The organism is Gammaproteobacteria bacterium (genome assembly GCA_032250735.1).
Classification (GTDB): Bacteria; Pseudomonadota; Gammaproteobacteria; order SZUA-152; family SZUA-152; genus SZUA-152.
In genome coordinates, this window is sequence record JAVVEP010000003.1 from 1 (window position 1) to 115,343 (window position 115,343).

At 55.5% G+C, this 115,343-nt stretch carries 100 protein-coding genes and 1 riboswitch (1 of these 101 running past the window's edge); of the genes, 31 read left to right on the forward strand and 69 right to left on the reverse strand.

Annotated elements, in window-relative coordinates; translation table 11 throughout:
- Positions 1-349 (reverse strand): hypothetical protein (locus RRB22_02505; protein MDT8383262.1); only part of this gene is annotated, 349 nt, incomplete at its 3' end.
- A gap of 367 nt (positions 350-716) precedes the next feature.
- On the opposite strand from RRB22_02505, the gene RRB22_02510 reads away from it, so the two are divergent.
- On the forward strand, positions 717-1,043 hold the full coding sequence (locus RRB22_02510) for an SET domain-containing protein-lysine N-methyltransferase (GenBank protein MDT8383263.1): 327 nt from the start codon (positions 717-719) through the stop codon (positions 1,041-1,043).
- A 14-nt stretch (positions 1,044-1,057) separates the two neighbouring features.
- Positions 1,058-2,272, forward strand: a complete 1,215-nt coding sequence (locus tag RRB22_02515; GenBank protein ID MDT8383264.1) for a diaminopimelate decarboxylase — start codon at positions 1,058-1,060, stop codon at positions 2,270-2,272.
- Positions 2,273-2,325: 53 nt separating this feature from the next.
- Here the strand turns inward: RRB22_02515 and RRB22_02520 are convergent, their stop codons facing one another.
- Positions 2,326-4,146 carry a GNAT family N-acyltransferase gene (locus tag RRB22_02520; GenBank protein MDT8383265.1) on the reverse strand — a complete coding sequence of 607 codons (1,821 nt, stop codon included), beginning with the start codon at positions 4,144-4,146 and terminating at the stop codon, positions 2,326-2,328.
- 361 nt (positions 4,147-4,507) lie between these two features.
- On the opposite strand from RRB22_02520, the gene RRB22_02525 reads away from it, so the two are divergent.
- The 6 genes from RRB22_02525 to RRB22_02550 all read left to right on the forward strand — a co-directional run bounded on the left by RRB22_02525 (position 4,508) and on the right by RRB22_02550 (position 10,446).
- Complete coding sequence (locus RRB22_02525) at positions 4,508-5,368, forward strand: hypothetical protein (protein ID MDT8383266.1); 861 nt, start codon at positions 4,508-4,510, stop codon at positions 5,366-5,368.
- A 107-nt stretch (positions 5,369-5,475) separates the two neighbouring features.
- Positions 5,476-6,042, forward strand: coding sequence for a hypothetical protein (locus RRB22_02530; GenBank protein MDT8383267.1), 567 nt, complete (start codon positions 5,476-5,478; stop codon positions 6,040-6,042).
- Between the two features lie 6 nt (positions 6,043-6,048).
- The gene (locus RRB22_02535) at positions 6,049-7,356 is read left to right on the forward strand and encodes a pyruvate kinase (protein ID MDT8383268.1); all 1,308 of its coding nucleotides are present in this window, start codon (positions 6,049-6,051) and stop codon (positions 7,354-7,356) included.
- Positions 7,357-7,562: 206 nt separating this feature from the next.
- Positions 7,563-9,176 carry a CHAD domain-containing protein gene (locus tag RRB22_02540; protein ID MDT8383269.1) on the forward strand — a complete coding sequence of 538 codons (1,614 nt, stop codon included), beginning with the start codon at positions 7,563-7,565 and terminating at the stop codon, positions 9,174-9,176.
- Positions 9,173-9,940, forward strand: coding sequence for an AAA family ATPase (locus RRB22_02545; protein ID MDT8383270.1), 768 nt, complete (start codon positions 9,173-9,175; stop codon positions 9,938-9,940). The genes RRB22_02540 and RRB22_02545 overlap by 4 nt, the downstream gene beginning before the upstream one ends.
- Positions 9,937-10,446, forward strand: coding sequence for a histidine phosphatase family protein (locus RRB22_02550; GenBank protein ID MDT8383271.1), 510 nt, complete (start codon positions 9,937-9,939; stop codon positions 10,444-10,446). Before RRB22_02545 ends, RRB22_02550 begins: the two co-directional genes overlap by 4 nt.
- Positions 10,447-10,453: 7 nt before the next feature.
- On the opposite strand, the gene RRB22_02555 is transcribed toward RRB22_02550, so the two are convergent.
- The 28 genes from RRB22_02555 to RRB22_02690 form a co-directional block, all read right to left on the reverse strand.
- The gene (locus RRB22_02555; GenBank protein MDT8383272.1) at positions 10,454-12,859 is read right to left on the reverse strand and encodes a tetratricopeptide repeat protein; all 2,406 of its coding nucleotides are present in this window, start codon (positions 12,857-12,859) and stop codon (positions 10,454-10,456) included.
- Positions 12,860-12,913: 54 nt separating this feature from the next.
- A complete protein-coding gene (locus RRB22_02560) occupies positions 12,914-14,563 on the reverse strand; it encodes an MraY family glycosyltransferase (protein ID MDT8383273.1) in 1,650 nt (549 codons plus the stop codon).
- 21 nt (positions 14,564-14,584) lie between these two features.
- Positions 14,585-16,177: a VPLPA-CTERM-specific exosortase XrtD gene (gene xrtD, locus RRB22_02565; protein ID MDT8383274.1), complete on the reverse strand. Its 1,593-nt coding sequence runs from the start codon at positions 16,175-16,177 to the stop codon at positions 14,585-14,587.
- A gap of 60 nt (positions 16,178-16,237) precedes the next feature.
- A complete protein-coding gene (locus tag RRB22_02570; GenBank protein ID MDT8383275.1) occupies positions 16,238-17,419 on the reverse strand; it encodes a glycosyltransferase family 4 protein in 1,182 nt (393 codons plus the stop codon).
- 633 nt (positions 17,420-18,052) lie between these two features.
- The gene (locus tag RRB22_02575; GenBank protein ID MDT8383276.1) at positions 18,053-18,472 is read right to left on the reverse strand and encodes an acyltransferase; all 420 of its coding nucleotides are present in this window, start codon (positions 18,470-18,472) and stop codon (positions 18,053-18,055) included.
- Positions 18,473-18,839: 367 nt separating this feature from the next.
- Positions 18,840-19,598, reverse strand: a complete 759-nt coding sequence (locus tag RRB22_02580) for a class I SAM-dependent methyltransferase (protein ID MDT8383277.1) — start codon at positions 19,596-19,598, stop codon at positions 18,840-18,842.
- A gap of 153 nt (positions 19,599-19,751) precedes the next feature.
- Positions 19,752-20,912 carry a glycosyltransferase gene (locus RRB22_02585; GenBank protein ID MDT8383278.1) on the reverse strand — a complete coding sequence of 387 codons (1,161 nt, stop codon included), beginning with the start codon at positions 20,910-20,912 and terminating at the stop codon, positions 19,752-19,754.
- The gene (locus RRB22_02590) at positions 20,909-22,192 is read right to left on the reverse strand and encodes an O-antigen ligase family protein (protein MDT8383279.1); all 1,284 of its coding nucleotides are present in this window, start codon (positions 22,190-22,192) and stop codon (positions 20,909-20,911) included. Before RRB22_02590 ends, RRB22_02585 begins: the two co-directional genes overlap by 4 nt.
- A complete protein-coding gene (locus RRB22_02595) occupies positions 22,192-23,331 on the reverse strand; it encodes a glycosyltransferase (GenBank protein ID MDT8383280.1) in 1,140 nt (379 codons plus the stop codon). The genes RRB22_02590 and RRB22_02595 overlap by 1 nt, the downstream gene beginning before the upstream one ends.
- On the reverse strand, positions 23,328-24,752 hold the full coding sequence (locus RRB22_02600; GenBank protein ID MDT8383281.1) for an oligosaccharide flippase family protein: 1,425 nt from the start codon (positions 24,750-24,752) through the stop codon (positions 23,328-23,330). The genes RRB22_02595 and RRB22_02600 overlap by 4 nt, the downstream gene beginning before the upstream one ends.
- A gap of 7 nt (positions 24,753-24,759) precedes the next feature.
- Positions 24,760-27,396, reverse strand: coding sequence for a DUF4838 domain-containing protein (locus tag RRB22_02605; protein ID MDT8383282.1), 2,637 nt, complete (start codon positions 27,394-27,396; stop codon positions 24,760-24,762).
- Between the two features lie 14 nt (positions 27,397-27,410).
- Entirely contained in the window at positions 27,411-28,277 is an 867-nt protein-coding gene (locus tag RRB22_02610) for an AAA family ATPase (protein ID MDT8383283.1), read from the reverse strand.
- A 42-nt stretch (positions 28,278-28,319) separates the two neighbouring features.
- Complete coding sequence (locus tag RRB22_02615; protein MDT8383284.1) at positions 28,320-29,111, reverse strand: CpsD/CapB family tyrosine-protein kinase; 792 nt, start codon at positions 29,109-29,111, stop codon at positions 28,320-28,322.
- 45 nt (positions 29,112-29,156) lie between these two features.
- Complete coding sequence (locus tag RRB22_02620; GenBank protein ID MDT8383285.1) at positions 29,157-30,905, reverse strand: lipopolysaccharide biosynthesis protein; 1,749 nt, start codon at positions 30,903-30,905, stop codon at positions 29,157-29,159.
- 42 nt (positions 30,906-30,947) lie between these two features.
- Positions 30,948-32,084 carry a hypothetical protein gene (locus tag RRB22_02625; GenBank protein ID MDT8383286.1) on the reverse strand — a complete coding sequence of 379 codons (1,137 nt, stop codon included), beginning with the start codon at positions 32,082-32,084 and terminating at the stop codon, positions 30,948-30,950.
- Positions 32,085-32,213: 129 nt separating this feature from the next.
- Entirely contained in the window at positions 32,214-32,792 is a 579-nt protein-coding gene (locus RRB22_02630; protein ID MDT8383287.1) for a polysaccharide biosynthesis/export family protein, read from the reverse strand.
- A 173-nt stretch (positions 32,793-32,965) separates the two neighbouring features.
- Positions 32,966-33,484: a hypothetical protein gene (locus tag RRB22_02635; protein MDT8383288.1), complete on the reverse strand. Its 519-nt coding sequence runs from the start codon at positions 33,482-33,484 to the stop codon at positions 32,966-32,968.
- An 88-nt stretch (positions 33,485-33,572) separates the two neighbouring features.
- Complete coding sequence (locus RRB22_02640; GenBank protein ID MDT8383289.1) at positions 33,573-34,055, reverse strand: hypothetical protein; 483 nt, start codon at positions 34,053-34,055, stop codon at positions 33,573-33,575.
- Positions 34,056-34,681: 626 nt separating this feature from the next.
- A complete protein-coding gene (locus RRB22_02645) occupies positions 34,682-35,356 on the reverse strand; it encodes a hypothetical protein (GenBank protein ID MDT8383290.1) in 675 nt (224 codons plus the stop codon).
- Positions 35,357-35,394: 38 nt separating this feature from the next.
- Complete coding sequence (locus RRB22_02650; GenBank protein MDT8383291.1) at positions 35,395-37,317, reverse strand: putative porin; 1,923 nt, start codon at positions 37,315-37,317, stop codon at positions 35,395-35,397.
- Positions 37,318-37,387: 70 nt separating this feature from the next.
- Entirely contained in the window at positions 37,388-38,047 is a 660-nt protein-coding gene (locus RRB22_02655; protein MDT8383292.1) for an energy transducer TonB, read from the reverse strand.
- Between the two features lie 24 nt (positions 38,048-38,071).
- A complete protein-coding gene (locus tag RRB22_02660; protein MDT8383293.1) occupies positions 38,072-38,476 on the reverse strand; it encodes a biopolymer transporter ExbD in 405 nt (134 codons plus the stop codon).
- Between the two features lie 100 nt (positions 38,477-38,576).
- Entirely contained in the window at positions 38,577-40,355 is a 1,779-nt protein-coding gene (locus RRB22_02665; GenBank protein MDT8383294.1) for a MotA/TolQ/ExbB proton channel family protein, read from the reverse strand.
- Between the two features lie 150 nt (positions 40,356-40,505).
- Entirely contained in the window at positions 40,506-51,515 is an 11,010-nt protein-coding gene (locus tag RRB22_02670) for a filamentous hemagglutinin family protein (GenBank protein MDT8383295.1), read from the reverse strand.
- Positions 51,516-51,550: 35 nt separating this feature from the next.
- On the reverse strand, positions 51,551-53,173 hold the full coding sequence (locus RRB22_02675) for a ShlB/FhaC/HecB family hemolysin secretion/activation protein (GenBank protein ID MDT8383296.1): 1,623 nt from the start codon (positions 53,171-53,173) through the stop codon (positions 51,551-51,553).
- Positions 53,174-53,686: 513 nt separating this feature from the next.
- Positions 53,687-55,039, reverse strand: a complete 1,353-nt coding sequence (locus tag RRB22_02680; GenBank protein ID MDT8383297.1) for a hypothetical protein — start codon at positions 55,037-55,039, stop codon at positions 53,687-53,689.
- Positions 55,040-55,069: 30 nt separating this feature from the next.
- Entirely contained in the window at positions 55,070-55,861 is a 792-nt protein-coding gene (locus tag RRB22_02685) for a VPLPA-CTERM sorting domain-containing protein (protein MDT8383298.1), read from the reverse strand.
- A 177-nt stretch (positions 55,862-56,038) separates the two neighbouring features.
- Positions 56,039-56,120, reverse strand: a riboswitch (cyclic di-GMP riboswitch).
- 631 nt (positions 56,121-56,751) lie between these two features.
- Positions 56,752-58,992 carry an Ig-like domain-containing protein gene (locus RRB22_02690; GenBank protein MDT8383299.1) on the reverse strand — a complete coding sequence of 747 codons (2,241 nt, stop codon included), beginning with the start codon at positions 58,990-58,992 and terminating at the stop codon, positions 56,752-56,754.
- Positions 58,993-59,232: 240 nt separating this feature from the next.
- Between RRB22_02690 and RRB22_02695 the strand changes: the two genes are divergently transcribed.
- The 8 genes from RRB22_02695 to RRB22_02730 all read left to right on the forward strand — a co-directional run bounded on the left by RRB22_02695 (position 59,233) and on the right by RRB22_02730 (position 69,922).
- The gene (locus RRB22_02695; protein MDT8383300.1) at positions 59,233-59,754 is read left to right on the forward strand and encodes an archaeosortase/exosortase family protein; all 522 of its coding nucleotides are present in this window, start codon (positions 59,233-59,235) and stop codon (positions 59,752-59,754) included.
- Complete coding sequence (locus RRB22_02700) at positions 59,729-60,343, forward strand: hypothetical protein (GenBank protein ID MDT8383301.1); 615 nt, start codon at positions 59,729-59,731, stop codon at positions 60,341-60,343. Before RRB22_02695 ends, RRB22_02700 begins: the two co-directional genes overlap by 26 nt.
- A complete protein-coding gene (locus RRB22_02705; protein ID MDT8383302.1) occupies positions 60,340-62,400 on the forward strand; it encodes a S8 family serine peptidase in 2,061 nt (686 codons plus the stop codon). The genes RRB22_02700 and RRB22_02705 overlap by 4 nt, the downstream gene beginning before the upstream one ends.
- Before the next feature lie 264 nt (positions 62,401-62,664).
- Complete coding sequence (gene pepA / locus RRB22_02710) at positions 62,665-63,534, forward strand: flocculation-associated PEP-CTERM protein PepA (protein ID MDT8383303.1); 870 nt, start codon at positions 62,665-62,667, stop codon at positions 63,532-63,534.
- 409 nt (positions 63,535-63,943) lie between these two features.
- A complete protein-coding gene (locus RRB22_02715; protein ID MDT8383304.1) occupies positions 63,944-65,668 on the forward strand; it encodes an aminotransferase class III-fold pyridoxal phosphate-dependent enzyme in 1,725 nt (574 codons plus the stop codon).
- The gene (locus tag RRB22_02720; protein MDT8383305.1) at positions 65,665-68,373 is read left to right on the forward strand and encodes a glycosyltransferase; all 2,709 of its coding nucleotides are present in this window, start codon (positions 65,665-65,667) and stop codon (positions 68,371-68,373) included. Before RRB22_02715 ends, RRB22_02720 begins: the two co-directional genes overlap by 4 nt.
- A gap of 2 nt (positions 68,374-68,375) precedes the next feature.
- Complete coding sequence (gene asd, locus RRB22_02725) at positions 68,376-69,287, forward strand: archaetidylserine decarboxylase (GenBank protein ID MDT8383306.1); 912 nt, start codon at positions 68,376-68,378, stop codon at positions 69,285-69,287.
- A 5-nt stretch (positions 69,288-69,292) separates the two neighbouring features.
- Entirely contained in the window at positions 69,293-69,922 is a 630-nt protein-coding gene (locus tag RRB22_02730) for an Mpo1-like protein (protein MDT8383307.1), read from the forward strand.
- 164 nt (positions 69,923-70,086) lie between these two features.
- Here RRB22_02730 and RRB22_02735 read toward each other — a convergent pair whose 3' ends face one another.
- The 4 genes from RRB22_02735 to RRB22_02750 all read right to left on the reverse strand — a co-directional run bounded on the left by RRB22_02735 (position 70,087) and on the right by RRB22_02750 (position 72,420).
- Positions 70,087-70,548, reverse strand: a complete 462-nt coding sequence (locus RRB22_02735) for a YiiD C-terminal domain-containing protein (GenBank protein MDT8383308.1) — start codon at positions 70,546-70,548, stop codon at positions 70,087-70,089.
- 174 nt (positions 70,549-70,722) lie between these two features.
- The gene (locus RRB22_02740; protein ID MDT8383309.1) at positions 70,723-71,160 is read right to left on the reverse strand and encodes a potassium channel family protein; all 438 of its coding nucleotides are present in this window, start codon (positions 71,158-71,160) and stop codon (positions 70,723-70,725) included.
- A 109-nt stretch (positions 71,161-71,269) separates the two neighbouring features.
- The gene (locus RRB22_02745; GenBank protein MDT8383310.1) at positions 71,270-71,854 is read right to left on the reverse strand and encodes a zf-HC2 domain-containing protein; all 585 of its coding nucleotides are present in this window, start codon (positions 71,852-71,854) and stop codon (positions 71,270-71,272) included.
- On the reverse strand, positions 71,851-72,420 hold the full coding sequence (locus RRB22_02750; protein MDT8383311.1) for a sigma-70 family RNA polymerase sigma factor: 570 nt from the start codon (positions 72,418-72,420) through the stop codon (positions 71,851-71,853). The genes RRB22_02745 and RRB22_02750 overlap by 4 nt, the downstream gene beginning before the upstream one ends.
- 109 nt (positions 72,421-72,529) lie before the next feature.
- Here RRB22_02750 and RRB22_02755 point away from each other — a divergent pair, with 109 nt between their 5' ends.
- Entirely contained in the window at positions 72,530-73,270 is a 741-nt protein-coding gene (locus RRB22_02755; GenBank protein ID MDT8383312.1) for an MBL fold metallo-hydrolase, read from the forward strand.
- Between the two features lie 588 nt (positions 73,271-73,858).
- Here the strand turns inward: RRB22_02755 and RRB22_02760 are convergent.
- Positions 73,859-74,224: a zinc ribbon domain-containing protein gene (locus RRB22_02760; protein ID MDT8383313.1), complete on the reverse strand. Its 366-nt coding sequence runs from the start codon at positions 74,222-74,224 to the stop codon at positions 73,859-73,861.
- Between the two features lie 146 nt (positions 74,225-74,370).
- On the reverse strand, positions 74,371-76,968 hold the full coding sequence (gene leuS, locus RRB22_02765) for a leucine--tRNA ligase (GenBank protein MDT8383314.1): 2,598 nt from the start codon (positions 76,966-76,968) through the stop codon (positions 74,371-74,373).
- Between the two features lie 507 nt (positions 76,969-77,475).
- Here leuS and RRB22_02770 point away from each other — a divergent pair.
- Entirely contained in the window at positions 77,476-78,039 is a 564-nt protein-coding gene (locus RRB22_02770) for an outer membrane beta-barrel protein (GenBank protein MDT8383315.1), read from the forward strand.
- 115 nt (positions 78,040-78,154) lie between these two features.
- Here the strand turns inward: RRB22_02770 and lpoB are convergent, their stop codons facing one another.
- The 4 genes from lpoB to RRB22_02790 form a co-directional block, all read right to left on the reverse strand.
- Positions 78,155-78,766, reverse strand: coding sequence for a penicillin-binding protein activator LpoB (lpoB, locus tag RRB22_02775; GenBank protein ID MDT8383316.1), 612 nt, complete (start codon positions 78,764-78,766; stop codon positions 78,155-78,157).
- A complete protein-coding gene (locus RRB22_02780; protein MDT8383317.1) occupies positions 78,766-79,173 on the reverse strand; it encodes a YcfL family protein in 408 nt (135 codons plus the stop codon). The genes lpoB and RRB22_02780 overlap by 1 nt, the downstream gene beginning before the upstream one ends.
- A 28-nt stretch (positions 79,174-79,201) precedes the next feature.
- Positions 79,202-80,527, reverse strand: a complete 1,326-nt coding sequence (locus RRB22_02785) for a hypothetical protein (protein MDT8383318.1) — start codon at positions 80,525-80,527, stop codon at positions 79,202-79,204.
- A gap of 131 nt (positions 80,528-80,658) precedes the next feature.
- A complete protein-coding gene (locus tag RRB22_02790; GenBank protein MDT8383319.1) occupies positions 80,659-81,606 on the reverse strand; it encodes a CsgG/HfaB family protein in 948 nt (315 codons plus the stop codon).
- 310 nt (positions 81,607-81,916) lie between these two features.
- On the opposite strand from RRB22_02790, the gene RRB22_02795 reads away from it, so the two are divergent.
- The 8 genes from RRB22_02795 (at position 81,917) to RRB22_02830 (ending at position 87,173) form a co-directional block, all read left to right on the forward strand.
- Entirely contained in the window at positions 81,917-82,423 is a 507-nt protein-coding gene (locus tag RRB22_02795) for a zinc ribbon-containing protein (protein ID MDT8383320.1), read from the forward strand.
- A 104-nt stretch (positions 82,424-82,527) separates the two neighbouring features.
- Positions 82,528-83,109: a PhnA domain-containing protein gene (locus RRB22_02800; protein ID MDT8383321.1), complete on the forward strand. Its 582-nt coding sequence runs from the start codon at positions 82,528-82,530 to the stop codon at positions 83,107-83,109.
- A gap of 71 nt (positions 83,110-83,180) precedes the next feature.
- Complete coding sequence (locus tag RRB22_02805; protein MDT8383322.1) at positions 83,181-85,130, forward strand: ATP-binding cassette domain-containing protein; 1,950 nt, start codon at positions 83,181-83,183, stop codon at positions 85,128-85,130.
- Between the two features lie 53 nt (positions 85,131-85,183).
- Positions 85,184-85,456: a DUF3144 domain-containing protein gene (locus tag RRB22_02810; protein ID MDT8383323.1), complete on the forward strand. Its 273-nt coding sequence runs from the start codon at positions 85,184-85,186 to the stop codon at positions 85,454-85,456.
- Positions 85,457-85,489: 33 nt separating this feature from the next.
- Entirely contained in the window at positions 85,490-85,876 is a 387-nt protein-coding gene (locus RRB22_02815) for a YajD family HNH nuclease (GenBank protein ID MDT8383324.1), read from the forward strand.
- 8 nt (positions 85,877-85,884) lie between these two features.
- On the forward strand, positions 85,885-86,250 hold the full coding sequence (locus RRB22_02820) for a DUF6164 family protein (protein MDT8383325.1): 366 nt from the start codon (positions 85,885-85,887) through the stop codon (positions 86,248-86,250).
- Between the two features lie 76 nt (positions 86,251-86,326).
- Positions 86,327-86,647 carry a YkgJ family cysteine cluster protein gene (locus RRB22_02825; GenBank protein MDT8383326.1) on the forward strand — a complete coding sequence of 107 codons (321 nt, stop codon included), beginning with the start codon at positions 86,327-86,329 and terminating at the stop codon, positions 86,645-86,647.
- Positions 86,648-86,921: 274 nt separating this feature from the next.
- Positions 86,922-87,173 carry a hypothetical protein gene (locus RRB22_02830; protein ID MDT8383327.1) on the forward strand — a complete coding sequence of 84 codons (252 nt, stop codon included), beginning with the start codon at positions 86,922-86,924 and terminating at the stop codon, positions 87,171-87,173.
- A 27-nt stretch (positions 87,174-87,200) separates the two neighbouring features.
- On the opposite strand, the gene RRB22_02835 is transcribed toward RRB22_02830, so the two are convergent.
- From RRB22_02835 to RRB22_02860, 6 genes are all read right to left on the reverse strand, one after another.
- On the reverse strand, positions 87,201-87,920 hold the full coding sequence (locus RRB22_02835) for a DUF3047 domain-containing protein (GenBank protein ID MDT8383328.1): 720 nt from the start codon (positions 87,918-87,920) through the stop codon (positions 87,201-87,203).
- Between the two features lie 30 nt (positions 87,921-87,950).
- A complete protein-coding gene (locus RRB22_02840; GenBank protein ID MDT8383329.1) occupies positions 87,951-89,222 on the reverse strand; it encodes a malic enzyme-like NAD(P)-binding protein in 1,272 nt (423 codons plus the stop codon).
- Positions 89,223-89,363: 141 nt separating this feature from the next.
- Complete coding sequence (locus RRB22_02845) at positions 89,364-90,221, reverse strand: thermonuclease family protein (protein MDT8383330.1); 858 nt, start codon at positions 90,219-90,221, stop codon at positions 89,364-89,366.
- 8 nt (positions 90,222-90,229) lie between these two features.
- Positions 90,230-90,436, reverse strand: coding sequence for a 50S ribosomal protein L31 (gene rpmE, locus RRB22_02850; protein MDT8383331.1), 207 nt, complete (start codon positions 90,434-90,436; stop codon positions 90,230-90,232).
- Between the two features lie 125 nt (positions 90,437-90,561).
- Entirely contained in the window at positions 90,562-90,906 is a 345-nt protein-coding gene (locus RRB22_02855; protein ID MDT8383332.1) for a pentapeptide repeat-containing protein, read from the reverse strand.
- A gap of 39 nt (positions 90,907-90,945) precedes the next feature.
- Positions 90,946-91,716: a Nif3-like dinuclear metal center hexameric protein gene (locus tag RRB22_02860; protein ID MDT8383333.1), complete on the reverse strand. Its 771-nt coding sequence runs from the start codon at positions 91,714-91,716 to the stop codon at positions 90,946-90,948.
- 82 nt (positions 91,717-91,798) lie between these two features.
- On the opposite strand from RRB22_02860, the gene RRB22_02865 reads away from it, so the two are divergent.
- Complete coding sequence (locus tag RRB22_02865; GenBank protein MDT8383334.1) at positions 91,799-92,965, forward strand: trypsin-like peptidase domain-containing protein; 1,167 nt, start codon at positions 91,799-91,801, stop codon at positions 92,963-92,965.
- Positions 92,966-93,003: 38 nt separating this feature from the next.
- Here RRB22_02865 and RRB22_02870 read toward each other — a convergent pair whose 3' ends face one another.
- The gene (locus tag RRB22_02870; protein ID MDT8383335.1) at positions 93,004-94,836 is read right to left on the reverse strand and encodes a DUF255 domain-containing protein; all 1,833 of its coding nucleotides are present in this window, start codon (positions 94,834-94,836) and stop codon (positions 93,004-93,006) included.
- A 242-nt stretch (positions 94,837-95,078) separates the two neighbouring features.
- On the opposite strand from RRB22_02870, the gene RRB22_02875 reads away from it, so the two are divergent.
- The 3 genes from RRB22_02875 (at position 95,079) to RRB22_02885 (ending at position 97,396) form a co-directional block, all read left to right on the forward strand.
- On the forward strand, positions 95,079-95,459 hold the full coding sequence (locus tag RRB22_02875; protein ID MDT8383336.1) for an iron-sulfur cluster assembly accessory protein: 381 nt from the start codon (positions 95,079-95,081) through the stop codon (positions 95,457-95,459).
- A gap of 117 nt (positions 95,460-95,576) precedes the next feature.
- The gene (locus RRB22_02880; protein MDT8383337.1) at positions 95,577-96,848 is read left to right on the forward strand and encodes an ATP-grasp domain-containing protein; all 1,272 of its coding nucleotides are present in this window, start codon (positions 95,577-95,579) and stop codon (positions 96,846-96,848) included.
- A gap of 92 nt (positions 96,849-96,940) precedes the next feature.
- The gene (locus tag RRB22_02885; GenBank protein MDT8383338.1) at positions 96,941-97,396 is read left to right on the forward strand and encodes a YaiI/YqxD family protein; all 456 of its coding nucleotides are present in this window, start codon (positions 96,941-96,943) and stop codon (positions 97,394-97,396) included.
- Between the two features lie 87 nt (positions 97,397-97,483).
- Here RRB22_02885 and RRB22_02890 read toward each other — a convergent pair whose 3' ends face one another.
- Entirely contained in the window at positions 97,484-99,361 is a 1,878-nt protein-coding gene (locus RRB22_02890) for a DEAD/DEAH box helicase (protein MDT8383339.1), read from the reverse strand.
- Positions 99,362-99,609: 248 nt separating this feature from the next.
- Here RRB22_02890 and RRB22_02895 point away from each other — a divergent pair, with 248 nt between their 5' ends.
- Positions 99,610-100,176, forward strand: coding sequence for an O-acetyl-ADP-ribose deacetylase (locus RRB22_02895; GenBank protein ID MDT8383340.1), 567 nt, complete (start codon positions 99,610-99,612; stop codon positions 100,174-100,176).
- Positions 100,177-100,270: 94 nt separating this feature from the next.
- On the opposite strand, the gene RRB22_02900 is transcribed toward RRB22_02895, so the two are convergent.
- The 21 genes from RRB22_02900 to RRB22_03000 form a co-directional block, all read right to left on the reverse strand.
- Positions 100,271-100,555 carry an oxidative damage protection protein gene (locus tag RRB22_02900; GenBank protein MDT8383341.1) on the reverse strand — a complete coding sequence of 95 codons (285 nt, stop codon included), beginning with the start codon at positions 100,553-100,555 and terminating at the stop codon, positions 100,271-100,273.
- A gap of 97 nt (positions 100,556-100,652) precedes the next feature.
- The gene (gene tatC, locus RRB22_02905) at positions 100,653-101,693 is read right to left on the reverse strand and encodes a twin-arginine translocase subunit TatC (protein MDT8383342.1); all 1,041 of its coding nucleotides are present in this window, start codon (positions 101,691-101,693) and stop codon (positions 100,653-100,655) included.
- 34 nt (positions 101,694-101,727) lie between these two features.
- Positions 101,728-102,186 carry a Sec-independent protein translocase protein TatB gene (gene tatB, locus RRB22_02910; protein ID MDT8383343.1) on the reverse strand — a complete coding sequence of 153 codons (459 nt, stop codon included), beginning with the start codon at positions 102,184-102,186 and terminating at the stop codon, positions 101,728-101,730.
- A 76-nt stretch (positions 102,187-102,262) separates the two neighbouring features.
- A complete protein-coding gene (gene tatA / locus RRB22_02915) occupies positions 102,263-102,496 on the reverse strand; it encodes a Sec-independent protein translocase subunit TatA (GenBank protein MDT8383344.1) in 234 nt (77 codons plus the stop codon).
- A gap of 76 nt (positions 102,497-102,572) precedes the next feature.
- Positions 102,573-102,911, reverse strand: a complete 339-nt coding sequence (locus tag RRB22_02920; protein ID MDT8383345.1) for a histidine triad nucleotide-binding protein — start codon at positions 102,909-102,911, stop codon at positions 102,573-102,575.
- Entirely contained in the window at positions 102,908-103,231 is a 324-nt protein-coding gene (locus tag RRB22_02925; GenBank protein MDT8383346.1) for a phosphoribosyl-ATP diphosphatase, read from the reverse strand. Before RRB22_02925 ends, RRB22_02920 begins: the two co-directional genes overlap by 4 nt.
- Before the next feature lie 160 nt (positions 103,232-103,391).
- Positions 103,392-103,793 (reverse strand): phosphoribosyl-AMP cyclohydrolase, encoded by a 402-nt coding sequence (hisI, locus tag RRB22_02930; GenBank protein ID MDT8383347.1) that lies wholly within the window; start codon positions 103,791-103,793, stop codon positions 103,392-103,394.
- Complete coding sequence (hisF, locus tag RRB22_02935) at positions 103,790-104,563, reverse strand: imidazole glycerol phosphate synthase subunit HisF (GenBank protein MDT8383348.1); 774 nt, start codon at positions 104,561-104,563, stop codon at positions 103,790-103,792. Before hisF ends, hisI begins: the two co-directional genes overlap by 4 nt.
- A gap of 92 nt (positions 104,564-104,655) precedes the next feature.
- A complete protein-coding gene (gene hisA, locus RRB22_02940; protein ID MDT8383349.1) occupies positions 104,656-105,399 on the reverse strand; it encodes a 1-(5-phosphoribosyl)-5-[(5-phosphoribosylamino)methylideneamino]imidazole-4-carboxamide isomerase in 744 nt (247 codons plus the stop codon).
- Between the two features lie 69 nt (positions 105,400-105,468).
- Entirely contained in the window at positions 105,469-106,119 is a 651-nt protein-coding gene (hisH, locus tag RRB22_02945) for an imidazole glycerol phosphate synthase subunit HisH (protein MDT8383350.1), read from the reverse strand.
- Between the two features lie 18 nt (positions 106,120-106,137).
- The gene (gene hisB / locus RRB22_02950; protein ID MDT8383351.1) at positions 106,138-106,731 is read right to left on the reverse strand and encodes an imidazoleglycerol-phosphate dehydratase HisB; all 594 of its coding nucleotides are present in this window, start codon (positions 106,729-106,731) and stop codon (positions 106,138-106,140) included.
- A gap of 205 nt (positions 106,732-106,936) precedes the next feature.
- Positions 106,937-108,043, reverse strand: coding sequence for a histidinol-phosphate transaminase (gene hisC / locus RRB22_02955; GenBank protein ID MDT8383352.1), 1,107 nt, complete (start codon positions 108,041-108,043; stop codon positions 106,937-106,939).
- Between the two features lie 29 nt (positions 108,044-108,072).
- The gene (gene hisD, locus RRB22_02960; protein ID MDT8383353.1) at positions 108,073-109,377 is read right to left on the reverse strand and encodes a histidinol dehydrogenase; all 1,305 of its coding nucleotides are present in this window, start codon (positions 109,375-109,377) and stop codon (positions 108,073-108,075) included.
- 74 nt (positions 109,378-109,451) lie between these two features.
- A complete protein-coding gene (gene hisG / locus RRB22_02965) occupies positions 109,452-110,105 on the reverse strand; it encodes an ATP phosphoribosyltransferase (GenBank protein MDT8383354.1) in 654 nt (217 codons plus the stop codon).
- Positions 110,106-110,220: 115 nt separating this feature from the next.
- The gene (murA, locus tag RRB22_02970) at positions 110,221-111,480 is read right to left on the reverse strand and encodes a UDP-N-acetylglucosamine 1-carboxyvinyltransferase (protein MDT8383355.1); all 1,260 of its coding nucleotides are present in this window, start codon (positions 111,478-111,480) and stop codon (positions 110,221-110,223) included.
- A 187-nt stretch (positions 111,481-111,667) separates the two neighbouring features.
- A complete protein-coding gene (locus RRB22_02975) occupies positions 111,668-111,928 on the reverse strand; it encodes a BolA family protein (protein ID MDT8383356.1) in 261 nt (86 codons plus the stop codon).
- A gap of 75 nt (positions 111,929-112,003) precedes the next feature.
- Positions 112,004-112,774, reverse strand: coding sequence for an ABC transporter permease (locus tag RRB22_02980; GenBank protein ID MDT8383357.1), 771 nt, complete (start codon positions 112,772-112,774; stop codon positions 112,004-112,006).
- The gene (locus tag RRB22_02985; GenBank protein MDT8383358.1) at positions 112,771-113,721 is read right to left on the reverse strand and encodes an ABC transporter ATP-binding protein; all 951 of its coding nucleotides are present in this window, start codon (positions 113,719-113,721) and stop codon (positions 112,771-112,773) included. Before RRB22_02985 ends, RRB22_02980 begins: the two co-directional genes overlap by 4 nt.
- Before the next feature lies 1 nt (position 113,722).
- Positions 113,723-114,019, reverse strand: a complete 297-nt coding sequence (locus tag RRB22_02990) for an STAS domain-containing protein (GenBank protein MDT8383359.1) — start codon at positions 114,017-114,019, stop codon at positions 113,723-113,725.
- On the reverse strand, positions 114,016-114,660 hold the full coding sequence (locus RRB22_02995; protein ID MDT8383360.1) for an ABC transporter substrate-binding protein: 645 nt from the start codon (positions 114,658-114,660) through the stop codon (positions 114,016-114,018). The genes RRB22_02990 and RRB22_02995 overlap by 4 nt, the downstream gene beginning before the upstream one ends.
- Positions 114,657-115,343, reverse strand: partial view of a TolC family protein gene (locus tag RRB22_03000; GenBank protein ID MDT8383361.1) — the 3' portion only. Its footprint extends 702 nt past the window's final position; 687 of the gene's 1,389 nt are visible here — the last part of the coding sequence; its start codon lies beyond the right edge, outside the window; it ends in the stop codon at positions 114,657-114,659. Before RRB22_03000 ends, RRB22_02995 begins: the two co-directional genes overlap by 4 nt.

Genomic DNA, 115,343 nt, shown 5'->3' on the forward strand with positions numbered 1-115,343 from the left:
CCGATGTCTCGGGCAACCACAGCACGCCGTCGGCCGTCCGCAGCGAAAACCGCACCGTGTAGCTCAGGCCGTATTCCTGCGCCCTGCCCGAGGCGTCCACCGACAACACCCGCTTGCCGTACTGTTCCGCGCGTATCTGCAACTGCATCGGGGCCGAGGCGTCGAGCCGCACCCCCGCGCCCTTCAGCCCGCGACCCAGCTCCGGGGCGATGTCCGTCGCCGGGGCGGCATCCAGCAGCGCCAGCACCGACAGCGCGGGCGGCAACTGCACCGAGCCGCGCAGATGGAAGCCGCAGGCACTGATCGAGAGCAGCAGGAGTAATAGTAGAAGGGCGGAAAACGGGCGCATTGGGGGATTGTACGTGATTCCATGGGCGGGGGGTGAGCGGCCGAACGCCTGCCTCGGTGGCCACACCGCCAACGATTAATTTTTTCAATCAAGACGATCGATATTTTCCGTTTGTTGATGCCGTCAAACATCCGTATATAGCAACTTTGTTAGACCATGCCTGTCCAGACTCACCCAGTGGCGACAGGCATACCCTCATTAATCACCCTATTTTCGGAGTACACAAACGATGCTTTACCCTCCCATTTATGGAGACGATCCCCTTTTCCCAAAGGCGAGCGACTTTGCCGTTGTCCACAAAGACGCCACCTCTGGCCAGGGGGTAATCAGTTATCGCCCACTTAAGCGGGGCGACGTCATTGCCAGGATGGCAGGTGAAATAATCGACACGATTCGTCAGCACACGCTGCAAATCAGCCCGAGCAAGCATTTGTTCGACCCCTATTTCTCCGGGTATTTTCTGCACTCCTGCTCACCCAATGTATTCCTGGACATGAAGACCCTGACGGTCACCGCGTTGAGGGATATTCCGGCCAACAGCTTCCTGTATATGGACTATGCCGACACCGAGGACTACCTGTTCAAGCAGTTCCCCTGCTCCTGTGGCAGCCATAACTGTCGTGGCTGGGTCAGCGGCAAGAAGGAGATCCCCCTCTCCCTGCCGGAACACGACCTGCACCTGGCAACCGGCTAGTCCCGCACCGCAACATGACGACCACCTCCACCCATGACTGGTGGCAGAGGCCCGACCTCTGCTACCAGGGGCAGCAATTGCAGTTTAACGGGCACTCGGTCCAGACCCTGGCGGAACAGTTCGGGACGCCCAGCTTTGTCTATTCGGCGGCGCGGGTACGCGACAATCTCGCCCGCCTCACCCAGGCGCTGGCGGATGCCGGGCTGGGCGGGCGTTCGTCCCTGCTCTACGCCATGAAGGCCAACCGCTTTGCCCCCCTGCTGACCGTGCTCAAACAGACCGGCCTGTGCGGCATTGACGCCTGCTCACCCCGCGAGGTCGAGCATGCCGTCAGCTGCGGCTTTGCCCCGTCGGCGATCTCGTTCACCGCCACCAGCCTGTCGGCGCAGGATTATGCCAGCCTCGCCCGCTATGATGGCCTGGTGATGGACTGTGATTCCCTGCACACGATACACAGCTGGGGCAGACTGAAACCGGGCTCGTCGATCGGCATCCGGGTCAATCCCGGCATCGGCATCGGCCGCGCCTGCAATGAAAAACTGCAATACGCCGGCTCCGTCACCACCAAGTTCGGCATCTATCGGGAACAGTTCCAGCAGGCGCTGGACATTGCCCGCCAGTACGACCTGAGCGTGCACAAGATCCACTTCCATACCGGCTGTGGCTACCTAACCCCGCAGCTGGCGCAGCTCGACCAGGTGGTCGCCGAGTGCCAGTGGTTTATCGACACCGCCGGCAGCATCACCCACGTGAATATTGGCGGCGGCCTGGGCGTACCCCACCTGGCCGATGATGCGCCGCTGGACCTGCAACAGTGGTCCGCGATTCTGCACCGACATTTCGGCGCCAGCGGGCTGCACCTGGAGGTCGAGCCGGGCGATTACCTGGTCAAGGACGCCGGTCTGTTGCTGCTCAGCAAGACCTATGTGGAACAGAAACGGGAGATCACCTTCGTCGGCGTCAATGCCGGCTTCAACATCGCCCCCGAACCGGCCCACTACGGACTGCCCTTCCAGCCGGTACCGCTGTACCGCGACGACAGCCCCTGCACCCCGGTGCACGTGGTCGGCAACATCAACGAGGCGCTCGACGTCTGGTATGAGAACGCCCTGCTGCCCGACCTCAGCACGCAGGATCACCTCGCCCTCATCAATGCCGGCGCCTACTCCGCCTCCATGGCATCCAACCACTGCATGCGTGGTGAATTTCGGGAGTTTCTCATCGACTGAGCCGCGCCGCGGCTACCCGGTAGCATATTTTCCACCACCATGGCAGGGGCAGATCAGGCGATCTTCTCCACATCCTGGTTATGCACGGCCCTGAACTCGGCCACGCCGTCCTTGCCCATATATTTTTGCAGCACACGCTCATCGGTCTGGCGCAGGTCGACCATGATCAGGCCGTCAATGCAGTCGCCAAAATTCTTGTCCACATTGAAGCCGAGCAGACGCCCCCCCAGCTTCAGGTACTGCTTGATCAGGATCGGCACACCCTTGCCACCGCTCTCCTGGAGGGAGACCAGTTCCGAGACCTCGTCGATGGTCGCCATGCCGGCGAGTTCGGTCCTGTGCCAGACGGGACGCAGCGCACCGCGATACGGTTTTCGCGGGCGAATCTGGCGGCTGAGCTGATGGTCGAAGTTATTGGCTCGCAGAAAATCAATCAACAGTTGCTTGGAGACGGAACTGTAATCGTTACTGATGCTCACCGGTCCGAACAGCACGGCGTAATGCGGATGGTTGACGACGAACACACCGATCCCTTTCCACAACAGCATCAATGGGGTGTAGCTGCGCTGGTATTCGGGACGGACAAAGGAACGGCCCAGCTCAATCGCCGGGTTGAGCGCCTTGAGCAGCCGCCGGCTATAGCGAAACAGGGAATAGCTATAGAGCCCCTTTTTGCCGTATTTCTGCACGATCTCATCGGCCAGCCCCAGGCGGTAGGCCCCCACCACTTCGCGGCTCTCGTCGTTCCAGATGAAGAGGTGTAGATAGTAGCTGTCGTAGAGATCGATATCCGTTGCATTCCCGGTGCCCTCGCCGACGGCGCGAAAGGTCAGCTCGCGTAGGCGACCCAGCTCCTGCAGCAACCAGGGGATCTGCGCGGCGCGGGCATAGTAGACCTTGAGGCTGCCGCTCTCGGCCAGCCGTTGGTGAGCGGGCAGGGCGGCGACCTCGGCGGCCAGCAGTTGCGACTCGATCGCCCCGGCCACTGCAGTCATCGCCTTTTGCGGCACCAACGGCACCGGCCTCTTGTCCTCGGGGGCGCTAGCCAGCATGTGGGTGTGCAGGCGCAGGTATTTGGCAATGTCGTCATCACTGCCGTTACTGACGAGGCGCCGGGGGTTGATGGATTCACCGATACGCAGCGCAATCACGCGATCGCGCTTGTTGCTCAGCTCGCGCGGCAACATCAGGCTGCGCAGCACAGGATGCAACAGGCCCAGCGTATGGAACAGTGCGCTGTTGCGCCCGGCAATATGGATCGGCACCGCCGTCGCCTCGGTGATACGCACCATGCGCGCTATGGTGGCATTCCACCGGCCGTCACGCACACCAAGACTGGACAGACAGAAGCGGGACACATCCCCCGCCGGGAACACCACCAGCAGTCCGCCGTTATCCAGCCAGCGCACGGCCTCACGCAGCGGTTTCATGTTGGCGCGGGTGGCACGGGCATGGCCATAAGGATTGACACCGATGATGGTGTCTCTCAGTTCCGGGATGCGCCGGAGCAGGCTGTTGGCCATAATCCGCACATCGGGCCGCACCTGCCGGAGCAACTGCGTCAGGATCAACCCCTCGATACCGCCAAAGGGGTGATTGACAACCACCACGACCGGCCCGGTGCTGGGGATATTGGCAAGTCCACCACCGACCACACGCGGGGTAATATTCAGATATTTCAGTGTCAGCGCCGCAAACGCATCCGCCGTGTTGGTCGCCGCCAGGCGTTCATATCCCTCGGCCAATCCGTTTAGCCCCAACAGCCTTTCGCACAGATTGATCGCGGGGCGCTTTATCGCCCGGGGAAGCGTGGTGAAAAGCAGATCGTCCATGCGAAAGGGATTAAAGGCTTTGCTGACTTCTTTACGGCACATGAAGACACCCGGTGTGATGGAGACTCGGAGCGTCAATCTAGCGCGGAAATGTGTACCGCTGAAGAACGGACGATGACAGTTTTATGAAAACGCCGGCGACTGCACCAGGATGTAAAACACCAGCACGGTGGCCAACGTGAAGCATCACTGACTCAAAGTGGGCAACAGGGGCCTACAATCAACCCGAAACACATAAGCTTTACTGGAAGCCACCGGGACGTATCGTCGCTAGTTGCCGGCGATAACGGTCCAGCACATCCCCGGCAACGAGATGGCTCGACAGGGGCGAACGGAAACAATCGCGCAAAGGCCCGGCTCGCAACCCGGCCCTGGTCAGCGATGTACAGGAGACAGACATAAAATGCTCACGGTTGAAACATGGTGGTATGCGTTATCGGCAATCTCTGTCATTAACATCACCCTCTGGGTTTTATCTTACCGATGGCTATGGCGCAGAAAAGATATTTATCCACCCTCCATCTTCAACCGGCGATTGCTCATGATCTGGCTGTCATTTGTGTATGTGACGGTTTGCGCCTTCCGCTCCTTTTTACCGCGCATCGATCTTGAACGGATCGCCCTGCTGGACCACTGGCTGTCGAGCATCTTGATCGGCCGCACCGTAACCACCGTCGCAGAGATTTTCTTTATGGCGCAGTGTGCCTTGCTTCTGCATGAGGCGGGAAAAATGACGGACAAGGGTTTGGCGGTGTTCCTGTCGCTGTCCCTGATTCCCATCATCGTTATCGCCGAAGTCTTTTCCTGGTATGCGGCGATAACCACGAATTATCTGGGCAGCGTCGTGGAAGAATCCCTGTGGGCATTTTCCGGCCTGCTTCTGGTTGTCGGCTGTTTATCGTTATGGCCCGCAGCCGATAAACAAGGGCGTACTTTTCTTTTCACCGCAACCCTGTTTGGCATCGGGTTTCTGGTGTTCATGATCCTGGTTGATGTGCCCATGTACTGGCAACGCTACGTGGTTGATACGGTCGCAGACAAGGCATATCTCCCCCTGTGGGAGGGCCTGCGCGACATGGCCGGCAATTACCGGCAAAGTTTTGACTGGCCTGTATGGGCGGCTGAAATACCGTGGATGACCCTGTATTTCACGGTCGCCGTCTGGGTAAGCATCTTCCTTCCACATGCCACCATAATCAGGCACAAAAATAACGGCCATCCGTCTGCCATTTCCCCGCAGACACCAAAGGCCGCGAAGGTATGAAGTGGCAACGGCTACTGCACTCATACTCCGTCAGAAGACGATTGGCGGATGTCACATTCATGTCACAAAACTCGACTACAGTGCGGCGTGATCGATGAGGTATCACCATGCCGCAATATGCACTGCAGAACCCGGAATCCCTTGAAGCCAGCGCAGAAACCACGCTAAGCGCCCTGCTGGAAGAGATCATCAACCTGCGCAGCCTCGTGATCGACGGGGCGGCGACACGGCTGTCGCCGTATGCCGGGAACTACCCTGTCGGCCAATGCAGTGACAGCGCGCAAAATCTGGCCCACTACCTTAGCCTGCGCCGCCACGACCTGCGCCCCCTTCAGGAGCGGTTGGCGCAAGCGGGATTATCCTCCCTCGGCCGTTGCGAGGCCCATGTGCTCGGCACCCTGAATCAGGTGGCCAACATCCTCGGCCGGGCACTGGGCGCGCCCATTGATCAATTTCAGCAACAGACCTTCGCCGAACGCTATACGCAGGCCCTGCAAACCATGGAAGGCAATACCCGACATCTGTTCGGACCACGCAATCCGGAGCGCGAGGCATATATCATGGTGACCCTGCCCCACGAGGCCGCGCTGGACGCCGGACTGGTGCGGGCCCTCATCCGCCAGGGGATGGATTGCGCTCGCATCAATTGTGCCCACGACGACAAAGATACCTAGGAGTCCATGGCCCAGCTCGTCAGGAAGCTTGCCGCCGCCGAAGGCCGGACGTGCAGGATTCTCATGGACCTGGCCGGCCACAAGATTCGCACCGGCCCCCTGGAACGCGAGCCGGCAGTAAAACATGTGCATGTACGACGCAATACGCTCGGCGCGATGGTAATGCCCGGAGAGGCGCTGATCTATCGGAAAGGCTCCGCACCGGCGGGACAGCTGAGCCTGCCCGACGAGGTATTCGAGCAACTCCAGCCGGATGATCGCCTACGCTTGGTTGACACCCGCGGCAAGAAACGCAGCTTGCATATCGTCCACCGGATGGCATCGGGGCCATGGCTGGCGCAGAGTAAACGCAGTGCCTACGTGGCGGCGGATACCCCGTTCCACTGGCAACGGGCTGATGCCGACGGGGGCTTCCACACGCTCTCCGAACAGCGTTTTGCCGACTTCCCGGGCATGTCGGTAACGATTCGCCTGCACGTGGGCGACAAATTGTTGCTGACGGCCAGCCAGACACCGGGCCGCGCGGCGATCCTGAATCCTGTAGGTGAGGTGATGGCGCCCGCCAGCATTGGCTGTACTCACCCAGAGGTGGTGAAGGCGCTCAAGGTGCATGATCTGGTATGGATCGACGACGGCAAACTGGGGGCCGTGGTCACTGCGATCGGCCCCGAAGGCGCCCTGCTGAATATCGTCCATGCCCATGACAAGGGTGTCACTGTGCTGGCCGAGAAAGGCTTCAATTTCCCCTCCACCCCACTCAATCTGCCACCCCTCAGCCAGAAGGATCTGCGCGATCTCGACACCGTCTGCCAGCTGGCCGACATGGTGGGCTTCTCGTTTGTAGAGAGCCTGGGCGACATGGAATGCCTCATCGCCGCACTGGCGCAACGCGGAAAGCCACACTTACCAATCATCGCCAAGATCGAAACCGCACGGGGAGTACGCCACTTGCCGGAGATCCTGCTGGGCACCCTGGGACGCCACCCACTGGGGGTGATGATCGCCCGCGGCGACCTGGCCGTGGAGCTGGGCGGCGTGCGTCTCGCGGAGATCCAGGAGGAACTGCTGTGGCTGTGCGAAGCGGCCCATGTGCCGGTGATCTGGGCCACGCAGGTATTGGAAAGCCTGGCCAAGAACGGTGATCTCTCCCGCCCGGAATACACCGATGCCGCCATGAGCGGCCGAGCCGACTGCGTCATGCTCAACAAGGGACCGCACATCATCAAGGCCCTCAGTACATTGAGCGATATCCTGCAACGCATGCAGGCACACCAACAGAAAAAGACCGCACGACTCAGGGCGTTGCACTGGTAAGCCCCTGCGTTGTCAGCCGGCAGCTGCACACGCATGACACAGGCGACGGTCATCACTCGCACAGGCTCGTCGCAGGCGAGCGTTCAGCCAAACTCAACTAGACTGACGTAATTAACTCCGGTTGATTTTCAGTACACGGTAGACCGGATTGGAGAAAATGGCTTTTGGTACAAATCAGTTGGTCTGATTTTATAGCAACACACATCATGATGAATAAGCCCAAGATAAACAGACCTTCCCGACCCATCGATTTTTTGCTGGCCGATATCAGTCAGAGGGACACCCTGATTGCACATTTACAGCAGGAGATCCGCTGTACAGTCGAGCCCTGCCAACATGCAACCCGAATCTATTACGACAGTTTCGACTGGCGTCTCTATCAGGCTGATCTCTGTCTGTATAAGGATCAATCCCGGCAGTTCCGCCGTTATGTACTTCAGTCAAGATCCGCTGGCAAGAACATCGCAATGCAGGAGAATACGGAGGCCACCGCTGTGTTTGCGCAGGATCTGGCAACGGGTCTGCTGCGGGATAAGATAGCACCCCTGCTGGAGATGCGCGCCCTGCTGCCACTGATCAATATCCAGCAAGAAACCCTACCTATCCGCGTAATGAATAAAGCGGAAAAAACCGTTGCCAGAATCGTCCTGGAACATAATGCGATCCGTCAATCCGCTACCTCGAGACAAAAAATTGATGATTATCGAGCACGAGTTATCCCCCTGCGCGGATTCTGGAAGGCCGCCAGCAAACTCCGCCACACACTGGAACAATATCCGCACACAATAGCCAGCAATGAGGGTCTGTATGATCTGGCGATACGCTCTTTGTGCTTAACCCCGGGTGAGTACAGTTCAAAAATCGATATCCCGTTGAATGCACAGGATCGCGCCGACCACGCCATGCAACTCATCCTTAACAACCTCTATCACACCATGCTGGCAAATGAACAAGGTATTGCGGCCAATATTGATTCCGAGTTTTTACATGATTTCCGGGTTGCTGTTCGCAGAACACGCTCGGCCCTGACACAGATCAAGCAGGTCTTGCCGCAAACTGAGGTGGATAAATTCAAGGCCGTGTTTTCGTGGCTGGGGAGCGTAACCAATCTGCCTCGCGACCTGGATGTACATTTGTTAAATTTCGACACGTATGCCAGCAGCTTACCGGATGACATGCGCGGCGACCTTGAACCATTGCGAGACTATTTACACAAGCAGCGCACACTCGAATACAAGAACCTGAAAAAGACGCTACGCTCGGCACGTTATCGTCGCTTCAAACAAGACTGGGAGCAATTTCTGGACACCGGCCTTTGCATAGACAATCCGGCAGAGTCTGCAGAAATACCGATTGTACTTATCGCAAAGCAATATACATGGCGCGCATATAGGCGCGCACTCAAACAGGGTAACGCCCTCAATCCCGACTCCCCGGCCATGCAATATCACGAACTGCGCAAGACCTGCAAGAAACTGCGCTACCTGATGGAATTCTTTGCATCATTGTTCCCGAAAAAGGAGATCAAACCCCTGATCAGGACGCTCAAGTCACTACAGGGCAACCTTGGTGATTTCCAGGACCTCGAAGTGCACGCGCAATCCATGCGCGTGTTTGCCGAGCAGATGTTGCAGCAAGAGCATGCTTCCTCCAGGACCCTGATGGCCATGGGTGCGCTTGCAGAGAATCTGGAACACCATAAAATGGCCATCCATCAGGAATTCTCAGATGTATACCAAGCATTCCAGGGCAAGAAAAATCGGGACCTGTTTGAGTCACTATTCAAGCCACAAGAAAAACTGCCGGAAAGCGTATTATGAACATCCTCGCCAGCTATAACATCAAGGGCGGGGTAGGGAAGACCGCCGCCACGGTCAATCTAGCCTTCCTGTGTGCCGCCGAAAACTACCGCACCCTGATCTGGGATCTCGATCCCCAAGGGGCCGCAAGTTATTATTTTCGCATCAAGCCCAGGGTGAAATCCGGCGCGAAGGGACTATTGCAACGGAAACATGAACTCTCCACAGCGATCAAGGCAACCGATTTTGATAACCTGGATCTGATACCGGCCGATTTTTCCTACCGCAATATGGATCTGTACCTGGAAGATATGAAAAATTCCACCCGTAGACTACGGAAAATACTGAAGCAGTTGACCGATGAATACGTCTGCATTTTCCTCGATTGCCCGCCAAGCATCTCTCTGGTTTCCGAGAATATATTTACCGCCGCCGATGCCCTGCTCATACCGACCATCCCAACCACGCTTTCCCTGCGTACGCTCGAACAACTACAGCACTTTCTGGAGAAGCAGGAAAATAATCCCCTACTACTGCCCTTCTTCAGCATGGTGGATCGACGCAAAAATCTGCACAGAATCATTACCGAAAGGCCGCCAAAAACCCTGCCGCCTTTTCTAGGCTGCCAGATACCCTATGCCAGTGACATCGAACAGATGGGGATACGCAGGGCACCCTTGAGCAGCTATGCCGCCCATAGCCGGTCAAATCAGGCCTATATTGCGCTCTGGTCCGAGATCAAGACGCATCTGGGCCTACCCTCTAGCGGGAAGATACCGTCATGAACAGACAGCTCACACTGCTTCGGCACGCAAAATCCGACTGGGATTCATTGTCAGATTCGGATTACGATCGTCCACTCTCTCATCGGGGAATACGTGATGCGAACAGGGTAGGACGATGGCTGCAAGAGCAGGCATATGCGCCCGACTATATAGTGAGCTCACCCGCATTGCGGGCCCGGCAAACGATTGAGGCCGTCAATTCAGTGCTGGAAATCGCGCCGCAACATATCCACTATGACAGCAATATCTACATGGCAAACCGTGAAACCTTACTACAAGTGCTCGCAGGAATTCCCAAAAAATACAGCAGCATACTGTTAGTGGGTCATAATCCGGGGCTGGATGAATTATTAGTCTACCTCTGTGCAGGGAAACCGGAGCACAGCAAAGATGGAAAGCTACTGACAACCGCCGCTATCGCCAGCCTGGCCATGCCGGACAACTGGAAGGATCTACCCCCGCACGCTTGCAACCTGCTCAAACTGATACGTCCAAAAGACCTCTAATACAGCATCAACCGCCTGTTGTTATCTGTTGTAACGTCGCGACCGCCTCGTCCCGACCGGCGAAATCTGCCTTGTTATCCAAGGCGCTCTGGAGATTCTGCCTGGCAGCGACATGGTCGCCTTTCCTGTATTGGACCATGCCCAGGTGATACTGCAATATTGGCTGGCCTGGAGCGACATCTGCTGCTTTCTGGAGCGACGACAATGCCTGATCGAACTCGCCACGGGAATAATGGACCCAGCCCATCGTGTCCAGGTACGCCGGATTCTCGAGCCCTTGCAAATTATCAATCAGGTCCCTGGCCCTATCAAGGCTCACCTTGTCAGCTTTGTGGGAGACAAGCAGCATAGCCAGATTATTTGCGTACACTACCGAGCCCGGTTCCTTTAGTAGTGCTGCATTATACACATCGATGGCCTTATCGATCTCTCCAACACGTTGGTAGAGGGCGGCGAGATTATCGACTAAAACTTCATTAAGCTTTACCGTTTGCATACCTTCCTGCAATATCTTTATTGCATTTTCCGGTTCATTAAGCGCCATGTAAGCAGACGCAATACCGCGATATGACGTCGCGAGTTGCGGATTAATAACCAATGCCTTACGGAACTCAGCAACAGCGTCTTCTGGATTTTTCTGCATTACATACAGCTCGCCCAGGATGTTTTGGGCCGCAAAATGTTTCGGTTCGTTTTTTAATACCAGCTTGAGATCTGTAACAGCTTCATTGACTTGCTTCAGTGCCAGACGGCTATTGATCAATGCCTTTAAGGGCTCTACAGCAGCGGGTGTTTTTGTCATAGCCGCCTTAAAAAGTTTTAGTGCGGCCAGGTGATCACCCTCTGCTGAGCGAACCAAACCAGCCAGATAATCCCCCAGACTTTGCTCGGGGTTTTTGTCGCGCACTCGTTGAGATGTAAGGCGGGCAGCCGCATAGTCCTTATTCACCATTTGAGCCTTGAACAGCGCCTCAAGCACAGCAACCTCTGCTGTATCTTCCCGCGCGGCTAACTCAAGCAAGGACAATGCAGCAGCATCTTCTCCATGTTTGAGATAAAGCTCTCCGATCTGAAATTGCAGTGCAGCCGAGTTACCGCTGAGAATGAGTGCTTTTTCGAATTGTTCCTTGGCCAGCTCAGTCTCTTTGTTGGCCAGATGGGCCCTGCCAAGAAGATTCAGAACTTCCACGGAATTGGGCTGATCTCTGATAATCGCTCGCAGGTCACCAATCGCGCCCGGCAGATCATTACGAAGCATGGCGAGCTTGCTCCTGACCAAGAGACCATCGTTGTCTCTCGGATTCTCTTTAAGTACCTCATCTACTAAATTCTGCGCATCATCATAACGGGCCTCACTGGCCGCCATCTTCGCCAGCTGAACGCGCGCCTTGAGCGCGTCCGGATCCAGCTCATGGCTACTAATAATTTCTGACAGCTGTTTCATTGCCAGATCTTTCTTACCCGTCGCTTCATACAACCGTGCAAGTAAAAGTTGTAATTCTCCGGCGTTGTATTTATCTGCTAGATAACCTCGCAGCTCAGCAATGGCCTTTTCTGCCTTGCCGATTTTCACCAGGAATTCAATATAGGCGGTCTTTGGCTCGTTTTCTTCTGGCATTTGTTGAACGCCGTCCCTGAATACCTGCTCAGCAGAATCGTAGTTCTTCAGGTGCGTATAATATCCAGCCAATCGACTTCGATATCGAATATCGCCAGGATTCATCGTGACAAGGTGTTGCAGCAATTCTATCGCCTTGCTCTCATTACCAATGTCGGCATTGATCCTGGCCATTACGGAAATAATTCCAGGGTGGTCAGTATGGGTCTTTAAACCTTGATTCAATATCTGTAAGGCCTTGTCATATTCCTTGCGCTGCGTTAACAGGGATGACTTGAGCATGATGGCATCCACATGGTCTGGTGTGGCTGACAGCGCCATATCGGCCAATTTCATGGCGCCAGCCACGTCACCCTTTTGTGCAAACAATGCCCCCTTTACTGTGAGTGCAACAGTGCTATCAGGATCACTCACCAATACATCTTCAATAAGCTCCAGGGCCTTTTCATATCCGCCAGCAAGAAAGTAAATTCTAGCGAGGTTTTCTTTCGCGTCAGTGCGGGTTTTATCAATATCGATCACCCTTTGAAATAATCCAGCTGACTCGCGCCATTTCTCCAGAGCTTCATATACCTTCGCTTGCCCGATAATCGCGTCGATATTCTTTGGATCCATCTGTAAAACGTTCTTGAATTCGACACGGGCCTTTTCGTAATCACTACCTGCGTAATACGTTTGCGCGCGCTCCAGGTGTTTCGTAATACGCTCCTCTTTTCCGCTGCAACCACCGACCATCGTTAGTAACGCGACCAATACACAGATTTGCAGCTTTCCACTTATCGAATGGTTATACACGACCCTCTCCTCTATATTTCTCAAAAACCAGCGCTGTAAATCAATTGACGGCAATTAACCGGCAATTCCACGCAAGCCAATCCACCCCGCAGCAGCAACCGTAGCCGTACGTAACGCATACAGGCGCCAATGTAATTCTATTCTCGTCAGTATTAATTCAATCGCATAAAACAGCACGATCAACTTGGCGAGGAATTCACCCATGTTATAAATGCTCAGAACCTGCCCCGGCAGATTTGGGACGGTGAACACGGCAAATATCACCAGGAAATCCAGTGTATTGATCATGAATGCACGGTCCATGGAAAACCGGAACCCAATGACGACCGTAACGGCCAGCACTACGTAAAAAATCATCTCCGCAGGGGTGTGCAGTATCGACATGTCATTGTCTGTGGAACTGAGATAGCCAGCAACAGCACAGAGACTGTAGACACAGGCACGCTCCAGCCATGAGAATGACTGCTTGCCTCCGACAGCTAGTCGAACTGCATGAATCATAAACAATCCGGCAGCCAACAATCCCAAATCCTTCGAAACCTCACTTACTGTGGCCGCTACGATAACAAAGTAACCCGAGACCAATATTGCTGCGAGTATAGAGGCCCAGAATGTGATCTTCCCCTCGGCTCCTGCATGCAACCATTTTAGCGCCCTGCCTACATAGCTCGCGGTTGCAGTCTCTGACATTCCACGAAATTGCCAGTCAATGATAGTGGCATACCGAAAGCAGGCAATAACACTGGCGCAGAAGACGATGAATACCATCATGATGGTAATATCGGATTCGTAACACATCGAATATGCTGTTAATACCAATGCCGCCTGGGTTACATAGATTGTAAATACTGCTTCGTAATGGGTGAAACCCAATGCTAGCAGTCGATGGTGGATGTGATTCTTGTCAGGCGAAAATGGCGATCTGCCTTCTCTAACTCTCGTCACCATAACCATTACCGTATCAAGAATTGGCAACCCTAGCAGCAATAAAGGCAACGCTGCGCTAATCGGTGCATTTTCGTGCTGCGTGAGAAGTAGTACCAGTACACCCACACTAAATCCTAGAAACTGACTACCACCATCACCCATGAATACACGTGCTGGGTGAGTATTGAACCGAAGGAATCCAAGAATACTGCCCAGTATCGCCAGGCTGATCAGTAGTAAGTCAACATCTCCTTCCATATAGGCGAGCAAAGCAATAACGCCTAGACTCAATAAAGCAGTGCCGCCGGCAAGGCCATCCAGGCCATCTGCCAGATTGATCGCATTAGTGATCCCGAGCAGGAAAAGGATCGTAAGAGGATAGGATATAAACCATGGAATCGGCTGCATATCGATGGCTGGCAATGTTGTGATTACTACATCACCAATAAATACAACCACGAACACAGCCAGCGTCTGGCCAAAGAACTTTATGCGGTAATCCAGATCTTTTCGATCGTCCCAGATGCCAAAAATAAAAATAATGGCCATACCCCACAGCAAGCTTGCCTCTTTCGCATCAGGTGTCATCCAGATCACGATAGGCATAATGGCGCCCGCAACCATCGCAATTCCACCAATTCTTGGAATTGCGCCGGTATGCACTTTGCGGTCATTAGGCATGTCCACAATCTGCAATCGATGCGCTGAACGCATCAGCGGTGGGATAAGCAGCATGGTGATAAACATGGCTGTAATGAAGGTTAGAAAAAGCGCCATATCTATATCCGAGCGATCTGCTTAAAGGGGGATATAGTCATTTAGTAGCGGATTGACCGTTTTCGCAAACTGGGTCAGTCGCCTGTCCGCCAGTTCGATATCATCACCAGCTCTCACACTCGTGGTGAGCCGTACTAGTGCGCCATCCGTCCGATTACGCGTCAGCGCATCCCAAAATAGGTACCACTTGACCAGGTATTCATTATTGATTACTCGACCCCTCTGCTGAAACCAGTAATATACCAACTGCCTCTGATCTCCCATTTCAATGAGCACTCGGTTGACATCCAATGCCTTTCCATTCACAAAGGCGCCATCAATATTCTGTTGCGTTAAACTGGTAATTTTCCAACCACCACCCGGCAAACAGGTTCTTGGTGAGTGCGCAGATTCACCTGTACTTTGTGAACCATAGTAGGCGGCATATAAATTAATTGTTTGTGAATTGCCATCGGTATAATTGACCAGGGCATAATCACTAAAATCAAGTTCATCGATATAGATTTGATCAAGATGGTCACTTCGTCCCGTCCAGGGTTCTACCTGCAAAGGAAATGATGCAAAGTTTGCTCGGTCCGGGATAATCTCTTCTCGCGCAGGTAGCGTTTCGGCCAGTAAGGCCAGTGACCAAATGGTCACAACAGAGGCAATAAAAACCTTTGAAACCGGCCGCTGCATGATAGTCGCGTTTTTAGGCGTTACGGTCGGCAGTTCGAGGCCAAATACCTCACGCAAAGGTCTCGGGTCACGGCCGATGCGCGTCAGCAAAAACATCTCCAACCCCAGCAATCCAGCAGAAAACATAAAGATGATCCAGCCTTCGAAATCGTGCAGGAATCCTTCCGCCATCGAACTACCCCAATATTCGACGGTAATGCCAATGATGCCAATACGAAAACTGTTCATAAAAATGGTGATAGGAATGGTAGAGAGGAATACCAAAGCGCGCTTCCATAAAGGTGCTTTGAAAAAATAGGCCGCAATAAATCCAAATGCCATCAGCGGAAATAAATAGCGTAGACCACTACAGGCTTCAACGACCTGTAACTTCAACGTGCCAAGATCTATGACATTGCCTTCCAGTGCAACGCTGATATCAAATAGACGAATAAACCAGACACCAATAGCCGAAGATATAAGTTGCAGCTCAGCAGACAGATTATTGAGAAGGAAATTTGGTAAAGGGACCATCAACAACAGCATTATCATCGGCGCGATAATGACCTTAAATGACTGCCATCCCATCATGGCCAATGCTATACCAATTAACACTATCACAAATGAGTACTCCATGATGGCATACAGAGTACTGAGTTTACCCATGTATAGCAGGGCCACACCCGCAACCACCATCAAATATCCCAGCCATGAACCTTCGAATGATAGTCGTTCAAGGTGGTCCTTTTTTTGCCAAATCAAAAAGGCGACAATAAAGGGAATTAAAATACCGTGACTGTATTCTTCTTTATTATTCCAATACCCGACCATATGTAGCAGGCCATCATTGAATAATAAAAAGAGTGGAATACTCACCAAAACTAGCGAAATGTGTAACGCCGGTGTAGCTCTCCAAACGTTTGGCTTATGCTCATGGCTTAAGGTATTTACGACCATTTTTATTTTTCCATTTAACTCTATTACTGATGTGATCTGGATTACTGTTGTGAACTGGGGCTAATCAGGGATGGCAGCGACAGAGTTTGTTCCATAGATAGACAATAACTCGCTATAGACAGATAGTGTTTCTGCGATAACTTTCTGCTCGTCGAATTCTTTAAGTACCTTTACTCGGCCTGCATTACCCATCCTCAACCGTTCTTCCTTCGTTTGCAGAAGATTTTTAATGGCCCGTGCCAGCTCAACAGCATCTCCTGGCGCAACCAGAATTCCGTTACTTTGGTGATCGACAATTTCCCGGCACCCTGCCGTATCAGAAGCAACAATAGGCAACCCGGTTGCCGCCGTCTCTAACAGGATGCGGGGCACTCCTTCACCATATGTGGTTGGCAACACGACCACATCGATATTGGCAAGCAATTCTTCCATGCGCTCAATATGTCCAAGCACATTCACTACGCCCTCATCTTGCCATTGCTGAATCTGTTCCTGCGGTATTGCGCCTGGATTTCCTGTATCACTGCTCCCCGCAATCAGAAATTCAACATCAATATTGTCGCGCAATAAAATACGGGCTGCTTCGACATATTCAGCAACGCCCTTATCCCAAAGCAAACGCGTCGCTAACAATACCCTGTAGTTATCTCGAGTTTCATTTCTATTTGATGGATGAAAACGCTGCGTATTCACACCTGACCCACGAATCAGACGAATATATTTTTGTGACACCAATCCACTGGCAATGAAACGATCGCGGTCCTCACTATTTTGCACAATGAGACGGGAGCTTGAGCCACTCGACAGGATACGCAACAAAACTTTGATCAGTGGGCGTAATAGTAGTGCTTTCGAACTACTGCTCGAAAAAATGAAACCTAAGCCAGCCACAGCATTAATACATGCAGGGTTACCCGTAAGGCGTGCGGCTAGAGATCCATAGAGCACGCACTTAATAGTGAAATGATGCACAAGATCAGGCTTTTCCCTGCGATATAGTCTCACTAGCGCCGCGATGGATTTAACCTGAGAAATGGGATTAACACTGCCGCGATTCATGGTCAGTGGCAACCAACGAAATCCAGCTTGTTGTAGCAAGCATGTATATTCACCGGGCGGTGAAACCAGCACCACCTCATATCCCCGCTCACGGAGAGCGTTTGCTAATGGCAATCGAAAGTTATACAAATACCAATCCGTATTGGCTAATAACAAGACTTTATCGTTTCTATCGATTGTCATTTAACACTCTGTTATGGTCATCAATGCACTAAATCATCGACATAAAAGTTAGTAAATCAGCCAATCGATATGGCTAATTAACCACCAATTAAATGGATTCCTTTTGCAAGACAATGAGTATACGGCGGAGGTATGACAGTATTGTTAAATATGCGCCTTGAGATGGGCTCGGCAGAAAGCGAAAAATAGGGAATTAACGCCATATTATTACAAAAACATGACAGCAAATGACGTTCTTGCTTAATGACTAACCTGCCACTATCACCCTCGATTCTCACGGACACCTGATAGCAATGGCCATTGCTTTTCTGGCGCACCATCAAAGATGGCAAGAAGGAAAACAGATATCATTAATGACTACTCCTCAGAACGATCAATTTACATAAAGTCTTTCGTACCGTTTATAACCTGACAAATTCAGAATGCATAGCCATTCGACATCTGGAGTGGAATTGCAGTTTTGATAAATAAATCTTTAAATGTGTCAATAATGCTAAGGGAAATAACACAGTAAACGGAATGTGACTCGAAAGTCTAATATGAAGTAATGATATCGCGCCGAGAGACCTCTTCTTTTACATTTTATATAAGCAAGCCACTGGTGCAGCACTCTATATTCTGGCCAATTCTTTTTCACTCATTCAGGGTCTTGGAAAAAATAGCGCGAAGAACTTCCTGTTTATTAAAAGGTGGTATTTTCTGATCATCATTTACACACTTACTCACATACTCATCAAGCGACATAAGCGGTTTAGCCGGTATCCCACCGTACACCATATTGGGTGGAATATCGCTCGTCACTATTGCACCGGCAGCTACAATGCTGTTTGGCCCGATGGATACATTAGGCATAATGATTACTCGTGCACCGATAAAAACATTGTCGTATATACGTATCGGTCCATAACGAGTGATGTCACGGTAGTTGGGATGCGTATCACGGAAGACCCAGGTGGCACCGTCATGAGTGATGAAACAAACATCGAATGAAACAGTCACATGATCGCCGATTCGGATCAGGTATGGTTCTGTTCCAAAATTGACACCTGCCATGCAACGAAAATCCAGGCCATGGCGCAGGCCACGCCTGATTACTCTGTACAAACGTATTCTCTGTTTCAGTCCCATGGTCTTGCCTTTAGTATATCATCAGGCAATAGTCGACCCTTTCTGTGTAACAGGCTGGCAACCTTGTCATCTTTGCATAATCCTGTTGAATTATTCTTTAGCATATATCTCATGTTACCCTGCTCCAGGCAGAAACAGTATTCACGAGCCCTTCTAACGAGAAGGTATATTCTATACATCAAATTACGCCCTGCTCCCAACGACCCTGTATTCCTTATAGAGATCCTTGTGATCGTGTGAGAATCATGAAACACAGGTGGGTTGGTTTACTGAGAACCTGTTTATAAATGAATTACGTGGTTGCCTTTGATTTGGCTACGACACCAATCCCGAAGCTAAGAGAATTAGGCATAAATCCGTACGGAATGCTGGATACATCTATCACATCGAAATGCTTTTCAATGCCCTTAAGCAATTCCTGATAATCGAATCCCTTATGTTCATGACGACTCACCAAATGCATTCTTCCCAAAAGCGCGTTGACGAACTCACCGGAGGTATAGTTGTCCGCCCGTCCAATCCAGAGCTTTTTGGCAAGCCATTTCACTAAAAAAACAAGACCCTTCTCATTGGGGACGGTAACAAAAAAATAACCATCCAAATGTTTCGAAATCTTTTCAAGGTAGCCGTCGACCATATCTGGAGTAACATGTTCAAGTGTTTCCATGGCCACGGCGATGTCATAGGTTTCATTGGCATTTATGCTCATTTCTTCTGGCTTTGATGCATGTAAAAAGGTGAACTTTGATGTGTCACGCCATTTTTCACGGGCGATATCAAGCCCACCTTCCCAGTTTGCATCATAACCCAGGTATTTCATCGGTGATTTCGGTAAAAACTCCAAAAGCTTGCCATCAAAACATCCCAATTCAAGCACGGAATTGGCAGGACACTGTCTTTTTGTTATTTCACGTGAAATCCAGTGAAAGCGGGCCAGATGTAGCTTGCTACGAAATCCACCAGAAAAAAGTCGCTCATTATAGCCAGGCTTCTTTTTTTGCCCTTTCACTGTGCGCACTGTACTACTTGTGCTATTTGAATGTTTTTCCATTAGCATGCCCTGAATATCCACAATACAACGTACAATGGATGATTGTTATTGTAGATTGTCTTGTTTATATAGCGCTGACACATATCTGTGCTATTTATAATCAAAACATGGTTTGCATGGCAGAGATGCTAATCGAGAGATATTACATTCTTGTTAAAATGTTTCTTTACCATCAAAAAGACTGTGATAGACATGCATGTATTGTCTGCTGATCTTTTCTATAGTGTACTCATCCAAAATACGCTGCCGGGCCGCCTTACCCAGTTCCTGCCGTTGTTTATCTCCCATGGCCAACATTGTTTTCAAAGCCTCGCCCAATACATGGGGATCGTTACGTGGGACCACCTTACCGGTATCTCCGACCAACCATGCAGAATCTCCGGCATTGGTTACTACACAGGGTACTCCGCAGGCCATGGCCTCACCAATGGTATTTGAGAATCCTTCGCTCTCTGAGGCGCTAACAGCAACATCAAACGCCGAAGTCAACGCCGGAGTATCGCTACGCTCACCAAGCATATGGACACGCTTAGACAAGCCAAGGTCGGAGACCATTTTGGCCAATAGCTGATTTTCGCTGTCGACACCTTTTCCAATCATCACAAAATGTGCTGTATTGTTTTCGGATGAAACCCGAGCAGCAGCTTCGAGAAAATTAGCATGTCCCTTGATGGGATGGTAACGAGCTACCATGCCCACAATTTGTGACTGTGAATCCAAGCCCATCTCATGCCGATATCGATTTCGTGCTTCCAAAGATGGTGAGAAGCGTTGACAGTCAAAACCATTTGGTATTACCGAGCGTAGTGTAGGACTGTAACCAATAGCTTCATGCTGCATTGCACTGAGCCTGGAATTATAGATAATGGAATGCGGCCGGAAAGGCAATCGAGCCGTGGCCTTAATTAATCTGGCTGTATTATTCTTTTCATGGCTAAGATCGTAAAGGCAATGGCGCACATTCCATACTACTGGCACATTCCCCATCATAAGATGCCTAAGCATTGTCGCAGCAACGTTTCCATGATACATCCAGCCCTGCAAAATATCTGTTTTGAGGTTTCGAGCACTAATTACCAGCTTCACAAGGTCATACAATCTCGGAATCCCAGGGCGCATATTTAAGGTATGCACAGGAATGCCCAGCTTTTCAATATGCGGCCCGATGGTTCCCTTATCGCGCAATGAAAGAACCGCAACATCCCAAATTGATTGATCGACATTTTCCATCAGCTTTAAGAGCATTGTTTCTGCACCACCCGTAGGCAGGGCAGGAATTACATGCAGGATTCGTTTTTTGGTTCCAATGTTCACAGCTTCGACTTCTTAGCGTCTGCAAAATATAATTGCCGCGGTTTACTACTCAGTAGATTATGTTTGTTTTTAAGTTGTAGTAAACGTGACGGTGTCTCAGATACTGAGATATCAGACTTTTCGTCCGGCAGTTGTGTATAGGGCTCAACAAGAGCCATAGCATGGCACAGTATTAAGCTCCCCAATAACCAGAGTGGCTTTTTGGTTTCCCATGTTAAGGTAAACAGGCCCAGCATTAAAATTATGCACGTACTTAGATACAACCAGCGTTCAAGATAGGGCATTTCGCTAATTTTCTTCCAGACGACATACATAATGGCACCGAATAACATGAATCCTACTGCACCAAGCTCCACTAAAATAGACAAGAATGTATTATGCGGTGCAGCAACAAAGCCATGATTGATGTGGGTCGCCGTACGAAAGGCGCCAGCACCCACACCAAAGGCCAAATTATTTAGCCAAATACTTAAACCTGCAGACCAGATATTAGTACGATTATTTAGGGTACCACTGGCGAGCTCTTCCTCAAGTGTGGCCAATCGAGCCCAGGTACTTTCAGGAATAACTTGTGGCAATGCGATAGCCCCTACTATTAATAAAAGGCCTACAGATATTTTCGCTCCGGTTGATCCTCGCGACATAGTTATTAATATAAATGTAATGCCAACACATGCCACCACTAAACCCGTTCGCGATCCCGTTAGCAAAATAGCGATGAGCAGTGCAGCAATCAACAAACGGTTCAGCCATACCAGCCAAACAGTTTGATGTCGCATGGATAAATACCAGGCCATGGGAATGGCAATAGCCAGAAATACAGATAATTCATTCGGATCGAACCCCTCAGCCGAATAACGCATATATGAAGATTGTACACCAGCAAGATAAGCCACTAGCGTAGCAACAGCGCCCACTACACTACCAAGTACATAAAACTGAATGGCCTGCAATACATGCCGTTCAGTTTCCAAAAACTGCCAGATCAACCATACAAACAAGACCAACTGAAAATTGCTCCTGATTCTATCGAGACTTAACTCATTATCGACAGTCCAGACATAACTGATGGCACTGTACATAACAAAGCTCAGGAACAACACATGAAAAGCTTTAAAATTTCTAAGCTGCGGTTGCAACAGAAAGGCAACAAAACCAAGCGAAAAGGCAACAATTCCTGTTAGCTTGGATATGGTACCAAACCCTGGAATAACTATCATATTCTCCCAGGGTATCGTGAACACAAAAGCCAGAATTGCCATTCGAGCAATTAACTGCATTACAGTGTTCGCATAAATTTGAGATAGTTTGCCACTGCGACTTCTTCTGAAAAATCCATCCAGGCTTCTCGTGGTATCTTATAAGGTGTTGCGTCCAGCAGAGCTTCCATTTGACTTGCCAAGGCTGGCACATTCCCAACAGGCACCAGTGGACCATGTCTACCATTATCAAGTATCTCACGCGGCCCGCTCATACAGTCTGTTGCTACAACTGGTACACCCAATGCCAAAGCTTCAATCAACACTGTAGGCAGCCCTTCCCAACGTGAAGACAACACGAACAAGCGCGCTCGTGACAAGTATGCATAGGGATTTGAAACAAAACCAGGCAACAAGACACAGCTTTCCAAACCCAGCTCTTTTATCAAAAGTTCCAGTGCTTGCCGTTCCTCTCCTTCACCAAGGATAATAAGGTTTGCATTACGCCGCTTTTTCAACTCTGAAAAAGCATTAATCAATGTGGGGTAATCTTTAGCGCGACTAAGGCGTCCCACTGCCATGATGACCGGGATTTTTTGATCAAGAAGCCACTTGTCTTCAATTGGCTTCTGCGCAAATTTGAATATTTCTTCCCGAACAACAGGATTATAAATCACATTGATCTTCTCCCTGGCTATATTAACAACGCTCGAAAGATCATCTGCCACACCATTAGACACAGATACAACACCATCTGCCCATGGATAGGTACACCTGGCTAAGAATGGCATTAACCATGCATTGCGTGATGCGCTTTGGGTAGACAATCGAGATAATGTACTGTGTTCCACCACTGCCAGCTTGGTATCCACTCTGGCCAGACGCCTCGCCAACAGCGCGACGATATTTGATTGCACCATAGCGGATATCAGCACTGCGGGACGTTCTCGCCTGAGATACCGTATCAAACGTGGCACACACGCGATGACTCGCGCACTTTTTAGATCGATTAATCTAACGTTATTTGGTACATCAGTAAGATAAGTTCCTTCAGCCTTAACTAAAACTAGATCAAGTGGCACTCCTAAAGCATCCAGCCCTTTTAACAAATTTACTGTTACACGTTCTGCACCACCACCATGTAGCGAAGGCAAAAAAAACGCGTAACGTGAACTATCTCTCTTTGTCGCCTCCATTTTATTCATTGCTATATTGATCATTGTCGAAATGCTGCCCATCGGACAGCCAACTTGCCTTGTATATTGCCAACATTCAGAACCAGTAAACTAGTGGCATATATTGTCACGCCAGCCGTAATCTGTACGATCAATGCCATTACCCCGCGCCATTCCAGAAGGGGCAAGATAGCCAGCACCATTATAAAAGTGGCCAATAATATTTGGACTAAATGTACTGGTACTGGCATTAAAAATATCCGCCTCCCTAGCCACCAGCTCATCACCATGCCTGATGTATATGCGGCTAAAGTGGCGTAAGCGGCTCCCTCAAGGCCATATTTAGGTATCCAAAATAGATTAAGCACGACGTTCAAAAGAGCTGCAATCAGCATCACCCAAACCTGCATACCGGTGCGCTTACCCATTTGAAAGGCCAGGTCGAAATGAAAACGTTGTAATCCGGAAACCAGTGTAGCCGCAGCAATAATTGGTACCAATCTGACAGCAGCTTCGACGTACGCTGCATCTAACACGACCAATACAATATTAGGCGCCAATAACATCCAGGCCAACGTAGCCGGCAAAATAACAATCAATAGCAAGGCGCTGCCTGTACGCAATTGCCGCCTTGCCGCTGCCTCACCCTCCATTTCAAGCTTGCGTACAGCAAGGGGAAGAACGGATAAACTGATAATCGACATAAGCATGCCCAGAGTTTGCCAGGCCAGGTCATAACCCACTGCATACAGCCCTGCAGCACTACTGTCCAATAGCCAACCGATGATAAGACGATCAGAGCTACTAACAACAAAACCCAAAGCAAAGGTGGCAGTGAGTGGTAATCCATAATGAGCTAATGTAGCAAGCATTTGCCGGTCGACCATACTAATTCTAACGACTCGCCATACTCGCCAGGTCATCCACAACGCTGGTAATGCGAATCCAGCTAACAATCCTGCGAGCACGCCTATAGCGCCATAACCGAGATAAGCAAGCCAAGCACCCAGGGTGATAGCGATGATAGCCTTGGTGCTTGCAAGTCCTCCATACAATAGCGGGGATAACTGGCTTCGTGCCAGTTCAAGATTGAATTCGAACCAGGCCTGTGCCCATAGCAACAATATCGCCAGTGCCGCGAATCCTATCAATACATGACCCGGCCATATTAATAACACAAGACCCAAAACGCATGCGCTTACAATTAGCAGAAAAATAAATGCTGCTGCCAATGTGGACAGGAAAGCTTGATGTTGTTCCTCATGGCTGGAAATAAAACGTAATAAACCCAGGCGCAGCCATTGCCATACAACGACGTTAACAAGACCCACGATGGCAATGGCCAACGCGTAATAGCCATACTGTTCAGGAGCCATCAAGCGTGTATAGACTGCTAAAGCCAGAAAATTGATGAGGCCTGGGACGCCACGTGCGATGAAATAAATGGCACTATGTCGAAGTAACATGATCTTTCTACTTTCCGATCACGGTATCGATTGTGTTATCACTTCGGGCTATTACCCAAGGTGTCAGACGATTATCAAGCTGCAACCACACATCATCGGCAACACCTGCAATGGAATCTTTCCCTACCAGTTTCCAAATACCAAGCGACTCGCCAGTGACTTTTACTACAATATTGCTTGACATGTGTGCATTGGTATCCAATGAGGCCACTAACTGGCCTTCTGGCGCATAGATATCTGCGGCGGCATTTTCATGTTTGCTTTCTGTATGAAGCGATACAGAAAAATTAGTGACATTTTTTGGCACCATAAATTCCAATGTGCCTATTGCGCCAAATAGATGTAACCCATCTGTTTTTTGCTGGCTGGCTAATGCCATTTCGGCACCAGTTACTACTGGACGAACAATGGCCTGCTTCGAAACGATATCCAGGTAGTAGACATTTTTATTTTTCATGTATTTACGTAACGTCTGTCCTTCTATAACATCGCCTTTTTGCAATGTGAGACCTTTATTATCCAGCAAGTGGTATCTCACCGACTCGCCAAAATCGACAACCTTGTTAAAAGTGATATCAACCTCACCGTCCTGTGCAGGATATAACGCCAGCAATGAATGACCTCGCAGCATCGCTGCAGTCTCAATGATTGTAATTACTGGACTATATCGTTCGTCATGTGTCTTTGAACTGGACCAGTCATCGAACAATTTCTTTACCTTATCGACCATCAGGCGTAGACGTAATTTATAAGGTGATTCATCTTCATCCGATACTGGAGCTAAAGATAACTCAAGGCCAGTGAGTGAAGAATTAGTGGGTTGATTTGTATTTAGCATTTTGTCACCAAATACTGAATCTTTGTCCAAAGCAACCATCCCTGCGTCTTGGAGATAGGTGTAAAAGTGATTCATATTGCCTTGAAACATCCACAACCGTAAATGTTGTTTGTGCGTTTTCACTAGCCCTTGTGCTTTAGTGAATTTGCCTTGTATATCTCCTAACACCGGAAGATAAACCGCTTTCAACAGTGACGGCGTCAATCGATAGCCAGCCCTTTCATTTTGAAGGTGGAACTCTTTATTGGCCGAATCTAGCAGTGAATATATTTCATGCATGAGGTAACCGGCTTCTTCACCATACGCTCTCAGAAAGTAGTCCCGGGTTATTTCCTTTATATTTGCTTGCGGATTCCAGTTAAGTTTAGCGAGAAGATAATTAGTTAGGGCACCATGCCCCCAGGCACTAACGCCATACATGTAAACACCGCGCATGCCGGCACCAGCAATCTTTGGGTAGAGGTATGTTAGGATTTCCACCCCTGGCGGGTTTGGCGCACCCACCGTTTGCAGCAGGTTCACTGGCAAGTCGTAGTAAGCGACCTGCGGTGTAGCCTTGCTCCATTGCTGCAACAATAAATCCAGATCTTTTCGTGTCTTTTCTCGATATAGGCCATAGCCATAGCTGATGTCCGGCGCTAATACCAGACACAAATTATTGGGAAGATGAGGAATACCATTCGAAGGTGGATACAGGTAGTTTGTGTAGATGTAACCACAAACAAGCCTCTCGTCATGCGTTTTTCCCACTAGGTCTGCAACTTTGCTATAGAAATCCAGCACGAGGGGAGTGATAGATTGCCTACCGTGAGGGTCACGATCGTATAGGGCAAGACTTTCACGGCTGGTGCTCCATCCGCCACTGTCCGAAGGGGAAATGGAAAATGAATAGAGTGACTTGTCTTTTTTAAACGCTTCATCCACACGACTGGCCACCGCTTGCAGCAGTTCCTGATTTGTTGTTTCCAGTTTGTAACGGCCAACAGGCCTGGGCCGCTCGCCCTCCATTTCTGGAAACCAGTCGGGATGTTTATCGTACTCCTTTGCAGGAATCATCTGTAGGAAATTATGATAATGATTGAGCTGTAGGGAATAACCCTGCTTCTGTCGTTGTAACCACTGTTGCACTAAAGGGTTGTCGTTTTGAATATAGGCAATGCGACGGTTCTCAAATCCTGGCACCTCATAACGATTCAACTCAGGTATAATTATCTCTGATTGAGGCAATACATCTTCCCCTACTTCGCCTGGCATCAGCCAGCGTACGCCGACATAGTCCTCAAGAAAAGTCGATACGCCATTGCGCGTGCCATTGCTGGTACCACCAAGTAAAGTATGCGCATCATCCGAAGTATCCTTTCCCACAATGAATATATCGCCCTCTCGTGTAACCAGCCGGTATGATTCATCCGCCAAGGCTTTATCGGTAATGCCAGCATTGGCCGCCACATAACTCGCGCCAAGATGAATATAAGCGCGACAGGATTCGTCTTCTTTGAATACGATCTTTAGCTGCACATCAGTCGCTAGCCGCAAATAGTATTGTAGATCTTGGGCTGCCTTCCTCACTGAGGCAGGTGATAAAACTTCGTAACGAATACAATAGTCACTGTATTTGTCATGAATGAGTGTATAGCCTTTCGCTACGGCTTTATCTGTTACTACTTTTGTTTTTACTATTTTTTCTGCAACTGCATTTTCTACCTCTTTCTCCACCGCCATCGCTGGCTGTGATGTTGCTGCCATCAAATAACTACCCAACATCAGTACAAATAGAAAGGACGATGAAAAATGAGTACCAGACATTCGGGACTCACTTATCAGGTATGAGACTTTCTTGATGTAGGAAGCACATCCAGATCACCGCTGAAAACAGATAGCAGACTATTACGTGCTGTATCACGAATGACCTCGGCAACCAGATTGGCATTTACTCTAGTCTGTTCGGTTGCAAAACCAAACACCAGTGAGGTATCACAGAGGGTATTTATGATGCGAGGCACGCCGCCGCTGTGCTGCGCCACTAAGCTGCAGGCATCCGCATCAAATAGGTTTTCATCACCACCGGCCATTTTCAGCCGATGAGCGATGTATGTTGGCACTTCTTCCGGCAATAGCGGGGCCAGGTGATAGTTGACGCCGACCCGTTGCGCCATCTGCACCAGGTCTGGCCGTCTGAGTGTGTCGCGCAGTTCTGGCTGGCCTACTAGCACCAGTTGCAACACCTGATCCTTGTCGGCATTGACGTTGGATAACAGACGCAACTCTTCCAGAGTCTGTGCATCCATATTTTGCGCTTCATCTACAATCAATACGGTCCGTTTCCCGGCTGCGTATTGCTGCACCAGAAAATTTACAAAGTTGTGATACAGTTCTGCCTTTCGTTTTCCCCTAATCTCCAGATCAAAGGCCATTGACACCCAGTCAAGCAATTCACCGAAAGAGCGGTGGGTATTGGAAATCAGACCGATGGTCAGATCGTCACTGGAATCATTGAGTAACTGTCGCACCAGGGTGGTTTTGCCACAGCCGATTTCTCCCGTTATCACGGCACAACCAATCCCACCACTGAGCGCGTATTCCAGCACTGCCAGGGCGACGCTATGCTCCTTGCTGAGAAACAGAAAATCCGGATCCGGTAACAGTGAAAAAGGTCTTTCTCTAAAACCGTAAAATGATGTGTACATGGTGATTATCCAAGGTATCCGTTGATGACCAGTTAGCTGTGATCAAGCCATTTTCCGGTTAAGCACCGTGCCGACAACATTGGTAATCTCGAGCATTGCCAGCGTATCCGTTATGTCGCTCTTGGTCGTTTGTCCGTCTGCGATCACCAGTAACGCTGCCTCCACGTGAGGCGCGAATGCCAGCGCATCCGCCGCTGACAACAAAGGTGGTAAATCAAATATCACGATACGCGAGGGATAGCGTTGTTTTAATTCCTCTACCAGTTGCAGCATTTTTTTCGAGGACAGCAATTCAGCAGAATTGGACACGGCGCAGTTGCCCGGCAACACCACCAGGCGTTCGATGCCGGGATTAAATAGCATCTCCTTCAGTGGTATATCGTTGAGCATATAATCCACCACCCCATATTCCGGTGTGAAGCCAAAGTAGTTGGCAATGCCTGGACGGCGCAGATCCAGATCCACCAGCAATACCGTTTTATCGACCTCACGCGCCATGCTGATGGCGAGATTGATGGCCGTTAAGGTTCTTCCTTCGCCATGGTTAGCGCTAATGATGGCAAGCGAATTCCAGCCATGTTCCGACAGTCGCTGAAGAACCTGGGTGCGCAGCATGTTGTAAGCCGTGATCGTAGTTTCATCAACGCAGTTGGCAATGATTTTATTTTTGCGTAATAGACCCGGCGCAGATGGAACTACCCGAGTGTTTGTGTAGGCAACAGACTGTACCGCGGACGGCGGGGCAGTCACTGTGCGGTCTGATGATATGGGTGCACTCTCAACCACATCACGCTGTTTTCGCGCGCGTTCCAAAGCCTGCTTGATTCGTTCCATTACCTTATCAGTCTCACCATTGATAGTTTTTGTGTGGTACCAGGACTAGATACCCAGACGCCGGAGGCCGGCATACCAGAGAACATCTATAGGCATGACCAACCAATGGAATATCGCGATAGCGGCACATACCAGCACGCAAAGGCTAAGCAAGACCCACCACAGTCGCCGCCGTGTACGTCCCCGTTCTTCATCATTACGCATGTTTGGAATAACCGACAGCGGTGCCGAGCCCAGCAACGATTGTATGCCCGTCGCACCGCGAATGGTTTGGTCCATGGAATGGCTGACAACAATACTTCCAGCCCCTCCGACGAGAGAAAATACACCACCGAGGAACACTACGGCCAAACGATTGGGACGTACCGGCTCTTCCGGCAACTGTGGCGGCTCAATCAATGTGAATCGCTCACCTTTACGTTCTAGTTCCAACACCTCTGCCAGTTGCGCCTGCATTTGCTTGGCATTTATCTCCCGATATTTCATCACGGCACTCTCATAGTCACGACTGAGACTCCGATATTCCCGTTCAACCTGCGGCGCATTAGTGAGGCGGGCCTCATAGTCCTGCTTCATGGCCAGAAGCTCTTCTTGCTTTTGTAGCAAGGAGCGATACTCTGCATCCGCTGCCTCAAGATCCCCGAGCATTCGAATATAGGCAGGGTTATCAGGTTTGCTCTGTTTGCTGACGCTCTCATCAATCGTGTCGGGAACGTTTTTCTGGACCTCGTTTATTTTCGCCAGAGAATTATTCAATTTTTTAACATTGGGATGTTCTTCCCCATAGGTTTTCACGGCCAGAGCCAATTCCGTTTCAAGATGGGTCTTTTTTACCCGCAATTGTCGACTGTCATCCGCCTCACCCACCTCCTGTTCCAGGGCGGCAATCTGCTTATTGAGTTTTATCAGATCCGGATGATCCTGGCTGTAAATTGCCGATATGCTGACGTACTTTGCTTGCAGTGACTTGAGACGATCCATCGAGCTCAGGATCCTCTCCCCAGTCTCGGTGTACTGCGTATTGTTTGGACTGAGTTGTGCCAGTTGCGAGTTAAGATAAATCTTACGCTCATCTATCGAGCGTAGCTGCCTTTCCACCTCAAGTAGCTGTGTATCTGACCGATCCAGCAATTGCATATTCAGCTGGGTCAGTTCCGGCAATTGATTAACGTTCTTTTCCTTAAATACTGCCAGAAGTCTTTCAAGGTCGGCGATCTTGTCGCGCAGTTTATCCGCTTCGTCTGTGAGAAAACCCGTAGCCTCAGTGGCCTGCTCGCGGCGACTCATGATGTTTTCGTTGAGGTACAATGACGCCAGTTCATTGGCGACCTTTTGCGCCAGGGTGGGCGACTCACTGAAATAGGTCAGGGTAAAGGCAATGGTCGCCATTGTCGGTCGGCCACTGCGTGGATCCACCACCTCGGCACTCACCATCTTCATCTCGATATCCTTGCGCATCTCCTCGAGCACAACTTCCAGCGGATCCTTCTCCTGCTCCTCTATATAAAGATCATATTTCTTGATAATTTTTACCAGGTTGGCACGCGTCATTACTCGCTGGCTAATAACCTGGATGCGTTGGTCCGCATAGGTGGTCACGGTAGAGCGCACCAATTCCTGAGGAATTTCCTGCTGTTCAATAAGAATCGTCGCAGACGACCGATATACGGGCGGAAGACCAAATGCCACCCCGACGCCTATTACAAATATAACGACCAGTGCCGTGACCCACATTCCCTTGGTGCGCCGGGCCGTTATCAAATAGTCGACTAAATTATTTTTTTGTTGTTCCATTGATCACTATAGCTGCCATAGTTAGTGTGGCTTGATTATTTATCACGGGTGAAGGGTCTGATTGTCGAGTCGATATGCGATGCCTACAGCAATCTCATTCGAGTCGGCATCACGGCTTGCCGATTCATATTTCTGCCACTGGCGGGCATAGCGCATGGTAATCTGCCATTCTCTGGACAGCCTCCAGGCAGCGCTAGTTGTCAGTCTGGCGTATTGCCGGGAATCAAATGACTGTGTCGACTCCAGGGCATAATTCTGCAAATACAAACCAGCGATCTTTAATGTCCAGTAAGGACTCAGGCGTTCGCTGGCATTGATATCAATTCTATCGCTTTGTACCAGCTGTCCATAGCCACTAGGCTCGATGCTTCGCTGGACCTTTAGTTTCCAGGATGTTCTCAACTGCTCCTGGGAATACGCGACATCTCCCAAAAATCCATGTCGCGTCGATGCAAAGTCCGGCCCAGGCAGTTCTGTCGTCGTCTCCAGTTGATGTGCGCCTATCGTAAACGTCGCATTTGCCTGCTTATGGAAAGCATGGCTGATGCTTACACGGACACCTGTATCGACAACCTGATTGCCGATATCCGGCGCATCAAGCTGTGATCCATATAGATCCGCCTGAATGCTGTTCAGACTGCTCATCGCGTACACCAATGAACCGGAATATGACTGATAGCGATAGTTGGTGAGTCCTGTCAGCGAGGCATCCTGATATGCGACATCCGTGTAGTGCCAAAGAAAATCGCTCTTTAGTCTTTCCGAATATTGATATTGGTATGAAGGGTGAACTCCGCGTACAGTTCTGTATTTCTCGGCCTCTATTAAACCGGTATCTTCCAGCTCACTCGTCAACGTGGTGTCACGGAGCCAGTCAAGCGTAACACTGGATACCGATTTCTCCCCCAACAGACGTGTTGAGACATCCATCTGTACCACATCATTATCCAACCCAGTATCCTTGCTATAACGCGATAGCCGGTATCTGGGATGCAGTGTTAAGTCACTCTTTGGAGCAGCCCTTACCACTTGAGCTTCAACATCAAGATAATGGCCAAAAATGGATTCCTGAGATTCTGGCGTCAGTCTCTGGTTGTCATTAAAATTCGCTGTCAAGGCAACATCGTAGCCAAAATCCCAGGTAGCCGCCCCTGTGTTGCCAGCCGATAACATCGACATTGCGCACACTACACCAATGAGGCCGCATCGGTATTTGTCAATACATGGTAATGGCAACACCGTATCCTGGCCGTTTGCAATACATCGGAATCACAGAATCTGTATCAGGGCACTATTTCAGGGAATACATCATGGAACCACAACGATATCGCCGCTTTTCAGCAAGACGTTCTGTTCCAGTGACATCCCCCGTTCAACCTCACCATATTGAAAGTTCAGCACCTGTTGTTTGTCACCGACCCGGCGGAGGATCTTGATGTCATTCACATCCGCAAATACCGTCGTACCACCGGCCATGCTCAAGGCCTGCATGACATCGACATGACGATTAATGACAAATTCACCGGGTCTGGCCACTTTGCCGATCAGGTAGATCTTGTTACCGCTGAGTTGCCGCACTGCCACAAAGACATCAGTATCAGGTATGAGTTTTCCAAAGCGGTCCATCAGCTCCTCACGCAGCTCAGCGATCGTTCTGCCCTTTGCCGTAACTTCCCCGATCAACGGCAACGAAAATCCACCGTCAGGTCTGACAATCACCTCCAAGTTCAAATCAGGCTCCTGCCATACGCCTATTTGCAAGACATCCCCGGCCTGGGTCCGGTAGTCCAACCCGAGGTTCTCATCCGCCCTCGCTGACACAGAATGTAGGCTGATTGCTAGCGTCACAAACAAAAACCACAATGTCATAAATCTGTAACGTGCCATTGACTGCAGTCTCTTACCGGCCTGGCTGAGGAAATCACTCCTCAACTGTATAAAAGAGCGCACAATACGCACTATTTATGACCCTTTTATGACAGCTCTATCCCGGCAGGTACCCATCACGTAGTCTGGACAAGCACTGCCACCACTGGTAACTGAATGGACCTCCCGTTACCTTAAGCGGGCAGCGCCTCGTCGGACAATGTCTCCTGCTCATCTGCTTTTCTTCCTCCGCGACCAAACCCACCCAGGACCACCAGCGCCGAAGACATTAACAATAAAGAAGCAGGAATAGGAACACTGGAAACCGGAGTGTTCAATGCCTCTACACCGATTCCGTATAACCCCAGATTTAACGAGCCTGCGGCAACACCATAGACGTTGGCAAAATACTGAATACCCACATCAGCTTCAAAATCGAACCAACCACTGCCGCTGAGGGAATTGATTACCGTATTATTGGTTGTAATGGTCAGTTCCAATTCCTCGAAATAGTCAGGAAATGAAAAATCCGTCAATTTCACCCGGTAGTTACCAGAGCTGGACACTGTGAACACATCACTCTCATAACCAACACCACGGATAAACCCCACGTCTTCATACGCTACCGTGGCGGCCTGTACATTCGATAATGCCACACCACCCATCAGTAGCACCGCGCCCAACACTGCATTCATCATTTTTCCCGTTTTCATGATATCACTCCATTTCATTGTTGATTATTGGTTACGTTTATTGGTTATGTTCAATACTTTGGCTTTCGTTACATCATCCAGTTGCATATCAAGCGCGCTTTTCGACCACCTTCAATGTTCCCGGCCCAAATCCGCCGATGTACTTTTCCAGCAGATACTCCCTCAGAGCGAGCCCTACATCCCGCTGCTCCGGCTGCTTCTTTTGCAGATGCTTCAAACGCATTAACACATAGCTCTCCTGAATGTTGGCCATAACAATCATCTCGACATCTTCGCGATCAACCATCTTTTCCGGATCATCTACGCCTTCATTGATGATTCTTTCCAGACGAGATGAATCAAGATTGAAATAGCTTGTCAGCTCAGATCCACCGCCTACGAATACCGGCAGAAGATCCTTGCCATGTACATGATCATCACCCAGCGGCGTCAGTTTTGTCAGCGTACTGCGTACCGCAAACCGGAACACGTCCGAATCCCTCACATTCATCCGCTTCGCAATATCCTTGATCCGCTTCAAATCAGCACTGCTCATTCTTACGGATACATTCTGTTTCTTGTTATCTACCATTGTCGTCCCCTTGTCAGGCAATCACTAATTAATGTTTCTCACATCGCAAGCACAATATAACCCCGCTGTTTTACAGTACGATTAAGGTTATATTACACATCACAATTTTTTGTACGCCAGACGCAATTAAACAAGGGAATGTAACCCCAGTGCATTACCTTTACCCAACAATATGCACACGTTATGGTGATATCACAAAACTATCTGTGGGCATTCATCTATCTCATCCCTGATCCGGCAAATTGAACAGCCTGCGAAAAAGTCAACGCCAGAAAGGAATCACTCTTCCCGGTTTTATAGCCAGCATTACCGGCTAACTACCAGGAGGCTATCGGCTTTAGGTTGATTGAAGCGAGAGAGTTCGATAGTGGGCCGCCATCCCACTTCCGCGGCTAATTCTTCCTGAATCCGACACTCTCCTGGATTATTTCGGACAAAAAAAACCCGTCACTGGGACGGGTAAAAGGGAGGGAAGAAAGAGGGACAGGGGATAGGAGTTATCGTTAAATCTTCATGCGACGGATTAAACTGTTCTGCGGCGCTCCCTTGATATTGATGCTGTGATTGATGCGGTTACTCTTTCTGCCTATTCATAATCTAAGGTGGTTAACCAATTCAATAACCCTTTACTGACCTATCGATGCAGAAATATTTTCAGCTACTCTTAGCTTTTCGATTCGGTATTGCATTTCTTCGAGCAGATTTTCTATCTCCACTTGTTTGAGCTGTGTCACAGGCTCCTTTTGCAATAACGCATCCCAAACTCCTTTGTGCTTATATTGATCCAACAATTCCATGTTCACCTGATAGAGCTGTTGATTGTTGTCTGCACAATTCTCCAGCGCCCTGCGTCCTGCCTGATTAACTTTTAGAACATCAGCGCGCTCGCTTTCCACCAATCGAAGCGCGACTACCAGCTCCTTGTATTTATCAACCAGTTTCTGGAACTTGCTTTGCATCTCCCCCATTCGAGCACGCTGAGCAGTCACTGCCTCCTGATATTTACCTAGCGTATCCCGTGAGCTACTCAGTGACGACTTTGTAAGCTCGATCTTTTTGTTAAGTGATTCTATCTTCTTGTCGCGTTTTAGCATTTCATCCTGGAGGCGCACATTTTCGGCCTGTAACGCCTCTTTCTCCATGGAAATCTCTCGCAACAGGTACTGCGCCCTGGACAAGGCTGCATCATTACCATTGTCTCTCGCAGCCACCTCGGCCGAGGCATTGCTCCAGAATAACAAACATATAAGTACCGGTAACAACACCGGTATGCCAACATTATTCAGATGTATTTCACGCATAATGATTCCCTTTATGATCATTCCTATGAAATTTACTTTCAAAACTTCGCATTGATATCCACTTGCACAGTATCTACACCCATTGAAAAACCATCTATAGAATCAGATGTCATCCAGCGAGCTGACAGCCATGTATTGTCTTCCAATGCATAATTTCCACCAAGAATCCAGCCTTTTGCATCCGTTCCTCCAAGATGGAAATCAGAATCTGTCATCGCATCCAGCACTGCATCTCTTTCCAGATATTTGTAAAACAGGGATACATTCCAGTTTCCTGGCAAGGTCACGCGTGGCCATCCCACCGTGACACCCAGCTGATAACCTAGCGTGCGCTCTTTTGTTCGACCAACAGATTCGATCCAGCCTTGACTTCTTTCCACCACACCAAGAGATGTATTTTCAATCTCGGTGCGATCATAACCGATGTTCTTGACTACATCAGCCGCCAGCACGACATGCAATGGTGAAAAGTTCGCCAGGTCATACAAGAGGGTCAAATTAAGCTCATGATACTGTGCTGCCAATGCCCAGAGTTCTGCATCCGGATCAGCGGAGTTGCGTATATTGAACAGGACATTACCTTTCTGCATATAGGCCGGCGCTGTGTAATCATAGTCACTGCTCTCCACTACCTTATTACGCACGCCGGTAATATTGTCGAAAAAGTAATAGGCCAGTGCTATCTTGAACCTTGATTGATTTAAAGCGATAAATTCCGCGCCCATTTGGGCACCATACAACCACTTGTCTTTATTCGTGAGCTCCACTTCCTGTAGAGGAAATGCACCAATCGTCATAAACAGTGTGCGGTCATTCAAATCACTATCATAAAGGCTATCTACATCGCGCAGGCTACGACGATAGGTCGCGGCAATGCCTTCAAAGGCGAGATCGCTGTCCCACACCAAATCGGTAGAAACCCACGGACTTGGCATCCTTCCGCCTATCAATGTTAACCAGTGATAGGCGTCCAGATCATAGTTATCATGCTTGAGATAGGCCTGATCCCATACCACCTGATAGCGGTTACCATAGGTACCCAGTGTCTGATTCGTCGATACCGGATCTTTCTGATTTCCCGTGCTCAGGCGAAAGCCCGCCTTAACCCCTTGGGTTATTTTTGCATCGATTCCAACACGTGCCCTGGCACGCAAACGTAAACGGTCTTCGGTGGTGTTGAGATATGCCTCTGGCCCTGCATAATAAAATCCGCCACTTGCGTTGATTTCAGAAAGATTGACGTAGGTATTCGCCACGTTTCCGTCTGCAAACATATCGCCCTGTGCCCTTAGGCGGATATCGCCCTTGAACGAGACCTTGTTAACCCAGGCTGGCAGTGCATCCGGGATTCCCCAGCGTTCGTTCTTTGCCTGTGTCAGCACATCACCTACCACATCCGCACGCAGGTCGGCACGTACCTGTTCGCGGATCTCTTCCCTGATGAACTCCGGAATATAGTTGATCCTGACCGAGCCTTCGGGGACTGTCGGCCTTGATTTCTCCTCATCGAGCTGCGCCTGCTTTGCGCGCTCCAGAACCTGTTGTACCAGGCTATCTGCTGCCTGTTGTTCCTCCGTGTTTATTGCCGGGATAGGTTGTTGCATCGGATCTACCTCGGCGACCTCTGGCGCCACTAATGAGGCATCCCGGGGAGTGGCCTGAGCAGATTCATCTGGCATGTCGCTCGCATTTGTTGCTTCTGTTTGTTGCCCGCTGTTCGTAGCCGTCTCGCTTACCGTTTCGATAACCGCTTCGGCAACCGTTTCGTACTCCTTTTTATCATCATCCACAGCGACCATGGGTGAGCCTCCTGCGTCGTTCACCGTCGACATGGTACTGGTGATGGCATTTTGTTCGCTGCCTGTCGTCATTGTTACAACGTCATCGCTATTGGCTTGTTGAGACCAGACCTGAAACGTAACAAGCACGCATAAGCTTAGTGAATGGTGAGAAAATCGCATGGTTATCTATTTCCGTTTTATAGCGCCTTACACCAATGTATACAGTGTTGGATGACGCAGTTATACATATCTATATTTTTGAAGTAATCAGGAGATTCACCGGCTGTGGAAGCCCGACCGGTGGCTTTTCGCGAAGCTGTTCAAGCCTTCCCAAGGCCATCTTCAGGCGTTCATCCATCTTGCGGTCGCCAGTCGAATCCAAAAGCTTTGTGCGCTTGATCTTTCCGCTCGTATCAAGCCACAAACTGACCTTGATTGAGTATTGCAATTTGCGGATATCGGCGTCTTCCGATAGAAAATCCAGAATGTCACCTTGTATGGATGTGGCATACCAGGCGAAAGGATCGTGACCGCCAGACCCAATCAAATCCCTGCCACCCTTTCTTCCGAGCAAGCCAAAAGAATCTCCTCCAGCAACACCCTCTGCATCCAGCGCCAGATCCTCGCCCATGGGTGCGTCATCCGCCATGGGGTCCGGCATATCCTCCGGCGTGATTTCCGGCTCTGGTACTTCCACTTCTTCCTTGATTTCCGGCTCTGGCGGATTTTCGAGTTTTGGCGGTGGTGGCGGCGGTTGAATCAGGGTGATTTGCTGCACCATTTTTTTGGTGGAAACCGGCTTGTCCAGCATATTCTTAACAAACATAACCAGACTGACGGCGACAAGCGTAACCAGCAATCCACCTATGATGCCTGGCGCATAGCGTTTCCAGCTTTTCTTTTCGCTCATGTCGCCATATCTCTCGACAATGTGCTACTTGACAAGACGCTGAGTCACCAGCCCAAGTTGGGAAATTTCCAGTCGACCGAGCAAATCAAGCACTTCGACTACACGCTGATAGGCGATCATGCCATCAGCTTTAACCACTACCGGCAAATCGGGATTCACTGCCTTGAATCCCTGCAATCGTGCCTCGAGGTCCTGAATCGTCACAGGGTAGGTATCCAGATAAATAGTACCGTCCTGCGTGATGGTGATGGATTTGGTTTGTGGCTTTGCCAGGCTCACCGACTGGCTCGCCTTGGGCAGGTTTACCTTCACACCCTGAACCGTTGCCGTGGTCATGATGATGAAAATCACTAGCAATACATAAGCCAGATCCAGCATCGGCGTGATGTTGATTTCATCATAAACATCTACATCTGTATTCGCGCTCATCTTCGCATCCCCATTCTTGTCTGCCGTGTTTTATTGGCCGTTGGTTATCGATCACTCTTTATTGACCACTTTTTATTGACCACTCTTTACTGACCACTCTTTACTGACCGTAATGCTCTGCGATCTTGGCGATATATTCGTCGACGAACACATGCATATCCGCCACGGCATCCTTGATGAGCGTATTGAGGTAGTTGTATCCAAACAGCGCGGGAATCGCCACGGCCAGACCGGCCACCGTTGCGACAAGCGCAGCAGCAATACCCGGCGCAATGGCGTTGATATTCACATCGCCGCTGGCCGCGATCGCCGCAAAGGTAATCATGACACCCACTACCGTTCCCAACAGACCCAGAAACGGTCCACCACTAATGGCGATGGTTAGCATCACCATCTGATTGGTGAGCTTTTGCGTTTCCCGCACCAGGGTGGCATCCAGCGACGCGCGAATCGTACCGATGGCCTGAGTGGATAGACCCGATGCCTGGGCTCCCGCAGACTTCGCGAGACGCGAATTCACTTCCTGGATTCCGGTGTGATAGATGTGATAAAGCGTCGAACTCTTGAAATGGTCATGCTTGCCGAACAAGGCCTGGGATATCGGTGAACCCTGCAGTTCACGATCTTCATCACTGAGGCTCTGATCCAGTTTCGCAGGATCCGCCACGCCCAGTGCACGGAACTGACGCAAGAACTCGCCGTCATCTTTTCGGGTACGCTGGATCAACAAACCTTTTGCCAGCATCACCACCCAGCTTATCGCCGCCATGATGCCGAGAATGATAATCACCACCCAGCCATCCACCGTGACGTTTTGCAAAATGACGCCGAAGTACGACTCTCCACCGGCATTCTGTTTTTGTTCATCACCGCCATACACCAGCAAAGCCGACTCACTCCCCTGACTACGCACTGCCGCCTTGAACCAGGCAGCGCTGCGGGCCACATTGGAAATCTGTGCCTCGTCCATCTCGCCGAAAAAACTGTTATCGTCCGCACTTCCGCCCAGGGTGATAACACCGGCCATGTCGAATACCGTGGCATTCACCGTCGCGACCGGATCGCCGTTCACGTACACATTGAGCGCATCACCCTTCACTTCCAGGGCCAGGTGAGACCAGAGATTGGGGTTCACTACTGCAGTGCGCGGTGTTTCAGAGGATTTTCCATTACCGACATACCGGCCATAGACCGCGCCACCGTCGATGTTCAAGCTCAACACCCGGTCACCGTCCCGGCTCTCCATGACCACCATGTTGCCCTGGGCATCGGTCGGTTTGACCCAGGCCGAGAACGTCCAGCCCTGGGCTGTCACCAGACGAAGGGACGGCGTCGCCGGAATACTGATGCGTTTACCGGCATCATCAAATTTCACGCCCGCGCTGATCAGCGATGCCGGGTTGGATAGGGCGTTGGAGCTGGAAGGTTTATTGCCATAGGCCGTGCTATCACCAGGCCCGGCGCTCAATTCATCAAAGTGATACACCAGCACCTGATTGGCATCATAGGTACCCGCCGCATCCTGGCCACCCTTCGCGGCGCTATTACCGTAGTACATCCATATCTTGTCGGTATTGGTACCGGCGGTCAGCCTTGGAATCTTCACCCAGATGAAGGCCATTTCGTTAATGGGATCAAATTTTTCAATATGATATTTCAGCGGCGTCTTGTCATCGTCCGCGATGAAACGGATATCGCCACCATCCTTGAGGGTGTCGAGGAAATAATTGAAGTTTCCCGTGTGCAGCCGCACCAATACCGGGGCATCGGCAACGTCTTCCTGCAGATTCGCGCCACTGACGCTGGCATCCAGGGTCAACTGTTTACGAAACGTCCAGTCGTCATTCCACCATGCCGATGCCATGGTCGGAAGAGACATCAATATTAATGCTGCGAATCCGTGTTTAAACATTTTTCCTCACCCCATTATTTTTTTATTCGTGCCACGCCAATCCGACCCGCCCAAAGACATCAGAGTATGAGCGATCGAGATGTCACTTCTGTGACATCTCGTGTTTTGCAGTCCCACTCATTCAGATTTGTCATCTTCTTTATCATCTTTTTCCGATGGCTCACCGCTTGTATCTTGTGTCTCAGTGGTCGGTAGTATGCCGTTACCAAAACCAAGCACTTCGACTTCCAGAAAGCTCAGTGCCGCATCCGCCAGCGGCGAATCGCCCGCGTCCTTTTCGGTGGCACTGGCCAGGTTTTCCTCCGCCGACTTGCCCGCATTGCTGGCAAGGCTGCTATCTCCACTCAGACCGGCGTCTAGGTTACTGCTTGCGATTGGTGTACCGAATGACGAGCCGCTGACCTTGATGTTGTCGGCGCCGACGACCTGCTGCGCGCCCAGGAACAAGTTACTGCCCGCTTCGATGCCCGCATCGCCTGCGTCAATCTTGCCCTCAGGAGCCCACAGGTAGGTCGTTCCGGCCTCTACACCGGGGATGGTGGAGACGACGCGAATACCACTGCCGGCAATGGCGCCGCCAAAATCCGCCACCAGGTTACCGTTGCTATCGAAGGTGTAAATCGGCTCCGGCGCGGAGATGGCGCTCTTGGCTCCGCGACCGGCATCGATGTTGCCATGAGAAGACCAGAGCATCAGATCACCACCGCCCAAGGTAAACACGCGCGATTGGTTGACGATAAAGTCCTCGTCCACCATGGCGGACACAGAACCCTGGCGCTGGGCGACGATACCGAGTTGGTCGGGGCCCTTGTTAATACCCAATTCGGATGTAGAAATGGCCAAACCGGCATTCACCAAACCACCGGGAACGGCGAGATTGATATCGCCGCCGTCCTGGGTATAAATGCGGCTCAGATACATGGAAAGATCACCGTCGTAGCCACGGTCGGAATCGAACAGGGTTTCGATGGCCGTGTATCCGCTTTCGTAACTGCCGGTGCCGTCGCTGGCCGCGATACCAGCGGCGTTCAATTCCGCATACAAGGTCTGCATGATCAGCGGGCGCTGCTCAAGCCGTGAAGCGTTCAAGAAAGCCATCATCGCGTCGGCATCGCTGAGATCTGGCTGATCCAATCGCGTGCGCATGTAGGCCGTCAGGTCATTGCGATACGTGTCCGAGTCCACCAGATATTTCTGGATGAAGGCGTCATAGTCCAAACCGTTGGCGACACCCACCAACACGTTGACGTCCGCGCCGCCGTCCGGCAAGGCGCTGTTGGACTGGTTTCCTCGCGTGGTAATGCCGTCGGAGGCGCCGAGGTTGAGGTTGCGGCCGGCAATCACATCAAGACGTCCCGGGCCATCCACCTGTATATGCTCAGCACTTAAGGCAACAGATTGCGTGTAGCGAATATCGCGGCCGGCCTGCACCAGCGTCACATCGTCCGGGTTCACATTCTGCACTGTCAGACCAACGCGATTGATGTCGCGGCCCGCCACCAAATGTGCCTGTTTGGGCAAAGTGAACCGCCCCTTGATATCCCCACTGTTGGCGACTACGTAGACGGGTTCATTATCGTTCTGATGTAAGGGTTCTGCCGCATGAGTATTTATAGCTGCAAAGAAATCGGTAAGATTGGATATCGGCGTGCTCGGGGACGGCAACAATGCCGGATCGTAGTCCGACATCAAAACACCCGTGGTGCCTGTATCAACATTGTTCTCTGCCAGCAACCAGAGACTACTCTGGGAAGATGGCAGCAATATCGCACCATTCGAAACATCCACTGATCCATTCAATGCCACCGTTTTCAGGCTCGGGGGCAGGATAAGGAATGAATTATTATGAATGGCAACGCTGGGAGATTTTGTGTCATCAAAAATCTGTCCATTATTACTTTGCATTGCGACATCGCCACCGAGAGAGATCATCTCGACAAACGCCGATGGGTCATAGATGAGAAATTCCGAATTGTTGTTGTGTAGGGCTGAGCCGTCATTGGGCCGCGGAATCATGGTTGGTTGTATCACCGTCTCCAGTAACAAGTCACCACCCGTCTGCAAATGGAAGCCACCCTCGCCCACGGCCAGCAAGGGATATATCAGTTTCTTGCCATTTATCTTCGATGTGTTACCCGCAGTGGTCAGTGCGCCGCCGGCCTGGATCAGACCTTCGCCCCGTCCAACCAGGTAAACACCGCCTTTAATATCACCGCCAGCCTTCACGCTCAGGTTGCCGCCGCCCCAGATATCGATCATTGAGCGATCGGCACCCGGTGAAGACTGTCTACCTGTAGTTGGAATGGCGGCAGAAAAACTTTCCAGATTGCCACCCGCAGAAAGTCGAATGTCACCGCCACCAAACGCCGCTACGCCCTGTTGAAAGCCGGTGTAATCAACAGCCCAGCGGGTATCGACATAACCCTTACGAAAGCCGAATCCATATTCACCTCCCTGACGCCAGAGCCATGAATTGGGTGATTGATAGCTGATCTGACCAATGAGATCGGCACCGGCCGTGATGGTGACATCTCCCCCATCTTCAGCCCAATTGATGATCTTTCCCGTTTTTTTCGTCACCGTTCCAGAAGGCACCGCGACGCCATCTTTCAGTGCGGGCACACCGGCGGTGTAGATCACTGCGGAGGTATCTTGCAGTTCGACATTTTTTCCGGCCATGACATCAATGGCGCCGTTACCTGTACGAAGTTTGGTGTTCGCGGCCAGGATCACATTGCCGCTATTACCAGTGAGTTGTTCCACGGGCACCGTGGCCAGCACATCCGCACTCTGGTTATTTGCACCACCGACGATACGGTAGGACCAGGAATCATCACCTTGCAGGGCATTGGCACGGAAGCCGTCAGTGAGATTCTTGTCCAACTGCACATCATCTTGCGCCCGCAGCGTCAGCACACCGGGAGTCGTACCATAGCGCCAGGAGGCAAGATCCCATTCATCGGCCAGGGTAATGGAACCGGTGCTGCGTATCTCCAGTCCCGGTGACACGGTCAAACCCAAGATGCCGCCCGGATCCAGAGCCGCGGCGATATCCGCCCCGTGCAGATCCATGAAATCCTGTGTTGCGGTTTTCCAGGCCGCCTGTTGTACAGCATCGATGATCAGGTCGGTGGTAAATGCGTTTACCTTGACCGCCTCGGCCACGACCTGGCCTGCACCCGTGATCGTCCCCGCGATGGGCGCGATAGCCACGCTGTCATCCAGTCCATCGCTGTTACTGTCCCGACGTGCCGCACGCAGTCGCACGCTACCCTGCCTGCCTTCCGCGCCAGCGCTGACATCTATCTGTGAACCGCTATTGACGGTGACGCTACCCTGCTCGCTGGCAAGCAACACAGACCCGCCGCGTTCGCCATCGCCCAGCGCAGTCGCCGTAAGCACGGCACCATCCGCCAGCACCACATTACCCTGCGCATTGAGGTTGATACTGCCACTCTTATCGGCGGCCAGACCGACGTTGCCGTTAACCGTGATGTTACCGTTGGCACTATCATCGGCGGTGAGCACCACATTACGTGCGGACACGCCATTTTCCTCGCCTGCCTCGACCACCATATCGCCGCTGCGCAGACGCACGGCACGACGTTCGGTGAAACCGCCCGCGTTGAGCACCTGGTTCAATTCGGTAAAGCCGCTAGTGCCACTGACGCTGCTGGTCAGTTCACGCGCATCCACATCAAACGAACCCTGATTGAAGCCGGCTTGCGCGCTGCCTTGCAGCGTTCCGTCCAGGGTCACCGTACCGTGATTGCCTTCACCCAATGCCTTAACCGAGATTGAACCGGCATCAGCACCGTTGCCGGCATCGGCACCCGTAACATTAATCACCGAACCGTTTTGTGCAATGACGTTACCGTCATCCGCATCAAGCGTCACCTTGCCGCCCCAGGTGTCCACCGTCACTTCATCGAACTGTTTTGAAATGCCGCTCACGTCGATGACCGAGTCGGCTTTCAATGTCACGTCTCCGCCCGCCGCTTGCGCCTGCAATGCCACCTGGCCGGAGCGGACGCGGATGTTGCCGTTGTGTTCGATCACTCCGCCCTTGATGACCAACGTGCCGCCCAGGTTGCCGGCCTCCGTACTGCCCGCAGACCTGGCGATGGTCACGGCGTGGTCGCCGGCATCGAGGGTGGTGCGCGCGCCGTCACCGGTGGTGAGCAGCGGTGCATCGAGGGTCACATCCGCGGCGACGTTGACCAGGCCTTCGCCCTCGCTACTGATGCGCCGCTCCGCGTTGAATTTCGCCTGCGTATATCCGCCAATGGCGAAATCACCCGCGCCGAATAGCAGTTCGCCCGTGCCGTCGATTTCACTCAGTTGCTCCGAGCCACCCTCGGTCATGACGAGGGCATTCAGGCTCAGCGAACTGCCCTCAACGACCAGAAGTTCTATTGGTGTTGAAACAAGAGGTGTCCGCCCACCTTCAGCGATAGCAACAATTTGAGGTGGCGCAACAGCTGGAACTGGTGGCTCACCTATTGTCAGCGTCACATTGGTGCTAATCGTCAGTGAACCACTTGCTCCAGTTGGATTCGTATTAGCGGTGTTGCTTCCATTAGTGACACCGGCCGCAGTTATAGCAACTTGATCACCATTAGTCTCCGGCGCTGTCAGCCGAATGCTGCCCGCCGTGAGCGTGGTGTCGCCGCCGTGATTCACCAGGCCCGGCGTTTCGAAGGCGAGGCTTTGCAACAAGGTGTTGCCGCCGACATCGGTACCGAAGTTCACGTCGCCGTAGAAATCCACATTACCGCGACTGGTGAGTACCAGTTCGCGCAGGGCCCACTTGCTCAAATCCGTATTGGAAATCGTCAGGCCTTGAGTATTGGCAGGCACGTCACCGAGGCTCACCTTCTCCGCGCCGAGGTTCAGCGATCCGCCGCTGATGTCGAGCGTACCGTCGATTTGCGAGGCGCCGGTGGCGTCCAGCACCATGGATTCGTCGGCGCCGATGGTTGCGCCTTCGGCGATGGTCAACGCGCCCGTACCGTTCCCGCTGTTGGCGCGGCGCACGCTGACCTGATTGGCGGACGAGACGCGCAGCAGAGCGCCGCCGCCGCTGGCACCGGGAGCGGTGACGTTGTCGTCTTTATCCAGGACGTCTTCTTTTCCGATGTACAGATTGGATGCCTGGCCGGAATAGTCGCCCGCGCCTTTCAGTATCACATCGGTTTCCACATGCACCCCGGCTGTCGAAGCCTCGGGGGCATTGGCGTCTTCCACACCGGCGGCGAGAATCAATTCCGGCACTTCCAGCTCGACACCGGACTTGACGGTGACCCGTTCCGCGCCCACGTTGATGCGCACGCCGTCGGCCTCGCTGCTGCGCGTACCGCCGATCAAAATGCTTTGCGCGCCGAAGGCGCTCAGATCGGCAGCGTCGAGCTGTACCGCGGTGGCGGCGGCATCGAGTTGGGTCACGATTTCCAGTTGGTCGGCGACGATGTCCACCTGCGCGCCGCGCCCGCCCGCTGCAGCGTCGGAAATCATATTGCCGTTCAAGGCGATACTGCTGGTCGCGTCGATGACCAGGGTGCCGGCATCCTGCGGCAGGCGCGGGATGGCGACTTCGTCCAGGGCGCCGTGCTCGGGGAGAAATTGGCTCAGGGTGGTTTTGTCGTATTTGGCCAGCGTATTGGCATAGTCACCCTTGCGCACGGTCAGTCCCAGAGTGCGAGAATCGTGCAATGCTGTATTGGCAACGGTCATGCGCGCCGGCACCGCCGCCGTGCCGTCGAGCAAGCGCGTCGAGTGCGACGTGTTGAGATCGCGGTAGCCGTTTTCCATCGTCACCAGATAGGCGCCGGGCAGCAGAGCATAACTCGCGGGCAACAGCGGATAGACGCCTGCTTCAAGTCCGTTGCTGTCTTTCAGGATTTCCACGCTGGCGCCGGCGTCCAATTCCCACGCTTTGAACGCCTGCGCGTCATAGGGCGCATAGCCGTCTTTCAGCCAGGGCAGGATGACGTAGCGGCCATCGGCAATGGCATTGGCGGTGACAAGAACGTCGCGCGATCCGTCGGGGCCGGGCAGGAATTCGTAGGCCACCGCGTCGCCGCCGCCGTGCGCGTCCACCGTGGCGCCGTCTTGAATGTCCACGTTCTGCGCGCGCAGGGTGATGCGTTGTTCGGGGACGGCATCGAATGTTTGCGTCGTTGCGGTAGGTTTATTCGGGTACTGTCTGATGCCCTCGTTGTAAACAGTGATAGTGGATTGACCATCATATTTCCAAATGCTGCCCGCCTGGATGGTGCCGAAGGGCACCTGCTCCACGTTGGCGGCGGTGCTGGTGACGCTGCCCGGCGCGAGGACGACGCTTTGAGTCTTGCCGGCATCATCGGCGCCTAACTGGATTTCGCCGAGCGGCGCCTTGAGCACGCCCTTGTTTTCGATGATCGAGGCATCCAGCGTTATCTTGCCGGCAACAGACAGTACCGGGGAGGGTTCCGCCACGCCCGGCTCGATGACGATGCGCCCCGGAACGACGGCCGCGTCGTCGCTCACATCGGCGCTCGCCAGCGTGAAGCGTGACAAGGTCGTCGGATAGACTTGTGATGCCGTCAGTGTGAGGGTGCCGGCGGTATTGAATCCGCTGGGAAGATAATCTTTCGCAACACTATTGTATTCATCCAGCGCACTGCGCAGGCGAATATCCCCCAGGCTGTTCAAGGCAGTTGTGGAAACCCCCTGCAACGCGGTCTTGCCGATAAGGTCGATCAAATGGGTGTTGCCATCGCCCACCACAAATTGCCCGCTGCCGGCAGTTGCCTGCAGGCCTTTTGCAAGCAATTTATCGTTAGTGATGGTGGCATAGCTTGCGCCCAGAGCGACATAAGGGGCATCCAATATCACCTGTGCCGCTGACACTTCACCAGTGACTGGCTGCACCACGAATTGCGGCGCATCCAGCACAATACTGCGATCGAGATGCAGATCGACATCACCGTCGAACTGAATCATTGGTGCATTAAGAGTCAGGGCATCGAAGCCGCCGTCGGTGAGACCATCGACGTTCAGCGTCGCCTCACCGGTGCTGAGGTCGCCCGATGCAGCGGCATCGGCCGCCTGGGACAGACGAATGGCCCAGCTGCGGACCTTGCCGGTTTGCGGATCGATCGGTTCGGGAAACCCGCGAGCGCCTCGATTACTGGTGGCTCCCGATACTTTTTTTGGATTTAGCGTTACCGATAGTGCCCCGCCGGCAGCACCGGCATCCCGATCAGCATGCCCCAGCAGGGCACCATCCAGACGCATGCCTTCCGTCGCCAACGCTGTAATCGCGCCCGCTGCACTGGCGATGCGTTGCGCACGAATCGGCTGGTCATTTGCAGGCAGATCCAGGGTGGCCGCACTACCAGAGACATCAATGGATGCACCCACATCCATGTCGATACCGCCACCCAGTGCCGTTAGCGTGACCTGGCCCCCTGCCAACACCTCGCCCTGACGCAGCCCTGCTTCATTGGGTTGCAGAAGCGTGGTGCCGGCAACGGACAATTCGGCCTGCTCGCCGAGATGAATGATGCGATCCGCATGATAGTCATTGCCGTCGCTATCCACACTAAGGTCGATGCTGCCCGCCGGCGCACTGATACGGCCATTCACATCGAGCAGACCGCTGGAACTGAGCGCAATCTGCGCCTGGGCATCGGTTTCAATGACGGCCCCGGTCTCCATGCTAAAGGTGGGAAGCGGGCCTGTTGCCGTCGGCTCGCTACTGACGGACAGTGTCAGATTCGTCGGCTGACGCACTGCATCGGGCAATAGCTCAAGATGACTAAATTTCGCTATGTCAGCGCCGCTGGGTTGGCTGCGGAAGCCGGTGTTGAGGACGCGGTTCTGCGCCTTCGGCTGGATCACAGTCCCTTCTTTTATTACCAGATCACCAAGGGTCGCCTCGAGGTTAACCTGGCTGAAGCCACCCTGTCGGAATAGCTGTGGAGAAACGCTGAGCGCCAACCGGGCCTGGTCGATGGCGGTCTGTACCAGGGTCTGTTGTTGCTCCGGGGTCTGGCTACCATCATCGACCAGCATCGGTGCCACCTGTTGCAAAACGGCCAACAGTTGCGGATCCGTGCTGGCTACGCCGGTACCGGCTTGTTCCGCCACCCACTGATCAAGTACCTGCTGTGCCAGTGCCGCTCTTTGCACACTGGACAAGCCACCGAGGTCATTGCGTTGCGCGGCGAATCCCGCCTGACCTTGTACTGCCTCGCCTTCGATGACCAGCGACGGCAGGCGTAGCGTCAGGCTACCGCCCTGTTGCAGGGCGTCGCCGCGCAGGTCCAGGTCCTCGCCTACGCGAATGACATAGTCGCGATTACTGCCGGGCGTCGTGCCAACCTCCAGCTCGCCACCCTTGCCGGCCTTGAGCTTACCGTCGGCCTGTAACCAGGCACCGCCGGAGACATCCAGGTTCACTCTGTCGCCGATGTGCAGTTCGCCGTTGTTGTTGAGCGCGATCTCAATGCGGCCACCATCAGGCAATGCGGGAGTGCTCAGGTCAGCGGCACTGCCGCCATGCACGATCGCGGCGCTGGCATCGTTGCTCCAGGTGCCGCGGGTCGAGAGCGTGACGTCATCGGCGATATTGATCAACGCCTGTTCGCTTGTTGCATTTTGCGCATCGGAATCGATGGCCACGGCGTTGAGACTGATGACACCCGAGGGGGCGTCGATATCGCTCTTGATGTCCACCTGTGCGGCGTTGATTCGCAGCTCCCCGCCGGGCGCCATCGACAGCGGCGTATCCTTGACCAGCGAAACGGTGCCGTTGCTATTAATGCGGCTACGCGTGAAACCGCCCTGCTGGATAAAATCGGTGCTGAGGGTCAGCGTGTTATCCGGCAACAGGGCCTGCTCGCGCAGACTATTGATAAAACCTTGCTGGGCGATCATCACGTCAGGGGTCATGTAATTCTCCCCCTTGATACCCGCGATACCCAACACACCGGGATCACCAATGATCAGTTCACCACCCAGGGGGAGTTGCCCCGATTCACGCTGATTGCGCCCGATGCTGCGCCCGCCAAGCAGATTGCCTTGCAAGCTGGGATCGTAGGCGGTGAAGCTGACCGTCCCGGCGTCCTTGCCATCGATATATCCTTCTTCAAAGCGGCCACGGGCATCGTTACCGCCGAAGATGTGCCAGGTCTGCTCCGTTCCCCATTTGTCGGACTTGCTGATTTGCCGGTAGAGAATACCGTCATACTGCCGGTTGGGATCGGCATCGGCGATGTCATAGGTCTGGCCATCGGCCAGTAGCTTGCTGGTGGCGATGTAACCATCCCGATAGTGCACGGCGCCGCCGGAGACATCGATTTCCGCGCCGCTCTGAAAATCCGCCTTGCCCGTAGAGGCGATAGTGACCGTGCCGCCCGCCGTGCTGCGCTCGGCAACGGTGCGTTGAATGCCGGCCATGGCATTGGTGAGATTGGCGATGGGGATGCGATCGTTATCATCTACGGTACGGATATCGATGTTGACCTTCTGACCGGCGAGGATGCCGTCGCGTTGCAGGGGTGAATCCGCCAGCTCGTTGCCACGCAGCTCGACCTCAATGACGTTGCGTTCCATGGCCAGCTGTGTGGTGACGCCAGATACATCGATGCGACTGCCTGCCTCGATTCGAATGTCAACGCCGTCTTCCTGCACGAGCTGGGCGGTGGAATTCGATGATTTTGGATTGGCGAGCGCTGTCAGATTGACCTCGCCGGACGGCACGACGATTTCACTGCCACTGAGCAGGGTGATAGTGCGTCCCATCACGGTCACCGTGGAAGGCAGGTTATCCTGTTCGTCCACTGCCGTGGCAGCGGCCTTCTCCGTATCAAGCGCGATCGTCGTGTGACTCGCCGCGCCGAAAACCACCGAACCCGTCCTGGCCATATTCGTGCCATCGGCATCCAGCACGATCATGTTTGCACCTTCTGCTATTGCTTTGTCACGCGCCAGCAACCGGATGCTGCCATTGGCGGTCACCGCGCTGGTGGCGGAAATCCGGCCCTGCTGGTTGATGGCCAGACCCGCCAGGGTCACGTTGCCGCGTGGCGCACTGACCGTACCGGTATTGGTCACGTTGCCCATGGACAGGGGCGTACCACCGGTCAATGCCGTGCTCAGTTGATCATTGCTGACGGCGTCGACATCCACCTCCACCAGAAAACCGCGCAGCTCCTGATCAGATTGCAGATAGACCTTGTTGCCCGCGGCCAGGATGGCCTGGCCATCCGGCGTGGTAAGGGTGCCGGCATTGGCGACATTGGCACCCAACAACATGAGACTGCCGTAATTCTGGACGCGCAGATCCGCGCCCGCCGCCACATCGATCACCACATCCAACGGCACGCCATCGGGGTCGGCGACCAAACGACCGGCGGCATCGGCGATCAAGGCGCCGCTTTCGTCGCGTACGGGAATGTTCTGCTCATCAACCCGGAAGCGTCCGGGTTTGCCATCTGCGCCAATGGCGAACAACACCGGGCTGCCCGTGGCATCCACCACCACACCATGCCCGTTTCCTTTAAACGCCGCGGCGGCTTCACCGGCCTCATTGATCGCTGTATTCAGACCCTTTTCAAATACCTGATCCGAAATATCCAGCGACGTCGCCACCAGGGTGTTGACGTCGACGCTGGCATTGGGCCCGAACAGGATGCCGTTGCGGTTATAGAGATAGATCTGCCCGGTTGCCGTTAGATGGCCAAAGATCTGGCTCGGATTGGTCTGATCCCATACCCGGTTCAGGGCCACCGAGGTGCTGTTGGGCTGTTCAAAATGGACGGTATTGTCCGCGCCGACATCAAAACTTTGCCAATTAAGCGTAGCTTTCTGGCTGGTCTGCTCGATGGTCATGGTGTTGCCGACCCGGTACGGTGAACTCACACTGCCGTAGGTAATCCACTGACCGGGTCCACCACTGGCCGTGCATGCACCACTACCGCAAGCACGTGGAAATACACCGCGCGACGGTTCCGCCAGGGCAGTCTGGCTACTGAGGGCCAGGACAATGCTCGCCGACAGCAAAGTGCGCGTGAAATGCGGGCGTTTGCGCCATTTCATCGGTTGCTGGCTGCACTGCGTGCGAAACTGTCTGGTCACCATGATCCGTTCCTTAATTACTTAAATAAGTCGCGCAACTAGAATGCGTATCGCACGGAGGCGTGTACACGCGTGTCGCCCTTTGCCACTGAACCTTCTGCCTTGAGCGCCTTCGCCCAATCCAGATTTACTTCCCAGGTCGATGCCCTGTTCATGCGCAGGCCCAGTCCCACACTCGCCAATTCGGTGTGCGCGTCCGTCCCGGGAAGCGCTTGCTGCACGTGCAAGGCGGCACCATCCCAAAACAGCAGGCCGTCAATGCCCGATGCAGACACCGCCTTATCTCCAGTGCTGCTTTTCAGGAGCGATGGGATAAGCCATTCCACGCGACCGCGCACGGCATCATCACCCAGTGCCTGTGACTCGTGATAACCACGCACCGTGGCCACGCCGCCGGCGGCATATTGTTCGTTGCTGATCAGGGGGGAATTGGCCCACTGTCCTTCCATTTCCAGCTGCAATCGGGTGCCGGCAAACAGGGCTCTGGAATGGGTGACGCCGGCACGCAGAAAGAGGTAGTTGGGCTGCGACTGGGAACGTTTATCCTCGAAGGCTTGCGCATCATTAACGAGGCCGCGCACGCCAAAGCCACTGCTCATGCGATAGCGCGTCATCTGTAACGCTGTCTGTCGGGTACGGCTGAAATCGATGCCGAACGTTGCATAATCGATGGGTGTATTGGTGAGGTCTGCGCCCTGTTGCTGGATGCTTTCGCCAAATTTCTTATAGTCCACCCCCAGACTGAGGCTGTTGCTAAAGGTCTCATCGTCGCGCCACGGAGTAATCCAGCGCAGCCCATAGATGTTGCCGTTACCGATAACGTTGAGATCCCCCAGGGTCGCGGTGTTACTTTCTGAATCCACGGCATAAATGACTACCATGCTCTGCGACTGCGGCACACGGAACAGATAGGTGCCGGACCAGACCTGCACCTCATCCGTTTCTTCCGGTGCGGTCTGGTATTGAATATTCAGACTGTGGCCGCGTTGCCACAAATTGCTGTAACTTACGGAACCGAGTGCACGCCAACGCGAGGTGTTTTCACCATAACGATCGTTGACTTCCAGCTCACCGTGCAACGGCAACTGGTCTTCCACCTTCAGCTCCACTTCCACGGTACCCGGCGTTCGTCCGGGACGCAGGATTGGATTGATGGCGCGTTCCGGAAAGGCGGTACTGGCCTGAGCGATCTGGGTCTGCACGGTGGAGATTTGCAACTTGTTGCCCGGCTCCAGTGCCGTGATCTGTCCGGCCAGCACGCCTGGCAAATAGTAGCGCGAGCCAGTGATGCGTCGTGTCGAAACCCGGCTTTCCGTTACCTTCAACCACACCACCCCATCGCTAACACTTTGCTCGGGAATATCCACCAGCACTGCGGGATAGCCCGCCTCACGATAACGTTGCTCCAGTGCGTGTTGCGCCTTTTCGATATCGGCGAAGACTTTTTCCTCGCCCAGAAAACCATACAGCGTGCGCTCCACATCCTTCACATTCAGCAGCGTATTGCCGCTGACACGAAACTCCCGCACATCGAACACTGGCGCCTTGTTCGCCGAAGCTTGAGTATCCACAGCTTGTGGTGAGTTCATTTCTACCTCCACCGAGGTATCACCGGCATTCGTCGACGCCTCATTCTCGGCCACTGCGAGCGGCGCCCACATGGCACTGCCAAGCATCCACACAGACAGTGAAAATAGTGTCGTGCTGAATGTTGATCGTTTATTGGTCAACAAGAGGCGTTCCTGATATTTTTCCGGCGGTTTTCATTCCGGTGTTTTTATTTCGACTATGTATTGCGAGATGGTTTTCTGAAAACAAGGAAACCCACAGCACCCGCAACCGTGAGGACGCAAACATAGCAGGCAATTGTTACAGCAAGGTTGCACAAGGGGGTTAGCAGCGGGAATATACCAACCGCCAATAATTCGCCACGTAAAAAGGCTTGTACAGAAGTACAAATTTTAGTTAGGTCATTGTTGCACGGTTTCTGTGCACAGAATGATATGTCACAAACCTGTGAATGAAATTTCACAGTCACTGCAAAAAAAATATCAGTACACCAATAAAAAAGCCGACCCCATACAGGGTCGGCTCCGTGTTGAAATCCGGGCCAGCCTGGCAAAGCGCTGGCCCGTTTTTCGTTAGGTGAAAAACTCACCCATAGGCATTCCGGTTTATGGGAATACTTGCACCTGTGGCTTACAGCCCTGGGTATCGCGGCTCACCCAGGCAACCGGGTTGCTGGGATGGTATTCCGCATAGATGCCATCAATGTCGGCATCGGCGAAGTCACCGGGGGTGTTGATCACGTAGTCAGGCACACCCAGCACGCCCGGCTTACCGGCCAGTACGGTGGAGTCCTTGGCGGCCGCGAACAGCGCGTCAAGGAAACCCTTCTGGGCAGCATCCACTACCGTGTTGTTGTACTGCATGCTGTTTTCAAACATGTAGTCGTACAGGCCCTTGGCGGCATTCTCTTCCGTGGGCATGATGCCGTCGATGGCGACATAGGCCCAGTTGGTGCCGTACTTCACGCCAGGCTGTTTCTCCAGCGAGGAGACACCGATGGCGCGCGGGTTGACGTCCACGCACTGGGTCAGGATCTTGGTGGAGCTGGAGATCTCTTCCAGTTCACCAGGGACCACCCAGTTAGCGGCGGTAGCAAACGGACGCGAGAAGTCAGTGCATTCCTGGCGCAGGAAGTGCACCTGGATCGCGGCCTGGGTGCCGGAACCGTTCACGCGGCGGCAGACATGGATGTCCGTCGGGGCGCCGACGCCGTTCACCCAGTTCTCCAGATTACCGAACTCGGGGATCGCGTCCCACTGGGCCTTCTGACCGGAGAAGATGGAGGCCGCGGAGGACTTGCTCAGGCTCTTGATGGTGCCGGTGCCGCCGGGGTAGATGCTACCGTCCAGCATCGCCAGGTTGACGGGCAGACCGAAGATGACATTGAAGGCGGGCTCCACGGTCAGGTTGGCCAGGCCGGCAGGACTGGCCGCACCGAAGGCCAGACCGGACACGTTGGCGCCCTTGAACAGGGCGGGTTCCACGTCTGAACCACCGGCCTCGGGGGCATGGGCGTACTGGTTGGCGCCGCTGTTGGCACAGGTCCAGTTGACAGAAGGAGAACCACCGTCAGGCGTGCTGCAGGATCCGCCGTTGACCTTCATGTAGTTCAGGGAGACCTGATCCGCCACCGGCGTTACACCGTACACCGAACCACCGTCCAGGAAGTACGAGAAATACAGGTTGCTCTTACCGGCGATAGGGGTGGTCAACTCACAGCTCACCACCAGGTGGGTGGGATCGGCAGGGAGATTGACAAAATGGTCGATGGTGCCGGCTACGCACAGATCCGTGGCCAGGTTCTTTACGGTCTGTGACTGGGCGGTAGCACCACCATAATGGATGACGATGTCATTGACCCCAGGATTCTGCGGGTCAATGGCGTTGGGCGCCAGGGCGAAGGCATTGCCCGCGGCCAGCACGCCGGACAGGGCGAGTGATAGTTTGCTAAGGTTCATGATGTTCTCCAATAAGAAATTGATAAAGGTTTACGCAGTGATAATCTGATCTTCTTCCCGACGACGGGCGACACCCACCAGACCCACCATGGCACTACCCAGCAACCACACCGCGGCCGGAATCGGCGTAGCGACATAGTTCAGGTCGCCACTCAAGGAGTCCAGCGTCCAGGTACCGATCAGTTCGCTCACGGCAATCGTCTGGTTCTTGGTGGCAAATGCGGCTGTGCTTCCGGTGTTGGTCGCGTAGTAGAACGACTGTTCACCGCCAAGACCGGCGGAGGCGGCATTCATGGGCGAGTTGTTGAACCAGCTATCCATGGCCGTGCCGAAATAACCGGCATCGCCATTGGCGAAGGTCGCGGAGTTGCCGGTGGCGCCCACGGCAATGGCGGCGTTGGCGCCGGTCAAATAGCTGGTGTCCATGATGCTATAACCAAGCATACCCACGTTCTTCTCTGTGGCCCAAGTGCCGGCCATGCCCGTTGCCGCTGTCGACAAATACCGCAGACCACCTGCGGCACCGGCGCCAATTGAGTCACCCGCCATCACCGCCCAGCTGTAGTTTCCGGAACCCGTGGACAGATAGCTCGTCAGCGTGGCATCGGCCGCCCAGCTTTGGCTGACGTTCACGTTCGCCAGAAAGGTGTCCAGGCTGACGTTCGTGTCCATCACGTAGGACGTCAGGTTGGTATTGTCGCGGATGCTGAAAAACAGCTCGCCGTTACCGGTAGCTGTCGTATCAATTGCGGCATTCGCAGTGCCGGCGGCCACAAGGGCCAGGGCAGCCGCGACGGCCTTCATTTTCATCTTCGTTTTCATTCTTGACTCTCCATAATTATATAAAGTAAACAACAAGGTTATTGTTTCCGTTACCCGTCCATGGATGACCGCTTGTCCTCCCTATCCTGCCAGGGCCGATGCCTCGCTCATGCATCCGCCCATTCACAGCCCCATTTACAACAGCCAAAAAAAAGACAGCCCGGTTGCCGTGAACTTGCTGGCAACCCGGCTGTCTTTACAATCACAAAGACCCGTAGTTTTCCGACCCCGCCTCGCGACGGGTGTGGCATTTGCAGCTACCCATAACCTGAATCGTGTGTCTCATAAGAGAATCACGATTCAGTCTGTGCATTTGTACGCGCCAATCATTTCAGTGGTTTGACAGTTAGATGAACTTTTTTCGGTCTCGCCTGTCATTCCCAGCGCGTTGCACAGGCGCGTATAAGACCATTACTTTGTTACGCTCCCATGAAGCATTTGTGAAACCGACAAATAAAAAACCCGCGACGTGCGCGGTTTGTATTACGTTTGTCGTATGTTTCGCTGGGTGGTGGAGACATTTTAGCCAGCCATGCGATACCGAAAGATTTGCAGATAACCATATATAGATATTGTCATTGCTCGTCACTAGCCAACCATGGAGTGGCAGTTTTGTAGAGTGGGCGCAGCCCACCCTACTGCAAAGTTGATAGGACAGCGGTATGCCGCACTACATAACTACATATTGAAACTACTATAAAATGGCTCGGCAGGCAGTCGAGTCAGATAGGTGAGATAGGCAGGTGAGACAGACGGAGAGACAGAAGGAAGAATTTATGCAGCGAGGTTTATGGATGGATGCTGAAGTGTTGTGATGGCTTACTAGCGGTTCAACTCGTTTACCAATCTGCTGCGCCGCTCATGCGCGCGCAAGGTGAAGAGCTCTTATTTCAGGTGTTTTGGGGCGCCTTGCGAAAAAACCGAATAGCTGACAGCGTTAACAGCAGGAATATAAATACATTGCTTATCGCACCACCGCCGCCTTTCTTGTCCGTAGCCGTCGTCCCGGTATCGACAGTGCCGCCGCCATTGTCAGTAATGGCCTGCACCGCTATGGTGACATTGGCTTGCGCTTCTGCGCCATGGGCGTCTCGCAGTGCGTAGCTGAATATTTCTGTGCCGATGAAGCTCTCGCCTGAGGTGTAGGTGATGGTGCCGTCGCCATTGACCTGCACGCTGCCACTGGTGAGCATTGAGCTATCAACAGAGTCAATCTGTATGGTGTTGCCATCCGGGTCGCTGTCGTTTATCAGCACCCATATCGTTACCGGAATTCCCTGCACCACCGTGACTGCATCGTCGCTCGCCACCGGGGGAGTATTGACAACGATAGTCACCTGGCCTTCATCTTCTGCGCCATTACTGTCCTGAACGCGATAGCTGAAGGTCTCCGTCCCCGTGTAGTGCACGCCGTTTAGACTGGCGGGGGGCGTATAGGTGACTTGCGATCCGGCGTTGATGCTTACCGTCCCCTGCATGGATTCCGGAACCGTGACCGACAGGATGGTGAGCGCGTCGCCATCCTGATCTTCATCATTGGCCAGGATATCCAGCACAGCGGTTTCTCCGGGAGGCGATTCGAATACATCATCCACCGCTACAGGCGGCGTATTGGGCGCGCGTACCGTTGTGCTTTCCTGATCCTGATTATCGGCGGGATTGATATCGTTGTATTCTGAAAATACGACGGCATGATTCTGCAGCAGAGCCTCAGTCAGTGGCGCCGTAACCTGAATTCTGATTTCTTTGCGCGCACCACCGGCCAGGGTGCCAAGCTCACATTTCACAATGCCCATGTAGTGCGCGCAGCTTGCATCGTCCACGCTGACAAAGCCGACTTCTGCCGGCAGGGTGTCCGTTACCGCCACGCCATGGGTAACGAATGCGCTATGATTCGTCACCGTGATGGTATAGCTGAAGGTGCTTCCCAGGTCGACGGGGTCGGACTCGCCCACGGCGACAATACCAAGGTCGGTGGTTAAATGTTCGAATACGCCAATCTTGTCGTCTTTGGTGGCTGCGCTGTAGAGAAAACGGCCATCCGGCGACAGCGCAAACCGCGGCACACCCGCAAGGCCATCAATCGGTGCGATGCCGCTGGAACGAAGTACTTGCATGAAACTCAGGCTGCCGTCAGACAGGTCGCGCCGCATCAGGGCGAGAGTGTGTACCTGGCCCCCATTATCCTCGCTGCCGTTGACATAGACACGCTGCCCATCCGGACTCACCTTCAGGTCGATGGGGCCTTGCAGCCCGTCAAAACTCCTTGAAAGATCACCGGTTAAATTGGCGTCGCCTTGCTGGTAGACCGACTGGAGCAGCAGCTCACCCGTGACGCTATCACGCGCAAACAGCACCACTGTATTGCTGCTGCCGCCGGCCAGGTACAGGTGTTTATCGTCTGGTGCCAGGGCGACACTCCATGCCCCGAGCAGACCGCTGATGCCGTCAATGGCATCAATATACGTTTTCACCAAACTCAACTGACCGCTGCCTGCATCGCGCCTGAAGACCGCCACACTGTTGTCGGTGATGCTGGTGGTATAGACAAAGCCATCCGCGCTTACCGCCAGCATTCCCACGCCACCCAGGCCGTCGATTCCCGCATCACTATCGCGCAGGGCTTGAAGCAGGATCAACTGCCCTGTCGAAATATTGCGGCTAAAGATCAGCAGACTGCCGCTGTCGGCGGCACGCACATAGAGTTGATCGCCCGACGGAGAAAACGCCATGTCCGAAGGCTTTGACATATCGGCGATACCACCGCTGCCGTTCTGCGCCGCCTCAATATACGTCAGTTTGCCATCAGTACCGCGCCGATATACCAGTAGCGAATCCGGCTCGGATACATTACTGCCGTGGCTAATGACATACACAAATTGTCCATCGGGGCTTTGCTTGATTCTCAAGGGGTTCATCAGGCCCGGATCGCCGGTTATGGTCTCGACAGGGGTGAGATCACCCATCACTGTATTGCGCGACAGTACCTCAATGGTATTGCTCAGCAGTCTCGCGACATAGACGTGTAGGCCGTCCTGGCTGACGGCGACATCGTTTGGCGCGGATAGCGGGTAATTATTGTCTGTCGCAAACAGCACCTCTGCCCGCACCGTAGCGCCAAGCATAAGCATTACAATCAACAAGATATAACGAACCATACCCCCCCTGGACTGGCGGATCACGCCCACCGGACGCACCCATCGAGCGAAAGAATTCCTGCATACCGCTCGAAAACCCGGCAGTCTAAAGGACAAACATGAAGGATATGTGAAGGATTAGTGACAGGGCGACATAAGCCTATCTGTAAACCGTGACATTTCTACGCAACATGGCCGTGTTACTAATAACGCAATGATCACCAGGCCATCACGATGAGTTATCAAGCTACCGGCTTAGGCCGAAATCTCGCTGTCTACACCAGCCTGTTTTTTGGCCTGTTCCTTGTGATGCAGGCCATCTATCAGGGTGCCCGTGACACCCAGGCTGCGCATTTTCTGATTAACGATATGACGGTAATGCCAAGCGCACTGATCATCTCCTGGATTACACCTGATGAAGGTGTCAGCGCCCAGGGACATCGCCTGGTGTCCAGGCATGTTCGTATGTCGGTCCTAAACGGTTGCGAGGGTACGGAGGTCATTCTGTTGCTTGGTGCAGCGCTATTCGCCTTGCGCATGGGTTGGCGGCGCAAGCTGCTGGGAATCGTGGCAGGAAGTCTGCTGGTGTATACGGCAAATCAACTGCGTATCGTTTCTCTGTATTACAGCCTGCGTATCGATCATTCGCTTTTCGAGGCACTGCACGGCTATATTGCCCCGCTCGCGGTTGTCACTGTTGCAATGCTGTTCTTCCTCTACTGGATATCACATGCCGGACCGGATCACACTCACTAGGATCGTTCTGCTGTTTATCGCATCATCCCTGCTGTGGCTTGGTGCGGCCGTGGTCACCTCACGCGCGATTGTCGAAATCCTGTTGCCGCTGCTGCGCTGGGAAATTTCGCTGCTGGCCCCGCAATTCGCCATCCACGATCTGCACCTTGTGCGCATGGGCCTGGAAGACTCGATTCTTGCCAATGTCCGCACCCTCAATCCACATATGTTCGGCCAACAGTTGCTCCCTGCCGGGATTCCCATAGAAAGCTCAACGCTGGCCGGCCACTTGCTGCAACCGCTGGTGTTGATGCTGTCACTGGTAACCACGGCCTGCCTCCTGCTGCGCAGACACTGTGTGGCGATGGCGCTGATCAGCATCCCGTTCGGGATTGTGGTGGTGATGCTGGATGTTCCCCTGGTTCTGATCGGCTCGCTCGACGGCCTCATGTTGTCCACCGCGCAAAGCATGCATGGCGCGCCCTCCCCCTGGGTAGCCTGGATGAACTTTCTCAATGGTGGTGGCCGCATCGCACTGGGTATTGGCGCCGCCCTGGCCATCATTTCACTGGCTCAGGTAAAACCATCTACAGACTATCCCACATTATGAAAAGCACACTTCTGTTAACTCTGACTGTGTTGTTGGTCTCGACTCCGGCGCACAGTGCAGTCTCCCAGCCCGGCGGCAAATCCTCCACTGCTCTTATTGAGCGCTTGCAGCGCAACGAGCCGGTCCATGTCATCGTCGAACTCGAGGCGGATACCATTGAGAGCCAGGCGGCAGCCCAGCGTCGGTCGCGCCGCCTGCCGCATGATGATGCCGCCATCACCTCCTTCAAGGCGCAGCAATACCGAATACTAAAAGACGACCTGTTCAATGCCTTGCGGCCGCGCCGCCTGTTGTTACTCAAGGATTACGGACACTTGCCCATGTTTGCGGCCTCAATCGCTACGATGGACGAGCTGGATGCCCTTGCTCGACACCCTCAAGTCTTGGCCGTGCACGAAGACATCAGGTTGCAGATGCATCTGACGCAGAGCGCATCACTGGTGCGGCAACCGCAGGCCGCCACGCTAAATCAAGCCGGTACAGGCACTACTATTGCCGTCCTGGACACTGGCGTGAATTACACACTCGCTAATTTTGGTGCGTGTTCCGCTCCCGGTGTACCCTCTGACTGCACGATAGTCCATGCACAGGACTTTGCGCCGGATGACGGGTCACGCGACGACAATGGCCACGGCAGCAATGTTGCCGGTATCGTCGCCGGTATCGCGCCTGATGCGAAAATAGCCGCACTCGATGTCTTTAATGGCACATCCGCAGACAGTATCGATATCCTCGCGGCCATCGACTGGTCCATCGCCAATCAGGCGACCTACAACATCGTTGCCATCAATATGAGCCTTGGCGGCGGCCTGTACACAGCACCCTGCTCGATCCGGGCACAAAATCCATTTCGCACGCCCATTATAAATGCCAAATCCGCCGGCATAATCACCACAGCTTCCTCCGGTAACGACGCCTCGACTACTAGCATCGGCATGCCGGCCTGTACTCCGGAGGCGGTTTCGGTAGGCGCCGTATACGATGCTAACGTCGGTGGCCTCGCTTATGGATTTTGTACGGATGCGACGACCGCCGCCGACAGAGTGACCTGTTTTTCCAACAGTGCAAATTTCCTCACCCTGCTCGCGCCAGGCGCGCTGATCACCGCCAGTGGCACCACTGCTGCAGGCACCTCACAAGCCGCGCCGCATGTGAGCGGAGCAATGGCGGTGTTACGCTCGGCCTATCCTGCCGATACCGTAGATGCCGCCATCCTGCGACTGACCTCTACTGGTGTTGCCGTTACCGATTCCCGCAACGGACTGTCAATGCCTCGCCTCGATCTGCTGGCCGCATTGGGCGCGGTCAATGATGATTTTGCCTCTCCCGTCGCTTTATCGGGCGATGCAGGCATGGTCTATGGCGATAACCACAACGCTTCCAGGGAGACCAACGAGCCCAGTCATGCCGGCAATACCGGCGGAAAATCACTATGGTGGCAATGGACGGCCACCCTCACCGGGCCACTGGCGATATCCACTGCTGGCAGCAGCTTTGATACCCTGCTGGCCGTTTATTCCGGGGACATGCTCAACGCGCTGGCGCTTGTCGCGCAGAATGATAACGATTCCGTCAACGTCACCAGTGCAGTGACTTTCACGGCTCAGGCGGGAACAACGTATCTTATCGCCATCGACGGCTATGCCGCCGCGTCCGGGACAGTTCAACTGGCATGGAACTACCTGGATAACGACGGTGACGGAATCATCGACGCACTCGACAACTGCCCAGAGCTGAGCAATAGCGACCAGGTGGATTTTGACGGCGACGGCTCTGGTGACATCTGTGATGACGATGATGACAATGACTCGATGCCCGATGCGTGGGAATCGATCCACGGACTCAATCCCTTCGATCCCACGGATGCGGCAGGCGATCTGGATGGTGATCTCATCAGCAACCTCGACGAATACCGGTCCGGCAGCAACCCGACATTGGCCGATACCATCGATACCATCAATGCCGATGTGCCGTTGCTGCCGCCATGGGCGATGCTAGTCTTCGCCGGTTTACTAACTACAGCCGGCGGCCTGGCGAGCACTTGTAACCGCAGATAGCGGCTTTAATGCCAATGTCCAATTAGCCCATACCTTGCCCATCACTAACAGCAATACTATCGCCTGGCCTTGTTGGATCATCCACTCGACCAGGCTGCAAGTCATAGTAATAGTAATAGTAATAGTAATAGTCATAAAAATATTCTGCTCAATTTCGATCATTTCATAAATACTTCATCCACGCGTAACAATACAGTGGTTTTATAGCATCCATAATTGCATACATGCCGTGCGATTAATCTGCTAAACAATAGGGAAATCATCATGAACACACACTTTAAACATTTAGGATTAATCCATGGCGGGGCTCTTCTCGCCTGCGGCGCGCTTATGGGATTCAGCCAGTCGGCATCGGCACTCACCGTGCCCTGGATTGGTACGGCGGATTATACTTCCGTCATCGGCGCGACAAACGGTGAAATTGTCGGCCCCTTTAACAGCTATGACTTTTCTAATGGTGGTGTGGTATTGATCCAGCCCGACGTAGTCAGTGGATCCGGCTACCAGATTGGCGATACCTACCGCGGCTACTACCAATCACTTGTCACTCAGCACATGCTGTCGGGCGACATGGTATCCAGTCCGAAGCTGAATAATAACTATGAATTGACGGTAACGACCGAATTCACACAGCAGGTGACCGCCGTCGACGCCTACGGCAATGCCAGCTTCGCGGTCACCGGCGGCAATGCCCGTCTATTCCTCGACGGTAATGGCGCCACTCTCCACAATTTCGGTACCGACAGCGGATTCAACGACGGCACGGTGATTATGACCGGAACGGTTTCCGGCGGTGGCGGAACCTTCTTCAGTGGTGCCGGTTTTGGCGTCACTGGGATCGATCTCACCATCGGTGCTTTCGACTACAACGCCGCTGTGTTCGATCCCGGCACCATCAGCGGCGCCAACAGTATCTTCACCATGCGCATCAATCCCTTCGGCGTCACCAGCGGTGTATCATCGGTTCAGGGAAATGCGGTTAACAGCGGTGACCTGCTGCTCGAAGCGGACGGCAACCTCAATCTGATGGCGGTACCTCTGCCCCCAGCTCTATTACTGCTCGCCACTTCCATCCTGGGCTTAATGGGATTTAGCCGGCGATCTGATAAAAAGGACGGCTTGATTGCAGCCTGATGGCACTGATCGCAGCCAGCACAAGGATGTGCCCGCCCGCCCAGCATTAGCAGAACAGAAAAGATCGAGAGACGCTATATCTATGTTACGTTGTTGCCCCTGGGCTAATGGACTATATACGACGTCTTTAATCTGCCGGTCATCAATCCCGTTCTGAAACGCACCTTATACGGTTTCGGCGAATAGTACAGAGCCTGGTATTGTTGTTTTCGCGATGTCACAAAACTGACATAAACACCGACTTTCCTCGCTATCGAGTGCACACCCGTCAACAAGAGTGACTTCACGATGGGCATGATGTGGCATTCTCTAACACCTGACAGGTGTCCGCGCCCGGATTCACCTGTCGTCACAAAACTGTCATTTATGATTGCTAGAGTTCGCGAAAATACACCGGCGCGGATAACGCATGAAATACGATCTGACCATTTACGTCATTGCCGCAATAGTGGCTGTGTTCATATTGCAAAGGATTTACATCCGCCTACGACTATCGCTAGCCAAGCACCCCTCATTAAGAGGTCATGCAAAATGGTCACGCCGGATAAGCAAGCTCGTCCCTTACTTCGGATATGGGGCAGACCGGTTCTTTTGTAGTGATGCCGCTCCTGCTGAAGTCGCAGATAATCGTCGTCAGGCCATGGACAGGCTCAGGCTGCGATTGCAATCACGTGCACCAAGAACGATGGCTGCAAGCCTCTCCCTGCAAGACAGTATTTCGGATGTAAACTTTACCAGCAACTACCGTGTGCCCTTCCCGTATCGACAATTCCTGCCCGTTGAGTTCAAGGCCGGAACCATCGCCGAGCAAACTGACGGTGTCAGAATCAGGGACCTCGATGGAAACTGGAACTACGACCTTACCGGCTCTTATGGCGTCAACGTCTTCGGCTATGATTTTTACAAGGACTGCATGGAGTCCGGCTTCGCCAAAGTAAAGGATCTTGGGCCCGTGCTGGGTACCTACCATCCGCTGATTCAGGAAAACGCTGAAATGCTGAAAGGCATTTCGGGACTCGATGAGGTCTCATTTCACATGTCGGGCACCGAAGCAGTCATGCAGGCAGTGCGACTTGCACGTTATCACACAGGAAAATCACACCTGGTCAGGTTCTGTGGCGCATATCATGGATGGTGGGATGGCGTACAGCCAGGCATTGGCAATCAACGTAAGACCAATGACGTTTACACCCTTGCCGACCTCAGCAAGGCCACTCTCAAAGTACTGGAAACGCGCAATGATATTGCCTGCGTGTTGATAAACCCACTACAGGCCCTGCATCCAAATTCTGACGCTCCCAGCGATGCAACACTGATTAACAGCTCAAGATCTGCCCATTTTGATCGTGATACTTACACGGCATGGTTACACCAGATTCGTGACGTCTGCACACGAAAGAATATCGTGCTCATCTTTGATGAAGTGTTTACTGGCTTCCGGTTGGGATACAGAGGGGCGCAGGAATATTTCGACATACAGGCAGATATCGTAACGTACGGCAAGACATTGGGGGGCGGCCTGCCGATTGGCGTGGTCTGTGGCCGACACCATTTGATGAAGCGCTACAAGGATAATCAGCCCGCAAACATCTCTTTCGCCAGAGGCACCTTCAATTCTCACCCCTATGTGATGGGTTCGATGAATGAATTTCTGCACCGCATTGTCCAGCCGGAGATTATGAGCATCTACGAACAAGCAGATATTGTGTGGAATGCGAGAACCCAACAACTCAATGAAGAGCTGGCAGATGAATCCCTGCCCGTGAGCATTGTCAATCTTCATTCCATCTGGACGATTCTCTATTCCAGACCATCTCGTTACAACTGGATGTTCCAGTTTTACCTCCGCGCACAGGGCCTTGAGATTAGCTGGGTCGGCACCGGGCGGATCATCATGAGCCTCAATTTCACCGACGACGATTTTAACGAAGTCAAATCACGGTTTATACGCGCCGCACGGCAAATGGAAAATGACGGCTGGTGGTGGCAATCACGCGAGCTAACCAACAAATCCATCAAGCGGCAGATGCTGAAAGAAATGATTGGCGCACGCCTCCCCTTATTCAAACCACACAAGGAGATTGAGGTACAGGATTGTACACGGCCACCAACCGTGGAGACCCTACAGCAATGATCAACACTTCATACAGCGAACGAATGAGTGAATTCCGGACTTCCTTGCGTTCAGAGTTTGATGAATATCTAAAACAGATCACGCTCAAATATGACCTGAAGAATTGCCTGAAGGTCGACCTGCATTGTCATGATCATAATAGCGACGTTCCTGACGAACTCTGGGGAAGAATTCTCAGACTGCCGGAAACCTGGCTGAAAACGCAGAATCTCGTCAAATGCCTGAAACAGAATGATTGCGATGTCATCACGGTGACCAATCATAATAATGCACGCTCGTGCTGGGAGCTGCAGGAACGGGGGTATGACGTACTGCCGGCAGCAGAATTCACCTGCCATTTCCCGGAGTACAACCTGTTCGTCCACATACTCACCTATGGCTTCACCCGGCAGCAGGAAAAGACCCTGAATAAAAAGCGCCAGAATATTTACGACTTCCTGCGCTACACCGCTGTCAATGATCTGCCGGTAATCCTGCCCCATCCGCTGTATTTCTACACCAGGAACGACAAGATAGACCTAAGTCTTTTCGAAAAGTTGGCTGTCATGTTTCAGCGATTCGAGGTCCTTAACGGTCAACGGGATCTGTGGCAAAGCGTATTAACGCTTAACTGGGCCGAAGGTCTTACGCCTGAAAAGATCCTGGGCTTCGCAAAAAAGCACGATCTCGATCCCGCCGACTATGGTGTTGATCCCTACCGTCCAAAAATATTGACCGGTGGCTCAGATTGCCACACAGGCATCTTTGCCGGCCAGTGCGGAAGCTATTTATATATACCCGACCTGCAGGAAAGGCTGGAGCATTCAACGCCCTCCGCACTGGCGCTTGAGGCCATCCGCGAAGGCAATGTCGCGGCCTTTGGGCATGTTGCCGAGAATCAAAAACTGAATATTGCATTGCTGGACTATTTCTCTCAGGTGGCGACAAAAATCGAGGATCCTGGCCTGTTGCGCATCCTGTTCCATCGCGGCGAAGTATCCGACAAGGTCTCCTGCCTGGTGATCAGTAATCTTCTTCTGGAAATGAAAAAGCACAAGAACACGCAGAAGTTCTTTGAGTTCGTCCACAACGCACTGCATGGCAAAAAACCTAACAAATTGTTGAAATGGAAAGTCAGCAAGGATTATCGCTTCTGCATTACCCAACTGGAAAAAATCGCTGTCAGCTGCAACGGCCCGCCAGAGATCTTTATTGATACCGTCAATCAGGCAGTCAACGATCTGTTCCTGGATCTTAATAGGCTGATCATAAAAAGGATTAAGAAATCCGGTGATTCATCAGAAAAATACAGATTAAAGTCCTTTTCTACTGAGGAAATCACCCGCAAATTTGAGGTGCCGAGTCAATTGACGGCACTGATCTTCGGCAACAAGTCAATGCAGGAGGACATGAGCGAACTAAGCGTCTCAAAACTGTTTGATAACCTCTCCTTCCCGGTCCTGGTCGGCATCATCCTCACCAGCGTGACTCTTGGCAGCACCCGGCTGCTGTATCAGAACCGCAGCTTCCTGAATGACTTCTCTGATTATATTGGCAGAAACCAACACCCAAGACGCGCCCTTTATCTTACCGATACATTAAGGGACAAAAATGGCGTATCCAACTCCCTGTCAGCCAAACTTGCTGAAATTCAGCGCATGGATCTGCCGGTTGATATCTTGATCTGTCATCCTGACGCACAACCTGAACCGCACCTGCATGTTGTACGACCACTGACTTCATTCACCGTACCGGATTTTGGCGAGCAAGAACTGCGGATTCCTGACTTGCTCGAGATTGCACGCCTGTTCTATGAAGGCGGATACGATCGGATTGTGTGCTCTACTGAAGGACCGATGGCACTCGTTTCACTGTTCATCAAGCACATGTTCAATGTGCCTAGTTTTTTCTTCATGCACACTGACTGGCTGGATTACATCAAGGACACCACGGACCTCACATTGCATGAGCGTGACCGGATACGGCGCACCTTGCGCGTCTTCTATAAGCAGTACTCCGGTGTCTTCGTGCTCAATAACGAACATCGCGACTGGCTTGTTGGCCACCATATGCAGCTTGCGGATGAACGGGTTTTCTTAACCGCCCACCATACATCCGCCCGCGACAACAGCGTTACTGGTGTTAACAAGACGGACCTGTTCAATGACGCCATTGCCAATACGCCTGTACTGCTTTTCGCAGGAAGGATCAGCAAGGAGAAAGGCATCTTCGATTTGCCGGACATTATCGCCAATGTCAAACAGTCAATGCCTGATGTGAAAATAGTTATTGCAGGCACCGGGCCTGCTGAAGATGCACTCAAGCAGGCCTTACCGGAAGCACTCTTTCTTGGCTGGGTCGACAAACACTACCTGGCCGAGCTTTATGCGGGACTCGATCTTTTTGTTTTCCCATCACGGTTCGATACCTTCGGCAATGTCATCCTCGAATCATTCACGTATGGCATGCCCGCCGTTGCCTATAATTGCAAGGGGCCAAAAGACATCATTCAACATGATGTGTCCGGGTATCTGGCAAACGATATCGAACAGATGAGCGATCACATCATTCGCTTCTTCTCATCCGAGCCAAAACGCGCCGGAATGATCCAAAAGGCTATTCGCAGATCCCAGGATTATCAGGCAGAGCCCATCATGCAGAAATTCCTGCAAGATATGGGTCTTGGCATGCCGCCAGTACTAATCGAGCAGCAATCGGTCGCGTAATCATGGCCAGTATCGTTCGCAATATGAGTCAGCAGGAACAGTTAAATTTTCTGTTGACCAACAGAATTCCGCGACGCTACCTGACACGATTGATGGGCTGGTATAGCAAGATAGAAAGCCGCGCATTGACCAGGCTTTCCCTAGTCATCTGGAAACATTTCGCTGCCGATCTTGACCTTACCGAAGCAAAACACTCTACGTTCCGTAGCCTTCATGACTGTTTTATTCGCGAACTGAAGAGCGGTGCTCGCCAGGTAGATACCGACCTACATACCATCACCTGCCCCTGCGATGCCATTGTCGGCGAGTGCGGGCCAATTACGGGAACACAGGTATTCCAGGCAAAGGGCTTTCCCTACGAGCTGGCCGAGCTTATTCCCGACAAAACCTTACAGGAAAAGTATCGCGACGGCATCTACGTGACATTGCGCCTCAAGTCTTCCATGTATCACCGTTTTCATGCGCCCATCGACTGCAGGGTAACGCACATTGATTACATCTCAGGAGATACCTGGAACGTGAACCCTGTCGCCCTCAAGCGCATCGAGAAGCTTTTCTGTAAAAATGAACGGGCCGTCGTTGAGCTAGTGCTCGGTGATGAGGTAGACGATGCGCACCAAAAAAGTATCACCCTGGTGCCGGTTGCTGCAATCCTGGTCGCCAGCATGAAATTCCACTGCCTGGACACCGAGCTGGATCTTCAATACCGCGGGCCTAACCGTTTACCCTGCGATGCCCAATACCGGAAAGGCGACGAGATGGGTTATTTTCAACACGGCTCGACCATCATTCTGTTCGCGACCTCTCATTACAGACTGCATGACAGCGTATCGACGGGCAACAGAATATTCATGGGACAGGCTCTGCTCACGGACAATGACATTTCTAATCGACAACCAACCAAAGAGGGATAATCGTCATGGGATTCTTTGAAGAACTGCAACAACAACGCTGGGACGACCATCGTTTTTATCACCATAACCGTGTAAACCAGACGCTGCATTTACTCAGCGCTTTCTGTTTTCTCACCAGCTATATACTGATATTTGTCAACCCGGTGCTGGCGGTAATGGTCGGCTGGCTGCTGGCGATGATTCTACGCCAGGTGGGCCATTTCTTTTTTGAACCGAAAACCTATGACGCCGTAAACCAGGCATCGCATGAATACAAGGAAAAAGTAAAGGTTGGTTATAACCTGCACCGAAAAATCATACTCTTATCCGTGTGGGTAGCCTCCCCCTTGGTCCTGTTTGTCGACGCGAGCCTGTTCGGCCTGTTTCAGCCACACCAGGACCTTGCAGGGTTCATTGATCACACGGCGATGATCTGGCTATTTGTCGGTATCGGCGCGGTTGTATTCCGCACCCTACACCTGTTTTTTATCATGGGCGTGCAGTCAGGTCTGGTATGGTTTTCCAAGATCCTTACCGATCCCTTTCATGATATTAAAATCTACTACAAGTCGCCGTATTACCTGTTTAAAGGCGATATGTATGATGACATGAGCGACTGGTATGATGTCCCTCGCGTTGCCAAGACTCGAAAATAGTCCGTCTGAATCACCCATATGTTTTTTAGCCATCGTTATGAGGGTCGGCATAATCTGGCATCACGAATTCTTTAGGCGTGATTACTCTTCATGCTTACCTTGACAGCGATGCCTGTCTCTTGAGAGGCGCGTGCGAACCCCGGTCGTCATTCGGTCAGTCACTGTTATTCATGGCCTGGACCCTCGCCACCCAAGGCAACAAACTCACCGGTGAACCTGCCCACCACCTGGCCCTCGTATTCCAGCACGGCGCCGACAGCAATCCTGGCCTTGCCCTTGCGCATCAGCATGCGCGTAAAGCGGGGCCAGTCCTGCGGCCGCTCGATCGACGAGCGTGCCGTAAACTCGCCGTCAATGGGGCGTTCGTATTCCACCGAATTGCGCTGAATCACCACACGGCTATCGATACCGGCGCTGCGCAGCCGGGTGTACAGCAGAGACCACGCCGCAAGAATCGCCAGCGCCGAGGCACTGCCACCGAACACCGTTTCACGATGATTGATGTTCGGCTTCAGCGGCGCGCGCAACACCACCTCATCCTCCGCCATGGAAACCACCGACACCGCCATCGCCTTTGACAATGGAATGTGCTCATGAAGGTATTGTTCAAGCTGGGTGTATGGCACAGGCCTCTCCCTCTTTACAAACATGGCAGGCAGGGTGGACATGAATTTTGTGCCCACATGGTACCGATACGCCACACGTCACCATCAGTTTTCAGCAAGCCATTAACACGTGCAGCGCGGGCATAAAAAACGCGCCCGCCCTACCTGACTAGACCAATGGCAGTGCATCTCAGGCTAGCCCTTTAAGTCATTCGGTTTCCAGTAACGCTGCATTTCTATAAACAGGAACGACGCTGACCAGGTAATCATTACCAGCCCGGTCAGGGCCTCTAGCCCGGTCAAATGTCGCAGATCACCGATCGCGTCAATATCGCCATATCCCAGGGTGGTGTAGGTGCTAAACGAAAAGTACACACAGTCCAGCACACTGCCATCAAACCCTCCGCTCAAATGGCCCCACCCTTGCGCATGATGCATGAAGTAGTACGCCAGCGCGAACACCCAGACCTCAATCGTATGGGCAATCATCGCGCCGAACACGCCCAGCAAAATCAGGAATCGATGCCGTATCCTGATGCGTTGGAGATGTAGTGTCAGTCGATACAAGAACTCATAGTGAATAATGACCACGACCGCGATAACGATACTGTTGACGATAAATACGGGTAGCACCACTCTTCCTCTCTTGCTGAAAAAAATTGGTCTTGCAATAAATCTATTGCTGGGTCAGATAAATCCTGACGGAAGGAGCATAGTCCAGTCTTGAAGGGTGAATTCAAGATTAAAAGCTTGGCTCCATCTTTTTATGGTTAAAGGTGTAGTCACCTATACTACGTTCGCCGTTGTTGTCGATGGCCAGCAGGCGTACGCGCAGGGTGGTGGTCGGCAGGGCGCGCAAGGCGTCGATACCCGTGGAGAACACCACCGTCCCGCTGTCGGCGGTAAACGGAATATCGTGCAGGCGCATGCCGCTCTCGTTATCATCATCACCATCGAGGTAGATCATGTCGAGCTGCTGCACGCCCTCCAGCGGCGCCTTGAGATAGGCCACCACGAAGTCGTCCTCGGGGGCGACGGTGCAGTTCACCGCGCCATTGAGCGGCACGTAATACTCCCGCACGTGCATGCCCTGCTCTACCAAGCGCTGTACGAACGGCTCATTGATGACCACGCTCACGCCGCTTGTGCGGGTGAGATCGCGCACTTGCTGGGCCAGGGCGACAAGCTGTTGCAGGCGGCGGCTGCATGGCTCGCAACCCAGATAGTGCTCCTCGACCTGCGCCTCGCGCTCGGCATCCAGCTCGCCAAGCCAGTAGGCAAGCAGGCTATCCCATACCACGGGTGACTGACAGTCTGAGGATTTCATTCGCTTTCTCCGGTAACACACCGGCGCAGGCGTTCAAGGCCGCGGTGACGGATGACGCGCACATTTGCCGCACTCAGTTCCAGCTCTTGCGCCAGGGCCTCGGCCGGCAATTCGTTATAGAAACTCAATATCAGGATGGTTCGCTCCCGTTCCGACAACGATTCCAGACAGGGCGCAAGGCGCTTGCCGTCCAGCTCCGGCAGCGTGACCTCCGGCGGCGACAGTGCCTCGCCATAGGTCTCCAGCAGGCGTTCGCGCCGGCTGTGGCCACGGCGCAGCTCCAGCACCACCATGCGGCAGATGCCAAACACGAACGAGGCCAGTCGCTCCTGTTCGCGGAGTGCACCGGCGCGCAGACGCTCGATCAGCATCAGCATCACCTGCTGCATAAGATCCGCGGCGGCGGCCTCACTGCGCAGATGCCGCAGGCCATACAGCCGCACGCGCGGCGCAAGCCGTCGACAGAGTTCCGCCTCCGCCTCACGGTCGACAGCGGGCGCCGCCTGCGCCACCCGCTGGGCCAGGCTGGCGTCGTCGAAAGGGGTTTCGGACTCTTGTCGGCACATATTTGCAGCATATTACGGCCTCCCTGGCTTTGGAAGTGTAACGATCGGCCGTGCCGTTACACCTCCCTGTAACTCAGCAACAATCCAACCACCACCCAGGGAGTTCACCATGATCACCAATAAACAGTCAGGCACCAATATCCACGAGATCGCCGACGGCATCTACCGGATCAACACCCCCATCCAACTGCCAGTAGGGGCCTTCAGCTTCAACCAGTATCTGATTGTCGATGATCAGCCCATGCTGTTTCATACCGGCCCGCGACGCATGTTCCCCCTGGTGCAGGAGGCCATCGCCGGCATCCTGCCGCCGGAACAACTGAGTTACATCGGCTTCTCGCACTACGAGGCGGATGAGTGCGGCTCACTCAACGAATTTCTTGCCGTGGCACCCGAATCCGTCCCCGTCTGTAGCCAGGTCGCGGCCATAGTCTCGGTCAACGATGTCGCCGACCGTGCCGCCAGGGCGATGGCGGATGGCGAGGTACTGGATCTGGGCAGACATGCCCTGCGCTGGTTCGACACTCCCCACCTGCCCCACGGCTGGGAGTGCGGCCTGATGTTTGACGACACCACCCGCACCCTGATGTGTGGCGACCTGTTCACCCAGGGTGGCGAAGGCAAGGAGGCGTTGGTGGAAAGCGACATCCTCGGCCCCAGCGAGGCCTTTCGTGGCGCCATGGATTATTACGCGCATACCCCGAACACCGAGCTGATGCTCGAACGCCTCGCCCAGCAATCGCCGGCCACGCTGGCCTGCATGCACGGCAGCGCCTGGCGGGGAGATGGCGCCGCACTCCTGCGCGCATTGTCAAAATCCATCGAGCAGCGGCAGGCTGATGCAGGATAAGTTGATAACAAAATTTCGCAGCCAGGGAGAGTGGGTACAGAAATGTGCCTACCTTACACGCCGCCGGGTAATTTAGGTGCTGAGTGCTGAGTGCTGAGTGCTGAGTGCTGAGTGTTGAGTGTTGAGTGCGGAGGACTTAAGTAAAAACCGTTATCTCCCGCACATCACACTCTGCGCTTAACTCAATACGGCTTTTTTCGTAGGGTGGGCATTGCCCACCATTGCACCAAACCCAACAATGCCGGATTGATGGAGAATGCCTACCTTACCTGACAGCGGAACCACCACCGATCATTAACATTCGGCGCAATGCCCTTCGGTTATTGCGCCCTACGGGCTGAGTGCTGAGTGCTGAGTGCTGAGTGCTGAGGACTTAAGTAAAAACCGTTATCTCCCGCACATCACACTCTGCGCTTAACTCAATACGGCTTTTTTCGTAGGGTGGGCATTGCCCACCATTGCACCAAACCCAACAATGCCGGATTGGTGGAGAATGCCTACCTTACCTGACAGCGGAACCACCACCGATCATTAACATCCGGCGCAATGCCCTTCGGTTATTGCGCCCTACGGGCCTGCCTGACTCTATTAAACAAGATCAGTTTTGCAGTGTTTACAAATTCTGGCGGCCTGCTTAATTTCCTCTGCACACATGGGGCAAAATCGGATATCGGAATCATTAGGACTGGATTGTTTTGGTAAAGATTTAGCAGTTTCGTGCGGACCTTCGATGAGTTCATGCTGGCAATGCGGGCAAACAGTAGCATCTTCTCTAATTGTTTTTTTGCAAAATTGACACTCTATTTTGTCTGGACCAGCTAAAAACGAAAACAATAATCCGAAGGGGCCAAAGATTACACCAATAATGAAATATAAAAAACCACGCCCACCTCTACTTGATGCGACTAAGGCGGAAGCAAAACCGAACAGCAACCATAATAAAAAGTATCCCATATTCTTTTCCTCACTTGCTTAATAGGGCAAGCTAATATTTATGTTCGCCATTGAATCCGCGAAATCTTATTGGTGTCCAGCTCAACATAATAATGCAATAAGAAGCACAATCTTCAATCAAAGCTTATAAGGAACCCCAAAACCTTTCACTTAACCACCACATTCACCAACCGACCCGGCACCACAATCACCTTCACCACACTCTTGCCCTCGGTAAAGCGCTGCACGTTTTCATCCGCCAGTGCCGTCTGTTCGATCACATCCTTTGCCGCATCGGCGGCTACCGCTACCTTGCCGCGTGTTTTTCCGTTGACCTGTATCACCATCTCGATGGTGTCTTGCACCATGGCGTTGGCATCGGCCTGTGGCCAGGTGGCATTGAGCACATCACCTTTGCAGCCGAGGCTTTGCCAGAGGGCGTGGGTGATGTGCGGGACGATGGGCGACAACAGGCGTAACAGGAAGTCGACACCCTCGGCATAGACAGGGTCGATGGCGGTTTTTTCCTGTGGTGCTGCAACCTGGTTCAGGGTATTGACCATTTTCATTGCGGCGGCAACGACGGTGTTGAACTGGTATTTCTCCACATCACGCGCCGCCTGTTCCAGCAGGCTGTGCAATTCGGCGCGGCGTTTTTTCTGTTCTTCATTCAGCTTGCCTGCGTCGATCACTGCGCCGTCGGCCTGCCATTGTTTTAGCGCATCCAATCTTCCTTCATCGTGCACCAGTCGCCACACGCGTTTGAGAAACCGCGAGGCCCCTTCCACGGCGTCATCGTTCCATTCCAGCGACTGCTCGGGTGGCGCGGCGAACATGGTGAACAGGCGTACGGTGTCGGCGCCGTATTTGGCGATGAGTTCCTGCGGGTCGACGGTGTTGCCCTTGGACTTGGACATCTTGGTGCCGTCTTTGAGCACCATGCCCTGGGTGAGCAAGTTGGTGAAGGGCTCGTCGACCTTGATCAGGCCGGCGTCTCTCATCAGCTTGGTAAAGAAGCGCGCGTACAACAGATGCAAAATCGCGTGTTCGATACCACCGACGTACTGGTCCACCGGCAGCCAGTAGTTGGCGCGTTCGTCGAGCATGGCCTCGCTGTTGTCTTTGCAGGCGTAACGGGCGAAGTACCACGACGATTCCATGAAGGTGTCGAAGGTGTCGGTCTCGCGCTCGGCCTTGCCGCCGCATCTGGGGCAGGTGGTCTCGTAGAACTCGGGCATCTTTTTGATGGGTGAGCCGACGCCTTCGAATTCCACGTCTTCCGGCAACCTGACAGGAAGCTGATCTTCCGGCACCGCGACGCCACCGCAGCTGTTGCAGTTGATGATGGGGATAGGCGTGCCCCAGTAACGCTGGCGGGACACGCCCCAGTCGCGCAGGCGGTAGTTGATGCGTTTGCAGCCCTTGTTCTGCGCGGCGAGGTTATCGGCAATGGCGTTGAAGGCCTCGGCGGAGGACAGACCAGTGAATTCGTCGGAGTCCACCAGCACGCCCTTCTCTGTTATGCACATGCGCTCCAAAGTCCGTAAATCCTGCTCAATACGCTCAATGAATGGGGCTTTATCAAGTAACTCAGGATCTTGAGGTGTCGTTTTAAACTCCTGTAACTCTTTCTCTAAACTGATTTGATGATCTGATTTAATGACTTTTTTTACAGGCAAACCGTACTTCTGCGCAAATTCAAAATCACGCTGATCATGTGCCGGCACCGCCATTACCGCGCCCTCGCCGTAGCCCATGAGCACGAAGTTGGCGACGTACACGGGCACCGCCTCGCCGGTGATGGGATGGGTGGCCTTGATGCCGGTGTCCATGCCCTTCTTTTCCATGGTCTCCATGGCGGCCTCGGCCGTTTCCTGGTGCTTGCACTCGTCGATGAAGGCCAGCAGCTCTGGATAGTTCACCGCGCCACTCAGCGCCAGCGGGTGTTCGGCGGCCACCGCCACATAGGTGACACCCATCAGGGTGTCGGGGCGGGTGGTGAAGACCTTGAGCGGTTCGGGATTGTTCTCAAGGCCGAAATGTACTTCCACGCCCTCGGAGCGGCCGATCCAGTTGCGCTGCATGGTGCGCACCTGCTCGGGCCAGCCGTCGAGTTTATCGAGATCATTCAGCAGCTCTTCGGCGTAGTCGGTGATGCGCATGAAATACTGCGGGATTTCGCGGCGCTCCACCGGGGTGTCGCAGCGCCAGCAGCAGCCGTCGATGACCTGCTCGTTGGCCAGCACGGTGAGATCGTGGGGACACCAGTTCACCGGCGCGGTCTTTTTGTAGACCAGGCCCTTTTCGTACAACTTGGTGAACAGCCACTGCTCCCAGCGGTAGTACTCGGGGTGGCAGGTGGCCAGCTCGCGGTCCCAGTCGTAACCGAAACCCAGGCGTTTGAGCTGGTCGCGCATGTAGTCGATGTTTTCGTAGGTCCACCTGGCGGGCGGCACCTTGTGCTTCATGGCGGCGTTTTCCGCCGGCAGGCCGAAGGCGTCCCAGCCCATGGGTTGCAGCACGTTCTTGCCGCGCATACGCTGGTAGCGGGCGATCACATCGCCGATGGTGTAGTTGCGCACGTGGCCCATGTGCAGGCGGCCGCTGGGATAGGGGAACATGGACAGGCAGTAGAACTTCTCTTTGCTGGGGTCTTCGGTGACGCGGAAGCTGCCGGCGGTCTCCCAGTGTTGCTGGGCCTCGGTTTCGATCTGCTCGGGCTGGTACTGGGGCTGGTGCTGCTGATTCGTGGTTTCGCCTGACATTTTCGGTAATCGTTCCCATATAACGGCTCGCCGGGAGCCTGTAGAAAAGCGCCTGAAACACGCCCAAAAAAGGCGCTTAGGATACCGTACTCTCCCACCTCCACACCAGAAACCGGCCGCCTTCCGGCCGCCGGCACCGAAAATTGCCCACGGACAGACGGTTTGTTCACAGGTTCTCGGAATCGCCGCGCCGGAAACCCCCTGACGGCGACGATGGCCGGCGGCTCCCGGCAATCCAGCCCATAGGGGGTCACGGCTTATTAGCCTGTCCGGCTCCTCACATCGCGACTATATTGCGCTAAACTCATTGTTCAAGCGTGTTACTGGGAACGTATTGCTGGGAGCGTGTTACACAGAATCATGCGTAAAGAAATTATCGTTAACTATCCTGCGTATAAAGCACGGTAAAAATAACAGACAAGAAACCCTACCGTTAAACACCCGGACTCGTCATCGACTCACTTTTTATCTACCAACTTTATTCTCTACCAAGAAGGAATCCTGGCCATGAAACAAAAAGTGCTTCCCACAATCCTGGCGGGGGCCTGCACACTGTGCATCACCGCAGCCATCGCCACACCCGCCTTTGCCGCCGATGACATCACCATCAGCAAGCCGCATCGCATGTCGAGCAACATGACCTCCAACCTCTATATTGGCGCACAGCTTGCCTATGCCAGCTACAAGGAGGTCGATGACAACAGCGCCGCCTTTGGTCTGTTCGGCGGCTTCCACCTCAATGAGGTGCTGGCCGTAGAGGCCGCCTATAACGATTTTGGCGAGGCGGAAAAGGGCGGCGTCAAGGCGGAGGCCAGCGCATTCTCCCTGGGCCTGTTGGGCAAGCTGCCCCTGAAAACCGACCTGACCCTGTTCGGCAGGGTCGGCCTGGCGGCCTGGGATATCGACGGCTCTGTTTCTGACTCCGGCACCGACGTCTATTTTGGCATTGGCGCGGACTACGACATCAGCGGCACCTCGGCGGTACGCTTTGGGATCGACACGTACTCCCTGAATGGCGATACCGACGAAGATATTACCGCCTTCGCTATCGGTTTCATCTTCAAGCCCTGATCGTCCACTACGACCCGTTAGATATGGCCCACAAAAAAGCGGCCCCCTGTTCCCAGGGGGCCGCTTTTTTGTGGGCCGCTACTTGATGCTGCCAATAAGGCCTGCGGATGAAAGCTTACAGACCAAACATCGATTTCTTCTTGGTCTTGCGGATCTCTTTTTCATCCGACCATTCCAGAATGCCGGTCTCGATGTGCATCAGCTTCATGGTGAACTTGTAATACACGTCTTTCTGGTCAGAGTTGCGCTTGACGATACTCGACAGATTGCCGTACAGCATGTACTCGGCCCCGATCTGCTGGCCCATCTTGACCGCGGTGCTGTCCTTGACCATGCCGCTGTCACTCTGGAATTCCATCTGGTTGCGCACGGCGGCGACCTTGGTCATATCGACAAAGCGGAATTTACCGGAGCGCAATAAACGGCTCGAAATGGTATCGGTAACGGATTCCGTGTCGATATGTTCGCTGGTCTTGTTCTGGATGGTGTCGACAAACATCACCGGGCGACGCTTGCTGGTCACCTCCACAATCGGCGGAAAGGTCAGCACGGAGTCGACCATCTTTTCCGCAATCTTTTGCAGATCCGTCGAACCGAAATCGGTAGTGGTGGTTTCAACCGCGCCGGCATCGCCATAGGCTACCTGCTTGCCCCCACACCCCGACAGGCTGACGGACAAGACACCCACCGCAAACACACTTCCCAAGGCTTTCAATACATCATTCATTACAATTCCCTCACGTTGACTTTATAACTTTTGACAGATGGATTTGGCGCGACCGCCTTCATGCTGGTACTGGCGTGACCATTGAGGGTCACCGGCGTCCACGAGCGACTACCCTGCTCAACCTCAAAATTATCCGCATCGTACCAGGAGAAGAGGTACTGAATATTCTTATGAGAGCTGGTCAGGTTGGTCAGTACCACATCGACCTCCAGCACACCGCCGGTGACGCGCGAATTCATCTCGGTGATGGTGACATCACCTGCCAGCGATTCATTATGGATCACCAGGTGCTTGGCAAACTCCGGATCGCCCATGGGTTTGCCGATGGCCTCAATGCCCGAGGTCGCACAACCGGCAAGCATCAGCACCACTCCTACACAAGAAAGACTCCAGCCTTTATTCATCATCCATTCTCCTGTTCTTTACACTGCGAGGTCACATAACAATAGCATCAGTGTGCAGGGTCTGCTCGGTTGCCACCACCCGGACCACCGTCCGCTTACCCGGCTCCACCTTGACCTGCATCACACCCGCAGCCTTGCCATTATTCAGCTGTAACTGATATTCCCCCTGCGGGAGGGAGCTTCTGAGAATCTGCGCGTCATTGGGCAGGGTCAGCCAGCTGCGACGGTCGGCATTTTCACTGGCGATGTTAAAGATATCGGCGCCCAGTTTTGCCCAGGGGCCTGCCGCCTTGCCGGCCTGCTCGGCCATCTCCTTTTTGGCCACCACCCGCAACACCTGCCGGGTGAGCATGGCGGGCAACTTTTCCTGCAGGGCCTTCACTGCCATCGCCTGCACATACACGATCGGGCTGGTCTCCCCCAGCGCGCCTCTCCCCTCGATCGCGACACTCAAGGATGACGGGGGCTGCCACTGCACGGCATAAAAGGGAAAGGCCACCTTCTGCACCTGATTGCCGGTAAAGATTGGCACGCTGGTTTCCGTTTTGGCCGGCACAAAGCCATGCTCAAACAGCACCACCAGCTCCCCCTCGCCCTGCCCCGGACTGGCCGCCTCTATGGGATAGCGCTTTTTAAAGGTTTGATAATCGTCTCTCATGCCCAGCTGTTTGGCGAGCCTCAGCACATCTCGTTGCACATAGATGTTATCCGGAAAAATCTCCAGGGCCTTTTTATAGTCAATATAGGCATCATTGGGTTTTCCCAGGATTTCATAGATGATGCCGGACACATAAAAGGTGTAGGCATTCTGAAAGGAATTTTTTACCTTTCCCGCCACCGACTCCATGGCCGAAAAGGCACCCATAAAGGATTTATTGCCCGCCGAATATTCGCGTGCCTTTTCCTCTGCGGCCGCCAGTTCATCTTCATGCGCCTCAAGCGCGGCCTGCTGCTCCAGGTTTGCGCGCCTCACTTCGACACTCGCGGCCTCCAGGTTGTTGGAGAACAGATAATTCATCGCCTGATACTGGTGCACAAAGACGCGTTCATGGCCATCGCCCGCATAGGGAATCGCATTATCATTGCTGAGTAGCGCGCTGCCCTGCGCCGCGGTATCGGTGAGAGAGATTTTCGCCTTTTCCTCATTGACCTCCATCGCCTCAATCACCTGCTTGAAATCCTCGATGCTCGACGCCTTGTCATTGGCGAGCTGCGAAACGCGGCCACGCTCCATCATGTAGAGGATTTTATCGGCGTCTTCCCGATAGGCGTCGAGCGCATCCTGCGCCAGCTTGTACTGCTTGGCCTGGACCTGCTGCTTAATCGGTTGCAGCTGTGTTGGATAGGATGTGAACATTGATGAAGCCGCACAGCCACCCAGCAGCAATGCGATACCCAGCAACCCAAAGCTTCTGATTGCAGACCCCGCTCCTGAAATCATTTCTTTCTACCCTCAATGCTCATGCTGCGTTTTTGTTGTTTTGTTTTTTACCAGCTAAAGGGCTTGTCACTCGAACCGGGCGTCATCTCCCTTTCCTGAACGGCCTCTGGCTCCTGCTCTCCCAACCTGACAATTGCTCCCTCCTTGATCTGCCCTGCACCCGTCAGGATTTTCGCCGTGGAAAACTTTTTCTGAATGGCATCCACCTCAACGCGACCGACTTCCTTCTCGGCGCTGCCCAGGGACTCACCGGTATCCGGATCGACCAGCCCCTCACCCTGAACCAATACCGTCAGCACATCACCCACCTTGAAGCTGACGCCCGCGCCGCGATTGATATACACCTTGCTCCCCTCAAGCTTGATGATCTTCAGGGGAAACACGCCTTCGACAATACCATTCACAATCGCCTTGACGGACTGCTCCTTGAGGGCGTCCAGAAAATCATCTGGGGTCACTTCGTTGTTGCGATTTCTGTCTTCATGCTCAACAACGAACTTGTTGGCCGTAACCACCTTGCCACCACGGCTGTCCACAATGCGCACATTTACCGTTAGCTTGCCCTTGTACTGCTGCTGTACCTGGTCGGTATAGGGAATTTTTTTGGTTTCGATTCCCGCCTGAAACTGTTCGATCTTGCCCATCACAAAATAGTCGGCGCCGATCAGCTTGCCTAACTTCACTGCCGTTTCCGGGGAGATATATCCCGACTCACTGAACTCCTGCTCGGTAAGGATATCTTTCATCCTGTTGCGCTCGACCACATCAAACTTGTTGGCCTTGACCAGGAAGGTCATCAGTTCGGAGGTTAGAAATTTTGTCGAGCTCTCGACCGTCTCACGTACGATGAAACCGTGACCAAAGGTGATCGTGTCTTTATCCGCGGTGAAATCGAGCACCGCGATGGTGGGCCGGGCGGCCAACAGGGCAGAGGTTGAAAACAACAACACACAGGAAACAACACACAGTACAACCGATCGCCTAATCTTCATCATGATCAATTCCTTATCGCCAGCCCTGCGGCCAGCTCATCCAGTCTACATTTATGCCAAAATTGCGCTGAGAATACGCCCTGTCGTTCAAAAACACCATAATCCAAACGAGTGAATGATGGCTCAGCGCCTGTGTAAAAATCGCCTTCTGCAACCACAGCAGGCCGGCGGCTTTTTCCAGGCTCTCACTCCTTTTGGTTAGCACCCCAGCCCGGCGCACTGTAAGAATATCCGCTAGGCTGTACTTAGCCGACGGCATTTACCATACTGGGAACAAACAAAAAAAATCAATGCATATAAAAGAGAGGGCATAATGAACAAACAAAATGACAAACTGGTCCACGCCTATGAACAGATGCTGGAGCGATCCAGGACTTTTCTCCGCGAGGCGGGCAATGAGATCGCCCCGAAGCTCGATGCTGCCATCAATTCCGCCAAAGAAAAGGCCACCGAACTGGGTGAGCTGACCCGGGAGGAGGCCGAAAATATCGCCGAGTATCTGCGACGCGACCTGCACGATGCCGCGGAATTCCTCACCGATGAGAGCAATGAGCTGCGCCAGTGGCTGCGCTTTGACATTGAGCTGGTGGAAAACCGTATCATCGATGCCCTGATGCAGCTGGCCGACCCCACCAAGGTCGACCTGGCGGCGTTCGAGCAACAGGCCCAGCGCTTTGGCGAATGGCGCACCGGCGAAATCACCGGCCCCGGCACCCTGGTCTGCAAGGCCTGTGGCGAGGTTCTGCACTTTCACAAATCCGGCCATATTCCACCCTGCCCCAAGTGCCAGGCGACGACCTATCGTCGCGCAGTGGACTAGTACTCCTTCAACCACGCCCACCCATCCCACCATCACGTCCCCGGTTCTTCAGAGTCGCCCGGTTTCGGGTATAATCCGCCCTCAACCTGGAGTAGCAAACCACCATGAGCACAGAACAGATTTTACGCAGCCGCAGCGAATCCCGCTGCGAGCTGTGTGGTTCCGCCGATGATCTATCGGTCTACCCTGTACCACCCCATTCCGCCGACAACCCCGATGAGTGCGTGCTGCTTTGCGGCGTCTGCCATGGCCAGATCGAGCACCCCGATACGGTCGATGCCAATCACTGGCGCTGCCTCAATGACAGCATGTGGAGCCAGGTGCCCGCCGTACAGGTGATGGCATGGCGCATGCTGACCCGCCTGCGCGCAGAGGGCTGGCCGCAGGACCTGCTCGACATGCTGTATCTCGATGACGATACCCTGGCCTGGGCCAGGGCCGACGGCGAAGGCCGCAGCGATGACGATGCCATCCAGCATCTCGACAGCAACGGCGCGCTGCTGGCCGCCGGTGACACCGTGACCCTGATCAAGGATCTCAATGTGAAGGGCGCCGGTTTTACCGCCAAGCGCGGCACCGCGGTGCGCGGCATTTCGCTGGTGCCGGACAACGCGGAACAGATCGAGGGCCGGGTCGAGGGCCAGCACATTGTCATCCTGACCAGGTTTGTAAAGAAATCGAACTAGGCCCTTACACATAACCCCATAACCCACTGCTCGGCCATCCTGTCCGGCACCCATATCGGCCACCTACCGCCATGTTACGCTTTCAATCCGTCACCCTCCGCCGTGGACCCCGCGTCCTCTTGCAGGACGTCAACCTCACCATCCACAGCGGCGAGCACTGGGGCATCGTCGGCCGCAACGGCAGCGGCAAATCCAGCCTGCTGGCCCTGATCCTCGGCACGCGCGACAACACCGGCCTGCATGTCGATACGGGCGAGGTACAGCTCTCAGCCCACCTGGCGATGGCGCACGTCGCCCAGGAGACGCCGGCGGTGGAGCGTAGCGCCATCGATTATGTGATGGACGGTGATGTCGAGTTGCGCCAACTGGAGCAGCAACTGGCCGCCTGTACCGATGGCGAGCAGCAGGCCACGCTGTTCGGTCAGTTTGAGACCATCGGCGGCTATACGGCACCGACCCGCGCCGCCCGGCTCATGAACGGGCTGGGTTTTTCCGAGGCCCAGTTGCAGACCCCGGTGTCGGCCTTTTCCGGTGGCTGGCGCATGCGCCTCAATCTGGCCCAGGCGCTGATGTGTCGCTCCGATATCCTGCTGCTCGACGAGCCCACCAATCACCTCGACCTGGATGCCGTACTGTGGCTGCAGAGCTGGTTGCAGCTCTACCCGGGCACGGTGCTGCTGATCTCGCACGACCGGGACTTTCTCGACAACTGCGTCAACCACATCGCCCTGCTCTCCGACCAGATCCTGCACACCTATACCGGCAACTACAGCGCCTATGAGCGGCAACACGCCAGCCGCCTCGAACAGCAGCAGTCCGCCCACCTCAAGCAGCAGCGCACCGTCTCGCACCTGCACAGTTACATCGATCGCTTTCGCGCCAAGGCCAGCAAGGCCAAGCAGGCCCAGAGCCGCCTGAAGGCGCTCGCCAGGCTGGAGGAGATTGCCCCGGCGCATGTGGACTCGCCGTTTGAGTTTGCCTTTTTGCCCCCCAAGCAGGTCCCCAACCCGCTTCTCAAGATCACCAATGCCAGCCTGGGTTATGGCGCAACGCCCCTGCTCACCGGCATTGGCATCAACCTGTTACCGGGGGACCGTATCGGCCTGCTGGGCCCCAACGGCGCGGGCAAGTCCACCCTCATCAAGACCCTGGTCGGCGAGCTGCCGATGCTCGCCGGCGAACGCAGCGCGGCACAGAACCTGCGCATCGGTTACTTCGCCCAGCACCAGCTGGAACAGCTGCATACCGACGACTCGCCGCTGATGCACCTGCAGCGCCTCAACCGGCTGATCGCGGACGAGACCACAACCGAGACCGTCGCCAGCGAACAGGAGCTGCGCAATTATCTCGGCGGCTTCGGCTTCATCGGCGATCAGGCGCTCGCCCCGGTCGGCCCCTTCTCGGGCGGCGAAAAGGCGCGGCTGGTGCTCGCCCTGCTCATCTATCAGCGTCCCAACCTGCTGCTGCTGGACGAGCCCACCAACCACCTCGACCTGGAGATGCGCCACGCCCTGACCCTGGCGTTACAGGGCTTCGAAGGCGCGCTCCTGGTGGTCTCGCATGACCGCCATTTACTGCGCACCGTGTGTGATCAATTCATGCTGGTGGCCAACGGCCAGGCACAAGCCTACGACGGCGATCTCGATGACTATGCACAGTGGCTGAGCGACCACCGCCGCGGCACGCCATCGACCGCGGCCGCCGCCACCGCCAGCAGTGAGCCCGCCAAACCCGGCGTCGACAAACGCCAGTTGCGCCAGCAGGAGGCCGCGCGTCGGCAGCGGCTCAAGCCCTTTCTGGACCAGATCAGAGACAGTGAAAAACGCCTCGACGCACTGCAGCAGCAGCAACAGCAGATCGAGCACACGCTGACCGACAGCGCGCTGTACGAGGCCGAGAACAAGCCGCGCCTCAAGGAACTCCTGGCGCAACAGACCACACTAAAGCAACAGCTACAGGAGATCGAGGCACAATGGATGGAGGCCACCGAGGCGCTGGAGTTGGCAGAGAATACGGACTAGCGTAGGCTCGACCACAGCAAACTTTTAACACGCCTACGAACAACGGGAACAGCATGTCAGACACAAAAACGGAAACACCCTTTTTCGAGATCGCCGACAAGTTCATCCATCTCGCCAATGAACTGGCCCGCTCCGAGGGCTCGACCAGTGTCGGCACCGCGCTGCGCTATGCCGCCGCCCGCTACAACACCTTTGAGGCCTCACTCAACAGCACGGATCTTGGCGCTGACGAAACCAGAATGACCGACATGCTGTGCAACGATTTCCGCGAAATGCTCAAGGTCAATATGCAGGATTACATCCAGCTGGGCACACAGAAAAAATAGTATTGCTGCGAAACCACGTACAGCGAAACAATTATGCCAAACAAGACATCAAACTCTGACGCACTGGACAAGATTGTCAGCGATGCCCGTCGCCATCAGGACGAGCGTGCAAAGACCTACCGCGAACAGGCGCTAAAACTCTATCCATGGATCTGCGGCCGCTGCCAACGGGAATTCACCCGCGCCAACCTGCCCGAGCTTACCGTGCATCACCGCAACCACAATCATGACGACAATCCCACCGATGGCAGCAACTGGGAACTGCTTTGCCTGTATTGCCACGACAACGAGCATCAAAAACAATTAGAGGCGTACGGTCAGGGCAGTGTAAAGGGTAGCGTAACCGGCTCCGCCAGCACCACATCCGCCGCCACCCACAATCCCTTTGCCGACCTCAAAAGCCTGCTGGACAAGAAATAGATCCCGACATGCCGGCACTCGTATTCTCATTACGCAATGTGCCGGAGGATGAGGCCGACGAGGTGCGCGCCCTGTTGAGCGGGAACGACATCGAATTCTACGAGACCTCGGCTGGCAACTGGGGCATTTCCACACCCGCGATATGGCTGCGCGACGAGCAGCAGTTTGCGCACGCACGGGAACTGATCGACCAGTACCAGGCACAGCGCACCCGGCAACAACGTGAACGCTATCAGCAGCTCAAACATGACAGACAGCACAGAACATTCCGGGATCTGCTCGCAGACGAACCGCTAAAGGTCATCGCCTACATCGCCATTGTGGCGGTGATCCTGTATTTCTCCACCAAGCCCTTTCTTGACCTGGGAAACTAGAAACCGCCGAAGCAGCAACTACCCACGGCAGGCGGACTATAATCCATTAGTATTAGACAATCTAAACGGCATACCGATGCAGCATGATCCCCCCTTCCTGATGCACGCAGACACCGGCCAGGCGGACGCCGCGGTGAGCTGCGCCAACTGCGAGGCCTGCTGTTGTCGGCTGGAGGTCATCCTGCTGACCGATACCGGCGTGCCGGATCGCTTTATCGAGATAGACCGATGGGGCGGAAGCACCATGGCGCGACTGGAAGACGGCTGGTGCGCGGCCCTGGACCGCAACACGATGCACTGCACGATTTACGACCAGCGCCCAGCGGTGTGTCGTGAACTGGTGATGGGTGAATACGAGTGCCTTATCGAACGGACCGCCTATCAGGTTCTAACCTGAATCCGTGGTTTAAACGTGGACGCATGGTGCAAGATATTGGTTTCACAGGGGTTTCAAAAAATCTTAGCTTCACCCTTAGGTTAAGCGGGCATTTTTTGATCCGCTGTGTAATCAAGAGCTTGTGCCAAGCGCCGTGGTTAAGCCACGGATTCAGGTCTAAGTCTGTGAAAAACTGCCGCCACCGAGATAGGCGGCTGCATACAACAGCGTCAACACTACCGAATTTAACAATAGCCTAACCGCTATAAACAGAGGTGATCTTTTGCATACAGTCGTGAAAAAATGGTTCGTCAACAAGGATTCCGGGCTGCTCGATAACAATGGCGGCCCCGATATACAGGTCCACAAGGCCGACCTTATTAACTGTCAATTCCTGAAAGTGGGTGCAAGCGTTGAGTTTGAATGCCACATCGATAAACAGGGGCTGGTGGCGAAAAAGGTGAAGCTGTCCCCGCAACGAAAAACCAATGGTCCACCGCATGGCAAACGGACCATCAAGGAATTTCGTCCCGGCGTAATGACATAACGATCCGGCGTGGACGGCAGAAACCGGCTACTGCTGCGAAAAATAGATATCGCCAAAGTAGGCGCTGGCCGACTGACCCGTGTTATCGCCATCCACCATCACCGCGACGGCGTCGATCCGGGTAATGTCATCGCCAAACAATCGCTGCAGGTCTGCACGCACATTGCGGCGCTCGTGCAGCCACTGGCCCAGCTGTTTGTCACCTGCCCGCACCGCCAGCATTCGCGCGTTCGCGGTATAGGCATTGGGCCATTCGCTGTTCACGGGCTGATGGCTGGACCAGACATAATTGATCGCCCGGGTCTTCCAGAAAAACAGCCCGCCCGACACCACGACATAGATGCGCGCCGGATAGTCATCGCCTTCTTTGCTGTGTTCGGCATTCCCCTCAAACAGGTTTTGCACCTGCCATGACCAGTGCAGATACGGGGTCCGGGTCAAATCGACCTCCAGCTCTTTAAACAGGCCCGAGGCCTGGCCCTGGGTACTGGCATGTAGCACCTGACCCTGCGGCAGTTTGCCGTTTGAACCTCTGGCATTGATGCCTGCGGCGGGCACAAGCCGATACTCACTGTGCTGCTGAAAGGATTTTTCTTGCCAGCCGGACAGATCACCCTCACTGAAATTAGCGAACCATTTTATGCCGCCGGCGTCTGTCTCTGGCGTCGACTCCGCCGCTGCTGTCGCGGTGACACACCCGGCCATGACCAATAACAACAGCGGCCATGGCCGCCGGGCTCTATTCATATGACTATAAATAGTCACCCGACCCGTCGCCTACCCGGCCGGTGGATAATGGCCGGGATAGGGCAGCCGGGCGACACCGCTGTCCACCGCCGCCTTTGCCACCGCCGGCGGCACAAACTGCAGCAGGCGCGCATCAAACGGTTTGGGAATGATGTAATCCGGGCCGAACGGCATGGCCTCAACACCATAGGCCTTGAGCACGGCGTCCGGCACCGGCTCATGGGCCAGCTTTGCCAGCGCATGGACCGCGGCCACCTTCATCGCCTCATTAATAGTGCTGGCCCGCACGTCCAGCGCGCCGCGAAAGATAAACGGGAAGCCCAGCACGTTGTTGACCTGATTGGGATAATCGCTGCGGCCGGTGGCCATGATCAGATCATCACGCACCTGCCGGGCCAGCTCGGGGCTGACCTCGGGGTCCGGGTTGGACAGTGCAAACACGATGGGACGCGCCGCCATGCTGCGCAGCATCTCGGCGTTCACCAGGTTGGGACCCGACACACCGATAAACACATCGGCGCCCTGCATTGCATCCGCCAGGGTCCGCCGCTCCGTGACCGTGGCAAATTCCTGCTTGTAGACGTTCAGATCATCGCGCCCACTGTGAATCACGCCCTTGCGATCAACCAGATAGATGTTGTCGATGCACGCACCCAGCGACACCAGCAGGCGCATCGAGGCAATCCCGGCCGAGCCCGCCCCCAGGCAAACAATCTTCGCCTCAGCGATGGTCTTGTGCTGCACCTGCAGCGCATTCATCAGGCCCGCCGCGATAATGATCGCGGTGCCGTGCTGGTCATCATGGAACACCGGGATATCCAGCCTTTCAATCAGGGCCTTTTCGATCTCGAAGCACTGCGGCGCCGCAATGTCTTCCAGATTGATGCCGCCAAAGGTCGGCGCGATGTTGGCGACGGTGTCGATAAAGGCCTGGGTTGAGTCGGCGTTGACCTCGATATCAAACACGTCGATATCGGCGAACTTCTTGAACAACACGCCCTTACCTTCCATCACCGGCTTGCCGGCCAACGCACCCACGTTGCCCAGACCCAGCACCGCCGTGCCGTCGGTGATCACCGCGACCAGGTTACCCTTGGCGGTATACTGATAGGCGGCCTCGGGATCGGCCTCGATCGCCCGCACCGGCGCGGCAACGCCGGGGGTGTACGCCAGTGACAGGTCATGCTGGGTCTCACAGGATTTAGTGATTTCTGTGGCAATCTTTCCCGGCCGGTTTTTTCCCTTCACGCCCGCGTGATAGTCGAGGGCCTGCTGTTTCAGGGAGTTTGCGTTTTCGCTCATGGATATTTCCCGGTTAGTGGCGGGGCAGCGGCATGCCGCCCTTCGCCAGTGATGTATTCTCAGCGTGTCTTGATTGAAGGGCATCCTTTCCATGTGACTCAATACTATAAAAACACACGGCGTATTCTAAACCCCCGCCCCCTAACCTGGCACCTCTAAGTTCGCCGGGTGACGCAGGCGCAGCACCAGCTGCTTTTTATACGGGGATAGCCAGCCGCGCACGATGATGGTTCTGCCGGGCAGGGCGCTTAGCCGATCGGTGTCAAACTGCACCAGATCATCACGACTGATGCGCACCGCGACACCCGTGGCTGTCTCACCTTTGCGCGGTCGCGGCGTAAAATTCAGCCACCACGATTTTTTGCTCTGCCCCACCGACAGGACCCTGCCGGTGATCACCCGAAAGCCTCGCGCACCCGCCGGCACCTCGGCCACCGGCAGCGGCCGATAGTGTTCACGCCATACGCCCTTGTCTGCCGTGCGGGCCAGATGCTCCGCCGCCTGATAACAGGCGGCATTGCCGCTGTTGGGCGGCACCACGATGTGGGCGGCCAGCCCGGCCCTTAACAGCTGCTCCTCAACACTGCGGCCGTCCGCCAGATAGACGTGCGCCAGCAGGCGGCCATAGCGATCCTGGCGTTCCCGGCCATAACGCAGCCCCAGCACGGCCGCCGGCCCCAGCAGCGACCGCAGGTCTTCACGGGCCTGCACCGCCAGCGGCTCGGAGGGTTTTCCGTCGCACCCGATCTCGGGAGTGTTGATACCGATCAACCGCACCGAGCGCCCGTCCTTCAGGCGCAGGGTGTCGCCGTCCACCACCGTGGCCAACACCGCCGTCTCATCAAGGCGATCGGCGACACAGCCCGGTGCGACGAGGGCCTGGGCGCTGTAGGCGGGGGCAGGGCCGGCAACACTTACCAGCAGGCAAACAAAAAGGGCGCCCCATGGGGACGCCCTTTTGTTGCCGACACGACTGTTACTGACTGGGTGTAACAGCAATTCGGTGTTTATTTCACGCCGTACTTCTGACGGAACTTGTCAACGCGACCACCGGAATCAACGATCTTCTGCTTGCCGGTATAGAACGGGTGACAGGAAGAACAGACATCCAGGGTCAGCTCCTCTTTGGCCAGCGTGGAGTGGGTTTTAAACGTGTTCCCGCAGCTGCATTTCACGGTAATCTCGTGGTAGGCGGGATGAATTTCGGGCTTCATGCTATCAACCTCAAATCTGTTCGTAATGTGCGTACCGCCGGGCCGGTCTTGTCTCGTAAGGGCCCTGACGGAATGCTTGAGAGCCGCGTATTCTAAGGGAATTTTGCGGCCACATCAAGGGCCCGCTACGGCGTCTCCCTCATCCGCGTCCCGTGCAGCAAGGACAGGGAAATTTCTTCTGCCGACAATGACTTAGGGAACAACGCCCCCGAGATCTTGGCGCTGTGGATACTGGCCCCCGCCAGCTGGCAGGTGGAGAAATCCACCCCGCGCAGATCCGCCTGGCGAAAATAGCAGCCGGAAAGGTCCAGCCCCTGCGGCTCCCAACCCGACAATTCCAGACCGCGAAAGTCCGCATTGGTGAAATCACCGCGCTCACCGGCCGCAAATCGGCGGTTGAATTCACCGACCTCCCCCTCGCGCAACAGGGCATACAGTGGGTCGTTCGTTTTTATCACGGGCGCTGCCATGGTATCTCCTCCGATTAATTTACAGCCAGTATCGTGTGGCTACACAGGATTGTCGATGTCCACAAATTCAAACTCGAGATCGAAATGCCCGGCCAGGTGCGCGCCCAGGGCCTGCACCCCACCCCGTTCCGTGGCGTGGTGACCGGCGGCGAAATAGTGGATGCCCCGCTCACGGGCGAGATGCACGGTCTGCTCGGAAATCTCCCCGCTCAAAAAGGCATCCACCCCCAGCGCCGCCGCCTGTTCCAGATAACCCTGGGCGGCCCCGGTGCACCAGGCAAGGGTGCGGATCTCGCGGCGCGCGTTGCCGGCAATATGCAGCGGGGGCCGTCCCAGCCGCTCGGTGATCCGCGCGGTGAAGGCCTCAATCGACAGGGGCTCGGCCAGTCGGCCGTACTGGCCAATATCACGCCCGCCCTTCTCGCCGCCACCGCCGAAGGTCCCCTCCTGTTGCAGCCCCAGCAACCCGGCCAGCCGGGCGTTATTGCCCAGCTCCGGGTGGGCATCCAGTGGCAGGTGATAGGCCAGCAGGTTGATGTCCGCCGCCAGCAGGGCCTGCAGGCGGCGCTTCTTGATGCCGGTGACACAGGGCGATTCGCCCTTCCAGAAATAGCCGTGGTGCACCAGCAGGGCATCCGCGCCCCTTTCCACGGCGGCATCCACCAGCGCCTGACAGGCCGTCACCCCGCCGACGATCTTTTTCAGCTCGCGCCGCCCCTCCACCTGCAGGCCATTGGGGGCGTAGTCGGCGAAGTCATCCACCGCCAGCAGGCCCTGGAGATAGGTCAGCAGCTCTTCACGTTCAATCATCCATTATTTCCTGTTGGTTTACCGGATTGACACATCATATCCGAAAAGCCGACGGCGCAGAGCCGTGGTATTCTTGGCGCCTATGAAATTCTCCAACGTCTCTGTTTTCCTGTTCAAGGCCACCGTGGCCGGGCTGGCCGCGGCCTTTGTGATCCTGCTGTTGCGCCCCGAACTGCTCGGTCAACAGCGACCGGTGGTGGAGCTGAAACAGACCCCGGTCACCAGCACCGCCCCGGGGTCCGGCCCGGTATCCTACGCGCAGGCGGTGGAGGCGGCCGCCCCCGCCGTGGTCAACGTGTACACCACCAAGATCGTCACCGAGCAGGCCAACCCGCTGATGCAGGATCCCCTGTTTCGCTATTTTTTCGGTGACCGCTTTGCCCCACGGCAGCGGCTGGAGCGCAGCCTCGGTTCCGGGGTGATCGTCAGCGAGCAGGGTTACATCATTACCAACAATCACGTTATCGCTGGTGCCGCCGGCATCGAGGTGCTGCTGCGTGACGGGCGCAGCGCCGAGGCCAGGCTGGTCGGCACCGACCCGGAAACCGATGTCGCCGTGCTGAAGATCGAGCTCGACACTGTGCCCACCATCACCTTCAATCTCGCCGGCGGTACGCGGGTGGGGGATGTGGTGCTGGCCATCGGCAATCCGTTTGGCGTGGGACAGACGGTCACCATGGGCATTATCAGCGCCACCGGCCGCAACCAGGTGGGCATCAGCACCTATGAAAATTTCATCCAGACCGATGCCGCCATCAATCCGGGCAATTCCGGCGGCGCGTTGATCGATGCCTATGGCAATCTGGTGGGCATCAACACCGCCATCTTCAGCAAGTCCGGTGGCTCACAGGGCATCGGCTTCGCCATTCCCATGAGCATCGCCCGCGACGTCATGCAGCAGCTGATCGAGACCGGGCGCGTCTCCCGCGGCTGGCTGGGGGTGGAAACCCAGGACATCACGCCGCAGCTGGCGGAGTCGTTCAACCTGCAAAACATCACCGGCATTATCGTCGCCGGCATCCAGCGCAACGGCCCGGCGGCCCGGGCCGGCCTGCGCCCCGGCGACATCATTCTGTCCGTCAACGGGGCGCCGAGCACCGACAGCAAGACGGTGATGAACCAGATCGCCCAGGTCGCCCCCGGCGGCAAACTGAAGATGACCATCTTGCGCGCCGGACGCGAACTGGAAGTAGAGGCCGTGGTCGGCGAGCGGCCCGCGCCGGAGAGCACCCAAAGCAACCGAGGCTGAGGCGCGCCATTATTAGGGCAGTTAATCGGCGCAGGCGATCAAGGCCGAACTGCCACCAGCACGTCTACCTGCGAGGGATAATCAAAGGCCGCCTGTTCCAGCTGCTGATGACCGGCGTTCAGCGCCTGTTTCACGCGGGCCTTTAACATCCCGTCGTTGCTACGCTCGGCCACCTGCAGGGAGACCTTCAGCAGGGTGCTGGAGGGTGAAGGCAGTGGGCCCTCGGCCAGCATCGGCACCCCAAAGCCGCTGGGCAGCAGGGTCTGGTCCGTGCGCAGCCAGCCGCTGGGCGCATGAAAACGGCGCCAGGCATCCTCCACCCAGCGCGCCGCTAACTGAAAGTCGTTGTCACTGTTGGTCAGTTCCGCCCAGGCCAGCAGACCCTGCGCGGCGAAGGCGTAGTCTTCCAGGCCGGACTGCCCCAGCTCGCCCGCCCTGCCCCTGGCCCGCAACAGCCGCGTGCCGTCCCATAACACCGTCACCAGATAATCACGCACACCCTGCGCCGCCTTTCGATAGACCTCACCACCCGGCAGTTTTGCCCCTTCGACCAGGGCGGAGAGCGCCAGACCGTTCCAGGCGGCCAGCAACTTGTCGTCCACCGGCAGGCGTCGCCCGGCGCGCAACTTCAGCAGCTTGGCACGCGCCGACTGATAATGCTGGCGCGCCCGCGAGCTATCTATTCCCAGTTTTTCCGCCGCCTCGGCCAGTGGCAGCTGCACCCGCGGCAGATGCCCGACATCAAACGACGACACCCCTTCCAGCCCCCAGTGCAGCGCCAGCAGGCGATATTCGTCGGGCGACAAAATACGTTGCAAGGTTTTCGTTTCCCACAGGTAATACCCGCCTTCCACGCCGGCCGCGTCCACCGCCGAGAAACTGGCGACCAGCGCGCCCTGCGGGCTGCGCATTTCGCGGCGCATAAAATCCAGGGTGTCGCGGGCGATGGCCTCGTATTCCGCATGCTGAAACACCTGCGCCGCCCGCAGGTACAGCGCGGACAACAGGGCGTTGTCGTAGAGCATTTTTTCAAAGTGCGGGGTGTGCCAGCCGGGGTCGGTGGTGTAACGGTAAAAGCCACCTCCCAGATGGTCACGCAGCCCCTGGCTGGCCATGCGATCGAGGCTCAGCATCAGGAAGACCTTCAATGCCGGCAGTGGCTGCCGCTGGTAGGCGCTCAGCAGGCTGTCCAGCTGCGGCACCATGGGAAATTTGGTCTGCTCGCCAAAGCCCCCGTCCATCTCATCTCCCAGCTGCAGCGCCTGTTGCAGCATGATGGTCTGATAGCGTTTTCCATCACCGGCTACTAATGCCGGATCGGGCTCCGTCGGCGCCCCCTGCAACATTTGTGCGGCCGCCGCCGCGGCCTGGGCGAGCTCGCCCGGGGCCTGCTGCCACTGTTGCTGGAGCTCGGTGAGCAGGGCGATGAAGCGGTCTTTCGGGGCATAGGTCAGGCCCACCAGCGGATGCCCGTCCGGGGTGAGAAACACATTCAGCGGCCAGCCGGAGGCGCCGCGGGTGCGCTGCACAAAATCGATGAGATAGGCATCCAGCGCGGGGTTCAGCTCGCGATCCACCTTCACGGAAACAAAGTGCTGATTCAGGATCTTCGCCACCTGCGGGTCCTGATAACTCTCGCGCTGCATCACATGGCACCAGTGGCAGGCAAAATAGCCGATAGACACGAACAACAGCTTGTTGTCCCTTTTGGCCTGTGCCAGCACCTCGGCGGACCAGTCCTGCCAGGCGACGGGGTCTTGGCCGTGCATCGCCAGGTAGGGCGAATCGTGGCCGCTGAGCGGGTTGGCCGACACCGCCACCGTTGCCACGCACAGCACGCCGATCACTAACCACCGCTGTATTCTGGACATCTCACCCTCCTCCATTCCTGCTTTGAGCACAGGATACGGTATTTGTTACACCCACGGCGGCCCTGTGGCGGAACTCGGCGGCGGCCCAGGCATCCAAGGGTGTCATAACCCTGCGAACCGACCGTATTTCTCTGCCGCCGGGGGTGCTAAAATCGGTGCAACACCGACGCGGGTCGGCCTGCAAACCCGTTACACTATTTGCCACACATTCCGCCACACAACCCAACAGATGGAGCATGCCCATGAGCGCCTTACCCGAATTCAAGACCACCGTCACCGACGAGATCAAGGTGATGCCTGCCGCCCGCGCCAAACTGGTGGAACTGTTGAGCTCCGAAGAGGAGATCAACGGCGTGCGTATCTTTGTCTCCGGCGGCGGCTGCAGCGGCATGACCTATGGCATGACCTTCGCCGAGGCCCCCAACGAATTTGACAGCATCCTTGAGCAGGATGGACTCACTCTGTATGTCGATGCGGTGGCGCTGAGCTTCCTGTCCGGCGTGGAAATCGACTTTGTCGAACAGGGCATGGGCGCCAGCTTCGTGTTCAAGAATGCCTTTTCCGCCACCGGCGGTTCCGGCTCCTGTGGTGGCTGCGGCTCCTCCGGTGGCGGTTGCGCCTAATTCGCCTTCACCCAAAAAATCAAACCTCTCTATCTCCGTCATCCCGGCGCAAGCCGGGATCCGGGAATGACACGCAGAGGTGGCGTGAATAGCCACCGCTGGCTGGATTAGCTTTAAGTGCCTTCCTCCGATTTAAATCACCAACGCCCGCGACTTTTATTACTCGCCCCGCACAGCAGTTACCGCATTGCCCCCTACCTCAGCGCCGCCCAATCCCTCGGTGTCGATGTACTCGTCGCCTCCACCAGCGAGCACTCCCTGGTCAGCGCCGTCGCCGAGGGCCTGCGCATCGATCTCCAGCAACCCGAGCTGGCGCTTACGGCCATCCTCCGTGCCGCGCGAGATGCACCCTTTTCCGGCATCATCGCTACCGACGACAATGTCGTCACACTCGCCGCCCAGGTCGCCCAGCGGCTCCGCCTGCCGCACAATTCCCCGCAGGCCATGCAGCTCACCCAGCGCAAGGATCTGGCCCGCGCCCGGCTGGCCGCACACGGCGTGCCGGTGCCGGGATTTGTGCGCATCGACCTGCAGGGCGACATCGCGCAGCAGGCCGGCACGCTGCGCTATCCCTGCGTCATCAAACCCCTCGGCCTGTCCGGCAGTCGCGGGGTGATCCGGGCCGACACTATCGAACAGGCGGTCACCGCCATTCAGCGGATTGCCGCTATCGTCGCCGGGCTCAGCGATGAACAGCAGGCTCGCTACCTGCTGGCAGAGGACTACCTGCCCGGCATCGAGGTCGCGCTGGAGGGCATGCTGCATAACGGTAAATTGCAGGTGCTGGCGCTGTTCGACAAGCCCGACCCGCTGCAGGGCCCCTACTTCGAGGAGACCTATTACATCACCCCCTCCCGGCTGGCCGAGCCGCAACAGGCGCTCGTTCGCCAGCGCGTCAGCCAGGCCTGTGCCGCCTATGGCCTGCGACACGGCCCGATACACGCCGAGCTGCGTCTGAACACGCACCACCATCAGCCTGAGGCCTGGATCCTGGAGGTCGCCGCCCGCACCATCGGCGGCCAATGCGCGCAACTGTTAAAGCAGGGCACTGGCTACGGGCTGGAGGCGCTGGTGATCGCCCACGCCATCGGCCGATCACTGCCCCCGCAGCACGCCACCTCCGCGGCCGGCGTATTGATGATCCCCATCCCCAGGGCCGGTATCCTGCGTCGCGTCGAGGGCCTGTCCGCCGCCCGTCGCGTCGAACACATTCTGGACATCGAGATTTTCGTGCGCGAGGGTTATGAGCTGGTGCCGCTGCCCGAGGGCGCCGCCTATCTGGGTTTTATCTTTGCCCAGGCCCCCACCGCCGCTGCGGCAGAGGCCGCCCTGCGCGAGGCCCATGCCCAGCTGAATTTTGTCACCGCACCCCTGTGGCGAATACAATAGAAAATCGGCCGTCACCGACAATTTATGTAATGATATCCAGCTAACATTAACTAGACTTCCAACATGCCGCCAACCATCAACAGTGACATATAATGAAAATATGGGTCGATGCCGATGCCTGCCCCGTGGTCATCCGGGACATCTTGTTCAAGGCCGCGCAACGCACCGGCGTGCTGACCACCCTGGTCGCCAACCAGTCGGTGCGCATCCCAGCCTCCGCGCACATCAGGATGCTGCAGGTGTCGTCCGGCTTTGATGTCGCCGATAATGAAATCGTCAAACAGGTCAGTGTGGGCGATCTGGTGATCACCGGCGACATCCCGCTGGCGGCCGAGGTGATCGAAAAGGGGGGCCTGGCGCTCAACCCCCGCGGCGAGCTGTATACGGCCAGCGACATCCGGGCCAAGCTCAACATGCGCGACTTCATGGATACCATGCGCGCCAGCGGTGCGCATACCGGAGGCCAGGCGCCCTTGAGCCAGACCGACCGGCAGGCCTTTGCCAACCATCTGGATCGACTGCTGGCGAAACACCGCAAGGGCGTTTAGGCGGCGCCAAAAAAAGGCCGGACTCCGCTGAACGGAGGCCGGCCTGTTGCGCTGTTATCGCGCTGTGATTGTGCTGTCAGAGAAACGCTATGAACTCGCCGTTTCCTTTCTCAGTACCTTTTTTCCGGCCGGCTTCTTGGGCTTGCCCTTGTCCTTGTCCTTGGTCTTGAACTGGACCTTGACCTTGCTGCGCTTCTCGTCCCGGCTGTCGGCGACCTCGGGCTTGTTCACCTCTCCCAGGCGGCTGATCTTCAGTGCCTGCCCGGCGACCCTGACCTTTTTCAGATCATTGAATACGTCCTTGGGCATCCCCTGCGGCAGGTCCACCAGACTGTAGTCATCAAAGATCTTGATATGGCCGATATGCTGTCCGTCCAGGCCCGCCTCATTGGCGATGGCGCCGACGATATTGCCCGGCTGTACCTCATGCACATGGCCCACCTCAATGCGGTAGCGTTCCAGGCCTTCCGCCGGCGGCATCTCTTTCCGGGGGGGGCGATCCTGCTCTTTGCGAGGGCGTATCTTGGCGTCCCGGCTGCCGCCCTTGTCGCCATCGATGCGCTTGTCGGTGCGCTTGTCGCCACGTCTGGGCGCAGCAGGCCGATCATCACGGTCCCAGCTGTCCCGGCTCTGTGGTTGCGGCTTGTTCTGCAACAGGAAGGGGGATTCGCCCTGTAACAGCTGCGCAAGCGCGGCGGCAATCTCCAGCGCCGGCACGTTGTGCTCCTGCTGATACTCCTCGATCATCTGATAAAAGGTGCCCAGCTGTTCGGTGGCCAGCACGTCGGTGATGCGCTGCTTGAATTTACCGATGCGCTTGTCATTGATAATTTCCGTGGAGGGCAGCTCCATCCGTTCAATCTTTTTATTGGTCGCCTGCTCGATGGAATGCAGCAGGCGTTTTTCACGCGGCGCCACAAACAAAATCGCGTCGCCGCTGCGACCCGCGCGACCGGTACGACCGATGCGATGGATATAGGCCTCGGTGTCATAGGGGATATCGTAATTGATGACGTGACTGATGCGGTCCACATCCAGTCCGCGGGCGGCAACATCCGTCGCCACCAGGATATCCAGCTTTTTGTTCTTCAGGTTATTGATGGTGCGTTCCCGCAGGTTTTGCTGGATATCACCATTGATGGCGGCCGCCGCGTAACCGCGCGCCGACAGCTTGTCCGCCAGTTCCACCGTGGCGGTCTTGGTGCGCACAAAAACAATCATCCCATCAAACGGTTCGGCCTCCAGAATGCGGGTCAGGGCATCCAGCTTGTGCATGCCGCTGACCGGCCAGAAGCGCTGGCGGATGGTCTCCGCGGTGCCCGTTTTCACCTTGATGGTGACCTGTGCGGGATCGTTCAGGTATTTGGTCGCGATGCGGCGAATCTGCTGCGGCATGGTGGCCGAGAACAGGGCGATCTGCCGTTTGACCGGGATCTGCTCCAAGATCCATTCCACGTCATCGATAAAACCCATGCGCAGCATTTCGTCCGCCTCGTCCAGCACTAGCGCACTCAAGCCATCCAGCTTCAGGGTGCCACGGCGCATGTGATCCATCACCCGCCCCGGCGTGCCCACCACCACATGCACGCCACGCTCCAGGGAACGGATCTGTGCGCGATAGTCCTGACCGCCATAGATCGGCAACACATTAAAACCTTTCATATGCCGGGCGTATTTCTGGAAGGCCTCTGCTACCTGGATGGCCAGCTCGCGGGTGGGGGCCAGCACCAGCACCTGCGGGTCTCGCTGTTTCAGATCGAGATTGGAGATCAGCGGCAGGGCAAAGGCCGCGGTCTTGCCCGTGCCGGTCTGGGCCTGGCCGATGATGTCTCTGCCTTCGAGCAAGAGAGGAATGGTCTGTGCCTGAATCGGCGAGGGGGTTTCGTAACCCACTTCGTCCAGGGCCTTTAACAGGGGTTTCGCCAGGGCCAACTGATCGAATGTCGTTACCGTATCGGTCGTCATATGTACTGTACCTATTTGTGTGATATGTGGAATGCGCGGAGAAAGCAGATGCTTTTTCAAGAGCTTGCGGGGAGATCCCGTCACCCTTGCACGCTGAATATCTAGGTCAGAGCTCGAAGGGGCGCGTAGTGTAACGGTTTGACGGCCAACTTGCATTCTTTTTGTACAATATTTGGCCATGGCCGGCGTTGGGCTATGCTTACTGACCCACAGGCTCTCACCCCTGCTGACGACCCGAACCCGCGCCTATGCCGATGACCACGATCCGTATTCAGCACGCCGACATCACCACGCTGGCGGTAGATGCCATTGTGAATGCCGCCAATCGTTCGCTGCTGGGGGGCGGGGGAGTGGATGGCGCAATCCATCGCGCCGCGGGCGCTGAACTGCTGCAAGAGTGCCGCACCCTGGGCGGCTGTGAGACCGGTGACGCCAAGATCACCCGGGGCTATCGGCTGCCGGCCAGATATGTGATCCACACCGTTGGCCCTGTATGGCATGGCGGTAATCAACAGGAAGCCCAAAAGCTCGCATCCTGCTACCGGCGCTGCCTGGAGATTGCCGGCGAGCACCAGCTGCGCAGCATCGCCTTTCCCGCCATCAGTTGTGGCGCCTACGGCTTTCCCATCGAGCAGGCCTGTGAGATTGCGATGAACGAGGTCATCACGCAGTGTGTGGACAGGGGTATCGAGAAGGTGATCTTTGCCTGCACCAACCGCAGGGTCGAGGACGGACTGCGAAAGGCATTTGTATATCTAACCAGTAGTGGCGACTTCCACTCAGTCACCCTGGCGGGCGACCCGACTCAAGCGTAACGCATCGACGAAAACTGACCGGTCAGGAATCTGCCACTGCTGCCCGCCGCTGACGTCCACCCTGGGTGCAGGCGCTACGGCGGGTGAAGGCGGACTATTTCCTGGCGCCGGGCGGCTGGAAGCCTTCGGGCAGATTTCCCAGCTCGCCTTCCTTGAAAAAGAATCCCCGCATGTGATCCTCGATCACCGCAATGCTCGCGGGATCGGCGGTCGACAGGCCGTTTTCATTGATGATCGTGGTGAGACGCTCCAGCCACTGCTGCCAGCCGGCCTTGGAGACATGTTCATAAATACGCTGACCCAGCTCGCCGGGATGCGGCACGGCATCCAGCCCCTCGCCCTGCTGATGGGTCACTACACACTGCACCATTCTTGCCATCACACGCTTCCTCAGTCTTGGTCATGCCGGGCGCCGATTATACCCGAGCCCCTGGCCCGGCCGTCACCCTCAAAAGTAATATAGCTCTCTATCTCTGCTAATCTTCTCTGCGCGGCTTGGTCGACTGGTCATCCGGCCCGCCCTCGGTGCCCCGCTCCTCGTCTGCGGCCCGTCCCTCGGCCGCCTCTTCGGCCTCGAGCCTGTCCAGCTCGGCGTCCATCTCTGCATCGCTGAGCGGCTCGTATTCACCATGGCCGGAGTCATTCGCATCATCTGCCTCGTCGGTATCCGGCGCATCGTCCGCCGCGGCGTGTTCGGCGGACGCTGCGAAGGTCGGTTCGACGCGGCCGCTGCCCGCCGCACCGGCTGCCGCAGCGGCGGTGGTCGTTTTTGCCGCCCTGCCGCCGCCTATCTCATGTTCATCCTCGTCCGCGTCGGCCTCTTTCGGCCGGGCATAAAAACGTGAAAACAACAGGCCCAGCTCAAACAGGATCCACATGGGGATGGCCAGCAGGGTCTGCGAGATCACATCCGGTGGCGTCAGCAGCATACCAATCACGAAGGCGCCGACAATCACGTAGGGACGTTTGGCCGCCAGCTTCTCGGCCGAGGTGATGCCACTCCAGACCAGCAGGATCGTGGCGATGGGCACCTCGAAGGCCAGCCCAAAGGCGAAAAACATCTTGATCGCGAAGTCGAGGTAGTAGGTGATGTCCGGCATCACCGCGACGCCCTCCGGCGCCACCCCGGTCAGAAAACCAAACACCAGCGGAAAGACCACGTAATAGGCAAAGGCCATGCCCGTATAGAACAGAATCGTGCTGGAAAACAGCAGCGGAAAGACCAGCCGTTTTTCGTGTTGATACAGGCCCGGCGCCATGAAGCCCCAGGCCTGATAGAGGATAAAGGGCACCGCGATAAACACCGACAGCACCAGCGCCAGTTTAAAGGGGGTCAGAAAGGGCGACACCACCTGGGTGGCGATCATGCTGGTGCCTTCCACCATATGCCGTAGTAGCGGATCGGCCAGATAGGTATAGAGGTCGTTGGCAAAGGCAAACAGGCCGAGAAAAATCAACACCACGACCAGCACCACGCGCAGCAGCCGATCGCGCAGCTCCAGCAGATGTTGTACCAAAGGTTGTTCCGGAGAAGGCGGGAATTGCTGGGGGTCAGTCATGCTTGTCTTTGGGGGTATGGTTCATCGCATCGCCGCGGGACTCGCTCTGCGCCGCACGGTTTTCATCGGCCGTCGGGGCATCATTGATGGCCTTCACCAGGTACTCGGGCGGACGGTCCGAGGCATTATCGTCGAGTGATTGTTGCTGTGCCGTCTTCCTGCTAGCAGGGTTGGCCCGCGGTACCGGCCGGCGTTCATCGGCTTCCACCGGCGTCTGCTCCAGAATCTCATGCACGGACTGGATCCTGGTCTGCTCTTCCAGCAGGCGTTTGAGCTCATCGGTCTTGCTGACTTCGGCATTGATGTCGGCCTGCACCGAGCTCACGAAACGGCGCGCACTACCCAGCCATTTGCCCACTGACCGGGCAACGCCGGGCAGGCGCTCGGGGCCGATCACCACCAGGGCGACCACGCCGATCAACGCCATTTCCATGAAGCCTATATCAAACATAAGTCAAACATACTTCAGCAATCACACCGACACCCGGGATGACGACACACCCTCGGCCTGTAGCAACAAGAACCGTTCAGGCCTTGTCCTTTTCCTTTTCCTTGGAGGTGACCTCACCCTCGATCACATCCTCCGCTGACTTGTTCAGCTGCGAGGGCTCGTCGGGTTTCTGTTCCTCTTCCTTCATCGCCGATTTAAAACCCTTGATGGCCGAGCCCAGATCACCGCCGACGTTGCGCAGGCGTTTGGCGCCAAACAACAGCAACACGATGATCAACACAATCACTAACTGCCAGATACTGATACCCATTTTTACTCTCCGTTTAAGTCAGTGGATGTCATCGTTTTGAGCTTCACCAACAACATTCACCAAAAATAAATTGATCTCAACCAAATCCCGGCAATCGACCGCCGCCCAGAAGATGAATATGCAAATGAAAAATCTCCTGCCCGCCACCGCGACCGGTATTGATAATGGTCCGAAATCCCGTCGTCAGGCCCTGCTCCTCCGCCAGCTTTGGCAACAGGCGCAGCATGTGCGCCAGCAATGCATCATGTGAGGCGTCCATTTCTTTCAGGCTCTCGATGTGCTCGCGCGGCACGACCAGCAAATGCACGGCGGCCTTCGGATACAGATCACGAAACACGATCACCTGATCGTCTGCATACACCGTGTCGGAGGGAATCTCCCCCGCGGCGATCTTGCAAAACAGGCAATCACTCATTTTGTCTCACCCCTGCTCGCCTTTTCGTCCAGCCCGGACAGACCAAAACGGCGCGCCAACTCATCCAGCACCTGTTGCGGATGGAGGCCCTGCTGCGCCAGCAACACCAGGGTATGAAACCACAGATCCGCTGTCTCATACACAATCTTGTCGGCGTCGCCATCCTTGGCCGCCATTACCGTTTCCGTGGCCTCTTCACCGATCTTTTTGAGGATCGCATCCAGCCCCTTGGCGTAGAGGCCGGCGACATAGGAGCTGTCCGGCGATGCGCCCTTGCGCGCCTCCAACACATCCGCTAATTGTTGCAACACGTCACTCATGGATACACCTCAAAATCGCATCCAAACGTAGGGTGGGCATCGCCCACCAACTGTACTCTGACCAAGCCTGCACAGGTGGGCGATGCCCACCCTACAACTAGATGCCCACCCTACAACTAATTGTTGCAGTACGTTTTGATTCGAAAGCTCATTCATAACCTTACTTTTGATAAAGAGACGCCGGGTCTTTGATCACTGCGTCCGTTTCCACCCACCGGCCCTCCTGATACTGCCGATAAAAACAGCGCTCACGGCCGGTGTGGCAGGCAATGCCGCCCACCTGTTCGACCGACAATAACAGCACATCGGCGTCACAATCGAGCCGCAGGTCTTTCAGTTTCTGCACGTGGCCGGACTCTTCACCCTTGCGCCACAGCCTCTGTCGCGAGCGCGACCAGTAGATGGCACGCCCTTCGTTGACGCTGAGTTGCAGCGCCTCGCGATTCATCCACGCCATCATCAGCACCTTGCCGCTCTGGGCATCCTGCGCAATGGCGGGCACCAGGCCGTCGGCATCCCACTGGATCTCGTTCAACCAGTCGCTGGTCTGCGCCGCGTTCACAGCCGCACCTCCACACCCTGCGCGGCCATCGCGCGTTTTGCCTCTTCAATGGTGTGCTCGCCAAAATGAAAAATGCTTGCCGCCAGCACCGCATCGGCATGGCCCTCGGTAACGCCCTCGGTGAGATGCCTCAATTCACCCACACCCCCCGAGGCGATCACCGGCACGGTCACGGCGTCGCTCACGGCGCGCGTCAGTTCCAGATCAAAACCGCGCTTGGTGCCATCGCGATCCATGCTGGTCAGGAGGATCTCGCCCGCGCCGAAGGCCACCATCTTTTTCGCCCATTCAACGGCGTCGATACCGGTGGCCTTGCGGCCCCCGTGGGTGAAAATCTCCCAGCGCCTGGGCTCGCCTGCTGCACTCACACACTTGGCATCAATCGCTACCACGATACACTGCGAGCCAAACTTGTTGGCCGCCTCGCGCACAAACTCCGGATTAAACACGGCGGCGGTATTGATGCCGACCTTGTCCGCGCCGGCGTTCAGCATGCGGCGGATATCTTCCACCGTGCGGATACCGCCACCCACCGTCAGCGGGATAAACACCTGCCCGGCCACCTCCTCCACCACGTGCACCATGGTTTCACGATTGTCCGAACTGGCGGTGATGTCCAGAAAGGTGATCTCGTCCGCGCCCTCCAGATCATAGCGTTTGGCGATCTCTACCGGATCACCGGCATCGCGGATGTCCACGAACTGCACGCCCTTGACGACGCGGCCGTTGTCCACGTCGAGGCAGGGAATAATGCGTTTTGCTAAGCCCATATTTAATTCAGATCAAAGATGCCAGGGCAAAGATAAAAGGAGATCGACCAACGGACGACCAATAACCCCTTTACTCTTTACTCTTTGCTCTTTCATCTGCCTTTCTCCAATTCATCCGCCAGCTTCTGGGCCTCGACAAAATCCAGTGTGCCTTCATAGATGGCACGGCCGGTGATGGCGCCCATGATGCCCTCATCGGCCACCGCACTGAGGGCGCGAATATCATCCAGATTGGTGATGCCGCCCGAGGCGATCACCGGAATATTGATCGCCTGCGCCAGCCTCACCGTGGCCTCCACGTTGACGCCGTTCATCATGCCGTCACGCGAGATATCCGTGTACACAATCGCCTCGACACCATCATTTTCAAAATGCCTGGCCATGTCGATCACGTCGTGATGCGACAGCTTGGACCAGCCATCAATCGCCACCTTGCCGTCTTTGGCGTCCAGGCCGACGATGATGTGGCCGGGAAAACTCAGGCAGATGTCCGACACAAAATGCGGCACCTTGACCGCCTTGGTGCCGATGATCACGTACTGTACGCCGGCGTCCAGGTAGGTCTGGATGGTTTCTTCATCACGAATGCCGCCACCGATCTGCACCGGCACATCGGGAAAGGCCTCGACGATCTGGTGGACGATATCCGCATTCATCGGCTTGCCTTCGAAGGCGCCATTCAGGTCCACCAGATGCAGGCGTCGTGCGCCGGCCTCCACCCAGCGACGCGCCATGGCGACCGGGTCGTCAGAAAATACCGTATCGTCTTCCATGCGTCCCTGTTTCAGGCGTACACATTTGCCGTCTTTCAAATCGATAGCGGGAATCAAAAGCATCAACTAATCCTCGTTAGAGCCTGCAACGTCACTCACTGAATAAATTCTCTACCACAGCACACCGTACCTTCAGAGCCGGCCATCCCAGTTCACAAAATTGGCGTATAACTGCAGACCGGCCTGGGCGCTCTTTTCCGGATGAAACTGCACCGCGAAAATATTGTCCCGGGCAATCGCCGCCACAAACGGAAAGCCGTACACCGTGGTGCCGGCGATCGGCTCCGGGCTGGCCGGCTGCACATAATAACTGTGCACAAAATAAAACCGCGTGTCCGGCAGGATGTCTTTCCACATCGGGTGCGGCATGGTGTGGTCCACTTGATTCCAGCCCATGTGCGGCACCTTCAGGTGTGCGCCGCTGAGCGGATCGTGCAGGGCGGTACCAAAGGCCTCGACGCTACCGGGGAAGATGCCCAGGCAATCGACGCCGTCATTTTCCGCGCTGCGGTCCATCATCGCCTGCATGCCCACGCACACCCCCAGCAGCGGGCGGCCGCTCTCGGCCACCTGTTTGACGACCGCATCCAGGCCCAGACGCCTGAGTTCACCCATGCAGTCGCGCATCGCGCCGACGCCCGGCAACACCACGCGGTCGGCGGCCAGGATTTGTTCGGCATCGGCGGTCACCAGCACGCGGTGATCACCCGGCACATGCTCCAGCGCCTTGGCCACCGAATGCAGGTTACCCATTCCATAGTCGATCACGGCAACGGTATTCATCTTTTTCGCCGTCAATGCCTACAGCTTGCCTTTGGTGGAGGGCAGAATATCGCCCATGCGCGAATCGATCTCCAGCGCCATGCGCAACGCACGGCCAAAGGCCTTGAAAATGGTCTCGGCGATGTGGTGTGAATTCTTGCCGCGCAGGTTATCGACGTGCAGCGAGACCATGGCGTGATTGACGAAGCCCTGGAAAAATTCCACCAGCAGGTCCACATCAAAGTCGCCCACGCGCGCGCGCGGATAGTCGGCGTGGTGTTCCAGACCGGGCCGGCCGGAGAAGTCCACCACCACCCGTGACAGGGCCTCGTCCAGCGGCACATAGGCGTGGCCGTAACGCCGGATGCCGCGCTTGTCGCCCACCGCCTCGGCAAAGGCCTGGCCCAGGGTGATGCCCACATCTTCCACCGTGTGGTGGGCATCAATCTGCAGGTCGCCCTTGGCCTGGATATTCAGATCGATCATGCCGTGACGGGCCACCTGATCCAGCATGTGGTCGAGGAAGGGCACGCCGGTGTCCACCTCGCAGCTGCCGCTGCCGTCCAGATTGATGGAGACCTGAATCTGGGTTTCCAGCGTATCGCGTTTTATCGTGGCCTTACGGGCAGCCATGTTGCTCTCCAGTCTGTGTCATCATCGCCCGGTCGGCGAGAAATGTGGGTTGATGCCGGTATTGAAGCGTATGGTGAATCTTGTATTAAAGCCTGTGCTGAATCGTTTGTGATAGCCGTTTGTGAAAACCATTGCACCGCGCATCAACCGCGTAGCATAACGGTAAGCGTCAGCCGATTGAAGCGGAACCACACGTTCAGCGGCCCTATTTCCCGATGGCGCTCACCAGCGCCTGCAGGAAGGCGGCGTTTTCCTCAGCGCTCCCGACCGTCACCCGCAGGCAATTCGCCAGCGGCCCCTGATCGGCCCCCATGTGCTTGATCAGCACACCCTGCGCCTTTAGTGCCTCGAACACCTCGCGGGCGGCCGCGACACGAAACAGGATAAAATTGGCGCGGCTGGGAAAGGGCGTCACACCGTCCAGGGCGTCCAGCGCGGCGGCCAGCCGCTCGCGATCCGTGCAGATCTGCCGGGTCTGCCCATCCAGCACCTCGCGGTGGGCCAGCGCAAACTCGGCGCTGACCTGGGTCAGCACGTTGATATTATAGGGTAGGCGGGTCTTGTCGAATTCCCCCAGCCAGGCCTTCGGCCCCGCCAGCAGCCCCAAACGCAGCCCGGCCAGACCCATCTTGGACACGGTACGCATCACCACCAGGTTGTCGTAGACGCCCAGCTCGGTCATGAAACTGTCGCCGGCAAAGGCGTGATAGGCCTCGTCGACCACCACCAGGCCGGGACTGGCCTCGATCACCGCGCGCACCGCCGCGCGATCAAACAGGTTGCCGGTGGGATTATTGGGATAGGCCAGAAACACCACCGCCGGCTGGTGTTGCCGGATGGCGGCCAGCATGGCCTCCACATCGAGTGAAAAATCCTCTGCCAGCGGCACGCCCACGTAATCCATGCCGGTGAAGGTGGCGATCATCTTGTACATCACGAAGCTGGGCTCCGGCGCCAGCACCACCCGCCCTGGCTGCGCCAGGCTCAGGGCGATCATCTGGATCAGCTCATCAGAACCGTTGCCTAACAATACATCCTGACCCGCCGGCACGCCCATGGCCTCGCCCAGGCTGGCCTTGAGACCGGCGGGCGCGGGATCGGGATAGCGGTTGAGGCTGACGTCGCGCAGTACGGCGAGCCATTCCTCCACCATGTCCTCGGGCCAGCGATAGGGATTTTCCATGGCATCCAGCTTGATGAAATCCGCCGACGGCGGCACGTGGTAGGCCGACAGGGCGCGGATCTCGGGACGTATCCAGTGCGCGACCCGCGCCAGTAGCGAGGGGTTAGTGTCGAGTGTCGAGATGGCCATGTCGTTTTTCACCAGCAACTCGTCCCGCGTCACTCGCCACCTTTTATCCGGTACTCGGCAGAACGGGCGTGCGCGTCCAGCCCCTCGCCGCGCGCCAGGGTCGAGGCGACCCTGCCCAGGGCCGAGGCGCCGTCCGCCGAACACATGATCAGGCTGGAGCGCTTCTGGAAGTCGTACACGCCCAACGGTGAGGAATAGCGCGCGGTGCGCGAGGTGGGCAGTACGTGATTCGGCCCGGCACAGTAATCGCCCAGCGCCTCGGCGGTGTAGCGCCCCATGAAGATGGCGCCGGCGTGTTTGATCTTTTTGGCCATTGCCTCGGGATCGGCCACCGACAGCTCCAGATGCTCCGGCGCGATGTGATTGGCCACGGTAACGGCCTCGTCCAGATCCTTCACCTGCACCAGGGCGCCGCGGTCGGCGAGCGAGGTGCGGATGATCCCGGCCCGATCCATAGTGGGCAGCAGTTTGTCGATGCTGGCCTGCACCCGGTCAAGGTAATCGGCGTCGGGACAGAGCAGGATGGACTGGGCGTCCTCATCGTGCTCGGCCTGGGAAAACAGGTCCATGGCGATCCAGTCCGGATCGGTCAGGCCATCGCATACCACCAGGATCTCCGAGGGTCCGGCGATCATGTCGATGCCCACGGTGCCGAACACATGACGCTTGGCGGTGGCCACATAGATGTTGCCGGGGCCGACGACCTTGTCCACCTGCGGCACCGTCTCGGTGCCATAGGCCAGCGCGGCGACGGCCTGTGCCCCGCCGACGGTGAACACCCGATCCACGCCGCAGATGGCGGCCGCGGCGAATACCAGCTCGTTGATCTCGCCGTCCGGGGTGGGCACCACCATGATCAGCTCGGCCACGCCGGCCACCTTGGCGGGGATAGCGTTCATCAGCACCGACGAGGGGTAGGCCGCCTTGCCGCCGGGCACATACAGCCCCACCCGCTCCAGCGCGGTGACCTGCTGCCCCAGCAGGGTGCCGTCGGCCTCGGTGTAACTCCAGGAGTCCTGTTTCTGGTGTTGGTGATAGGCGCGCACCCGATCGGCGGCCTGTTGCAGGGCCACACGTTGCTCCGTCGGCAGACCGTCCAGCGCCTGCTGTAGACGCTCAGTGGGGATCTCCAGCTCGACCATGCTTGCCGCCGAGGTGCGATCAAACCGGTTGGTGTATTCCACCAGGGCGGCATCGCCACGGGCGCGGATGGCGGCGATGATCTCGGTCACAATGGAATTTACCGCCGCGTCGGACACCGATTCCCAGGCCAGCAGGGTGTCGAGCCTCTGCCAGAAATTGGCGTCAGTGCTATTGAGTCGTTGGATAATCATTCATTTCCTCGCCACATGGAGAAAAGATACCAGGGAAAAATTCGTTTTGTGCTGCCCCTTTTATCTTGCCTCTTTTATCTTTGCCCTGTATTCACTGCCTCGCCGATCTGCTCGATGAGGGCCTTGACCCGCGCGTGCTTCACCTTCATCGCCGCCTTGTTGACGATCAGCCGCGAGCTGATATCGGCGATGTGCTCAAAGGGGGCCAGGCCGTTGGCGCGGAGGGTGTTGCCGGTGTCCACCACATCGACGATGCGATCGGCCAGGCCTACCAGGGGCGCCAGCTCCATGGAGCCGTAGAGCTTGATAATCTCTACCTGCTCGCCGCGGCTGGCATAAAACCGGCGGGTGCTGTTGACGAACTTGGTGGCCACCCGCAGCCGTCGACCAGGCAGCACCGCCTCCTCGCCCACCCGCCCGGCGGTCATCAGCTTGCAGCGGGCGATGTTCAGATCCAGCGGCTCATAGAGGCCGTCGCCGCCGTGTTCCAGCAGCACGTCCTTGCCCGCCACGCCCACATCCGCCGCCCCGTACTGCACATAGGTCGGCACGTCAGTGGCGCGCAGGATCAGCACCTTCACCTCGGCCTGATTGGTATCCAGGATCAGCTTGCGAGACGTATCGGGATCGTCCACCAGCTCGATACCGGCGTGGCGCAGCAGCGGTAGCGTCTCTTTGTAAATGCGTCCCTTGGAGAGGGCGATAATCAGGCTGTTATTTTCACTCATATCTGGCACGTTTCACTGTAGGGTGGGCATTGCCCACCAGCACACTATTTTCGGTGGGCAATGCCCACCCTACACACTCAGCACTCAGCACTCAGCACTCAGCACTCAGCACTATCTAATTGGGTACGCGCCGTATGGTGGCGCCCAGCTGCTGGAGTTTTTCCTCGATGCGCTCGTAGCCGCGATCGATGTGGTAGATGCGATGCACCTCGGTATCCCCCCTGGCCACCAGCCCGGCCAGCACCAGACTCGCCGAGGCGCGCAGATCCGTGGCCATCACCGGCGCACCGGTCAGGCCTTCGCGGCCAGTGATGATCGCGGTATTGCCCTCCAGACGAACCTTGGCGCCCATCCGCTCCAGCTCCTGCATGTGCATAAAGCGATTCTCAAACACCGTCTCGGTGATGGTGGAGACCCCCTCCGCCACCGCATTGAGCGCAGTGAACTGGGCCTGCATATCGGTGGGGAAGGCCGGATAGGGGGCGGTATGCACATCCACCGCCTGTGGCCGCCGGCCCTGCATATCCAGCGAGATCCAGTCGGGGCCCGTCTCGATCTGGGCGCCGGCCTCGCGCAGCTTGGCCAGCACCGCGTCCAGCGTCGCCGGGCAGGTGTCTTTCACCAGAATGCGTCCTCCGGTGATGGCGGCCGCCACCAGATAGGTGCCGGTCTCGATGCGGTCGGGCAGCACGTCGTAACGCACCCCATTGAGCCTTTCCACGCCCTCGATGGTAATGGTGGAGGTCCCCGCACCAGTGATCCTTGCGCCCATCTTGTTCAGGCAATTGGCCAGATCCACCACCTCGGGCTCGCGCGCGGCATTTTCCAGCAGCGTCGTACCTTCCGCCAGGCTGGCGGCCATCATCAGGTTTTCCGTGCCGGTCACCGTGACGATATCCAGCACGATGGTGGCGCCCTTGAGGCGCTTGGCGCGCGCCTTGATGTAGCCGTTTTCCACCGTAATCTCCGCGCCCATGGCCTGCAGGCCCTGGATGTGCAGATTCACCGGCCGGGCGCCGATCGCGCAGCCGCCCGGCAGGGAGACCTCGGCCTGACCGAAGCGCGCCAGCAGGGGCCCCAGCACCAGGATAGAGGCGCGCATGGTCTTCACCAGCTCATAGGGGGCCGAATAGGTGGTCATGGTGGAGGTGTCTGTCTCGATGGCCAGCTTTTCATCGATCACCAGGTTGACGCCCATGGCGCCCAGCAGTTCCATGGTGGTGGTGACGTCCTGCAGGTGTGGCACATTACCGATGGTCATCGGGCCATCGGCCATCAGGGTGGCGCAGAGCATTGGCAGGGCGGCATTTTTGGCCCCGGAGATGCGAATGGTGCCATCCAGTACGGCGCCGCCGGTGATGATTAATTTATCCATATTTTTTCGTTACCCCGCTCGCTGCGGCCTGCTGGCCGCACGGCGGTTATGAGTTCATGAGTGGTTATGGGTTAGTGGCCCGGATGTCTGTCGGATTCAGGATGGCGGGGTTGCGGCCGCCAAAAATAAAAAGGCCACCCGTGCCGCAACCAAGGTGGCCATTATTCACCTTGCGAGGCGGCCGGTATCAGCTCGCACCCACCTGTAGCTTGCTGGCCTTTGCCCACTCGGCGGGCGTGTAGGCCTTGATGGTAAAGGCATGCAGCTCGCCGCTGACAATCGGTTCATTGACCGTGGCATAGACCATTTTCTGTTTCGCCACCAGCGACTTGCCCTCAAAGGCATCGGCCACCACCACGGCCTGAAAGTGGCTGCCGTCGCCGGTCACGGTGGCGGTCGCGCCCGGCAGACCGGTCTCGATCAAACGCTGTATTTCGCTGATTTCCATTTATCGACTAACTCGTTGAATTGGGGGACCTTCCTGCAAAAGTCCGCACCATGAACAGGACGCGTAGAATACCGCTTAGCCGCGGATTTTGTAACCCTTTTGCAGCATCAGCAGGGCCACCGCGCTCAGCGCCACCAGAAATACCAGGGTCACCAGCAGGCTGAGCATGGGATCGGCATCCGATTGGCCAAAAAAGCCGTAGCGAAACCCGTCGATCAGATAGAAAAAGGGATTGAACTGCGACACGGTCTGCCACATCCCGGGCAGGGAATGGATGGAATAGAACACCCCGCTCAGAAACGACAGGGGCAGGATGAAAAAATTCTGGAATCCGGCCAGCTGATCAAACTTTTCCGCCCATACCCCGGCGATCAGCCCCAGCACCCCCAGGGTGGCGCTGCCCAGCACGGCGAACACCACGATCGCCCACCCCGCCGCCAACGGCAGATCGATAAACAGGATCGCCACCAGGTACACCGCCAGCGCCACCAGCACCCCGCGCACCACCGCGGCGGCGGCGTGGGCGATAAAAAACTCCAGGCTGGAGATGGGCGACAGCAGCACAAATACCAGATTGCCCATCATCTTCGACTGGATCAGGCTCGACGAGGTATTGGCGAAGGCGTTCTGGATGATGGACATCATCATCAGCCCGGGGATCAGGAAGGACGAATAGCCCACCCCGTCATAGACCTGCACATTGCCCTCCAGGGCCTGACCAAACACCAGCAGGTAGAGCAGCGCGGTGACCACCGGCGTCAGGATGGTCTGCACAAACACCTTCATAAAACGCCACACCTCCTTGGCGAACAGCGTGTAGACACCGCGCAGTCGGGAGGCCCTCATGGGGAGACCCCTGCATCGACTGGCGGTGCGATGCCAGAGGGGTCGGCGGTGAGGTCCAGAAACACCGCCTCCAGCCCCGCCTCTTCGGTGTGCAGATCGATCACCTCAATGCCGGCGCCCTGCAGCGCCTTGAGCACATCCACAATATGGTCGTCGATTTTGTGCAGTCGCAATGACAGGAAATTGTCCCCGGCCTCCAGCACCAGCGGGCGCACGGCCTCGGGCAGGGTATAGTCCGCCTGCGCCAGGGTGAGCCGCAGCGACCGATGCGGGCTGCGCGCCAGCAGCACCTGCGTGCTCTCCTGCACCACCACCTGACCCCGGCGGAGGATGGCGATCTCCTCGCACAGCGCCTCGGCCTCCTCCAGATAGTGGGTGGTCAGCACAATGGTGTGGCCATCGGCGTGCAGCCGTTTGGTAAACTGCCACAGGGCCTGACGCAGCTCGACATCCACACCCGCCGTCGGCTCGTCCAGCACCACCACCGCGGGCTTGTGCACCAGGGCCTGGGCGATCAGCACGCGGCGCTTCATGCCACCCGAGAGGTCGTGCAGATTGGTGTCGGCCTTGTCGCTGAGGCTGAGGGTCTCCAGCAGCTCGTCGACCCAGGGGTAGTTTTCCGGCCCGTGGCCAAAATAACCCGACTGCAGGCGCAGCACCTCGCGGACCGAGAAAAAGGGGTCGTAGACCAGCTCCTGCGGCACCACGCCCAGCGCCTGGCGGGCCTGCCGAAAGTCGCTCACCACATCGTGGCCCATGATACTGACGCTGCCGGCATCGGCCTTCATCAGGCCCGCCATGATATTGATCAGGGTCGATTTGCCCGCCCCGTTGGGACCCAGCAGGCCAAAAAAGCTGCCCTGCGGCACCTCGATCGAGACCTCGTTAAGGGCATGCAGGGCACCGAAGCGCTTGTGCACCCCCTGAATGGAGACCGCCTTGCGCATGTCAGTTCAGGGCGAGCAGCTCATCGACACCGCTAAGACGGGCGATGGCCAGCATCTGGGAGGGGATGTTCTGAAAGTCGATGCTGCGCTGTTGCTGCGCGGCGGCCCGCCGCCATTCGATCAACAGCGCGACGCCGGCGCTGTCGGCACGCTCGACACCCTGCAGATCGATACGGATCTCCGCGTCGCCCTGCCGCCAGTCCAGCTGTTTGAGCAGGGCGGGCACCGTCGCCATGCTCAGCTCGCCGGACAGCATCAGGCGCCCGTCATCCGCGGTTTGCAGGCGGGTGGCGCTCACGGTTTTACGCCATCCGTCACCACGGCGGGTGCGTTGCGTTCGGCCAGCCGCTCGATCAGTTTCTCCAGCCCGTCCTTGCGGATCTCCTGGGCAAACGAGGTCCGGTAATTGGCCACCAGACTGATGCCGTCCACGCTCACATCAAACACCTTCCAGGTGTCGTCCTTGATGTGCATCTTGTAGTCGATCGGGATGGGGAAGCCGGCGGACTGCTGAATCTCGGTGCGCACCGTCACCTGCGAGCCATCCGCCTGTTCACGGGCCGGCAGCATGTCGATCTTCTTGTCGTAATTATCATTCAGGGCCTTGGCATAGGTGCGCACCAGCAGGGTGCGAAACTCACTGGCAAAACGCTTTTTCTCATCAGGCTTGGCGGTGCGCCAGTATTTACCCAGCACCCAGCTGGACATGCGGTCAAAATCGAAGTGCGGCGCGACGATATCGTCGACCACCTGCAACAGGTAATTGGGGTCGGCGCTGATCTTGTCCTGCTCGGCGCGCAACACGCTGGTGATCTGGTCGGTGGTCTGCTGTACCAGCTCCTGCGGCGCCTGGATGGCCAGCGCCGGGGCGCTCAACATACCCAGCGCCAGACACCAGCCGGCATATCTTGTTAAGCCCTTGCTCACGACATTCCTCACTTGAACTCTCCCGTCACCACGCGCAGTCTGGCCACGTGCAGATTATAGTCATTGACCGTTTTCAGATAATCGCCATAGGCCTGTATGTAGCCCAGAAAGGCGCTGATCACCTTGTCGGCCCGCTCCACGCCCGCCTCAAAATCCGCATAACTACTGATCATCCAGCGCCGGCCACTACGGCTGCCCTCGTACAGGTTCTGCACCATGCCGTGATGGGCGTGTACGGTGTGATACTGCTCGGCCACCTGAAAGGGGATGCCCTGCTGGGCAAAGGACTTCAGCGCCAGGGTCGATTCCATCTCCGCCTGCGCCTGCGCCACCTGGGCCGGCTGGCGGCCACTGGCCCACTCCCACTTCAGACCCAGGATGGGCGTCGCCCCGGCGCTGTTAAAGGGATCGTAGGCGCTGACGTTGGACAGATCCTCCCGCAGCGGGCTGTAGGAGATCACCCCCGCCACGCCGGTGTACAGATTGGGGTTGGACTCGCTCTTTTTCGCCAGCATCCATTCGCGCCGCGCCTGCAAGCCCGCCGCCAGCTGGTGGATCTCGGGGCGCTGCGCCAGGGCCTGCGCCTGCAGGGCCTTCAGCTCGCCCCTGGGCAGCTCGACCGGGCTCAGGCGCTTGTCGGCCAGCTCCAGTTCGTCTTCCGGCGCCACGCCGGTGAGCATGCGCAGGCCGGCCAG

What these genes read in the sequence shown, in the direction of transcription:
- pepA (MDT8383303.1), top strand. Translation starts at nt 62,665, where the DNA reads ATGAACACACACTTTAAACATTTAGGATTAATCCATGGCGGGGCTCTT.
- RRB22_02885 (MDT8383338.1), top strand. Translation starts at nt 96,941, where the DNA reads ATGAAAATATGGGTCGATGCCGATGCCTGCCCCGTGGTCATCCGGGAC.
- RRB22_02535 (MDT8383268.1), top strand. Translation starts at nt 6,049, where the DNA reads ATGGCCCAGCTCGTCAGGAAGCTTGCCGCCGCCGAAGGCCGGACGTGC.
- RRB22_02545 (MDT8383270.1), top strand. Translation starts at nt 9,173, where the DNA reads ATGAACATCCTCGCCAGCTATAACATCAAGGGCGGGGTAGGGAAGACC.
- RRB22_02510 (MDT8383263.1), top strand. Translation starts at nt 717, where the DNA reads ATGGCAGGTGAAATAATCGACACGATTCGTCAGCACACGCTGCAAATC.
- RRB22_02600 (MDT8383281.1), bottom strand. Translation starts at nt 24,752, where the DNA reads ATGTTACTTCGACATAGTGCCATTTATTTCATCGCACGTGGCGTCCCA.
- RRB22_02920 (MDT8383345.1), bottom strand. Translation starts at nt 102,911, where the DNA reads ATGAGTGATTGCCTGTTTTGCAAGATCGCCGCGGGGGAGATTCCCTCC.
- RRB22_02625 (MDT8383286.1), bottom strand. Translation starts at nt 32,084, where the DNA reads ATGTCGATGTTATCGGCTGGCAACACAGGGGCGGCTACCTGGGATTTT.
- RRB22_02615 (MDT8383284.1), bottom strand. Translation starts at nt 29,111, where the DNA reads ATGGAACGAATCAAGCAGGCTTTGGAACGCGCGCGAAAACAGCGTGAT.
- RRB22_02755 (MDT8383312.1), top strand. Translation starts at nt 72,530, where the DNA reads ATGATCACCAATAAACAGTCAGGCACCAATATCCACGAGATCGCCGAC.
- RRB22_02745 (MDT8383310.1), bottom strand. Translation starts at nt 71,854, where the DNA reads ATGAAATCCTCAGACTGTCAGTCACCCGTGGTATGGGATAGCCTGCTT.
- RRB22_02795 (MDT8383320.1), top strand. Translation starts at nt 81,917, where the DNA reads ATGAACAAACAAAATGACAAACTGGTCCACGCCTATGAACAGATGCTG.
- RRB22_02560 (MDT8383273.1), bottom strand. Translation starts at nt 14,563, where the DNA reads ATGGCGCTTTTTCTAACCTTCATTACAGCCATGTTTATCACCATGCTG.
- RRB22_02925 (MDT8383346.1), bottom strand. Translation starts at nt 103,231, where the DNA reads ATGAGTGACGTGTTGCAACAATTAGCGGATGTGTTGGAGGCGCGCAAG.
- hisC (MDT8383352.1), bottom strand. Translation starts at nt 108,043, where the DNA reads ATGGCCATCTCGACACTCGACACTAACCCCTCGCTACTGGCGCGGGTC.
- RRB22_02805 (MDT8383322.1), top strand. Translation starts at nt 83,181, where the DNA reads ATGTTACGCTTTCAATCCGTCACCCTCCGCCGTGGACCCCGCGTCCTC.
- RRB22_02835 (MDT8383328.1), bottom strand. Translation starts at nt 87,920, where the DNA reads ATGAATAGAGCCCGGCGGCCATGGCCGCTGTTGTTATTGGTCATGGCC.
- RRB22_02650 (MDT8383291.1), bottom strand. Translation starts at nt 37,317, where the DNA reads ATGCGATTTTCTCACCATTCACTAAGCTTATGCGTGCTTGTTACGTTT.
- RRB22_02870 (MDT8383335.1), bottom strand. Translation starts at nt 94,836, where the DNA reads ATGTCCAGAATACAGCGGTGGTTAGTGATCGGCGTGCTGTGCGTGGCA.
- RRB22_02975 (MDT8383356.1), bottom strand. Translation starts at nt 111,928, where the DNA reads ATGGAAATCAGCGAAATACAGCGTTTGATCGAGACCGGTCTGCCGGGC.
- RRB22_02890 (MDT8383339.1), bottom strand. Translation starts at nt 99,361, where the DNA reads ATGACGACCGATACGGTAACGACATTCGATCAGTTGGCCCTGGCGAAA.
- RRB22_02635 (MDT8383288.1), bottom strand. Translation starts at nt 33,484, where the DNA reads ATGAAAACGGGAAAAATGATGAATGCAGTGTTGGGCGCGGTGCTACTG.
- RRB22_02690 (MDT8383299.1), bottom strand. Translation starts at nt 58,992, where the DNA reads ATGCTTATGCTTGGCGCTACGGTGCGGGCAGAGGTGCTGTTTGCGACA.
- RRB22_02810 (MDT8383323.1), top strand. Translation starts at nt 85,184, where the DNA reads ATGTCAGACACAAAAACGGAAACACCCTTTTTCGAGATCGCCGACAAG.
- RRB22_02595 (MDT8383280.1), bottom strand. Translation starts at nt 23,331, where the DNA reads ATGATCAATATAGCAATGAATAAAATGGAGGCGACAAAGAGAGATAGT.
- RRB22_02665 (MDT8383294.1), bottom strand. Translation starts at nt 40,355, where the DNA reads ATGTCTCTTCCGACCATGGCATCGGCATGGTGGAATGACGACTGGACG.
- tatA (MDT8383344.1), bottom strand. Translation starts at nt 102,496, where the DNA reads ATGGGTATCAGTATCTGGCAGTTAGTGATTGTGTTGATCATCGTGTTG.
- RRB22_02875 (MDT8383336.1), top strand. Translation starts at nt 95,079, where the DNA reads ATGAGCGCCTTACCCGAATTCAAGACCACCGTCACCGACGAGATCAAG.
- rpmE (MDT8383331.1), bottom strand. Translation starts at nt 90,436, where the DNA reads ATGAAGCCCGAAATTCATCCCGCCTACCACGAGATTACCGTGAAATGC.
- RRB22_02980 (MDT8383357.1), bottom strand. Translation starts at nt 112,774, where the DNA reads ATGAGGGCCTCCCGACTGCGCGGTGTCTACACGCTGTTCGCCAAGGAG.
- RRB22_02575 (MDT8383276.1), bottom strand. Translation starts at nt 18,472, where the DNA reads ATGGCAGGTGTCAATTTTGGAACAGAACCATACCTGATCCGAATCGGC.
- RRB22_02530 (MDT8383267.1), top strand. Translation starts at nt 5,476, where the DNA reads ATGCCGCAATATGCACTGCAGAACCCGGAATCCCTTGAAGCCAGCGCA.
- hisF (MDT8383348.1), bottom strand. Translation starts at nt 104,563, where the DNA reads ATGGGCTTAGCAAAACGCATTATTCCCTGCCTCGACGTGGACAACGGC.
- hisB (MDT8383351.1), bottom strand. Translation starts at nt 106,731, where the DNA reads ATGGCTGCCCGTAAGGCCACGATAAAACGCGATACGCTGGAAACCCAG.
- asd (MDT8383306.1), top strand. Translation starts at nt 68,376, where the DNA reads ATGGCCAGTATCGTTCGCAATATGAGTCAGCAGGAACAGTTAAATTTT.
- RRB22_02515 (MDT8383264.1), top strand. Translation starts at nt 1,058, where the DNA reads ATGACGACCACCTCCACCCATGACTGGTGGCAGAGGCCCGACCTCTGC.
- RRB22_02860 (MDT8383333.1), bottom strand. Translation starts at nt 91,716, where the DNA reads ATGATTGAACGTGAAGAGCTGCTGACCTATCTCCAGGGCCTGCTGGCG.
- RRB22_02895 (MDT8383340.1), top strand. Translation starts at nt 99,610, where the DNA reads ATGCCGATGACCACGATCCGTATTCAGCACGCCGACATCACCACGCTG.
- RRB22_02760 (MDT8383313.1), bottom strand. Translation starts at nt 74,224, where the DNA reads ATGGGATACTTTTTATTATGGTTGCTGTTCGGTTTTGCTTCCGCCTTA.
- RRB22_02520 (MDT8383265.1), bottom strand. Translation starts at nt 4,146, where the DNA reads ATGTGCCGTAAAGAAGTCAGCAAAGCCTTTAATCCCTTTCGCATGGAC.
- RRB22_02750 (MDT8383311.1), bottom strand. Translation starts at nt 72,420, where the DNA reads ATGTGCCGACAAGAGTCCGAAACCCCTTTCGACGACGCCAGCCTGGCC.
- RRB22_02820 (MDT8383325.1), top strand. Translation starts at nt 85,885, where the DNA reads ATGCCGGCACTCGTATTCTCATTACGCAATGTGCCGGAGGATGAGGCC.
- RRB22_02770 (MDT8383315.1), top strand. Translation starts at nt 77,476, where the DNA reads ATGAAACAAAAAGTGCTTCCCACAATCCTGGCGGGGGCCTGCACACTG.
- hisG (MDT8383354.1), bottom strand. Translation starts at nt 110,105, where the DNA reads ATGAGTGAAAATAACAGCCTGATTATCGCCCTCTCCAAGGGACGCATT.
- RRB22_02715 (MDT8383304.1), top strand. Translation starts at nt 63,944, where the DNA reads ATGAAATACGATCTGACCATTTACGTCATTGCCGCAATAGTGGCTGTG.
- RRB22_02855 (MDT8383332.1), bottom strand. Translation starts at nt 90,906, where the DNA reads ATGGCAGCGCCCGTGATAAAAACGAACGACCCACTGTATGCCCTGTTG.
- hisD (MDT8383353.1), bottom strand. Translation starts at nt 109,377, where the DNA reads ATGATTATCCAACGACTCAATAGCACTGACGCCAATTTCTGGCAGAGG.
- tatB (MDT8383343.1), bottom strand. Translation starts at nt 102,186, where the DNA reads ATGTTTGATATAGGCTTCATGGAAATGGCGTTGATCGGCGTGGTCGCC.
- hisA (MDT8383349.1), bottom strand. Translation starts at nt 105,399, where the DNA reads ATGCTTTTGATTCCCGCTATCGATTTGAAAGACGGCAAATGTGTACGC.
- RRB22_02525 (MDT8383266.1), top strand. Translation starts at nt 4,508, where the DNA reads ATGCTCACGGTTGAAACATGGTGGTATGCGTTATCGGCAATCTCTGTC.
- RRB22_02700 (MDT8383301.1), top strand. Translation starts at nt 59,729, where the DNA reads ATGCCGGACCGGATCACACTCACTAGGATCGTTCTGCTGTTTATCGCA.
- RRB22_02680 (MDT8383297.1), bottom strand. Translation starts at nt 55,039, where the DNA reads ATGAACCTTAGCAAACTATCACTCGCCCTGTCCGGCGTGCTGGCCGCG.
- RRB22_02785 (MDT8383318.1), bottom strand. Translation starts at nt 80,527, where the DNA reads ATGTTCACATCCTATCCAACACAGCTGCAACCGATTAAGCAGCAGGTC.
- RRB22_02840 (MDT8383329.1), bottom strand. Translation starts at nt 89,222, where the DNA reads ATGAGCGAAAACGCAAACTCCCTGAAACAGCAGGCCCTCGACTATCAC.
- xrtD (MDT8383274.1), bottom strand. Translation starts at nt 16,177, where the DNA reads ATGGTCGTAAATACCTTAAGCCATGAGCATAAGCCAAACGTTTGGAGA.
- RRB22_02985 (MDT8383358.1), bottom strand. Translation starts at nt 113,721, where the DNA reads ATGCGCAAGGCGGTCTCCATTCAGGGGGTGCACAAGCGCTTCGGTGCC.
- hisH (MDT8383350.1), bottom strand. Translation starts at nt 106,119, where the DNA reads ATGAATACCGTTGCCGTGATCGACTATGGAATGGGTAACCTGCATTCG.
- RRB22_02695 (MDT8383300.1), top strand. Translation starts at nt 59,233, where the DNA reads ATGAGTTATCAAGCTACCGGCTTAGGCCGAAATCTCGCTGTCTACACC.
- RRB22_02550 (MDT8383271.1), top strand. Translation starts at nt 9,937, where the DNA reads ATGAACAGACAGCTCACACTGCTTCGGCACGCAAAATCCGACTGGGAT.
- RRB22_02570 (MDT8383275.1), bottom strand. Translation starts at nt 17,419, where the DNA reads ATGACAATCGATAGAAACGATAAAGTCTTGTTATTAGCCAATACGGAT.
- RRB22_02685 (MDT8383298.1), bottom strand. Translation starts at nt 55,861, where the DNA reads ATGAAAACGAAGATGAAAATGAAGGCCGTCGCGGCTGCCCTGGCCCTT.
- RRB22_02630 (MDT8383287.1), bottom strand. Translation starts at nt 32,792, where the DNA reads ATGGCACGTTACAGATTTATGACATTGTGGTTTTTGTTTGTGACGCTA.
- RRB22_02730 (MDT8383307.1), top strand. Translation starts at nt 69,293, where the DNA reads ATGGGATTCTTTGAAGAACTGCAACAACAACGCTGGGACGACCATCGT.
- RRB22_02705 (MDT8383302.1), top strand. Translation starts at nt 60,340, where the DNA reads ATGAAAAGCACACTTCTGTTAACTCTGACTGTGTTGTTGGTCTCGACT.
- RRB22_02865 (MDT8383334.1), top strand. Translation starts at nt 91,799, where the DNA reads ATGAAATTCTCCAACGTCTCTGTTTTCCTGTTCAAGGCCACCGTGGCC.
- RRB22_02815 (MDT8383324.1), top strand. Translation starts at nt 85,490, where the DNA reads ATGCCAAACAAGACATCAAACTCTGACGCACTGGACAAGATTGTCAGC.
- RRB22_02620 (MDT8383285.1), bottom strand. Translation starts at nt 30,905, where the DNA reads ATGGAACAACAAAAAAATAATTTAGTCGACTATTTGATAACGGCCCGG.
- RRB22_02590 (MDT8383279.1), bottom strand. Translation starts at nt 22,192, where the DNA reads ATGCAGTTAATTGCTCGAATGGCAATTCTGGCTTTTGTGTTCACGATA.
- RRB22_02900 (MDT8383341.1), bottom strand. Translation starts at nt 100,555, where the DNA reads ATGGCAAGAATGGTGCAGTGTGTAGTGACCCATCAGCAGGGCGAGGGG.
- lpoB (MDT8383316.1), bottom strand. Translation starts at nt 78,766, where the DNA reads ATGAATGATGTATTGAAAGCCTTGGGAAGTGTGTTTGCGGTGGGTGTC.
- RRB22_02825 (MDT8383326.1), top strand. Translation starts at nt 86,327, where the DNA reads ATGCAGCATGATCCCCCCTTCCTGATGCACGCAGACACCGGCCAGGCG.
- RRB22_02675 (MDT8383296.1), bottom strand. Translation starts at nt 53,173, where the DNA reads ATGTGGGCGCCGCTCGCAGTGGCCGAGAATGAGGCGTCGACGAATGCC.
- RRB22_02540 (MDT8383269.1), top strand. Translation starts at nt 7,563, where the DNA reads ATGATGAATAAGCCCAAGATAAACAGACCTTCCCGACCCATCGATTTT.
- murA (MDT8383355.1), bottom strand. Translation starts at nt 111,480, where the DNA reads ATGGATAAATTAATCATCACCGGCGGCGCCGTACTGGATGGCACCATT.
- RRB22_02640 (MDT8383289.1), bottom strand. Translation starts at nt 34,055, where the DNA reads ATGGTAGATAACAAGAAACAGAATGTATCCGTAAGAATGAGCAGTGCT.
- RRB22_02655 (MDT8383292.1), bottom strand. Translation starts at nt 38,047, where the DNA reads ATGAGCGAAAAGAAAAGCTGGAAACGCTATGCGCCAGGCATCATAGGT.
- RRB22_02790 (MDT8383319.1), bottom strand. Translation starts at nt 81,606, where the DNA reads ATGATGAAGATTAGGCGATCGGTTGTACTGTGTGTTGTTTCCTGTGTG.
- RRB22_02780 (MDT8383317.1), bottom strand. Translation starts at nt 79,173, where the DNA reads ATGATGAATAAAGGCTGGAGTCTTTCTTGTGTAGGAGTGGTGCTGATG.
- RRB22_02660 (MDT8383293.1), bottom strand. Translation starts at nt 38,476, where the DNA reads ATGAGCGCGAATACAGATGTAGATGTTTATGATGAAATCAACATCACG.
- RRB22_02670 (MDT8383295.1), bottom strand. Translation starts at nt 51,515, where the DNA reads ATGGTGACCAGACAGTTTCGCACGCAGTGCAGCCAGCAACCGATGAAA.
- RRB22_02800 (MDT8383321.1), top strand. Translation starts at nt 82,528, where the DNA reads ATGAGCACAGAACAGATTTTACGCAGCCGCAGCGAATCCCGCTGCGAG.
- RRB22_02605 (MDT8383282.1), bottom strand. Translation starts at nt 27,396, where the DNA reads ATGTCTGGTACTCATTTTTCATCGTCCTTTCTATTTGTACTGATGTTG.
- RRB22_02720 (MDT8383305.1), top strand. Translation starts at nt 65,665, where the DNA reads ATGATCAACACTTCATACAGCGAACGAATGAGTGAATTCCGGACTTCC.
- RRB22_02580 (MDT8383277.1), bottom strand. Translation starts at nt 19,598, where the DNA reads ATGGAAAAACATTCAAATAGCACAAGTAGTACAGTGCGCACAGTGAAA.
- RRB22_02645 (MDT8383290.1), bottom strand. Translation starts at nt 35,356, where the DNA reads ATGCGTGAAATACATCTGAATAATGTTGGCATACCGGTGTTGTTACCG.
- RRB22_02610 (MDT8383283.1), bottom strand. Translation starts at nt 28,277, where the DNA reads ATGTACACATCATTTTACGGTTTTAGAGAAAGACCTTTTTCACTGTTA.
- leuS (MDT8383314.1), bottom strand. Translation starts at nt 76,968, where the DNA reads ATGTCAGGCGAAACCACGAATCAGCAGCACCAGCCCCAGTACCAGCCC.